Below are 110,899 nucleotides of genomic sequence, written 5' to 3' on the forward strand. Positions count from 1 at the left end.
CAGACGGATGAGTGGCCGGTTGGCGTCCATCCACAACTCGCCCGCAACGTCGGAGACCTGCGGCAGGAATCGCCCACCGTCGTCGAGGCTCATGACGAGGGGGATCCCGGCGGCCGCGGTCACACGCTGATCGTCCTCGCCGTACGCGGGCGCCTGATGGACGATCCCCGTGCCGTCGCCGGTCGAGACGTAGTCGTCGACGAGGATGCGCCAGGCATCGCGCGTGCCCCACGCGTCGGTGTCGGCGTAGTAGTCGAAGAGGCGATCGTAGGAGACGTCGGCCAGGTCGGCCCCGAGGAAGGTCTCCGTCACCGCCTCGCGGGCCTCCTCGGGTGACGCGTAGCCGAGGTCCTTCGCGTATCCCGCCAGCAGGTCCTCGGCCAGCAGGTAGCGGTGCGCCGTCGCCTCCACCGGGTCGTCATCCCGGTGCACGTCCGCGGCACCGGCGGGACCGGCCGGCAGCACGGCGTACCTGATGTCGGGTCCGACCGCGAGCGCGAAGTTGGTCGGGAGGGTCCACGGCGTCGTCGTCCAGGCGAGGGCTCGCACGCCGGTCAGGCCCAGGGCCTCGGCCTTGGCCCCGACGAGCGGGAAGGTGACGGTCACCGACGGGTCCTGCCGCATCTTGTACACGTCATCGTCCATGCGCAGCTCGTGCGCCGACAGCGGCGTCTCGTCGCGCCAGCAGTACGGCAGCACGCGGTGCCCCTCGTAGGCCATCCCGCGGTCGTGGAGGGTCTTGAAGGCCCAGAGCACCGATTCCATATAGCCGGTGTCGAGGGTCTTGTAGCCGCGCTCGAAGTCGACCCAGCGCGCTTGGCGCGTGACGTAGTCCTCCCACTCACGGGTGTACGCCAGCACCGACGAGCGCGCCTTCTCGTTGAACGTGGCGATGCCCATCGCCTCGATCTCGCTCTTCTCGGTGATGCCGAGCTGCTTCATCGCCTCGAGTTCCGCGGGCAGCCCGTGGGTGTCCCATCCGAAGACGCGGTCGACCTTCTTGCCGCGCATGGTCTGGAAGCGCGGGAAGAGATCCTTGGCGTAGCCGGTGAGGAGGTGACCGTAGTGAGGCAGTCCGTTGGCGAAGGGCGGGCCGTCGTAGAAGACCCACTCCGGCGCACCGTCGCGCTGTGCGATCGAGGCCCGGAAGGTGTCGTCTTCGGCCCAGAAGGCGAGGGTCTGCTGTTCCAGGTCGGAAAAACGCGGGCTCGGCTGCACGTCGGCGGCCGGGCCGAAGGAGGATCGGGGGTAGGTCATCGCACTCTCGCAGGTTCTCGTCCTGCGGGGACGATCCACCCGTCGGGAGAACCGCGGTACCACCCCGCGTGCCGCTCGACCCGCGTGTCGCGGGCCGGGGCCACTCTCACAGCGGCTGTGACGGGCCTGACCCGCTCGGTTCTAGTGATCCCGCCGCACGATCGAGAGCGGACGACGGAAGGTTCTTCCGAGGACTCCCCGGTGATGGCCGGATCGATGTCTGTCCGGACATTCTACGCGCGGATCGGCGACCCGCGACCATCGCGGGGTGAACCCGACGCCGGTCTTCTTCGCCCGATGCCGCCTTTCTGGACTCGTGCCACAATTGACGCTCGTGACATCCTCCCCCGCATCCACAGCTCCGACCTCCACTCCGCGCCGCGTGGCGTGGGCCTCGATGGTCGGCACGTCGCTCGAATCGTTCGACTTCTACGTCTTCGCGTACTTCTCCGCCTTCTTCCTCGGCCCGCTCTTCTTCTCGCCGCTCGGCGAGTTCGGGTCGACGCTCACGTCGTTCCTGACGATCGCGCTCGCGTTCGTCGTGCGCCCCATCGGCGCGGTGCTCTTCGGCTACATGGGCGATCGCCTGGGGCGGCGCGCGACTCTGCTGTGGACCATCGGCATCATGGGCGTCGCGACGGGCCTCATCGGGATGCTGCCCACCTACGCGCAGGCCGGCTGGCTGGGCGCTGCTCTCCTCATCGCTCTCCGCATCGCACAGGGCCTGTCGCTCGGCGGCGAGTGGGGCGGATCCATCCTCATCGCGACCGAACACTCCTCCCCCGTGCGTCGCGCGTTCTTCGCGGCCATCCCGCAGCTCGGCTCACCGGTCGGGTCCATCCTCTCCGCCACCGTGTACATCGTGATGACTCAGGTGCTCAGCGCCGAGGATCTCGCAGCGTGGGGCTGGCGCATCCCGTTCCTGCTGGCCATACCGCTCCTCGCCGTCTCGCTCTACCTGCGTCTGACGATCACCGAGACGCCGGTCTTCCGCGACGTCGTCGCCGAGGGTCGCCGCGACCGGGTGCCGTTCGTGACGATGTTCGCCCGGCGTCCGCTCGCGATCGTGGTCGCCATCGGCGCGGCACTGCTCGGCATCGGGTCCTACTCGCTGATGAACACGTACACGGTCAACTACGGGGTCGCCCAGCTCGGATTCGCCTACCAGGACCTCCTGGTCGCCACGACCATCGGCGGTCTGCTGCAACTGGTCACGATCCCCCTCTTCGGGTGGTGGTCCACCCGCATCGGGTCCGCCCGTGTGGTGATGTGGGGCGCACTCGGCACGCTTCTGATCACGTTCCCGATGTACTTCCTGCTGCAGTTCGCCACCTTCCCGATCCTCGTGGGCACGATGATCATCGGCGGCATCCTGCCGACGATGGCGTGGGCGGCACTCGGCGGACTCATGAACGACCTCTTCCCCGATCACTTCCGCTACTCGGCCCTCTCGCTGTCGTACGCCATCGCCGCGACCGTGAGCGGATTCGTGCCCGCGCTCACCCTCGCCCTGGGCGAGGCCACCGCCTATGCGTGGTGGCACCCCGGGATCGTCCTGGCGATCATGTCGGCCATCACGCTGCTCGCGGCATGGGTCGCGGCCCGGATGCCGACGGCGGCGCACGTCGCGGCTCCCGAGCCCGTTCAGGTGTGACTCGACCTCAGCGGGGGTGACCCGGCCTCAGCGAGGGGCCGTCCTGCGTCGGTAGACTGTGCCCACCCGCACATTCAGGCACGCTCACACAGTGCCGCCCATACCGCGCAAGGAGCACCATGGCCGAGATCCCCGACAAGCCCGCCCTCGAAGGTCTCGAAGACAAGTGGGATGTCGCATGGAACGCCGCGGGAACGTACCGGTTCGACCGCGCGCGGGCCGCGGTTGCCGGACGCGGCGGGGTGTACTCGATCGACACACCCCCGCCGACGGCGTCGGGAAGCCTCCACATCGGCCACGTCTTCAGCTTCACGCACACCGATATCAAGGCGCGATACGAGCGGATGCGCGGCAAGGCCGTGTTCTATCCGATGGGCTGGGACGACAACGGCCTGCCCACCGAGCGCCGCGTGCAGAACTACTACGGCGTGCGGTGCGATCCCTCCCTCCCCTATGACGCGTCGTTCACGCCGCCGTTCGAGGGGACGACGAAGACGATCAAGCCCGCCGACCAGGTGCCGGTCAGCCGCCGGAACTTCATCGAGCTCTGCGAGCGTCTCACCGTCGAAGACGAGAAGCAGTTCGAAGCGGTGTTCCGCCAGCTCGGACTGAGCGTGGACTGGGATCAGACCTATCGCACGATCAGCGACGACACGATCCGCACCAGCCAGCTGGCGTTCCTGCGCAACATCGAGCGCGGCGAGGCCTATCAGGCGCTTGCACCCACGCTGTGGGATGTCGACTTCCGCTCCGCGATCGCGCAGGCCGAGCTCGAGGACCGCGATCAGCAGGCGTCTTACCATCGCATCGCCTTCCACAAGAGCGACGGGTCGGGCGACGTGCACATCGAGACCACGCGCCCGGAGCTGCTGCCCGCGTGCGTGGCGCTGGTCGCACATCCGGATGACGAGCGCTACCGGCCGGTGTTCGGCTCGACGGTGCGCACCCCGCTGTTCGACGTCGAGGTCCCCGTCCTGCCCCATCCGCTCGCACAGCCCGACAAGGGCTCCGGCATCGCCATGATCTGCACCTTCGGAGATGTCACCGACATCATCTGGTGGCGGGAACTCGACCTTCCGAACCGCACGATCCTGGGCAAGGACGGACGCCTGGTCGCAGAGGCACCGGATGTCATCGTCTCCGACCGCGGCACCGCGGCCTACGCTGAGCTTGCCGGCAAGACCGTCTTCAGCGCGAAGAAGGTCGTCGTCGAGCAGCTCGAGGCCAGCGGCGAGCTCATGTCGGTGTCCGCACCGTTCACCCATCCGGTGAAGTTCTTCGAGAAGGGCGACCGCCCCCTCGAGATCGTGTCGACGCGGCAGTGGTACATCCGCAACGGCGCGCGCGACGAGAGTCTCCGGGAGCGCCTGATCGCCTTCGGTCGCGAGATGTCGTGGCATCCCGACTTCATGCGCGTCCGCTACGAGAACTGGACCGGTGGACTCACCGGGGACTGGCTCGTCTCACGTCAGCGCTTCTTCGGCGTGCCGATCCCGGTGTGGTACGGGCTCGACGCCGAGGGCGAACGCGACTATTCGCGTGTGCTCACCCCCGACCCGCAGAGCCTGCCGGTGGATCCGACCATCGACGTGCCCGCCGGCTTCACCGAGGACCAGCGCGGGATGCCGGGGGGATTCGACGCCGAGCGCGACATCTTCGACACCTGGGCGACGTCTTCTCTCACCCCGCAGCTCGTGGGCGGCTGGGAGCGGGACCACGGGCTGTGGGACCTCGTCTCGCCCTTCGACCTCCGACCGCAGGGCCAGGACATCATCCGTACCTGGTTGTTCTCCACGATGCTCCGAAGCGTGCTCGAGGACGACCGTGCGCCGTGGACCGATGCCGCCATCTCGGGCTTCATCGTCGACCCCGACCGCAAGAAGATGTCCAAGTCGAAGGGCAACGTGGTCACACCTGCCGACATCCTTTCGCGGCATGGTTCGGATGCGGTGCGATACTGGGCGGCTTCGAGTCGCCTCGGCGCCGACGCCGCCTTCGATCCGCAGAACCCGACGCAGGTGAAGATCGGCCGGCGCCTCGCGATCAAGATCCTGAACGCCGCGAAATTCGTCCTGTCCTTCCCTGTTCCCGACGGCGCGCAGATCACCCACGCCCTCGACGCCTCGATGCTCGCCACTCTCGACGTCGTCGTCGCCGAGGCCACGCGCGCCCTCGACGCCTACGACCACGCGCGGGCGCTGGAGGTCACCGAGTCGTTCTTCTGGACCTTCTGCGACGACTACCTCGAGCTGGTCAAGGAGCGCGCCTACGACCGCACCGACGTCGGGCAGCCTTCCGCCGCGCTTGCCCTCCGCACCGCCCTGTCGACGTTGCTGCGCCTTCTCGCCCCGGTCGTGTCGTTCGCGACGGAGGAGGCGTGGTCGTGGTTCGAGGATGGATCCATCCACACCTCGGCGTGGCCCGAGACCGGCGACGGCGACGGCGACCCGGCGGTGCTCGCAGCGGTCGGCGCCGCACTCATCGGCATCCGCCGAGCGAAGACCGAGGCCAAGGCGTCGCAGAAGACTCCGGTCACCCGCCTTGTTCTGGGGGCGCCTGCCGACCGGCTCGAGGCCCTGCGCCTGGCGGAGGGCGACCTGAAGGCTGTGGGACGGATCGAGGATCTGACCTATGTGGAAGCGACCGAGACCACGGTCGTCGAGATCGAGCTCAGGGAGGTCTGATGAGACTCGGAACACGATGGACCTCGGGAGAAGAACCGCCGGAGGCGGTCCCCGAGAGCCTGCGCGAGGGAATCGCGGGTGTGGATGCCACCATCCCCGTCGACGTCCTCGGCGCGCCGAGACCACGATGGACGCTGACATGGCTCGAGGGCAAGCCGATCGCCGAGCTGGCCAACGGCGTGCTCGTCGAGCTCGACGAAGAGGGCAACGCCGTGGTGCGCCACGCGTCGGACGACGAGTCGCCCTGAGGCGCTCACCCGCCTGACGCGAGCGCTCACCACGCTCACCCGGGCGGGATGACGACGCCCGCGGACGCCTGAGCGCGGGCACGGAGATCGTGATGACGCGATTCGATCGCCGCCGCGAAAGCGGCACGTTGCCGTCGCGCGATGCGCGCGGCCACGAGGGCGGCCAGGCGACGCGAGAAGCTCAGGAGCACGCGATCGACCGCGGTCGGTGCGGACGCGTGCGAGACCTCGACGAGAGTGGTCATCACGATTCCTTCAGATCGGTGAGCGGGAAGAGGTCGGCACGGATGGAGACCGGTCGGACGCCCTCGCCGACCTGATCGCGATGGCGCTCCACGGCGTCATCGATCAGCTCCATGATCCGGTGCGACAGGTCTCGCAGCTGCTCGGGCGTCAGACGAGCCGTGGCCGTGGAGACCATCGCTCCGTCCGCCCAGGCATCCTCCAGCGCGTCATCGGGCTTCATCACGAAGTCGATCAGCCGCTCCTGCCGGTGGCGGAAGAACTCGCTCATCACCAGCTGCGTCGCGGACCGCTCGGAGGGCGAGGTGGCCCCTGCGGGGTTGGTGAACGACACTCCCCCGATCGGTCGTTCCCACCACCGTTCGCGCGCCGATCCACGGTCGACGCACTCGCGGATGAGGTCGTGCTTCGCGAGCGCCCGCAGGTGATAGCTCGTCGAACCGGTGGACTCGCCGAGGTGTTCCGCGAGCGTACTGGCGGTCTGCGGACCGTACTGGCTCAGAATGTCGTAGATCCGCACCCGGAGAGGATGCGCGAGAGCTCGGAGAGCACCGGCCTCGAGCACCCGATCGTTGCTGTGATGCGCCGGTGACCGGGTGACATCGGCCCTCTTGTCGTCCATGGCTCGAGCATAGAACCACAAAGACTTCTTTGCAAGCGTTGCTTTGCAAAGACATCTTTGGTGAAGAAGCGCTTGCCGAATAGGGTGGATGAATGGTCCACGAGAATCCTCTGCTTTCCCCCTCCACGCTCCCCTATCGCCTGCCGGACTACGCACGAATTCGACCCGAGCACTACCTCCCCGCGTTCGAGTGGGCTTTCACGGAGCACCTGCGGGAGATCGAGCAGATCGCCACCTCCGCAGCACCCCCGACCTTCGAGAACACCGTCGTGGCTCTCGAAGAGTCGGGACGCATGCTCGAAGACGTCGCTCACGCGTTCTACACCGTGGCATCAGCCGATGCGACGGCGCCCATCCAGCAGGTCGACGAGCAGTTGGCGCCGCTGATGGCCGCCCACGAGGACGCGGTGCGCCTCGATGCGCGCCTCTACGCGCGCGTGCGCGCCGTGCACGACCAGCTCGACACGCTGACGCTGAGCGAGGAGGATCGCTACCTCGTGGAGCGACACCATCGGGAGATGGCGCACGCGGGCGCGGCGCTCGACGCAGACGACAAGGCGCGGCTGTCGGAACTGAATCGGCGCCTGTCGGTTCTCACCACGACCTTCGAGAAGAACCTCCTGGCCGACACGAACGAGCTCGCCGTGGTCTTCGAGGATGCAGCCGACCTGGACGGGCTGTCCGAGGGTGAACTCTCCGCTGCGGCCGAAGCCGCCCGAGGACGCGGCCTCGACGGCGCGTGGGTGGTGACGCTCACTCTCTTCACCGGCCACCCCTATCTGTCGTCGTTGACGAACCGCCGCGCGAGGGAGCGGATCATGGCCGCGTCACGCAGCCGCGGTTCCCGCGGCGGAACGCACGACAACCGAGGCGTCCTGCGCGACATCGTGCGACTGCGCGCCGAGCGCGCAGCACTGCTGGGCTACCCGTCGCATGCCGCCTACATCACCGCCGACCAGACGGCCGGTTCCCCCGAAGCGGTCGAGGAGATGCTCCGCCGGCTCGCCGTCCCCGCGGCCCGGAACGCCGCGGCAGAGTATGCGGCGCTCCAGGAGATCGCCGACCGTTCCGCCTCACCCCACCAGATCGCCGCACACGACTGGGCGTTCTACACCGAGAAGGTGCGCGCCGCGCGATACGACCTCGATCGAGCCGCCCTGCGGCCCTGGTTCGAGGCGGAGCGGGTGCTGAAGGACGGCGTCTTCCGTGCAGCTGACGCCCTGTACGGTCTGTCCTTCCGGGAGCGCGACGACCTGGTCGCCTACCACCCCGATGCGCGCGTGTTCGAGGTGTTCGACGCCGACGGATCCGCGCTGGGTCTCTTCGTGCTCGACCTCTACACTCGCGACAGCAAACGCGGGGGCGCATGGATGAATCCGATCGTCTCCCAGTCCGCGATGCGCGGGACGCATCCGGTCGTCGTCAACAACCTCAACGTCTCCAAGCCTGCAGCCGGCAGTCCGACTCTCCTCACCCTCGATGAGGTGACGACGCTCTTCCACGAGTTCGGCCACGCCCTTCACGGCCTGCTGGCCACCGTGACCTACCCGCACTTCGCTGGGACCAACGTCTTCCGCGACTTCGTCGAGTTCCCGAGTCAGGTCAACGAGATGTGGATCTACTGGCCGGACGTGCTCGCGGCGTACGCACGTCACATCGACACCGGCGAGCCGCTCCCCGCGGAGATCGTCCGACGCCTTCATGACTCCGAGGCGTTCAATCAAGGCTTCGAGACCAGCGAATATCTCGCGGCAGCCTGGCTCGACCAGGCCTGGCATCGATTGAGCAGCGGCGAGGTCGACGCCGAGATCGACGTCGCGGAGTTCGAGGCCGCCGCTCTTGCCGATATCGGACTCGACCACCCCGCGGTTCCCACCCGGTATTCGTCCGCGTACTTCGCGCACATCTTCTCGGGAGGCTACAGCGCCGGCTACTACTCGTACATCTGGAGCGAGGTGCTCGACGCGGACACGGTCGAATGGTTCCGCGAGAACGGCGGCCTGACCCGGGCGAACGGCGAACGGTTCCGCGCCCGCCTCCTGGGCGTCGGTGGGTCCAAGGACCCGCTCGAGGCCTACCGGGACTTCCGCGGCCGGGACGCCGAGATCACGCCGCTCCTGGCGCGCCGAGGCCTCACCGCCTGATACGCGAGAGGACCCCACCGTTGCCGGTGGGGTCCTCGCGTCACGGAAGGTCAGGCGCTCTTGCGCTTCTCCCGCATGACGAGAGTGGGGGCCGCACCCTTCTCCACCGCGTCACGGGTCACGATGACCTTCTCCACGTTGTCGGCGGAGGGGATCTCGAACATGATCGGGCCCAGCACGTCTTCGAGGATCGCGCGCAGACCGCGCGCACCGGTCTTTCGCTCGACGGCGAGTTCGGCGATGGCCTCCAGCGAAGCGCGATCGAACTCGAGGGAGACGCCGTCGAGCTCGAACATGCGCTCGTACTGCTTCACGAGTGCGTTCTTCGGTGCGGTCAGGATCTCCATGAGCGCCTCGCGATCAAGCGGCGAGACGGCCGCGACCACCGGGAGGCGACCGATGAACTCGGGAATGAGACCGAACTTGTGGAGATCCTCCGGGCGCACCTCCGAGAAGAGGTTCAGGTCGTCGCCCTTCGTGTGAAGCGGCGCGCCGAAGCCGACGCCGTGCTTGCCCACGCGCGAGGAGATGATGTCCTCGAGTCCGGCGAACGCCCCCGCCACGATGAACAACACGTTCGTCGTGTCGATCTGGATGAACTCCTGGTGCGGGTGCTTGCGGCCGCCCTGCGGCGGGACGGACGCGACGGTGCCCTCCAGGATCTTCAGCAGCGCCTGCTGCACGCCCTCGCCCGAGACGTCGCGGGTGATGGACGGATTCTCGGCCTTGCGGGCGACCTTGTCGACCTCGTCGATGTAGATGATCCCGGTCTCGGCCCGCTTGGTGTCGAAGTCCGCCGCCTGCAGGAGCTTCAGCAGGATGTTCTCGACGTCTTCGCCGACGTAGCCGGCCTCGGTGAGCGCGGTCGCGTCCGCGACGGCGAACGGCACGTTCAGCCGCTTCGCGAGGGTCTGTGCGAGGTAGGTCTTGCCGCATCCGGTCGGACCGAGGAGCAGGATGTTGCTCTTCGCGATCTCGACCTCTTCGGCGCGCTGCTCGGCGGACTGGATGGTGCCGTGCGCGCGCACGCGCTTGTAGTGGTTGTAGACGGCGACGGACAGGGCGCGCTTGGCGTCCTCCTGCCCGACGACGTACTCCTCCAGGAACGCGAAGATCTCGCGCGGCTTGGGGAGATCGAAGTCGGCGACCTCGCCCGAGGACGATTCGGCCATGCGCTCTTCGATGATCTCGTTGCACAGCTCGACGCACTCGTCGCAGATGTAGACGCCGGGACCGGCGATCAGCTGCTGCACCTGCTTCTGGCTCTTGCCGCAGAAGGAGCACTTGAACAGGTCGGCGCTCTCTCCGATGCGTGCCATCCGGCTCCTCCTCAAACAGCGGGCCTCAGCCCCGGGTGTCCTTCGAGCCTAACCGTAGTCTGTGACATCGGTGGGAATTGCGACGGCGAATGTGCCGGAGACACCGAACGGACGACGCCCCGCCTCCCATCGGGGGCGGGGCGTCATCAGGACCGTCGCGTCAGGACGTGATCGCGGCGGGTGTGCGCTTGCGCGTGGTGAGCACCTGGTCGACGACTCCATACTCCAGCGCCTCGGAGGCGGAGAGGATCTTGTCGCGGTCGATGTCCTTGTTCACCTGCTCCGCCGTGCGGTTGGTGTGTCGGGCCATCGTCTCCTCGAGCCAGGTGCGCATGCGGAGGATCTCCGCGGCCTGGATCTCGATGTCGGATGCCTGCCCGTGGCCGGCCTCCCCCACTGCGGGCTGGTGCATCAGGATGCGCGCGTTGGGAAGAGCGAGACGCTTGCCCGGAGCGCCCGCTGCCAGCAGGACCGACGCGGCGGAGGCCGCCTGTCCGAGCACGACCGTCTGGATCTCCGGCGAGACGTACTGCATCGTGTCGTAGATCGCCGTCATCGCGGTGAAGGATCCGCCCGGCGAGTTGATGTACATGATGATGTCGCGGTCGGGATCCTGGCTCTCGAGAACCAGGAGCTGCGCCATGACGTCGTCGGCGGACGCGTCGTCGACCTGCACGCCGAGGAAGATCACGCGATCTTCGAACAGCTTGTTGTAGGGATCCTGTCGCTTGTAACCGTAGGCGGTGCGCTCCTCGAACTGCGGGAGCACGTAGCGACTACCGGGCATCTGCAGACCGGACGGGGCGGGGACGCCGTGTGTCGGGGTGTACATGTGCGGTTCTCTCTCTTTCGCCTGCGGACTCAGCTCGCGGTCCCGCCGCCGCCGGAGACGTCGGCGGCGTGCTCGCGGATGTGGTCGACGAACCCGTACTCCAGCGCCTCCGCAGCGGTGAACCACCGGTCCCGGTCGCCGTCGGCATTGACCTGCTCGACGCTCTTGCCGGTCTGCGAAGCGGTGATCTCCGCCAGGCGCTTCTTCATGTCGAGGATGAGCTGCGCCTGCGTCTGGATGTCGCTCGCGGTTCCGCCGAAGCCGCCGTGAGGCTGGTGCAGGAGGACGCGGGCGTTCGGTGTGATGTAGCGCTTGCCCTTCGTCCCGCTGGTCAGCAGGAGCTGCCCCATCGAGGCGGCCATGCCGATGCCGACGGTGACGATGTCGTTCGGCACGAACTGCATCGTGTCGTAGATCGCCATGCCCGCGGTGATCGAGCCACCGGGCGAGTTGATGTAGAGGTAGATGTCCTTCTCGGGGTCTTCGGCGGCGAGAAGGAGGATCTTCGCGCAGATCTCATTCGCGTTCTCGTCACGCACCTCCGACCCGAGCCAGATGATGCGGTCTCTCAGCAGCTTGTCGAAGACGCTCGTCGCGACAAGGGGTTCAGCGGCCATGTGTGCTCCTGATTCCTTGGGTCTGAGTCGAATCTACCGGCGCCCACTCGGCGCACCGCGCGTGTTCGCCGTGGGCAGATCGATCAGCGGACCGGACGACAAAGGGCGGATGCCGCAGCATCCGCCCTTCATCACCCGAAGGCGATCACTCCGTGTCGTCGGCGTCCTCGGCGTCGGCTTCGGCGGCGTCGTCGACGATCTCCTCGGCCTCTTCGACGGCCTCCTCCTCGGCGGCCTCGTCGTCCTCCACCGCGATGAAGCCGGTGAGGTCGACGGTGTTGCCGGCGGTGTCCACGACGGTGACCTTGCCGAGCGCGACGGCGAGGGCCTTGTTGCGAGCGACCTCGGCGACGACGGCCGGCAGCTGGTTCTGCTGCTGCAGGGCCTGCACGAACTCCTGCGGAGCCATGCCGTACTGAGCGGCCGACTGGACCAGGTACTGGGTGAGCTCCTCCTGCGAGACCTGGACCTCAGCCTGCTCGGCGATCGCGTCCAGCAGCATCTGCGTACGGAACTGCTTCTCGCTGGCCTCGGTCACTTCGGCGCGGTGCTCGTCGTCCTCGAGTCGGCTCTCCTGCTCCAGGTGCGCGTGGACCTCGTCCTCGATCAGCTGCGGCGGAACGGCGATCTCGACCTGCTCGAGCAGCTGCTCGACGAGCTTGTCGCGGGCCGCCGAGCCCTGCGTGAAGACGGACTGCTGCGAGACGCGCTCACTGAGGCTGTCGCGGAGCTCCGCGATGGTGTCGAACTCGCTGGCGATCTGCGCGAAGTCGTCATCGGCGTCGGGAAGCTCGCGCTCCTTCACCGCCTTCACCGAGACCGACACCTCGGCCTCCTGCCCGGCGTGGTCGCCGCCGACCAGCTTGGAGCGGAACGTGGTCTCCTCGCCGGCGGTGAGCGAGTCGATCGCCTCATCGATGCCCTCGAGGAGTTCCCCGGAGCCGACCTCGTACGACACGCCTTCGGCGCGGTCGATCTCGGCACCGTCGATGGTGGCGACCAGGTCGAGTTCGACGAAGTCACCGGATGCCGCGGGGCGGTCGACCGTCACCAGCGTGCCGAAACGCGAGCGGAGCTTGTCGAGCTCCTCGTCGATGGCGGCCTCGTCGACCTCGACGGCGTCGACCTCGATCGTCAGCCCCTCGTACGCGGGGAGGTCGAACTCGGGTCGCACATCGACCTCGACGTCGACCTCGAGGTCGCCGGAGAAGTCCTTCTCGGCGGGCCATTCGACCACCTCGGCGCTCGGACGCCCGAGGACGCGGATGCTCTCCGCCTCGACGGCCTGACGGTAGAACCCGTCGAGCCCCTCGCTGACGGCGTGCTCGAGCACCGCACCGCGACCGATGCGCTGATCGATGATCGGGGCCGGAACCTTGCCCTTGCGGAATCCGGGGATCTGCACGTCTTTGGCGATGTGCTCGTAGGCGTGCGCGATGCTGGGCTTCAGTTCGTCGGGGGTGACCGTGATGTGCAGCTTCACCCGGGTCGGGGTCAGCTTCTCGACGGTGCTCGTGACCATGCCTGTTCGTTCTCCTCGCTGTCGACCGCGCGGTAGCGCGCGGCGGTTGAGTCTTGGTCGGTGGACGTCGGGGCGACAGGATTTGAACCTGCGGCCTCCCGCTCCCAAAGCGGGCGCTCTACCAAGCTGAGCTACGCCCCGGTTGGGTGCGCACACGCGAACGTGCGGCGATCGGCCCCGAGAAGTCTAGCCGACGCGAGGTCGACTCGCCTGCCGGTGTCCAGGCCACGACCGGATGTCGTCTAGACTGGTCACGCCGCGGCTTGCCGCTGCGGGGATGTAGCTCAATGGTAGAGCCTCAGTCTTCCAAACTGATGGTGCGGGTTCGATTCCCGTCATCCCCTCCACACCACTCCCCCCTCCGCCCATGCCGCGTCGGATCCGAGCCGCCCGCGCGGCACCGCTTCCGAGCCGCCCGCGCGGCGCCGCTTCCGAGCCGCCCGCGCGGCGCCGCTTCCGAGCCGCCCGCGCGGCGCCGCTCCGCAGTCACTTCCGGCGGGTGGTGGCCCTGTTCGACCCGCAGAAAGTGACTGCGGAGCGGAAGGGACCCGCGGGGCTCGGCTCAGCCGGCCGGGCGCGCGTCGCGGTGGGCGGCGAGGTGGGCGCGGTAGGTGTCCGCGTTCCGTCGGATCGCCGTCCGCTCCTCCTCCGTGAGCTCGCGCCGCACCTTCGCCGGCACGCCGGCCACCAGCGAGTTCGGCGGAACGACGGTTCCCTCCAGCACCACCGCTCCCCCGGCCACGAGACAGCCCGGGCCGATCTCGGCACCCGACAGAACGACGCTCCCCATGCCGATGAGCGACCCCTCGCCGACGGTGCAGCCGTGCACCACGGCGTTGTGTCCGACCGACACGTCGTCGCCGATGACGACCGGCCGGCCGGCGTCGACGTGCACCGAGACGTTGTCCTGGAGGTTGCTGCCCGCGCCGATCGTGATGGAGGCGCTGTCGCCGCGGAGAACCGCGTTGTACCAGACGCTCGCCTCCGGCCCGAGCGAGACCGAGCCGATGATGCGAGCACCGGGGGCGACGAAGGCCGAGGGGTCGACGACCGGACGCAGCCCGGCCACGGTCAGGACAGAGCACTCTGAGGAGATCATGGGGCGAGGCTAGCGCGCGAGGTCGAAAGGGGTATGGATAGGCTCAGAAAAGCAAGCCCAGCCTGGGCTTGCTTGCGGAATACCCGACGCTGAGTAGCGTTGTCATCGACAGGGCGCAGAGCCGGCACACCCGCCGGAGCCGCCCGAATGGAGGCGACAACATGACGGACATCCAGACCACCCCGACCACCGCCGCCGACCCGACGGTCGCTGCCGGAACCGCACAGTTCCTCACCCCCGTCGCGCTCGGCTTCCAGGCTCTCGCCGTCAACGGCAAGCAGGCGCACTGGAACGTGCGCGGTGCGAACTTCATCGCGATCCACGAACTGCTCGACTCGGTCGTCGACCACGCGCAGGCGGGCGCCGACGAGGCGGCGGAGCGCATCGTCGCTCTGGGCCTGCCGATCGACGCGCGACTGGGCACCGTGGCGGAGAAGACCAAGGCGACCGCCGTTCCCGCCGGCTTCACGCAGTGGCAGGACATCATCCGCGCCGTGATCGCCGACATGGACGCTGTGATCGCCGACCTCCAGGCCGCGATCGACGGACTGGACGAGGTCGACCTCACCAGCCAGGACATCGCGATCGCCCTGAAGCAGTCGATCGAGAAGGACCGCTGGTTCCTCGTCGCTCACCTCGCTGAGTGAGATGACGGTCCTCGAAGCCCCCGGTGACACTCCTCGCCGGGGGCTTCGCTCATGCCGGCGGACGCCCCGCCGGGTTCACGCCAGGTGCGTGACGCGACCAGCCAGAACGGTGGCGGCGACCGTCGTCGCGCGCAGCTCCCATTCGTCGGCCGTCGCGGGATCGCGGTCGCAGACGACCAGATCCGCCACGGTGCCGGGCTGAAGCATGGACGGCGATGTCGAACCGCCCCGTGTCGAAGCTGCCATCGCGATCTCCGCCGAGACCCTCTCATCGGGCCGCCACGCTTCACGTCCATCACGGCTGCGGTGCACAGCCGATGCCATCGCGGCCCAGGGGTCCAGACGCGCCACCGGGGCGTCGGAGCCGAACCGAAGGTTCGCGCCGGCCGCCGACAACGAGCGCAGCGGATAGACGAGAGCGGTCTGATCACGCCACATGGCGTCGGTCATGTCGCGATCGTCGAGCGCGTGCTCCGGCTGCACACTCGCCGCGACACCGAGGCGTGCGAACCTGGCCAGATCGGCGTGGGCGACCAGCTGAGCGTGCTCGATCGTCCCCCGCGCCCCCGAGGCGGCGAACGCGTCCAGCGCGGCCGAGTTCGCGACGTCGCCGATCGCGTGGATCGCGCAGTCGATACCCGCTCCCGTCGCGCGCGTCATGAGGGCCAGCACCTCGTCGGGCGGGTAGTTGAGTGCGCCGACATTGCCCGGTTCTCCGGTGTAATGATGCGAGCAGGCCGCCGTCCTCGTGCCGAGCGATCCATCGGTGATCACCTTGAGCGGTCCGACCCGCACGAGGCCGCCGGATCCGGTGAGCTCGTCGCCGGTTCGGAGCCCTTCGCCGACGGCGCGCTCGAGGTGCTCGGGGTAGATGCCGAAATCCACGCGAAGGGCGTCGAACCCGCCCGCCACGCGGCGCTCCCACGCCGAAGCGTTCCATGCCATGTCGAGGTCGACGATCCCGACCACACCTCGGGAGGCGGCATCGGCGGCCATGGCGTCGACGGCGGCGTCACCGACCGCGGGGTCCACATCGTTGAGGCGCCGCGAGATCTCGAAGGCGGGCTCTTCCCGAACGAGACCGCTCTCGTCGGGGCGCATCCCCTCTCGCTCGAAGGCGGCGGAGTTCATCCAGACGCTGTGCACATCGGAATTGATGAGATAGGTCGGCACCGCACCCGTCGCCGCGTCGATCAGCTCCAGTGTCGGCGCGTCGCCCCAGAGCCCGTCGCGGAATCCGGTGCCGACGCGCCTTCCGTCGGAGAGCACCGGAGCCCACGCCATGATCTGCGCGGCATCCGCTGCCGAGGTCGCGACGTCGAGATGCTGACGCTGCGCGACGAGTGCCCACTGCATGACGTGCACGTGGTGATCCCACAGCCCCGGGATGACCCACGCGCCGCCGGCGTCGAGGACTCGGCCGACGGGACGCACGGCGCCGGCGGGGGCGATGTCCACGATCGCGCCGTCGGCCAGGAAGACATCGACCGGCCCCAGCGGGGCGAGGCTGCTTCCCGGTCCGCTCAGCCGGGCTGCCACGATGGTGTCGACACGGTCCCCGACGGCCGTCACCGATCACCTCTCGAGCTCACTCGTCGGGGGTGGCAAACGCGGGCACGCGAGACGGTCTGACGCACCCGGCCAGCCTACGCGGCGACACGGCTCACGCTTGACAGCGCGGACACCAGTAGAGCTTGCGACCGGCGGCCTCCTCGACCACGATCGCGGTTCCGCAGACCCGGCAGGGCAGACCCGCCCGATGGTAGACCCAATGCCGGTCGTCACGACTGGCCATCGCGCGACGGTAGTCCTCGGGCGCGAGGTCGTCCATCGTCATCATCTGGCCGGTCTCGACGCCGATGGCGAGCAGCCTCACCCAGTCGCGCCAAAGCGCTCGGACGATGTCCTCCGGCACCTCTCGACCGGGTGTGTGGGGATTCAGGCGGGCCCGGAAGAGCAGCTCGGCACGGTAGACGTTGCCGATCCCCGACACCACCGACTGATCCATCAGGAGGAGCCCGATCGCGGTCGGCTTGCGTCGCACGACCGAGACGAAGCGCTCTTCGCCGATCGCGGGGTCGTCCACCAGGGGGTCGGGGCCGAGCCGCGAGACGGTGGCCGCCATCTCCTCTCCGGTCTGGAGTGCGCAGGTGGTCGGGCCCCGCAGATCGGCGCAGACGGCATCGGTGAGCAGACGCAGCCGCACCTGCCCCACGACGGGTGGCGGCCAGGGGACATCGCCGTCGTCATCCAGCCCTGTTGTCTGCTCCGACATGCGAACGTGCACCCGAGTCCGCCGCGGTGCGCCGATCGACGAAAGCGAGTTCTCGCCGGCTCGGTCGAAGACGGGCATCTCGTCGCCATCGATCGCGGTGCCGCGCTGATTCGTCTGTCCCATGCGCCCGTTGGCGGACGCGATCGTGGAGTCGACGAGGATATCGCCGGCGAAGTCCCATGCCCCGTACATCCCGAGGTGCACTCGGAGCCACAGATCGTCGTCGAAACCGAGGAACATCTGCTTGCCGACGGCTCTCACCTCGTGCGGAACCCGCCCGTCGAGGACCGCCGCACCCTCGACGAACCTCCCTTGCGGGCTGGATGCCGCCACGGCACGGCCGACGATATTGCGGTCGAACTGTCGCGCGATGCGATGGACGGAATGCCCCTCCGGCATCAGCCGGCTTCGGGGTCGAAGGAACTGTCGTCCGCAGCGAGCACGTCGGGGGCGGCCTCATCGGCCCGCGGGTCGGGAAGCAGCGAGCCGTCCGCCTCGAACGCGGCGATCTGACCGATGCGGCGCACGTGGCGTTCGTCGTGGGAGAACGGGGTCGCGACGAATCGGTCGATGAAGGTCACGGCCTCTTCGAAGGTGTGCTGGCGTGCTCCGATCGCGATGACGTTGGCGTCGTTGTGTTCGCGCGCGAGCTCCGCGGTGGCGATGCTCCACACCAGGGCGGCGCGGATGCCGGCCACCTTGTTGGCCGCGATCTGCTCGCCGTTGCCCGACCCGCCGAAGACCACGCCGAGGGCCGGCACACCGGCGGCCTGGTCCGCCACGACTCCTTGAGCGGCACGGACGCAGAAGGCCGGGTAGTCGTCGAGCGGGTCATAGTCGATCGGACCGTGATCGACGACCTCGTGCCCCTCCGCGGCGAGGTGATGCTGCAGCTGCGTGGAGAACTCCAGGCCCGCGTGATCGGTGGCGATGTGGATGCGCATGGCGCCCATCCTATTGACGCCGATCACGGCGCGATGCCGGCCGCTGCCGGCTTGAAGCCGGCACGGACGTTCTCGCAGCATCCGGGGCGGCAGACGTCGTACCACGGACCGAGCGGCGTCTCATGCGGCCGATCGCCCGCCTTCGTTCCGGCCAGCCGTTCCTGGACGAGGTCGACCAGGCCGCTGACGTACGCCGGATCGACACCGGGGGTCTGGGACCGGATAGCGCGCAGGCCCGCCTCCTCGGCCGCCTCCATGGCCTCGGTGTCGAGATCCCACAGCACTTCCATGTGGTCGCTGACGAAGCCGAGAGGAACGATGACCACGGCTCTCGCCCCGCGGGCGGGGAGCTCCGCGATGACGTCGCACACGTCCGGCTCGAGCCAGGGCTGCGACGGCGGTCCGGAGCGCGACTGGTAGACGAGCTCCCACGGGATCCCGCTCGCGGCGGGCACAGCGGCGGCGACGGCGTCCATGACGACCTGAGCCACGGCGAGGTGCTGCGCGGCGTAGGCGCCCCCGTCGCCGAAGTCGACGTCCCGGGGCCCGGAACGCTGCGCATCGGCGGTCGGGATGCTGTGGGTGGAGAAGAGCACGTGCACGTTCTCGGGTGCGATGCCCTCGTCGGTGACGAACGTCGACACGGCCGCCTCGACACCGTCGACGAACGGCCGCACGAAGCCCGGGTGATCGAAGAACTGGCGCACCTTGTCGATCGTCACCCGCTCCCCCAGGCCGGTCTCGGTCAGCACGCGCGCGAAGTCCTCCCGATACTGACGACAGCTCGAGAAGGAACTGTAGGCGCTGGTCGCCAGCGCGAGCAGCGTGGTGTCCCCGGCCGCCGCGGCATCCTGCACGGCGTCTTCGAGGTAGGGCGCCCAGTTGCGGTTCCCCCAGTACACCGGCAGGTCGATGCCGCGTCGCGCCAGCTCCGCCTCGAGTGCCGCTTTCAGCGCTCGGTTCTGGGCGTTGATCGGGCTCACGCCGCCGAAGTGACGGTAGTGATGGGCGACCTCTTCGAGCCGCTCATCGGGGATCCCGCGTCCGCGTGTGACATTGCGCAGGAACGGGATGACATCATCCTGTCCCTCGGGTCCGCCGAACCCGGCGAGCAGGAGGCCGTCGTAGGAGACGGGCTCCTCGACGTGCTCCGGGCCGGAGGCGGCGAACGGTGAGGCGAACGGCACAGGACCGGACACGCCGGCGGGGTCGGATGCGGGAGAAGGCGTACTCACCCCACCATCCTCGCACCGCGCGAACACGCCGGATCCGCACCGCCGACTGGCGTAGGGTGGGAGGGTTGTCGCCGGCGCCAGCAGCGCCGCTCCGCGGCATCCACCCCAACCCCGGGAGCAGACTCAGTGCCAGGAGAGAACCTCACCCGCCTCGAAGCGCAGGAGCGCCGCGCGGTCGTCGACACCCAGTCGTACGCGATCACCCTCGACCTGAACCGGGGCGCCGAGGTCTTCGGCTCCCGCACGGTCGTGCGCTTCACGGCCACCGAAGGCGCCTCGACCTTCATCGACCTGATCGCGCGCGATGTGCGCGAGATCACCCTGAACGGCCGGTCGATCGACCCCGCCGTGGCGTTCGCCGATTCGCGGATCGCGCTGGACGGGCTCGCGGCCACGAACGAGCTGGTCGTCGACGCCGACGGCGTCTACACGAACACCGGTGAGGGCCTGCACCGCTTCGTCGACCCCGTCGACGGCGAGGTCTACCTCTACTCCCAGTTCGAGGTGCCCGATTCCCGCCGCGTCTTCGCGGTCTTCGAGCAGCCCGACCTGAAGGCCGAGTTCCAGTTCACCGTGACGGCTCCGGCGGCATGGAAGGTCATCTCCAACTCCCCCACCCCCCAACCGGAGCCGGGCGACGACGGCACGGCGACCTGGACCTTCGAGCCCACACCGCGCATCTCGTCGTACATCACCGCGCTCGTGGCCGGTCCGTATGAGGCGACCTACTCGGAGCTGACCAGCGCATCCGGGCGCGTCATCCCGCTGGGGGTGTTCGCCCGCAAGAGCCTGTGGCAGCACCTCGACGCGGACTACGTGTTCGAGAAGACCCGCCAGGGCTTCGCCTACTACGAGGAGAAGTTCTCCTACCCGTACCCGTTCGCCAAGTACGACCAGATGTTCGTTCCGGAGTTCAACGCGGGCGCCATGGAGAACGCCGGCGCAGTGACCTTCACCGAGACGTACGTGTTCCGCAGCAAGGTCACCGACGCCGTCCGCGAACGTCGCGTGGTCACGATCCTGCACGAGCTGGCGCACATGTGGTTCGGCGATCTGGTCACCATGAAGTGGTGGAACGACCTGTGGCTGAACGAGTCGTTCGCCGAGTGGGCCTCGACGATCGCCACCGCCGAGGCCACCGAGTGGACGGCGGCGTGGACGACCTTCAACGCCATGGAGAAGACCTGGGCGTACCGCCAGGATCAGCTGCCATCCACCCACCCCGTCGTCGCCGAGATCAACGACCTCGAGGATGTGCAGGTCAATTTCGATGGGATCACCTACGCCAAGGGCGGATCGGTGCTCAAGCAGCTGGCCGCTTGGGTGGGGGTCGAGGCCTTCTTCGCGGGCGTCTCCGCGTACTTCGCCAAGCACGAGTTCGGCAACACCGAGCTCACCGACCTCCTGGTCGAGCTCGAGGCCACCAGCGGCCGCGAACTGACGGCCTGGTCGAAGAAGTGGCTTGAGACCGCCGGCGTCAACACGCTCTCCCCCGCGATCACCGAGGGTTCCGACGGCACGATCTCGCGCTTCGCCGTCGTGCAGACCGCCCCCGCGGACTATCCCACGATCCGTCCGCACCGGCTGGGCATCGGCTTCTACAACCTCGACGGCTCCAGCCTCGTGCGCACGCATCACGTGGAGCTCGACGTGGACGGCGACCTCACGGAGGTGCCGGACCTCGTCGGCCAGAAGCGCCCCGATCTCGTGCTGCTCAATGATGACGACCTCGCCTATGCGAAGATCCGGCTCGATGAGCGTTCGCTGCAGACCGCGATCGACCATCTCTCGAAGATCAGCGATCCGCTCGCCCGCTCCCTCGTGTGGGGTGCAGCGTGGGACCAGACGCGCGACGCGGAAGCCTCGGCGAGCGACTACGTCGATCTCGTGCTGCGCAACATCGGCAGCGAGACCGAGTCGACGACGGTGCGCACCACCCTCGCCCAGCTGCAGCTGGCGGCGAACGCCTACGTCGCACCCGAGAAGCGCGAGATCACGCGCATCAAGGTCGCCGATGCGCTATGGGATCTCGCTCTGGAGGCTCCCTCGGGAAGCGACAGCCAATTGCAGTTCGCCACGGCGTTCGCCGCCGCCGCGGCGACACCGTCGCAGTGGGAGAACGTGCGTGCGCTGCGCGACGGCGAGACCGCTCTCGAGGGTCTCGAGATCGACACCGACCTGTCGTGGCAGCTGCTGGTTTCTCTCGCTGCGGGTGCGGTCGTCGACGTGCCGGACATCGAGCGCGCCCTCGCCCAGGACAACACGGCAAAGGGCGGTGAATTCGCCGCCCAGGCCCGTGCCGCCCTCCCCACGCCGGAAGCGAAGAAGGCCGCATGGGCTTCGCTGGTCGAGCGGGATGACCTGCCGAACACGATCGTGCGCTTCGCGGCCATGGGCTTCGTGCACCCCTCGGGTGCGGCACTGCTGCCGGACTTCGTCGAACCGTACTTCGCGATGCTCGACACCGTCTGGACCAGCCGCACGTACAAGATCGCCGAGTATCTGATCACCGGGCTCTATCCGAGCGTGCTCGCGTCGGTCGAGCTGCGCGACGCGACGCGCGCCTGGCTGGACACCCACTCGGATGCCCCGGCGGCTCTGCGCCGCATGGTCTACGAGAACCTCGCCGGTGTCGAGCGCGCGCTCGCGGTTCAGGAGCGCGACGCCTCGTGATCCCGCTCCGGTTGCCCCGGTGCTCGCCGCACAGCGAGCACCGGGGCAACCGTCGTTAGGATCGTCGCGATGAGCGCCATCGACTTCGCGCAGGACACGACCGAGCAGGTTCTGGAGACGGACCTGTGGACGGCTGTGCAGGCGTGGCTCTTGGAAGCCGGCACCCGCCTGCTGGCGGTGGCGGCGATCGTCGCGGTGGCCGTGGTCGTCGCGTGGATCCTGCGGATCATCATCCGAAGGGTGGTGGACCGCATCGTCCACGGCGCGAAGTCTCGCGCCAACGTGCTCGACACCCAGGCGCTGGAGAGGTCGCCGCTGGCCTCACTCCGACTCGTGCAGCGCACGCGCACCCTCGGCTCGATCCTGCAGAACATCGTCGGTGTGGCGGTGGTGATCGTCTCCGGACTGCTGATCGTGAACGTGCTCGCCCCGAACGCGCTGGGGTCCCTCACCCTCCTCACCGCCGCGATCGGAGCGGGACTGGGGTTCGGGGCGCAGAACATCGTCAAGGACGTGCTGAACGGCATCTTCATCGTCGCCGAGGATCAGATCGGCATCGGCGACGTGGTCGATCTCGGGCTCGCGACCGGCATTGTCGAGTACGTCAGCGTGCGCATCACCCACGTGCGCGATGTCCACGGCACCCTCTGGTATGTGCGCAACGGTGAGATCACGCGGATCGGCAACATGTCGCAGGGGTGGTCGCGCGTGGTCCTCGACATCGGCGTCGCGCGCGCCGCCGATGTCGACCGTGCCGAAGCAGTCATGCTCACGGCAGCGACCGACCTTGCAGAGGATCCGAAGTGGCGCACGCGCGTCATCGAGCCTCCCGAGGTGTGGGGTCTGGAATCGATCGGCGGCGATGCCATCGTCGTGCGCGTGGTCATCAAGACGCGCGCCGGCGCACGGGATGATGTCGGACAGGAGCTGCGCACACGCGTGCGGCGCGCGCTCGACGCCGACGGCATCGACGTTCCGCACCTGAGCACGGTGACCCTGACCGGCCCGGACGCGGCACAGCGCGTGCGCGGCGCGAACCCGCCCAAGACGAAGCCGAACCCGCTCGCACCCGCCACCGACGAGCTCCCCGCATCTCCGCGGTGGCGTTTCAAGCGAGGCGCCGACGCGCCTCCGACCCAGACGGCGGCGGACGACGAGGAGGAGAACTGATGACCGACCCCGCACCCGCCAGCTTCTACGACGAGATCGGCGGCCACGAGACCTTCGTGAAGCTGGTCGATGTCTTCTACGACGGTGTCGCGGGCGACGACGTGCTGCAGCCCATGTACCCCGAGGCGGATCTCGGTCCGGCGAAGGAGCGCCTCCTGATGTTCCTGGAGCAGTACTGGGGCGGCCCGACCACCTACGGGGAACGGCGCGGGCATCCGCGCCTGCGGATGCGGCACCGGCCGTTCCACGTCAATCCCGACGCGCGGGATCGGTGGCTGGCGCACATGCGCACCGCGGTGGATTCCCTGCATCTCGCGCCGCTGCACGAGGCCACGCTGTGGGACTACCTCGAGCGGGCGGCGCACGCGATGGTCAACACGTTCGAGCCGACCGGCATCGGCGCCGCCGCTGACGGTCGCGATCATGGCAACCTGTCGGTGACCGCCCAGGAGGACGCACCCTCCTGACGCGGGTCGAGACGAAGGAGTCCCGATGACCGGAAACATGCAGCGCACCGACGTCCTGGTGATCGGATGGGGCCTTGCCGGCCTCGTCGCAGCCTCCGAGGCTCTCGCCGCCGGACGACATGTCACACTGATCGACCAGGAGCCCCGCTCCAATCTCGGCGGACAGGCGTGGTGGTCGTTCGGTGGGCTCTTCTTCGTGGACTCGCCGGAGCAGCGACGCATGGGAATCCGCGATTCCCCGGATCTGGCCCGACAGGACTGGTTCGGAACGGCGGGCTTCGACCGCGCCGAGGACGCGTGGCCACGGAAGTGGGCGGAGGCGTATCTGGAATTCGCCCACCGTGAGAAGCGCTCGTGGCTCCGGTCCAAGGGAGTGCGGTTCTTCCCCGTCGTCGGCTGGGCCGAGCGGGGCGGCTACGGAGCGACCGGCCCCGGCAACTCCGTCCCGCGCTTCCACATCGTCTGGGGAACGGGACCGGCTCTCGTCGCAGCCTTCCAGGCCGAGCTCGAGCAGGCAGAGGGCGAGGGCCGTGCCGTCATCCTCCCCCGCAGGCGAGTGCGCGAGCTCACCGTGGTCGAAGGCTCTGTCACGGGTGCCGCGGGCGACGTGCTGGCGCCCTCCGGTGCGGTGCGGGGCACCGCGACGTCCCGCGAGATCGTGGGAGAGTTCCAAATGGACGCGGCGGCGACCATCGTGGCATCCGGGGGTATCGGCGGAAACCACGACCTGGTGCGTCGCCGGTGGCCGGAGCGTCTCGGTCCCCCACCGGGGACGATGGTGACGGGTGTCCCGGCCTACGTCGACGGAGCCATGCTCGGCGTCTCCGAGACCGCCGGCGCACGCCTCATCAACGGCGACCGCATGTGGCACTACGTCGAGGGGGTGCAGAACTGGTCGCCGATCTGGCCGGGACACGGCATCCGCATCCTGCCCGGGCCCTCTTCGCTCTGGCTCGACGCGACCGGCCGCCGTCTGCCGGTGCCGCTCTACCCCGGCTTCGACACCCTGGGCACCCTTGCCCACCTGCGATCGACCGGTCACGACCACTCCTGGTTCGTGCTGTCGCAGAAGATCATCGAGAAGGAGTTCACCCTCTCCGGCAGTGAACAGAATCCCGACCTCACCGGAAAGGACATCAGCCTGCTGCTGCGCTCGCGCCTGGGCAGGGGCGCGAGCGGGCCCGTGCAGGCTTTCCTCGACCGTGGCGACGATTTCGTGGTCAGCCCCGACCTCGACGGCCTGATCGTGAAGATGCGTGAGCTTCCCGGCGGAGACGCGCTGGATTCCGCGCTCGTTCGTGCAGAGGTCGAGGGTCGTGATCGCGAGGTCGGAAACACCTTCACGAAGGATGCCCAGATCGCGATGCTGCGCTCCGCGCGCGCCTACCGCGGCGACCGGCTCGTGCGCACCGCATCACCGCATCGACTGCTGGACCCCGCAGCCGGTCCGCTCATCGCGGTCAAGCTGCACCTCCTCACGCGCAAGTCCCTCGGTGGCATCGAGACCGACCTGTCCTCGCGCGCGCTCGGTGCCACCGGGGATCCGATTCCCGGCCTCTACGCGGCCGGTGAGGCGAGCGGTTTCGGCGGGGGCGGCGTTCACGGCTATCGCGCGCTGGAGGGGACGTTCCTCGGCGGGTGCCTCTTCTCCGGTCGCTCCGCAGGACGAGCGGCGGCCGCCGCGGTCTGAGGCGATCAGCGCGATCCGGTGGACCGAACGTCGGTCATGCCCACGCGGACCGGCCCCCGCACCACCACGTGGCCACGGTCGAGGGTGACACGCGTCCAGGGTCCGTTGATCAGCACGCGAGCCGCTTCTTCGCCACCGATGAATCCGAGCGCGAACGCGGCGAAAGCCGCGCCGAGGGGAAGCCCGCCGAGCGCGTCGTCCGGCTCGCCCCAGATCGCCGCCCGGACCTCGCGCACGATGTCCTCGCCCGGATCGACCGGCATCGCGTCCGCCACCGCGGCGATGCCGAACTGGGCGCGCGAGGCCAGCACCGACGCCGCCAACCCACCGTGGGCCTCCCACGATCCGCGCGGCGGCGAGACCCCGGCCCACGGCGCTGAGACGGCGGAGTCGGGCAGGATCAGCGCCGAGGAGGAGGCGTCTTCGCGATCGAGGGCGGACGCGTCCACCAGGAGATCGCACTCGAGTTCGGGATCGGCCTGAAGCATGCGCATCGCCAGGACCGTCGGGGTGCGGTCGAACAGTCCGCGCGGTGCGAGCGGGGCGGAGGTCATCACGAGCACGCCCGCCGACGCGCGAAGCCTCACCGCGCCATCGCCGAGGGCACGGGTGCGTCCGGCGAAGGTGAGGGCATCCGATGCGGCGTGCGGATCGGCAAGAAGAAGGCGCGGGGACATCCGACTTAGACTATCCACCAGCCGTGCTCCGACGGCGTGAACGGCATCCGGAGGCCCCATGACCGACGTCGCCCCGACCTCGCCCACCGCCGACCATGACCCGGTCGCGGCCATGCTGCACGTGCTGGACCTGTCGACGACGGCGGCCCGGACGACCGAGGACATCTTCACCGGCTCCTCCCTCGCGATGCCGCTCGGACGCGTGTTCGGCGGGCAGGTGCTGGCGCAGTCGATCGTCGCCGCGGAGCGAACCATCCCCGACGATCGCGCGGTGCACTCGATGCACGGATACTTTCTGCGGCCCGGCGACTCCGCCCAGGGCATCACGTTCTCCGTCGATCGCATCCACGACGGCCGTTCCTTCTCCACGCGACGCACGCAGGCCTTCCAGGACGGTGTGCCCATCTTCTCGATGATCGCGTCGTTCCAGGTCGACGACCCGGGCTTCGAGCATCACGCGCCGATGCCGGAGGGTCTGCCCGGTCCGGAGGATCTGCCCCGCATCGAGGATCACCTTCCCGACGTCCACCCCATGTCCAAGAGCCTGTTCATCGATCGGCCGGTCGACCTCCGGCACATCCCGTCGCCGCTGTATCTGAGCGTCGAGGGCGAGCACAGCCCCAGCCAGGCGGTGTGGCTGCGGCTGCGACGTCCCATCGGCGACGACCCCCTGGTGCACCGAGCGGTCCTGGCCTACATGAGCGACCTGTCCATCCAGGAGTCCATCCTGCGCGCGCACGGCATCGCGTGGGCGACGCCGGGTCTGAAGGTCGCCAGCCTCGATCACGCCATGTGGTGGCACCGCTTCGCGCGCGTCGACGAGTGGCTGCTCTATGTGCAGGAATCCCCGAGCGCGCGCGGCGGCCGCGGTCTCGGCACCGGCCGGCTCTACACGCGGGACGGCGCCCTCGTGGCAAGCGTCGCCCAGGAGGTCATGGTGCGCGTCCCGGCATCGTGACGGGGGCGGGACTCAGCGCCGGTGGCCGAAGCTGATCGGATCACCCAGGAACGGCTCCCACGCGGACCTCTCGTCCGTCGAGAGCCGCATCGGACGGCCGGATGCGGCGTCCACCTTCACGACGACAGTCGTGGCCCGTGCGAACACCTGCGGCTCGGGGTCGGTGATCGGCCCGCACACCTCGTAGCAGACATCGATGCTCGACCCGCCGAGTCTCCCGAACCAGATCTGCACATCCAGCGGCTCGCGTCGGTAGGGCACCGGCGCGAGATACTCGATCTCCTGTCGGGCGATGAGCGTGAGCACGCCGCTGTGCAGCCCGGAATCGAGCACGGCCGTCGACGGCGCGGTCTCGCCGGCATGCGGCAGCCAGAAGGCACGCACGCGCGCCTCTTCGAGGAGCTTCAGCATCGTCGCGTTGTTGACGTGATTGAACGCGTCGAGGTCGCCCCACCGTAGATGGATGGGGATGTGGAGCCGACCGCCGCCGGTCTCAGTCACGCGTGAGCTTGCGATACGTCGAGCTCGCCCGGTTGAGGGCGTCGGGCCCGAGACGCTCGAGCTTGTTCTGCTCGTAAGCCTCGAAGTTGCCCTCGAACCAGTACCACCGGTCGGGATCCTCATCGGTGCCCTCGTAGGCGAGGATGTGGGTGGCGATGCGGTCGAGGAACCACCGGTCGTGCGTGATGACCACGGCGCATCCCGGGAACTCCAGGAGCGCGTTCTCGAGCGAGCCGAGGGTCTCCACGTCGAGGTCGTTGGTGGGCTCGTCGAGCAGCAACAGGTTCCCACCCTCCTTGAGCGTGAGCGCGAGGTTCAGTCGGTTGCGCTCACCTCCGGAGAGGACGCCCGCCTTCTTCTGCTGGTCCGGCCCCTTGAATCCGAACTTCGACACGTAGGCACGAGAGGGGATCTCGGTCTTGCCCACGGTGATGATGTCCAGGCCGTCCGAGACGACCTCCCACAGCGACTTGTTCGGGTCGATGTTCGAGCGCGTCTGATCGACGTAACTGATCTTGACGGTCTCACCGACCTTCAGATCCCCGCCGTCGAGCGATTCCAGGCCGACGATCGTCTTGAACAGCGTGGTCTTGCCGACACCGTTGGGACCGATGACGCCGACGATGCCGTTCGGCGGCAGGCTGAAGGTGAGACCGTCGATGAGCGAACGACCGTCGAAGCCCTTCTGCAGCTTCTTCGCCTCGATCACGATGTTGCCGAGGCGAGGTCCCGGCGGAATCTGGATCTCCTCGAAGTCGAGCTTGCGGGTGCGCTCAGCCTCGGCCGCCATCTCCTCGTAGCGAGCCAGACGCGCCTTCGACTTGGCCTGACGGCCCTTGGTGTTCGAGCGGACCCAGTCGAGTTCCTCGGAAAGGCGTTTGGCGAGCTTCGCGTCCTTCTTGCCCTGGATCTCGAGGCGTTCGCGCTTCTTCTCGAGGTAGGTCGAGTAATTGCCCTCGTACGGATAGAGACGCCCGCGGTCGACCTCCGCGATCCACTCTGCGACGTTGTCGAGGAAGTACCGGTCGTGGGTGATCGCGATCACCGCACCGGCGTACTTCTGCAGGTGCTGCTCGAGCCACAGCACACTCTCCGCGTCGAGGTGGTTGGTGGGCTCGTCCAGCAGGAGCAGATCGGGCTTCTGAAGCAGGAGCTTGGTCAGGGCGACACGACGCTTCTCGCCTCCGGAGAGGTGCGAGATCTCGGCGTCGCCGGGCGGTGTGCGGAGGGCGCTCATGGCCTGTTCCAGCTGCGAGTCGAGATCCCACGCGTCGGCCGCGTCGATCTCCTCCTGCAACTGGCCCATCTCCGCCAGCAGTGCGTCGAAGTCGGCGTCGGGGTCGCTCATCAGCGCCGAGATCTCGTTGAAGCGGTCGAGCTTGGCCTTGATGGCGACGCCCTCCTGGATGTTCTCCAGCACGGTCTTGGTCTCGTCGAGCTCCGGCTCCTGCATGAGGATGCCGACGGTGAAGCCCGGGCTGAGCTTCGCCTCGCCGTTCGACGGCTGGTCGAGGCCGGCCATGATCTTCAGGATCGTCGACTTGCCGGCGCCGTTGGGGCCCACCATGCCGATCTTCGCACCGGGGATGAACGACATCGTGACGTCGTCAAGGATCAACTTCTCGCCCACGGCCTTGCGCGCGCGGACCATCTGATAGATGTACTCAGCCATAGCCGCTCCAGTCTATGCGGGTCCGCGAACCGCTTGCGCGCCGTAGCGGGACCTGCTCACCAGTCGATCGGACGCGTTGCACCGACCAGGCATCCCCCGTCGGGAAGCGCATCGACGACGACCGTGAACGGATCTCCCGTCGCCGGACCGACCTGTCCCACGAGGCATTCCTCGCCCCACGCGACCGAGAACTGGATGCTCTCAGCGGGGTTGCCGACCGTGGAGGTGTCCTCGGTGACCTGCATCGCGGACTTGTCGAAACCGGCGGCGGTGAGTGCGTCGATGTACGTCCTGCCGGCGACGGCACTCTCGCCCCCGGCCGCCCACACCTCTTCGACCACGAGGGTGAAGAACTCCAGGTTCTCCGCGGCGGTGCCCTCCGGACGGAGCGCCGGCTCCGCCGGTTCGGTGGGCGTCGGGGTCACCTCGATGGACACGGTCGGCGTCGCCGTCGGGCCCGGGTCCTCCGCGAGAGCGGTGCACCCGGTGAGCGCGACGACGCCGAACACCGCGAGTGCGGCGAGCGCGGTCCTGGCCGCGCCTCGCGTGGGCGTCACGGGCGGATGCAGGCGGCGGGAATCTCGCAGGCGCGGGGACACCCTGCCGAGTCTACGTGCGCCATGCTGCGCGCCCGGTCAGAACGGCGTGGCCTCCGCCTCGGGGGCCGGCGCACCCCAGTCCCCCGCCGCGCCGGTCGCCGGAGAGGCCGCGAGCGCTCCGTTCTCGGAGGAATCGCTCCCGCCCGGTGTCGCCGTCGTCCAGGTGTCCGATGCCTCGGAAGGTGTTCGCTCCGAAGTCGACCGCTCCTGGGGGCGGAACGACGTGACGCCGTAGCGGAGGTCGGGTCCGATCGCGTCGGCGTCGACCTCCGGCGACGTCCGCCATCCGTGCTCGGACTGCCACGAGCGCAGTCGCAGGCGCCCCGTCACGACGACCCTGCTCCCCTTCGTCAGCGACTGCGCCACGTGCTGGCCGAACTCCCGATACGCGGAGACCGTGTAGTAATTTGCGTCGACGTCGACGAAGCGACCGGCGCCGGTGTCGAACTTCCGCCTGCTCGAGGCGAGCCGGAAGCTGGTCACGGGCGTGCCGTCCGGGAGGTGCTTCGTCTCGGGTGGCGTGGCGAGGTTGCCCACCACGGTGATGGTGTCGTTCATGTCTCCTCCTCAGCGTGCGCGGGGGACTTCCCCACGATGTGAGCCGGCGGCCGCGTGCCCGACGACCGCCGGCACGACCAGCTTCACCGGCGCCGACGAGACGACGACCGTCCACCGGCTTCGCCGTGGACAGAGCACGGCGAGGCATCACCTGTGCAGGAAGGGTGAGCCCCCGATCGCGATGTCGGAGGTCGAAGCTACGTTCGAACTCGAGAGGAGAGAATCATGATCGTCCTGACCGACACCATCGCGCCGCACCTCACGCGACCCACCCCGCTGGGACTGTACCCGGCATCTTTCGGCCTGTGGCGTGTGCTCGACGCGCGGGGCAGGATCGTCGGTCACCTCGAGCGCGTCGGAGACGACACGCTCGAGCGCTGGCGCGCACGTCGTCTCAACCCGCTGCGTCGAGAGTTCCAGAACCTGGGAGATTTCTGGTCACCCGACGACGCTCTCGAGTGCATCCGCTACGCATGACGAGGCCGCGTGCGGGCCTCACACGACGGTCGCGAGAGCGTCCACGCCGGCGTCCGGAGCGAGCCGCCGCACCTGCGGCCAGCGCTCCGCGAGAATGTCGACCGCACGCACCAGGGCGTCGGGCGCACTCGTGAACGGGACCCGAAGGTGGCGGTCATGGCCACCCTCGATCGAGAAGCGCGGCCCCGCCGAGAGCAGAAGGCCCCGTGATCGCACATCCATCACCAAGGCGGAGCTCAGCGGCGCATCCAGCCCGACCCACAACGAGACGCCTCCGCGCACCTCCGGCACGGCCCATTCGGGAAGCCGTTCGCGCAGCGCCGCCGTCACGGCATCGCGACCTTCCCCCAGCACGTGCGCCCGCTGGGTGACGATCTCGTCCAGGCGAGCGACGAGACGTCGAGCGATGTCCTGCTCCAGCTCCGGGGTGCCGAGGTCGCCCTCCGGCCGTGCCGCGACGAATCGGCGCAGCAGCCCCACCTCGCCCCGGATCCATCCGACGCGCAAGCCGCCCCAGACGGTCTTGCCGACCGAGCCGATGCGCACGACGTGCGCGGGATCAGCGGCGCGGAAAGATCGCACGCCGGAACGGGGTTCCTCGATCCCGAGGTCCGCCGTCGTCTCGTCCACGATGAGGGTGGTGCCCGCTCGCTCGGCCTCGCGAAGGAAGACGGCCCGCTCCTCGTCGGACATCGACCGCCCGGTCGGGTTCTGGAAGTCGGGCATGAGGTAGGCGAGCATCGGCAGAGTGCGCCCGAAGGCCTGTGTCGCGCGATCGAGATCCCAGCCGTCGGACGTGGTCACCGGAACGCCGACCAATCGGGCTCCGGCGCGTCGGAAGGCGTCCGCGGCGTGGGGATACGTGGGAGTCTCCAGCAACACGCGGTCACCGCGCGTCACGAGCGTGCGCGCCAGGAGATGGATGGCGCTCTGCGCGCCGTTCGTGATCAGCACCTGCTCGGGATCGGTCGGCAGGCCGCGCTCGGAGTAGCGAGCCGCGATCCCGGCGCGCAGGCGCTCGTCGCCGACCATGTCGTAGCCGGATCGTCCGACCAGAGAGGCTGCGTCGGCCGCCGCCTCGGCGATCACCCCCGACAGCCCCGGCCACGCGGGCGGACTCGCCTGCTGCAGGTCGATCGCGCCCTCGTCGCCTCGAGTGTGGCCGGGGTCGTGTCGCCGGAGCGGCAAGGTGATCGAGCCGGATCCGCGCACGCTCGTGATGTGTCCGGACTCCCGCAGACTGCGGTACGCCGCCGCCACCGTGCTGCGGCTGAGGCCGAGCGCGTGTGCGAGCTCGCGCTCAGCCGGCAGTGCGGTTCGCGGAGCGATCCGGTTGTCCATGCACAAGAGCCGCACCCCGTCGGCCAGCGCTTCGTAGGCGGGCTCGCGCGACCGCCAGCCGCCGAGCGCAGATGACAGGGAACGTGCCGAGATCTTCGCATCCACGAAGCCACCCCTATCACATTGGCCCGTTTACCTCGAGCCAATCGAGGTATTGGATCGAGACATGACACGTCGCCTCGTGCAGCTCGTGGTGGGGCTGCTGCTCTACGGAGCCGGGTGCGCCCTGACCGTGCGGGCGGGCCTCGGCGTGGACCCGTGGACCGTCCTCGCCGAAGGTGTCTCCGGTCACATCAGCATCGGTGTCGGGTGGACGACGAATCTCATCGGACTCGGCGTGCTCCTGCTGTGGCTACCGCTTCGACAGCGACCCGGCGCCGGTACCGTGGCCAACATCGTTCTCGTCGGCACCTCCATGCAGGTCGTCCTCGACGTCCTGCCTCCGGCGGAGGGCACCCTGGGGCAGGTCGCCGCGTGCCTCGGCGGGATCGTGGTGGTCGCCGCCGCCTCCGGCCTCTACATCGGAGCGAACTTCGGTCCCGGCCCGCGCGACGGTCTCATGACCGGAATCCACCGACGGTGGAGGTGGCCCATCTGGCTGGCACGCGGCAGCGTCGAAGTCACGGTGCTTGCCGCCGGGTGGATGCTCGGCGGCACCGTGGGTGTGGGCACCGTGCTGTTCGCGGTGTTGATCGGTCCGCTCGTCCACGTCGCGCTACAGCTGACGGAGACCCGACGACGCGGCGTCAGTGTTCGCGGAACTGCGGCCAGTCCGACCCCGGCTTGAGATGGGCGTGCAGTGCGCTCTTCGCGACGTCCATCGTCGGGTAGGTGCCGATCGCCTCGTCTGCGCCGGCCATCGTGACGGTGTAGCCCGCGTCGTCCCGGCGAATGCTTCCCACCACTCCCGCGGGCCCGTAGGCGACCCACAGTCCGTGCATGGTCTCGGTCGTTGCCATGATGAACTCCTTCCGACGCCACCGACGGTACGCCCGTCATACGCCGAACGGAAGGGGGTCGCGTGACCGATCAGAAGTGCCCCCGACAGGACTCGAACCTGCAACCACCGGATTAGAAGGCCGATGCTCTATCCATTGAGCTACGAGGGCCCTTCCAGAGTAGCGAACGGCGCGCACGCGGCCGGTGTCGGCGCGATCGATAGGATGAGCCCATGGCCGGGAGCGAGAACGACAGACTCGTATGGATCGACTGCGAGATGACGGGTCTCGACCTTGCGGTCGATGAACTCGTCGAGATCGCCGTCGTGGTGACCGATTTCGAGCTGCGTGTGCTCGACCCGGGATTCCAGGTCGTGATCAAGCCGTCCCAGACCGCGCTGGCCAATATGAACGACTTCGTCACCTCGATGCACGAGTCCTCCGGGCTTCTCGACGAACTCCCCGCAGGCGTCAGCCTCGCGGACGCGCAAGCGCAGACTCTCGCGTACATCCGCCGATTCGCCCCCCTGCCGAGCAAGGCCCCGCTGGCCGGCAACACCATCGGAACGGACCGCATGTTCCTGGCGAAGTACATGCCCGACGTCGACGATCACCTGCACTATCGGAACGTCGACGTTTCCAGCATCAAGGAGCTCTCCCGACGCTGGTATCCCCGCGCATACATTCACGCGCCGGCGAAAGACGGCGGCCATCGCGCGCTCGCCGACATCAAGGAGTCGATCCGCGAACTGGCCTACTACCGCCAGGCGGTCTTCGTGCCGGAGCCCGGCCCGACGAGCGATCACGCACGCACCGCCGCGGCATCCGTCGTGTCGTCGTTCGCTCCGATTATGTGAGAGAATCTTCTGGTTGCCCGCTCGGCGGGAGGACATGGTGGCTATAGCTCAGTTGGTAGAGCACCGCGTTGTGGTCGCGGGGGTCGCGGGTTCAAGTCCCGTTAGCCACCCCAATGCGTGACATGGATGCCGAGACATTCGAGGCGCTCGTCGTGGACGAGCTCGACCGACTGCCCGACGACATGGTCGATGGTCTCGACAATGTCGTGTTCGTGGTGGAGGACCGCCCGGAGGACGGGAGTCTCGATCTGCTCGGCCTCTACGACGGATGGTCGCTGACCGAGCGTGATCGATACGGCATGGGCGAGCTGCCCGATCGCATCATCGTCTACCGCGAGCCCCACCTGGACCGGTGCGCCGACGAGCCGGAGCTGCGCCGCGAGGTGCACACGACGCTCGTTCACGAGATCGCGCACTTCTACGGGATCGACGACGAGAAGCTGCACGAACTGGGGTGGGCATGACGACGACTCCGACACTCCCAGAGATCGAGCAGTCCGTCACCGCTGGCCAGCACTTCGCACGCGTCTGGCAGACCGTGGTCTGGAACGACCCCGTGAATCTGATGAGCTATGTGGTGCACGTGTTCCGCACGTACTTCGGCTATCCGCGGGATCGCGCCGAGCATCTCATGCTCGCCGTGCACCACGACGGACATGCCGTCGTGGCTGAGGGAGCGCGCGAACAGATGGAGCTTCACGCGCAAGCGATGCACGACTACGGACTGTGGGCGACCGTGAGAGAGGCACCGGAATGACCGACGCCAAGACCGTGATCCTCGAGATCACTCCACTCGAGGCGACGCACCTCACCGACCTCGTCACGCAGTTCGACGAGCTGCTTCAGGCGTCACGACCGACGGAGGACCCGGCGGTCGCGCGCCTGGTCCCCGATGCGTACACCGACGACCCGCAGGGCTCAGCCGAATTCCGCCGCCTCACCGAGCCGACCCTCCTGGAGCGGCGCAGCGACGACGCCGCGATGGTGGTGGCGTCGTTGGCGCCCCTGCTCGCGGAGGATCCGACCGACCTCGAGCCGGTGGGACTTCCCCTGGATCCGCCCACCGCGGCCGCGTGGGTACGCTGCCTGGCCGCCCTGCGACTCGTGCTCGCCGAGCGCCTCGGGATCCGGACGGAGAGCGACGGCGAGGTCGATGATCCCCGCTTCGGCGTCTACGAATGGCTGGGATTCCGTCTCGACGGCCTGATGACGGCTCTCGACGACTGATATCGCCGAGCGCGGATCACCTCACGGCGTGATCAGGGCACGGGGAACACGTGCGTCGCACGGGACGCCGGCTCGTCTTCGGCGAGGTGGCGGTCCTCCTGCGCCGCCCACCGTTCCCAGTGCGGACGGTAGGTCTCGCCGTCGCGATCGAGCGCGCGGTGCCGACGGGAGGCCGCCGGAGACTCGAGCCAGACGCGGACGTCGCCCAGCGGCGCCGTCCCGGGAGTGAGAAGCCCGGCTCCCTCGACGATGAGCGGCAGCGCCGGGTCGACGGCGTGGGCCGCATCCCACCCGTCGCGCTCCCAATCCCAGCTGCGCCACACGCCGATGACACCGCGAGCATGAGGGATCAGGATCTGCTCTCGCGCGAGCTCGACACCCTCGCGCAGCCCGTCCCATCCGGGATAGAGCGCGTCGAGGGCGACAGCCTGCACGCGACCGCGCATCGGCCAATCCCGTATCAGACGTCGCGCCAGTGAGGACTTTCCTGCCCCGCTGCGACCGTCGATGAGCACGACCGGATTCGCCGCAGCGGTCGCCGCAACGGCATCCCGCACGACGGAGGCCGCACGGGCGAGGGCGAGATCGACCGGGTCGCGACTACTTCTTGAGGATGCGGATGACACGGCTAAGCGAGCGACCCGCGACCCACACGAAGGGGATCGCGACGGCGAGCAGCGACACGATGTTCGGCTCGAAGCGGAGGTCGTCACCGCGGCGGATGTACGCGCCGAGCGGGATCGCGTAGCCACCGCCACCGCCACCACCGTTGCCCGCGTCGTCGCTGCCGCCACCGAATCCCGACCACGACAGGGCGACGGGAACGATGCGGACGCCGTCGACGTCCTGCTGTTCTCCATACGCGCTGTTGACGCCGAAGGCCGCCGACTGCTTGCCGAGTTCGAGTGCGATGTTGGGCATGTCGTCCACGCTACCCGCATCCGAGCCGCGGGGACAGATCCCGATCAGTGTGCGGGCGGGTGGTCGGCCCGCGGATGCGACGGCGCGGCACCACCGGCTCTCGCGGGACCGAGAAGGGTGGCCCGTGTCACAGCGCCCTTCCCGAACTTCGCCGTCGCGCCGTCGAGCGCGTCTTCGACGCGCCGCCAGTCCTCATCGTCGTCCCAGAGCGCCAGCGCTCCGCTGCCGGACGAACGGAGCTTTTCTCCGCGGACCCCGATCAGGCGCACCGGCAGATCCCGCGCCACCGTCTCGAACAGCTCGATCGCGGTCTCCCCGATCCGCTGACCGACGGACGTCGGCTCAGCGAGAGTCTGCGATCTCGACAGGGTGGTGAAGTCGGACAGACGCACCTTCACCGCGACGACGCCGGCCTCCCACCCGTGCGATCGGAGCCGAGCCGCCACACGATCGGCGAGGCGCCGGAACTCGGAGCGGAGCACGCGCGGGTCGTCGATGTCTTCGCCGAAGGTCTCCTCGTGCCCGACGCTCTTCTCCACCCGCTCCGTCGTGACCTCGCGGGGGTCGATCCCGCGGGAGAGGTGCCACACGCGGTGGGCCATCGCGGAGCCGAGAGCGTGCTCGAGCACCGATGTGGGTGCGTCGAGAACGTCGGCGACGGTGCGCAGTCCGCGCGATTCGAGCGCTTCCGCCGCTTTCGGCCCCACGCCCCACAGCGCGCGTACCGAGCGGGCAGCGAGGAAACGCTGCGTGTCTGCCTCGGCCACGATGAGCAGCCCGTCGGGCTTGCTGATCGTCGACGCCATCTTCGCGACGTGCTTCGTGGCCGCTGCGCCGATGCTGCACGTGAGGCCGGTTTCATCGCGGACCTTCCGCCGCAGCATCCGTGCGATCTCCCCAGGTCTCCCCCAGAGTCGTCGCGCCCCGCGCACGTCGAGGAAGGCCTCGTCGATGGACAGCGGCTCGACAAGGGGCGTGACATCCCGGAAGATGTCCATCACCTGCCGCGACAGGGCGATGTAGCGCTCGAAGTGCGGCGGGACGACGGTCGCCGTCGGGCAGAGGCGCAGCGCCTGCCCCACGGGCATCGCCGAGCGCACGCCGAAGCGCCGGGCCTCGTACGACGCGCTCGAGACGACCCCGCGCCCCTCCGGCGCACCGACGATGATCGGCTTCCCGGCCAGGGAAGGGTCGTCGAGCACCTCCACCGCCGCATAGAACGCGTCCATGTCGACGTGGAGGATTCCCGCCCCCGTGTCATCCGCGCCCGCGGCGGACACGATGCGCCCCGAACCGTCCCCGCGTCCCATGCTTCTATCGTGCTCCCGGCCACCGACACGCCGCCCGCAGCCGACGCCGGTCGGCTGACCGGCTGATCACTGCGCGGCGCGCTCCAGGATGAGCTCCCGCACCCGTGCGGCGTCGGCCTGCCCCCTCATCGCCTTCATGACGGCACCGATGATCGCTCCGGCGGCCTGTACCTTGCCGTCCCGGATCTTCTCGAGCACGTCGGGCTGTGCGGCCAGGGCTTCGTCGATCGCCGCCACGAGCGCGCCGTCGTCGGAGACCACGGCAAGACCACGTGCGTCGACGATCTCCTGCGGTGTGCCCTCGCCGGCGATCATCGCCTCGAGCACCTGCCGTGCGAGCTTGTCGGTGAGGGTGCCGGCCACGACCAGCGCCTGCAGGGCCGCGACATCGGCCGGCGTGACGAGCGCTCCCGGCTCGGCACCCTGCGCGTTCGCGATGCGGCTGATCTCACCCGTCCACCACTTGCGGGCGGCAGCGGGCGCACACCCGGCGGCGACGGTCGCCTCGACCTCCGAGAGCAGTCCGCCGTTGCGGACGTCCTGGAATTCCAGGTCGGTGAACCCCCACGCGGCCTTCAGACGACGGCGATGCGCCGCCGGCGCTTCCGGAAGGGCCGCGCGAAGCTTCTCGACCAGGTCGGGCGCCGGCGCGACGGGCAGCAGATCCGGCTCGGGGAAGTAACGATAGTCGTCCGCGTCGGACTTCGGGCGCCCAGGTGACGTGGTGCCGGTGTCCTCGTGCCAGTGGCGGGTCTCCTGCACGATCGCGCCGCCATCGGCCAGGATCGCGGCCTGTCGCTGGATCTCGTAGCGCACGGCGCGCTCGACCGAGCGCATCGAGTTGACGTTCTTCGTCTCGGTTCTGGTGCCCAGCGGCGCCACCGGCTGTCCCGCTGCGGCCCGCGGCCGCAGGGAGACGTTCGCGTCGCAGCGCAGGTTGCCGCGCTCCATCCGCGCTTCCGAGATGCCCAGCGATCGCACGATGTCGCGGATCGTGGCGACGTAGGCCTTCGCGAGATCGGGCGCGCGGTGCTCCGCACCGAAGATCGGCTTGGTGACGATCTCGACCAGCGGAACGCCGGCGCGGTTGTAGTCGACCAGCGAGTATTCCGCCCCCTGGATGCGGCCCGTGGCACCGCCCATGTGGGTGAGCTTTCCGGCGTCCTCCTCCATGTGCGCACGCTCGATGGGGACCTCGACGATCGTTCCGTCCTCGAGCTCCACCTCGACTCTCCCCTCGAAGGCGATGGGTTCGTCGTACTGCGAGATCTGGTAGTTCTTCCCCAGGTCGGGATAGAAGTAGTTCTTGCGTGCGAATCGGCTCGACGGGGCGATGGAGCACCCGAGCGCCAAGCCCAGACTGATCGATGAGCGGATCGCCTGCTCGTTCACCACCGGCAGTGAACCGGGAAGCCCCATGTCCACGGGAGCCACCAGGGTGTTCGGCGCGGCGTCGTGGTTGTCGGGGTGGGCGGGATTGGGCGCACCGGAGAACATCTTGGTGCGGGTGTTCAACTCGACGTGCACCTCGAACCCGAGCACGGGCTCGAAGCGCTCGAGCGCCTCGTCGAAGTCCATCAGCTTGCTGCCGGCCATCAGCGTGCCCCTCCTCGGACAGGTGCGCGGTCCAGAAGCGGACCTCCCCATGAATCGACAAGACGAGCCTCGAGTGCGGCCCCGACACGGTACAGACGGGCGTCCTCGCGAGCGGGCGCGAGGAACTGGATGCCGACGGGCAGGCCGTCCTCCGCCGCGAGGCCGGCCGGAATCGAGATCCCCGGCACGCCGGCGAGGTTCGCCGGGATCGTCGTGACGTCGTTCAGGTACATCTGCATCGGGTCGTCGAGCTTCTCGCCGAGGCGGAACGCCGTGGTGGGCGCGGTCGGGGTGGCGATGACGTCGACTCTCTCGAAGGCGGCGTCGAAGTCGGACTGGATGAGCGTGCGCACCTTCTGCGCCGAGCCGTAGTAGGCGTCGTAGTATCCGGCAGAGAGGGCGTAGGTGCCCAGGATGATCCGCCGCTTGACCTCGTCGCCGAACCCCGCGTCGCGCGTGGCGGCCATGACGTCTTCGACCGTCGCGCCCGCGCGAGGGCTCACGCGCATGCCGAAGCGCACGGAGTCGAACTTCGCGAGATTGCTCGATGCCTCGGCGGGCAGCACGAGATAGTAGGCGGCCACGCCGTATTCGAAGTGAGGAGCGCTGATCTCGACGATATCGGCACCCGCGGCCTCCATCGCCGACAGCGACGCGCGGAATGCCGCGGTCACGCCGGGCTGGAATCCATCCTCCCCGAGCTCGCGGATCACGCCCACCCGCAGACCCCGGAGCACATCGCCGCGCGCGCCCTCTCGGGCGGCTTCGGCGAAGGACGGCCAGGAATCCGTGAGCGACGTGGAGTCGTTCGCGTCATGACCGCCGATGACATCGTGCAGGAGTCCGGCGTCGAGCACCGTTCGGGTGACAGGGCCGACCTGATCCAGGCTCGATGCCAGGGCGATCGCGCCGTATCGGCTCACGGCACCGTAGGTCGGCTTCACCCCGACCGTTCCCGTGACATGCGCCGGCTGCCGGATCGAGCCCCCGGTGTCGGAGCCGAGCGCGAGGGGCGCTTCGTAGGCGGCGACCGCGGCGGCGGAGCCGCCGCCCGACCCGCCGGGGATGCGTTCCAGGTCCCACGGGTTGCGGGTCGGCCCGTAGGCGGAGTGCTCGGTGGACGAGCCCATCGCGAACTCGTCCATGTTCGTCTTGCCGAGCGGAACCAGGCCCGCCGTACGCGAACGCGCGACGACGGTCGCGTCGTACGGCGACATGTACCCCTCGAGGATCTTCGATCCGCTCGTGGAGGGCATGTCCGTGGTCACGAGCACGTCTTTGATCGCCACCGGCACGCCGGCGAGAGCATTGAGGACCTCGCCGGACGCGCGACGACGGTCGATGTCCGCGGCGACGTCGAGTGCATGGTCGCTGACGTGCAGGAAGGCATGGATGTCGCCGTCGACGGCGGCGATGCGATCGAGGTGGGCCTGTGTCGCCTCGACGCTGGAGATCTCGCCGGCAGCGAGGCGGTCGGCGAGCGCGGCGGCGGAGAGGTTGGTGATGTCGGTCACGGATCCGTCCTCTACTGCTCTTCGCCGAGGATCGCGGTCACGCGGAAACGGCCGTCGGCGGCATCCGGAGCGTTCTGGAGCGCCTCGTCGACGGTGAGCGTGTGCCCCACCTCGTCGGCACGGAAGACGTTCAGCAGCGGGATGGGATGGCTCGTGGCGACCACATCCGGTGTCGCCACCTGCGACACCTTCGCGATGTTGTCGACGATCGCATCGAGCTGCCCGGTGAGGCGGTCGACCTCCTCGTCGTCGAGCTGGATCCTGGCGAGCACACCGAGATGGCGCACGAGATCGGGGGTGATTTCAGACACCAGACCATTGTAGGCGGGTGTCTCCGTCCGTCCCGGGGCACGCGACCCGTCTAGGCTGATGCCCGTGTCAGCGACCTACGACCCGCCGCGTCCGTGGATCCACAGCTACGCCGAAGGAGTTCCGGAGGACCTGGCGGAGGTCTCGGGCTCGCTCGTGGACATCGTCGCCGCTTCGGCGCGCACCCACCCCGATGCTCCCGCGCTGGAGTTCTTCGGGCGCACGACGAGCTATCAGGATCTGGAGGTGCAGATCTCTCGAGCCGCCGCCGGGCTGAGGGAGGTCGGGGTGACCGCGGGCGAACCGGTCGCGATCGTCCTTCCCAACTGCCCGCAGCACGTCGTGGCCTTCTACGCGATCCTGCGCCTGGGTGCGGTCGTCGTGGAGCACAATCCGCTCTACACGCCGGTCGAGCTGGAACGCCAGTTCGCCGATCACGGCGCGAAGCACGCCATCGTGTGGTCCAAGGTCGCGGCGACGGTGCAGGCGTTCTCCGACGAGGTACGCGTGGACTCCCTCGTCTCGGTGGATCTCACCACCGCGATGCCCTGGCACACCCGACTGGCGCTGCACCTGCCCATCCGAAAGGCGCGCGAGGGGCGTGAGGCGCTGACGGCACCCACCTCCGGGACCATCGCCTGGGACGACGTCGTCAGCGCCACCGCCTTGGATGCCTCGCATCCGCGACCGGAGACGGACGACCTCGCGCTCATCCAATACACCAGCGGCACGACCGGGTCACCGAAGGGCGCCCGCCTCACGCACCGGAACCTTCTCGCAAACGCGGCGCAGGCCCGAGCATGGGTTCCCACGATCACGCGCGGCGAAGGCTGCGTCGTCTACGCGGTGCTTCCGATGTTCCATGCCTACGGCCTCACGCTCTGCTTGACGTTCGCCATGTCGATGGCGGCCCGCCTGGTGCTCTTCCCTCGCTTCGATCCCGACATGGTGCTGTCGGTCACGAAGAAGCGGCCCGCGACGTTCCTCCCTCTCGTGCCGCCGATCGCACGACGCCTGCTCGCCTCGGCCGAGGAGCGGGGAGTGTCGCTGGCGGGAACCGGCATCGCGATCTCCGGCGCCATGGCGCTCTCACACGATCTGGTCGTGCCCTTCGAGGCGGCCACCGGCGGCTATCTGGTCGAGGGGTACGGCCTGTCGGAGTGCTCCCCCGTCCTGATGGCCAACCCGGTCGCCCCCCACCGCGTCCCCGGAACCGTCGGACTCCCGCTCCCCGGCACGGAGTGCCGCGTCGTGGATCCCGAGGATCCCGGCCGCGACATGCCCCCGGGAGAGGCGGGTGAGCTGATCGTGCGCGGACCGCAGGTCTTCGACGGGTACTTCCGCAAGCCGGAGGAGACCGCCGCCGTCTTCGCGGGCGACTGGTTCCGCACCGGGGATATCGTCACGATCGACGATGCCGGGTTCGTCCGGATCGTCGACCGCATCAAGGAGCTCGTGATCACGGGCGGCTTCAACGTCGCTCCGACCGAGGTCGAGAACGCGCTGCGGCGGCATCCGAGCATCGCCGATGCCGCCGTCGTCGGTCTGCCCGATGATCGTGCCGGTGAACAGGTCGTCGCGGCCGTCGTCGCCGCCGCCGGAGCCCGGATCGACCCGGAGGCGATCCGGGCCTTCGCCCGCGAGGAGCTCACGCCCTACAAGGTGCCCAAGCGCGTCGTCGTGGTCGACGAGCTGCCGACATCGTTGATCGGCAAGGTGCTGCGGCGGCAGGTGCGCGATCGACTCCTTGCGGACGACGTCTGAGCCGGGCGTCCGTCGCCGGACGGACGTCCGGAGTCAGGCCGGTTCCTCCAGCGCGGAGGGACCTTCGGTGACGAGCAGGTGGAACTGAGCGGCGTCGATCACCCGCACCCCGAGCTGCTCTGCCTTGGCGAGCTTGGACCCCGCGCCGGGACCGGCCGCGACGAAGTCGGTCTTCTTGGACACGCTCGAAGCCGCCTTGCCACCCGCGTTGACGATCGCCTCCTGCGCTCCCTCGCGCGTATAGCCCTCCAGCGTCCCCGTCGCCACCACGGTGACGCCTTCGAGCACGCCCCCCGCGACGGCCGCCGCCCCCGGTCCGGGGTGACCGGGAGTCGCCAATCGCGCGCCGGCCGCGGCCCATCGCTCGACGATGTCGCGATGCCAGTCGACATCGAACCATGCCTGCAGGGAATCCGCGATGATGCCGCCGACGCCGTCGACCGCCGCGAGCTCGTCGCGGGTCGCTGCCCGGATCGCATCGACCGATCCGAACCACTGCGCGAGGGCGCGGGCGGCGACCGGACCCACATGCCGGATGTTGAGCGCAACGAGGAAGCGCCACAGCTCCTTCGACCTCGCGCCGTCGAGATTCGCGAGCAGTGATGTCGCCGCGGCGGAGAGGATGTGCTCTTCGTCGCCGTCGAAATCGCCGCCGTCGTCGAACGCGGGATCTGTGCGTTTGCGACGCCGCCGGAACGGCGACCGTGTATCGGGGGTGCCGTCTTCGAGCAGTCGAGGGAGACCGGTCTCGGCGTCGCGCACGACCACATCGATTCCGAACAGGTCGCGCGGAGTGAGGTCGAACAGGCCCGCCTCGGTGCTCAGCGGGGGTTCCTCGGGGCGCACCGGCTGCGTGAGGGCGGCGGCGGACACCTCGCCCAGTCCTTCGATGTCGAGCGCACCGCGCGACCCGATGTGCTCGACGCGACCGCGCACCTGAGCCGGGCACGACCTGGTGTTCGGGCAGCGCAGGTCGATGTCGCCCTCCTTCGCGGGGGCGAGCGGTGAATCGCACTCCGGGCACCTCGCGGGCATCACGAACGCGCGTTCACCGCCGTCCCGCAGCTCGACGACCGGCCCCAGCACCTCGGGAATGACGTCGCCGGCCTTGCGGAGCACGACGGTGTCGCCGATGAGAACCCCCTTGGCCTTCACGACATCCTGATTGTGGAGGGTCGCCTGACGCACGACCGAGCCGGCGACCTTCGCGGGCTCGAGGACGGCGAAGGGCGTGGCGCGCCCCGTGCGTCCGACCGAGACCACGATGTCGAGCAGCTTGGTGTTCACCTGTTCCGGCGGATACTTGTAGGCGATGGCCCAGCGCGGGGCGCGGCTGGTCGCCCCGAGCTCCTCGTGCATCGCCAGGTCGTCCACCTTGACGACGATGCCGTCGATCTCGTGCTCCACGTCGTGGCGGTGCTCGCCGTAATGACGGATGAATGCGGCGGCCTCGGCCGCGCCGGGGACCACGCGGAAGTACGGGCTGACCGGAAGACCCCACGACGCCAGCAGGCCGTACACCTCGCTCTGGGACGCGACCGGCGGATTCGGCCAGGCCCCGATCCCGTGCACCGTGAGCCGCAGCCGCGACAGCCGCTCATGCATCGCCTGCAGCTGACGCTCGTTCTTGCCCTCGCGCTTCTGGCGCAGCGATCCCGACGCGGCGTTCCGCGGGTTGGCGAACAGGCGGTCGCCCTGCTCCTGCTGGAAGGCGTTCAGCGAGTCGAAGTCGGCGACTGTGAAGAAGACCTCGCCGCGCACCTCGACCAGAGGCGGATGCCCGTCTCCGTGCAGCGCAGACGGGATGCCCGCGATGCCGCGCACGTTCTCCGTCACGTCTTCGCCGACGCGACCGTCTCCACGCGTGGCGGCACTGGTCAGCCTGCCGTGCTCGTAGCGAAGCGACAGCGCGAGGCCGTCGATCTTGAGTTCGCACAGGAACGGCACCACGCGGCCGGCATCGCGCTCCACGCGTGCCGCCCATACCCGGAATTCGTCCTCGCTGAAGACGTTGTCCAGGCTCAGCATGCGCTCGGCGTGCGTGACCGGCGCGAACAGCGTGCCGGAGGCCGCGCCAACGGTGAGCGTCGGGGAATCCTGGCCCTGCAGTTCCGGGTGGAGCCGCTCGAGCTCGTCCAGGCGCTGCATCCAGCCGTCGTAGGTGGCGTCGTCGACGATCTCCGCATCGTCGCCGTAATAGGCGTCGCGCGCGGCGCCGATGCGGTCGGTGAGGTTTCTCACCTCGTCGCGCGCCTGGTCGAGAGTCAGCTCAGCTCGTTCACCTTCAGCCACCCCGTCAGTCTATGGACGCCCGCCGACACGACGGTCGGACGGGGCCGGAGCGGGATCGCGGCCACCCTCATGCGTCGACGGGAACGGCTGATTCCGTCCGGTCGATCGTGAACTGGCCGAGTACGCGCGTGCCGTCGTAGAGCACGGCCGTCTGTCCCGGGGCGACGCCGTCGAACGGCTTCTGCGGCTCGACGGTGATCACGTCGTCCTCGATCCACGCCCGCGCCGGCACCGGCTCCGCGTGAGCGCGGATCTGCACGTGACAGGAGAAGTCCGACTCCGTCGGGGCCGCGCCCGCCCACGAGCGGCGCACGCCCGCGATGCGCGCGCACGCGAGCGCCTCCTTCGGACCGACCACGACCGTGTTCGACACCGGCCTGACCTCGAGCACGAAACGGGGCTTGCCGTCGGCTGCGGGCACGCCGAGTTGAAGACCCCGACGCTGCCCCACGGTGAACGCGTGCGCCCCTTCGTGCGATCCCACGACCGCGCCGGCGCGATCGACGATGTCGCCCTTCTCCGCCCCGACCCTGTCGGCCAGCCACCCTCGGGTGTCACCGTCGGGGATGAAGCAGATGTCATGGCTGTCGGGCTTGCGGGCCACGGTCAGCCCCCGCTCTTCGGCTTCGGCCCGGACGAGCTCCTTCGAGGGCGTGTCGCCCAGGGGGAAGTACGTGTGCGCCAGCTGGTCGGCGGTGAGCACACCGAGCACATACGACTGGTCCTTCGCGGCGTCGGATGCGCGGTGCAGCTCGAGTCCGCCCTCACCCTCGACGAGCGTGGCGTAGTGCCCGGTGCACACCGCGTCGAAGCCGAGCTCGAGAGCGCGCTCGAGGAGAGCGGCGAACTTGATCTTCTCGTTGCAGCGCATGCAGGGGTTGGGCGTTCGACCGGCGCGGTACTCGGCGACGAAGTCATCGATGACGTCATCGCGGAAGCGCTCGGAGAAGTCCCACACGTAGAACGGGATGCCGAGTGAATCCGCGGCGCGACGGGCGTCCATCGCATCCTCGATCGTGCAGCAGCCGCGACTGCCGGCTCGGAGCGTGCCGCCTGCGCGCGACAGCGCCAGATGCACGCCGACGACGTTGTGACCGGCCTCGACCGCCCGGGCGGTCGCCACCGCCGAGTCGACACCGCCACTCATCGCCGCAAGGATCCTCATGCGAACCAGTCTAGGGACGGCGGACTGACCGGCGCCTGACCTCCGGTCCTCGCGCGGCCTTCTCAGCGGGCGGCGCGAGCCCGCGACACCGCTTCCGGAAGCGCCGCGGACAGCGCGTCGACGTCGTCGACGGTGCTCGTGCGACCGAGAGTGATGCGAAGCACCTGTCGCGCCGCCCGCTCGTCGAACCCCAGCGCCTGCACGACGTGGGACGGTTCGGGCACGCCCGCCTGGCACGCCGAGCCGGTGGAGACGGCGATCCCGCGTTGATCGAGCAGGAACAGCAGGGACTCGCCCCCCGCTCCCGGCAGATGCAGGTGCAGATTGCCCGGGATCCTGTCGATCGGATCTCCGAGGGGAACGACATCCGGGATGTCGCGGCGGATGGCCGTCAGCGCGCGCTCGCGCAGCGCGGAGAGGCGCCTGGCCTCCTCCTCCCGTTCGGCGACGGCGAGTTCGGCGGCCACGGCGAAGGCGGTCGCTCCGGCGACATCCTGCGTGCCCGCCCGCAGGGAGCGCTGCTGTCCGCCTCCGTGCAGCAGCGGCGTCGGCTCGGCGTGGCGCGACACCACGAGCGCGCCCACCCCCACGGGCCCTCCGATCTTGTGCGCCGACACGCTGAGTGCCACCAGCCCCGTTCCATCGCGGACATCGCCCCGCCACCGAGCGAAGTCGACGGGCACGTGCCCGAAGGCCGAGACGGCGTCGAGGTGGAGAGGCGTCCCCGCGGCGACTGCCTCCGCCGCGAGAGCCGGCGCATCGTTGACGGTGCCGACCTCGTTGTTCGCGACGAGGGCCGTGGCCAAGGCCGCACCCGGGAGGGCCGCCCCGAAGGACGCAGGCGGGATGCGCCCGAGCCGGTCGAGCTCCACCGAGCGGACACGGGCTCCGCGGCGGGCTGCCAGCCATCCCACCGTGTCGAGGGTCGCGTGATGCTCGCCGTCGGGGAGGACGATCGCATCCCCATCACCCCCGCGCGCGTCCCACAGGCCCTTGATCGCCAGGTTCACCGCTTCGGTGCCTCCCGACGTGAACACCACCTCGATCGATCCGCATCCGAGCACCGCTGCGAGCCGTTCGCGCGCTTCCTCCAGGAGGCGGCGCGCGCCCTGGCCGGCGGCGTGGATCGCAGACGCATTGCCGACGCGCGTCTGCACGTGCACCCAGGCGTCGCGCGCCTCGGGGCGCAGCGATGTGCCGGCGGCGTGATCGAGGTAGACGACCATCCCCCTCCTTCGACGGTCTCGCGTCCGAGTGCTGCTGCCTCGCGGCGTCACTACTCTAGATCGCATGTCCCCCGCGCCCTCCACCGCGCCCGCGTCGGCTCTTTCCTCGCACGCTTTCGACGATCTGGGAGTCACCCTGCACGACGGCGGCGGCACCCTCCGCGTGTGGTCCGAGGACGCGGGTGGGATCGACCTCGTGGTCTTCGATGACGCCGATCTCGACTGGAGCATCGCGGACATCCCGCTGGAACCGGTCGGCGACGGCGTGTGGAGCGTGAGCAGCGATCTGCTGCGGCCGGGTGCGCGATATGCCGTGCGCGCGGACGGCCCACGCACGCCGGGGGCCACCTTCAACCGTGGCACGCTGCTCATCGAACCGTACTCCCGGGGCCTGGCCACCGGTGACGGCTACGAGGACTGGCGGTCGGTCGTGGTGGATCGGAGCTTCGACTGGGGAGGCGTCACGAAGCCGCTCACCCCCATGGATCGCACCGTGATCTACGAGGGTCACGTGAAGGGACTCTCCAAGCGCCACCCGGGAGTGCCGCCCGCGCTGCACGGCACGTATGCAGGCCTCGCGCATCCGGCGATGATCGAGCACTTCCAGCGGCTCGGGGTGACCGCGCTGCAGCTGCTGCCCATTCATGCATTCGCCACGGAACCTCGGCTCCTGCAGCACGGGCTGGCCAACTACTGGGGCTACAACTCGCTGAACTTCTTCACTCCCCACGCCGCGTACGCGACCGAGGAGAACCGTCGCCGAGGCCCCGACGCGGTCCTGCGCGAGGTGAAGGGAATGGTGAAGCTCCTGCACGAGGCGGGCATCGAGGTCATCCTCGACGTCGTCTACAACCACACCAGCGAAGAAGGTCTCGGCGGACCCCGCACGAGCCTGCGCGGTCTGGACAACCGCCACTACTACCGGCAGCAGGACGACGGCACCTACATCGACGTCACCGGGTGCGGGAACTCGCTGAACACCGCAACGGATGCCGCCGCCCGTCTCGTGCTGGACTCGCTCCGATACTGGGCGCAGGACGTGCAGATCGACGGCTTCCGCTTCGATCTCGCCGCCACCCTGGGCCGCGACGCCGCCCACGCCTTCACCCCGGACCATCCCCTGCTGCAGGCGATCATCGCCGATCCGGCTTTGGCGGGCGTGAAGAAGATCGCCGAACCGTGGGATGTCGGAATGGGGGGCTGGCAGACCGGCAACTTCGGCGACGGCTGGCACGAATGGAACGACCGCTACCGCGATCGCGTGCGCAACTTCTGGCTGAGCGACATCGATTACGCGCGCCGGGCCGATGTCACGCCCGTCGGAGTCGGCGGCTTCGCCACGCGACTCGCGGGTTCCTCCCACACGTTCTCCGCCGAGCGCGGGCCGCTGGCGAGCGTGAACTTCGTCACCGCCCACGACGGATTCACCCTTCACGACCTCGTCTCTTACGACGTCAAGCACAATCTCGGCAACGGCGAGCAGAATCGCGACGGCGCCGACACCAATCGCTCGTTCAACCACGGTGCCGAGGGGCACACAGACGACGCGGGAATCCTCGCGACACGACGCAAGGCGATGCGGAACCTGCTCGGAACACTTCTGCTTTCGGCAGGCGTGCCGATGCTGACGGCGGGCGACGAGTTCGGACGCAGCCAGCGCGGGAACAACAACGCCTACTGCCACGATTCCCCGCTCACGTGGCTGTCGTGGGATCACGCGGGCTGGCAGGAGGACCTCCAGGCTCACGTCGCGCGCCTCATCGCACTGCGTCAGCAGAATCCGGCCCTGCGGCCTGTGCGCTACGCCAAGCGCGGGGAGCACGTTCCGTCCGCGTCGGTGATGGAGTGGTACGACGAGCACGGCGAGACGATGTCGGATGAGCGATGGAACGACTCCTCCAAGCGCACCCTCCAGTATGTCGCGGCATCGACGCCCGAGCACGAGGCCCGCAATCGCATCCTGCTCGTCGTGCACGGGTCCGAGCGTCCGGTCACGGTGACCCTCCCCGAGATCGACGACGCGCACCGCTTCGTCCGCCTGTGGTCCAGCCTCGACGAACGACCCGCGCAGGAGGCCTCCGCCCACGCGCCCGGCGACCGCATCGACCTGCCGGGGACCGCTATGGAACTGTTCCGCGTGGAGAGTGTCAACCCCCACCCCTGACCCTGTATCCCTCGACGCTGTCGCGATAGGTTCGGACCGTGGTCACGTCGCGCACAGCACAGCCCCAGTCCTGGCGGAGCGCCGCCTCGATCCCCGTCCGGCCTGCGTCGGATGCGCAACCCGCGCGGGATACCGCGATCGGGCGCATCCCCACCACGGGATCCTCTCCCACCGTGCCGGACGGCGACTTCCGCCCCAAGGCGTTCGTCGGCGAGGTGGTGCCGTTCGAGATCACGGCGTTCCGCGACGGGCACGACCGGATCGGCGTTCAGGTGCGCCTCACGTCGCCGGGCGGAGACCAGTCCCTCCATCGGTTGAACCCGCTCGATGGCGGGATGGACCGGTGGAGCGCGCTCGTATCGGTTCTCGAGCAGGGCGTGTGGCGCTTCCGCTTCGAGGCGTTCTCCGACGAGTTCGCGACGTGGCGCCATGCCGCCGACGTGAAGATCGCCGCGGGTGTGGACACGGCGCTCATGCGGGAGATCGGTGCGCGGCTGTTCACGCGCGGCGCCGAGGAGCGATCCCGGCCGGCAACCGAGAAGCGGGCGCTCACCGCCGCCGCGGCCTCTCTGCGCGACGACCAGGTCGACGATGTCGCGGCACGCGGCATCGTGCTCGACGACGAGATCGCGGCGATGTTCTGGCGGCGACCCCTGACGGCCCTGATGACGCGCGGCGACGAGCAGGAGCTGCTGGTGGAGCGCGAGCGGGCGGGCGTGGGTGCGTGGTACGAGTTCTTCCCCCGGTCCGAAGGCGCGACCGTCCTCGAGGATGGATCGATCCGCAGCGGCACGTTCGCGACCGCGACCGAGCGGCTTCCCGCCGTCGCGGCGATGGGTTTCGACGTGCTTTACCTGCCGCCGATCCATCCGATCGGCCGCACGAACCGCAAAGGCCCGAACAACTCCCTGGATGCCGGGCCCGCCGACCCGGGCTCGCCGTGGGCCATCGGGTCCGCCGACGGCGGACACGATGCCGTCCACCCCGATTTGGGAACCCTTGCAGACTTCCGTGCGTTCGTGCAGGCGGCCCGCACCCACGGCGTCGAGGTGGCGCTCGACCTCGCCCTGCAGGCCTCTCCCGACCACCCGTGGGTCACCGAGCACCCGGAGTGGTTCACGACCCTCCCGGACGGTTCCATCGCCTACGCCGAGAACCCGCCGAAGAAGTACCAGGACATCTATCCGATCAACTTCGACAACGATCCGGCGGGCATCCGCGCCGAAGTTCTGCGGGTGGTCCGGCACTGGATCCAGCAGGGGGTGCGGATCTTCCGCGTCGACAACCCGCACACCAAGCCGCTGCAGTTCTGGGAGTGGCTCATCGCCACGGTGAACGCGGAGGAGCCCGACGTGGTCTTCCTCGCCGAAGCCTTCACGCGGCCCGCGCCGCTGCAGGGACTCGCCAAGGCGGGATTCCAGCAGAGCTACACCTACTTCACCTGGCGCAACGAGAAGGCGGAGTTGGAGGAGTTCCTCGGCGGTCTGGCCCACGAGACGGCCGATTTCCTGCGGCCGAACCTCTTCGTGAACACGCCCGACATCCTGACCGAGTTCCTGCAGTTCGGCGGCCGACCGGCCTATGTGATCCGGGCGGCGATCGCAGCGACCGCCGCCCCCGTCTACGGTGTCTACGCCGGATACGAGCACTTCGAGAATGTGGCGCGGCCCGGCTCGGAAGAGAACATCGACAACGAGAAGTACGAGTACAAGATCCGCGACTGGCAGGGTGCCGTCGAGACCGGCGACTCGCTCGCGCCGTTCCTCACCCGCCTCAATGAGATCCGTCGAGGCCATCCCGCCCTTCGTCAGCTTCGCAACTTCTCCGCCCACTGGAGCGACGACGATTCGGTGCTGGTCTACTCCAAGCATCTGGACGCCGCCCTCAGCCCCGAAGGCGTCGCCGACACGATCATCGTCGTCGTCAACGTCGATCCGCACTCGGTGCGGGAGACCACCGTGCACCTGGACACCCGGATCTGGGGCATCGCCCCGGGCGACGCCTACGAGGTCGAAGACCTCGTGACCGGGGCTCGCTGGACATGGACCGACCACAACTACGTGCGACTGGACGCGTTCACCCAACCGGTGCACATCCTCCACGTGAAGGAGGCGCGATGACCTACCCCGATGAATCCCTGCTCGACGCGATCGCGTCCGGCTCCCACCACGACCCTCACTCGGTCCTCGGCCTTCACGCCACCCGCGACGACGAGGGAGCCTCGGTGTGGACCGTGCGGGCGCGGCGCCCCCTCGCATCGAGTGTGACCGCCGTCTTCGACGACGGCACGCGCGTTCCGCTCGAACACGTGCGCGGTGGAGTCTGGGAGGGATCGCGCGGGGGCGATGCGGCAGCGTACGAGATCGTCGCATCCTACGATGACGGGCCCGACTGGATCGTCGACGATCCGTATCGACACCCGCCGACGGTCGGCGAGCTCGACCTGCACCTGATCGGCGAGGGCCGCCACGAGCAGCTGTGGCTCGCGCTCGGCGCGCACACGCGCGAGTCCGGCGGCAGCACGGGCACCGCGTTCACCGTCTGGGCGCCGAACGCCCAGGCCGCGCGCGTGATCGGCGACTTCAACGGGTGGGACGGCGCCGCGCACGCGATGCGATCGATGGGTTCCAGCGGCGTGTGGGAGCTGTTCGTCCCGGGCGTCGAGCCCGGCTCGGCGTACAAGTTCGAGTTGCGCACCAAGAGCGGTCACTGGGTCGAGAAGGCCGACCCGATGGCGCGCTGGGCGGAACTGCCTCCAGCGACTGCATCGGTGGTCGTCGACACGTCCTACTCGTGGCAGGACGATGCCTGGATGACCGAGCGCGCCCAGACGCCGGCGTTGTCGCGGCCGATGTCGATCTACGAGCTGCACCTCGGATCCTGGCGCCCGGGGCTGTCCTACCGCGAGGCGGCCGACCCGCTCGTCGAGTACGTGACCGCGCACGCATTCACGCACGTCGAGTTCCTCCCCCTCGCCGAGCATCCCTTCGGCGGGTCCTGGGGGTATCAGGTCACCGGCTACTACTCCCCGACGCGACGCTTCGGGCATCCGGACGACCTCCGCTACCTCATCGACCGGCTGCACCAGGCCGGCATCGGCGTGATCATGGACTGGGTCCCCGGTCACTTCCCGAAGGACGCCTGGGCGCTGGCGCGATTCGACGGCGAGGCGCTGTACGAGCATCCCGATCCCCGGCGAGGTGAGCACAAGGACTGGGGCACCCTCATCTTCGACTACGGCCGCAACGAGGTGCGCAACTTCCTCGTGGCCAACGCCCTGTACTGGCTTGAGGAGTTCCATGTCGATGGTCTGCGTGTCGACGCCGTCGCGTCGATGCTCTACCTGGACTACTCCCGCGAAGCCGGGGAGTGGGAACCCAACGTGCACGGCGGTCGCGAGAACCTGGAGGCGATCCGTTTCCTGCAAGAGGTCAACGCGACCGCGTACAAGCGATACCCGGGCATCTCGATGATCGCCGAGGAATCGACCAGCTTCCCCGGCGTCACGGCCCCCACCGACCACGCCGGACTCGGCTTCGGCTTCAAGTGGAACATGGGCTGGATGAACGACTCGCTGCAGTACGTCGCGCGCGACCCGATGTACCGGGGTCATCACGAGGGAGAGATGTCCTTCTCGTTCGTGTACGCCTTCAGCGAGAACTTCGTGCTGCCGATCAGCCACGACGAGGTCGTCCACGGCAAGGGCAGCCTGTTCGGGCGCATGCCCGGCGATCACTGGCAGAAGCTCGCCAACATGCGCGGCTACCTCGCCTACATGTGGGGGCATCCGGGCAAGCAGCTCCTGTTCATGGGCCAGGAGTTCGGTCAGATGTCCGAGTGGTCCGAGGGGCGCAGCCTCGACTGGTGGATGCTCGAGCAGCCCAGTCACGAGCAGCTGGCGCGGTTCGTCTCCACGCTGAACCACGTCTACCGGGATCACTCCGCGCTGTGGTCGCGGGATGCCGACGGAGCGGCCTTCTCTCGCCTCGGCGGTCCGGCGTGGAATTCCAGCGTGATCGCCTTCTCCCGCCGGGACTGGCATGGAAACACCGTCGCGGTGATCTGCAACTTCTCCGGGGTGCCGGTGAGACCGTACGAGATCGACCTCCCGGAGGCCGGGGTGTGGCGGGAGATCCTCAATTCCGACGCCGAGGAGTACGGCGGATCAGGCGTCGGCAATCTCGGTGTGGTCCACGCCGACGAGAACGGCCGCGCCACGATGGTGCTGCCTCCTCTCGGAGTGCTCTGGCTGAGCCACGATCGGCGGGCGAGTATCCCGTCGCCGACGCACCGCTGACACGAGATCGCCCCCGGCACGAATGGCCGGGGGCGATCAGGTCGCGTCGTCGGAGTCAGAACAGCAAGGAGGCAAGCCGCGCACGTGCGCGGATCACCCGGGGGTCGGCGTCGCCGACGACCTGGAACAGCTCGACCAGGCGCGCACGCACGGGTGCACGGTCGTCTCCGGCGAGCTGGGAGAACAGCTCGAGAAGCCGGGCGAACGCGTCGTCGACATGACCGCCGGCGACATCGAGGTCGGCCACGAGCAGCTGCGCGTCCACGTCGGTGGGCGCATCGGCGGCAGCCGCGCGCGCCTGCTGCAGGTCTGCGCCCTGCACCCGCAGCAGCAGCTGCACCTGCGCCAGACCGGCTTTCGCGTCGGCGTCGCCGGGGTTCTCGGTGATCGCCGCCTCATACGCTCGCGCGGCGCGCTCGTAGTCGCCGGCCTCGATCGCGGCGTATGCCTCCGCGTGGGCCGGCGGCAGTGCGGGCTCGCTTTCGGCGACGTCGTCGTCCGGCGCATCCTCCGGCGTGATCGTGCCCGTCACACCGTTCTGCGCCGCAGCCTGCAGGAGCTGCGCGAACACCTCGCGCACCTGCTGTTCGGGCACGGCTCCCTGGAACAGCGGCACGGGCTGTCCGGCCAGGAGGGCGACGACCATCGGAATCGACTGCGCACGGAATCCCTGTGCGAGCTGCGGGTTCGCATCGACGTCGACCTTGGCGAGGACGATTCGCCCGCCGAGCTCGGTGACGACCTTCTCGAGAATGGGGCTCAGCTGCTTGCACGGCCCGCACCACTCGGCCCACAGATCCACCACCACCGGGACGGTGCGCGAGAGCTCGAGCACCTCACCGAACGTGGCGTCCGTGACGTCGCGCACGAGCGCCGACGAAGCCGAACCGCCGGCCGCACGGGGCTCGGCGGGGTCGGGGCGGTTACGGAGGGAAGACAGGTCGACGGCACCGCGCATCGCGGCCGCCGTGGCGGCATCGGTCACTCAATCACCTTCGCGTCGAGAATGTTGGAAACGTATCCGAGAAGCCGGATCTTCTCGCTCGAGCCCTGGCCGGGCACGTAGAAGAACAGCTGGTCGACATACACGGTACTGAATCCTTCGGAGGATTCGTCCACACCGGTCAGCGTCTGCACGGTGGGATTGTTGTCGAGCTTGATCACCGCATCGTCGTCGGTGGGCTGGACCGTGTCGATCTCCTGGATGGTGACCGCCACGATGGCTCCGCTCTCGAGGGTGGCCAGCGCTGTGGGGTTCTCCTCGCCGGGCTCGGTCGAGAAGGTCAGCTCCCCTGTCGATTCGGCCGTCTCGTTGAACTCGTCGAGCCGCTTCTGCCGGTCGGCAGCGACACCGATGCGGAACTGGTCCTCATCGAGCTCGAACAGGGAGGCGTACTCGCTGTCTTCGCCGTTGTTGATCACATCCGCGTAGGCGGTCGACAATTCCTGCGGCTCCATGATGAGGAACGGCGAATCGGGCTGAACCTGCGTCGCACCGACGTACACGGGCGCCAGGTCGGGAAGGGTCGTGTCTGCTTCGAGATACGAGTACGAGGTCAGCTTGTAGTCCGACCATGCGTCCTGCTGGCTCAGGAACATCGTCGTCGCGGCCGTGCCCTCGGGATCGTTCACAACCGCGAGGAAGGTGCGGGGCCAGCCTTCGGTCGCCTGGGGCAGCACGACCTCGAGGGGCGTGGTGGCGAAGGCCGGCAGCCCCTCACGGTCCTCGATCGCCTCTTGCAGGGTGTACAGGGTCTCTCGCTCGGCGAGGGGTGCACCCTCGAGCCGGGTGGCCGCCAGATCGGCGTCTCGGGCCTCGTCCGCCTCGGCGACGGTCGCCGCCACGCGCTCGATGATGCGCTCCGCCTGGGGCCGCGTGACCGCAGGAGACTGCTGGCCCTCCGGGACGATGACCGAAGCGGTGGGCGAAGGGGTGGGTGTTCCGGCCAGGTCGGGCCACGCGTCGGCCGTGCAGCCTGCGAGGACCAGCGCCGAAGCGGCGACGACCGGGACCGCGATCATGCTGCGCCGACCACGCCCCACGGCGCGCCGGGACGGGGTGCTGCTGATCACGCCCTTGTCGGGGTCGTCGACCGTGACGTCGATCGGCTCCGTCGCGGGAAGGGGCAGGCCCTTCCGGCGCGGTCCGCGCGACCGGCGCACGTGACGGATTCCGAGCACGTACAGGATCAGTCCGATGACCATGAGGATCGCACCACCCACGATGAGAGGGCCGGCCCACGGCGTGCCGTTCTCGATCGGCCACGACACGCTGAGATCCGTGGGCGCGGGCTCCGTTCCGTCGGCGGCCACGAGCACGCTCATGTCCGCGGGAAGCTGCAGCGGCGCCACGAGGAGGTCGGCCTGCTGATACTCGTCGAGCCAGAGGTCGGATCCGACCGGATTGCGCCCGGGCGCTGCCTCTTCGGCGGCGGCGTCGTCCGCGGAAGCGGCATCGTCGGCGCCCTCACCCTCATCGGCGACCTCGGTCTCTGCCGGCTCCGGGACGGCGGGGGCGATGGTGGACGTCGTGATCGTGCCGGTGTCGTCGGCGGTCACGTGGGCGTACTCGGCGTCGGAGAGCCACGCCTCGAGATCGGCCGTGCGGCCGTAGGCCGCGAAGAGCTCGCCCTCCCCCTGCACCCGAAGCGTCTGCGGACCGGACACAGCCGTCATCGCGCCGCCGTCGATGAGCACGTACGGCACATCTCCCTCGACGTCGAACTGCGCGGTCTGCGCATCGGGACCCTGGAAGACGGTGCGCTGCGCGATACCCGCGCCGATCATCACCGCGGCGAGGACGAACGCCAGCACGGCCCACACGAATCGCAAGGAAACACCTCTCCACGTCCGCTTCGGGTCCCAACGCAGACGTCAATCGACGTTTCAGACTAGCGGAGACGACCTGAAAGGCCACCGGGAGGCGTCGATGCGCAGACTCCTCGGCGCGCATGCGTATCCTGACACCACAGGAGCACGGCCGAGGCAGGAGACCGCGTGAAGATCCATAACCCGTTCCGGGTGGCGTTCCTCGCCACGCTGGGCGTCGGGCTCGGTCTGGTGCTCATCGCCAGCATTCAGACTCTTTCGACCATCCTCCTCTACGTCGGCACCGCGCTGTTCCTCTCGCTGGGTCTGGACCCGGTGATCTCCTTCCTGGAGCGGCGGCGGCTGCCCCGCTGGGCGGCGGTGGTGGTGACGATCCTGGGAGTCCTCGCGCTCTTCGCGGGTATCGTCCTCATGATCGTCCCGCTGATCGTGTCGCAGATCTCGCAGCTCGTCACCGCCATCGTGCGACTCGTCGAGCGCGGCACCTTCATCGAGGATCTGCGTTCCTGGCTGCAGACGACCTTCCCCACGCTGAGGGTCGACGACGTGTTCAGCTACGTCGAGGACTGGCTGACGACGAACGTCACCGAGATCGGCGGATCGATCGGTCAAGGCGTCCTCGCCTTCAGCGGAGCCGTCCTGGCCGGACTCACCGGCGCGTTCATCGTGCTCATCCTCACGATCTACTTCACCGCATCGACTCCCAGCCTGAAGCGAGCGGTCTACCAGCTTGTCCCGGCATCCAAGCGCGCCCGCTTCATCGATCTGTCCGAGCAGATCACCGACTCGGTGGGCTACTACGTGATCGGACAGCTCTCGCTCGGCGTGCTCAACGGCGTGCTGAGCGCGATCTTCCTGTCGATCATCGGCGCGCCCTTCCCGGCCGTGCTCGCCGTCGTCGCGTTCCTCTTCTCGATCATCCCGCTCGTGGGCACCCTCACCGGATCGACCATCATCGTGCTGCTGTGCCTCATTCCGGGACTGGGCGGCACGTCGACGGCGATCATCGCGGCGGTCTACTACCTCGTGTACATGCAGTTGGAGGCGTACGTGATCGCCCCCCGCATCATGGGTCGCGCGGTCTCCGTCCCCGGCGCCGTGATCGTCATCGCCGCCCTCGCCGGCGGTTCCCTCCTCGGACTGCTCGGTGCGCTCGTGGCGATCCCGGTCGCGGCCAGCATCCTCATCCTCTACCGGCAGGTGCTGATCCCCCGTCAGAACGAACGGTGACCGTCACGCCGTGCCGGGGATCTCCCCCGACCATTCGGTGGGGAGAGGCAGCGCGTCGGGGTTCACCGCGGCGACGATCTCGGTGAGCACCCGTCGCGTCTGCGACTCCCCCACCCACAGGTGCTTGGCGCCGTCGACCGCGATGAGGTTCGCGTGCGGCACGGCGGCGAACCGCTCCGCGGCTTCGTCCGGGCGCAGAAAGTCGTCGAGCTCGGGCACGAGGATGATGAGCGGGCGCTCTTCCTGAGCCCACGCGGCGACCTCCTCCGGTGTCGCACGATGCAGCGGGGGCGAGAGCAGAATGAAGCCCTCGGCGGCGTGGTCGCGTCCGTACTTGAGGGTCAGCTCCGTACCGAAGGACCACCCGATCAGCCACGGATGCGGGAGCCCGCGCTCGCGGACGAAGTCCATGGCCGCGGCGACGTCGAAGGCCTCCGCGCGCCCACCGTCGAACTCCCCCTCGCTGGTGCCGCGCGGCGATGACGTGCCGCGGGTGTTGAACCGCAGAACGGCGAGATCGGCCAGCGCGGGAAGGCGCGCGGCCGCTTTGCGGAAGACGTGCGAGTCCATGAATCCGCCTGCGGTCGGCAAGGGGTGGAGGGTCACCAACGTCGCGCGCGGCTCACGATCGGCGGGCAGCGCGAGCTCGCCGACGAGGGTGAGCCCGTCGAGCGTCTCGAGCTCGATCTCTTCCCGGCGAGCGGGAAGCATGAGCGGTCCGCGAATCTCCATCAGCTGATCCTCCAGCAGGCGTTGTGCCAGTGTCTGCGCGCCGCGAGGTCGGCGCGGTCGCCGAGCACGCCGTCGGCCCGCCAGGCCACCAGGTGTGCCGTACCCGGCTCGATCACGCGCGAGCATCCCGGGCACGTGTACGGCTTGACCGCCTGTGCGGCCGAGAGGGGCTGCACCGTCCACTCGGCGCCGCGGCGCACCTCCGTGCGCTTCCACCCCGCCAGGAGCCGATCGAAGGATGCGTCGCCCGCCGCCTGGTCGCGGCGCCGACGGTTGGACCGCGGCACGGGTCAGTACCAGCCGACGGACTGCGAGTGCCCCCACGCCCCGCACGGGGTCCCGTAGCGTCCGCCGATGTATCCCAGGCCCCACGAGATCTGGGTGGCCGGATTGGTCTCCCAGTCGGCCCCGGCACTGGCCATCTTGCTTCCCGGCAACGACTGCGGGATGCCGTAGGCCCCGCTGGAGGCGTTGTAGGCGTTGACGCGCCAGCCCGACTCCTTGTTCCACAGCGCCACGAGGCAGGAGAACTCGCCGTCGCCCCATCCCCGAGCGGTCACCATCTCGTACGCGATGGCCTGTGCGGACCCGGGATCGGGCGTGACGAACGGCGGCGCCCATCCTCCCTCGGTCGACGATGACGACGACTCACTCGCGACGACGGGTTCCGGAGTCGGGGTCGGCGTCGGCGTGACATAGACCTCGTAGTTCCCGCGCTCGAAGGTCGGGATCTCGTCGCCCTCGCCGGCGTCGGCGGTGACGAGGGTCTGCACGTCTCCCAACGTGCTCGAGTACAGCGTGATGGGCTGCGTCTCCTCGGCGGCCGCCTGACTGAGAGCGACGCCCGTCGGGCCGGCGTACGCGATGACGAAGCCGAACGCGGCCAGCGTGGCGAACACGGCGAGGACCCCGCGACGCCGGGACCAGCGTTGCGCCGGTGCCGACGGGCGGCCTGCCGGCGCGGCGACGTTCGCCACGTCGCGACGCGAGCGGCGCGCGGGGGTCAGGTCGCTTCCGGCAGTCACAGTGACCCGATTCTAGCCGCGAGGACTCCCGGTGTCATCCGCCCCGCAACGCGCGTCACCGCACAGCGAGCATCACCTCGACGACCGCGTCGAGAACGGCATCCACCTGCGCCTCGCGGTACCCGCCGCGCTGCATGCGGAACGCCACCGATCGCACCTGCTCGACCGAGACGGGTTCGCCGTCCGCCAGGTAGCGGGCGAGCTTGTCCCCCACCAGATCGACCTCATCGATGCGATACCCGTACCGCAGCGCGCCGACACGGTCGAATCGTCGTCCCTTGCGTCGTGTCAGGCGATCGAGCACCTCTTGCGCGGTTCCGCGCGTCGCGCCGACCCATCCGCCGACACCACCGTCCGCGAGTGCCGTCTCGCGCTCACGGGCGGCGAAGGCGTCTTCGATGCGCGCGAGCGCCGCATCGACCGCCGCGATGACATAGCCATGGCGCGTCAGGGGGAAGGCCGCGCGTCGCACGCTCTCGGAGGTCAGCGCGTCTCCGGTCTCGCCTTCGAAGACACCGCGTGCACGAGCGAGGAAGTCGTCGACGGCCGCGCGGTCATACCCCTTCGTGCGCCCCTGCGCGATCGGGAACGACGTGCGCTCGGAGGGCGAGGGGGAATCGGACGACACGGGGGCCGAGCTCATGGGGTCACCACCAGAGGAGTGAACAGATAGGACAGTGCGAGGGCCACGGTGACCGACGGGAGGATCGAGTCCAGGCGATCGAGCACACCGCCGTGACCGGGCAGCCACGAACTCATGTCTTTGATGCCCATATCGCGCTTGATCATGGATTCACCGAGGTCACCGGCCGTGGCCGTCGCCAGGATCGCGGCTCCGAAGACGAGGCCGGTCCACCACGGCAGCCCGAGCAGGAACATCGACGCGAGCACACCCGCGACGAGGGCCGCGACGGCAGCTCCGGCGAAGCCCTCCCACGTCTTCTTCGGGCTGATCCGGGGCGCCATCGGATGACGCCCGAAGGTGAGTCCGCTGATGTAGGCGCCGGTGTCGGCCACGACGGCGATCAGGATGAACGTGATGATCCACCACTCGCCGCCGTCCTGACGCAGCAGCACGAGCGAGAGACTGGCGAAGAAGGGCACGTACAGCTGGACGAAGCCGCCCGTCAGCACATCGGCGAGCACGTCCGACGGTGAGCGCTGGTCCACGGCCACCATCTGGGCGATCAGTCGCCAGACGGCGATCACGACGACGGCGACGAACGTGACGACCCAGTGGAACCACAGGTCGGCGAACAGGCCTGACAGCACGAGGACGACGCCGACGCCCACCTGCGGTGCGACGTCGATACGGCGACCGGCGACCGTGAGCGCGCGGCTGATCTCGAGGATCCCGAAGACGGTCGCGACGAGCGCGAAGAGGATGAAGATCCACTTCAGCAGCACGAGCGAGAGCAGCAGCACACCGCCGATCGCGATGCCGATCACAATGGCGACGATGAGGTCACGACCGGTTCGCTCCTTGATCCGCTCGTTCGCCTGGTCGAATTCCGCCCGCGCGTGAGCCATCTGCGACTCGACACCGGTGCGCATCGCCCGCATGTGCTCCTGGAAAGCCTGCGAGGGGTCCTGCGCGTCGGATCCGGGCTCCTGGCGCGCTCCAGCGTCCCGCCGGGTCAGTGGTGGGACGTCGTCGTCTCCGGACGGAGCGTCGGGCGCGTCGGTCATCCGGCGACTCAGACCTCTAGCAGCTCAGCCTCTTTGCGCTTCAGAGCGTCGTCGATCTCGTCGACGTGCGCGCGCGTGAGGGCGTCGAGTTCCTTCTCGGCACGGACGAGCTCGTCTTCGCCGACATCGCTCTTGAGGGCGTCGAGGTCGTCCTTGGTCTTGCGACGGATGCCGCGCACGTGCACCTTGGCGTCCTCCCCCTTGCCGCGGACGATCTTGACGTACTCCTTGCGACGCTCCTCCGTCAGCTCGGGCATGGTCACGCGCACGATGTTTCCGTCGTTGGTGGGATTCGCACCGAGGTTCGGGGTGTCGCGGATCGCCTGCTCGATCGCCTTGAGGGCGGACTTGTCGTAGGGGGTGACCACGAGCGAGCGAGCCTCGGGGTTGGCGAGCGACGCGAGCTGCGCGAGCGGTGTCGGGCTGCCGTAGTAGTCGACGAGGATCTTCTGGAACAGCTGCGGGTTGGCGCGCCCCGTGCGCACCGTCGCGAAGTCTTCCTTCGCCGCCTCGACGGCGCGGTCCATGCGCGCTCCGGCATCCGCCAATACGTCAGCGATCACGAGTGACTCCCATCGTTCGAACCGAAAACTCAGTCTAGTCAGCCGGCGGCGATCACGCCGTGACCAGCGTGCCGATCGATTCGCCCAGCAGCGCCCGCGTCACGTTTCCCGCCGGCTCCATTCCGAACACCCGCATGTCCATGCGGTTGTCCATGCAGAGGCTGAACGCCGTCGAGTCGACGACCTTCAGACCGCGCTGCAGCGCGTCCAAGTAGGTGATGCGGTCGATGCGGGTCGCGGACGCGTCGGTGCGCGGGTCTGCCGTGTACACCCCGTCCACACCGTTCTTGGCCACGAGCACCTCGGATGCGCCGATCTCGAGCGCACGCTGAGCGGCGACGGTGTCGGTGGAGAAGTACGGCAGGCCGGCGCCGGCACCGAAGATGACAACCCGGCCCTTCTCCATGTGCCGCTCGGCGCGCCGCGGGATGTAGGGCTCGGCGACCTGCGTCATCGAGATCGCCGACTGCACGCGCGTGGCGGCTCCGGCCTGCTCGAGGAAATCCTGGAGCGCCAGAGCGTTCATCACCGTGCCGAGCATCCCCATGTAGTCGGCGCGGCCGCGATCCATGCCGCGCTGACTCAACTCGGCTCCGCGGAAGAAGTTCCCCCCGCCGACGACGACGGCGATCTCCACCCGGTCCACCGCCTCGGCGATCTCACGGGCGATCTGCGACACGACGTCGGGGTTGACCCCGAGCGCCCCGCCGCCGAAAGCCTCGCCCGACAGCTTCAGCAGAACGCGCCGGCGTCCGGTCGCTTCATCGATCACGTGATTCCTCTCGTCGCTTACAACTTATCGAAGGGCATGAGAAAAGGCCCGCACCACCGAAGCGGTGCGGGCCTTCTTCAACGTCAGGCTCCGACCTTGAACCGGGCGAAGCCGGTGAGGGTGAGACCGGCGTCGGCGGCGACCTTGGCCACCGACTGCTTGTTGTCCTTGGCGTAGTCCTGGTCGAGCAGCGCGACCTGCTTGAAGAACGCGTTCACACGACCTTCGACGATCTTCGGAAGGGCCGCCTCGGGCTTCCCCTCGTTGCGGGAGATCTCGGTGACGATCTCGCGCTCCTTCTCGACGTCGGCCTCGGGAACCTCGTCCCGACTGAGATAAGACGGGTTGGCGAACGAGATGTGCTGCGCAAGGCTGCGCGCGGTCTCGGCGTCATCGCCGGTGTAGGCGAGGACGACACCGACCTGCGGCGGAAGGTCCTTGCTGGTCTTGTGCAGGTAGACCTCGAACGCGTCGCCGGTCAGGGTGCGAACGCGGCGCAGTTCGACCTTCTCGCCGATGATGGCGGCCTCGTCCGAGATCAGCTGCTCGACCGTCTGGCCCGACGCGTCGGCCGCGAGTGCAGCCTCCGCGGAGTCGGCGCGGGAGGAGGCGGCGGCGGCGAGGACCTTCTCGGCCAGCGCGCCGAAGCGTTCGTTCTTGGCGACGAAGTCGGTCTCGCAGGCGAGTTCGATCAGGGTGACCGCGCCGTCCTGCTCGTGAGCGGCGACGAGTCCTTCGCTCGTGGAGCGGTCGGCGCGCTTGGCGTTGCCCTTCGCACCCTTCAGACGCAGGATCTCGGTGGCCTTGTCGACGTCGCCGTCAGCCTCCTCGAGCGCCTTCTTGGTGTCGACCATGCCCGTGCCGAGCTGCTCGCGCAGCGCCTTGATGTCGGCGATCGTGAAGTTTGCCATGGGTGGCGGCTCCTTGTTCAGATGGTTCGTGCTTCGCTTCGGCGGGGCCGTCCGGAGACGGCCCCGCCGAACATACTCGGTGTCGGTTGCGCGACGGTTACTTCGCGTCCGCGGCGGCTGCGCCGGCGGCATCCGCCTCCGACTCGGTGGCCTTCTCGCCCTCGGCGGCCTGCTCCTCGGCGACGATCTCGCTCGCCTCGACCGTGGCCTCGGCCTCATCGGCCACCTTCTCGGTGTCTGCCGACGACTGCGCGGGAGCACCCGACTCGAGCAGTTCACGCTCCCACTCGGCGAGGGGCTCAGCGGCCTCCTCGACCTCGTCCGCGGGCTGGTGGCGCTGGATCAGGCCCTCGGCGGCGGCGTCGGCGATGATGCGCGTCAGCAGGCTCACCGAGCGGATCGCGTCGTCGTTGCCGGGGATCGGGTACTGGAACTCGTCCGGATCGGCATTGGTGTCCAGGATGCCGATGATCGGGATGCCCAGCTTGGTGGCCTCGTCGACGGCGAGGTGCTCACGCTTGGCGTCGACGACCCAGATGGCCGACGGCGTCTTCTGGAGGTTGCGGATACCACCGAGCGACTTGTGCAGCTTGTCGAGCTCGCGCTTCTTCAGCAGCAGCTCCTTCTTCGTGAAGCCGCTCGCAGCCGGGTCGTCGTAGTCGAGCTCCTCGAGCTCCTTCATGCGGGCGAGGCGCTTGCTGACGGTGGTGAAGTTCGTCAGCAGACCACCGAGCCAGCGCTGGTTGACGTAAGGCTGGCCGACGCGGGTCGCCTGCTCGGCGATGATCTCCTGCGCCTGCTTCTTGGTGCCGACGAAGAGGACCGTTCCGCCGTGGGCGACGGTCTCCTTGACGAACTCGTACGCCTTGTCGATGTACGACAGCGACTGCTGCAGGTCGATGATGTGGATGCCGCTGCGCTCGGTGAGGATGAAGCGCTTGACCTTCGGGTTCCACCGGCGGGTCTGGTGTCCGAAGTGAACGCCGCTGTCGAGCAGCTGGCGAATGGTGACGACGGCCATGGCCGTTCTCCTGTTCTGGCGCGTGCGCGCCGATTTCGGTTATCGGTCGGCCGGTCGGCCGACGCGTCCTGGTGCCCGGCGCACCCCCGCCCCTGCCGATGTGTGGATCGGGAAGAGGACCGGAGGGAGTGGATGCCACGCGCCGGAACCGGCGCGCTGAGGGCACGCGTAGTCACCCCGAGAACGGGATGCCCCTCGATCATACCAGCCGGAGACCCTCCCCACGCGGCGGACCGTCGGAGCCCTCCACAGGTTCATCCGTCGGCGTACGCGCACCCGTCACGGGACGCGACGATAGGGCCATGCTCGTCCTGCCGGCCTCGACATCCGCCCGTCGAGGCATCCGTGCGCTCGCGGCGGCGGCGCTGTTGAGCCTGGTCGTCGTCGTTGCCTTCGGCGGCCCGGCACGTGCTGTGGACGACGAGCCGGAGACTCTGGCCGGCTGGAGGTGGCCGGTGCACCCGTTCCGCATCGTCGAAGCCTTCGTCGCGCCGGCGCACGAGTACGGCCCCGGCCATCGCGGTGTCGATATCGCCCCGTCCGACCCCGCCCGCGTGATCTCGTCCCCGGCAGCAGGGGTGATCGCGTTCGCCGGGCCGGTCGCCGGACGCGGCGTCGTCACGATCGACCACGGCGGCGGACTCGTCACGACCCTCGAGCCGGTCTCGCCCGAGGCCACCGTGGGCGAAGCCGTCGTCGCGGGAGAGCCGGTGGGAACGCTGTCGACGGGTGGCCATACCCCGCCGGGCGCGCTCCACTTCGGCGTGCGGCTCGATGGCGAGTACATCAATCCCCTGCTGCTGTTGGGCGGAGTGCCTCGCGCCGTGCTCCTCCCCTGCTGCGAACCGATCGCCGCCGCTCAGCCGATGGTGTTGCGCTCTCCCGCGTCGTCGATCTCCCCGATGCCGCTCGCGGCTGCCACGGTGTTGTCGTGGCCGGTCACGGCGACCGAGTCGATTCCCGTCTCCGATCGGACGGTGTTGCGGTCCCCCGACACCGTGGCGGCTGTGATCTCGTCGGCCTCGACCACGACGTCGTAGCCCGCGATCGACAGCGAAGGCAGCGCTGCCGCCACCACCGAGACGCGGTCGGCGCGAATGATCAGGTCGCCGACGTCGGCACTGCTCACGTCGATGATGAGGTCGTTGCCGCTGACCGTCACCGTGGGACAGCTTCCGACGACGTCGACGCGCGGATCCGCCCTCTCGGCGATCTCGAGAGGCGCCTCGGAGCATTCGACGGTCTGGTCGGCGAGGTTCTCCGGGTTCCTCTCGGCGGGACTCACGAAGGGCGACGCAGAGGACGCGGAGGTCCCCGCCGATCCGGTGGGCTCCTCGGGGAGGCGCACGACGGTCTCGGTCACGCACCCCGTGAGCGACGCGATCGCAAGGATCGTGACGGCGGCCGCGGCGCCCCGGAATCGGGCACCGGGCATGGGAAGGTCCATCGGCATGCATCCAGCCTATGCGCGGGGTGGGCCCTAAGCACGAGGGTGGGCGAGGCGGTAGGTCGCAGCGAGGCGCTCACTCGAGACATGGGTGTAGATCTGCGTGGTCGCCAGGCTCGCGTGTCCGAGAAGCTCCTGGACCGTGCGAAGGTCGGCTCCGCCGTCGAGCAGGTGAGTGGCGGCGGAGTGCCGGAGCGCATGGGGGCCGACGCTCGCACCGATGACCGGCCCGAGTCGTCGCGCGACAACGTCGTAGACCGCGCGCGGGCCGATGCGCGCACCTCGGGTGCCGAGGAATACCGCGGCGACGGGGGCGCCGTCGCAGCGGGCGTGCAGCACCGGGCGACCCCGCACGAGATAGGCCTCGAGCGCAGCGGAGGCCGGGGCACCGAAGGGCACCATCCGCTCCTTGTCGCCTTTCCCGACCACGCGGAGGGTGCGGCGTTCGTCATCGATCGCGTCGCGGTCGAGAGCGCAGAGCTCGGACACGCGGATGGCGGTGCCGTAGAGCACTTCGAGCAGCGCACTGTCCCGCAGCAGCACGGGATCACCGTCGCGTGCGGCATCGCGCAGGTCGTCGAGGAGGTCGGAGACGCCGTCCGCGGTAGCCACCCGGGGAAGGGTGCGCCCCCGTTTGGGGGTGACAAGGCGAGCGCTCGGATCGACCTCGACCAGACCCGTCTCCAGTGCCCAGGCGAAGAATCCGCGAACCGCCGCGGCTCGGCGAGCAAGAGTCGACGCACTGTGACCGCGCTGCACCGACTCCCACAGCCACTCGCGGAGAGCGTGGACGTCGACGTCCGTCAACACCGGATCCCCGGTGGCCGCCACGACATCGGCGAGGTCGCCGCGATATGCACGTACGGTCCGTGGTGAGAGCCGACGCACGTGAGCCAGATGATCCAGGTAGCTCTCCGCCGCCTCGCCGAACCTCATGCTCCCAGCTTCCCCTCCTTTTCGTCGCCGAGGTGCGCGGCGCACCGATCAGGCGCGACGCCATCCGCGATCGTCGCGGCGGACACGCCCTTCGAGTTCGAGCAGCCCGAGAAGTGACCCCGTCTCCGCGACGGAGAGGCCGGCACCGCGCGCCGCCTCGTCGGTGGAGCGACCGGCGCGCGTGCTCAGGGCGTCGACGACGCGCGTCGCCGCATCCGTCCTCGGACCACCCATCGCACCGTCCGCGCGTTCCACCTCCCGCGCGTCGAGCCGACCCACCAGCTCCCAGGCGTCGTCCGCTCCGGTCACGGCGACCGCGTCGTACTCCCGCAGCAGTCGATGGCAGCCCGCCGAGGCGGCACTGGTCACCGGGCCGGGGACGGCGCCGAGTGGTCGCCCGAGGCTCACGGCGTGGCCGGCGGTGTTGAGCGAACCGCTGCGCCAGCCCGCCTCGACCACGACGGTCGCTGCTCCGAGCGCCGCAATCAGCCGATTGCGCTGGAGGAAGCGCCACTTCGTGGGAGCTGCGCCCGGTGGCAGTTCACTCACGAGCGCCCCGACCTCGGCAATGCGCTCGATCAGCGCGCTGTTGCCTCTCGGGTAGGCGCGATCGACGCCACCGGCCAAAAAGGCGACCGTCGGCGAACCCACGGCGAGCGCCGCCCGATGCGCGGCTCCGTCGACGCCGTAGGCCGCGCCCGAGACCACGGCGCCGCCATACGCGCCGATGCCCGCGGCGAGGTCGGCGGCGACGTGCTCGCCGTAGGAGGTCGCCGCGCGGGCTCCGACGATCGCCACCGCCGTCGAGCGCCACGCGTCGACGGTTCCCCGCACCCAGACCGCCACGGGCGCGTGTGCACCGAGGTCGTTCAGACTCTCCGGCCAGTCGGACGCAGCCGGCGTGATCAGCATCGCCCCGATGCGGTGCGCCGCCCGCAAGGAACGGAAGACCGCGTCGCCGTCGAGGCGAGGCCGCCACCGAGCCCACGCGTGGCGCGCGGCCAGCCCGTCGAGCTCCCCGACAGGCGTCGGCACCGAACTGGCGACGGTGTCGAGCGCGACAGCCGGGCCGAGCGCACCGATCAATGCACCGGCGTCGGCATCGCCCGGTTCGGCGACGTGCGACCACGCGACGCGGGCGTACATCTCCACCGCCGCCTCGTCATCGAGACCCTCGCCGAAGGGTCCGAGCGCGTCTCGGATCGCCGTCGGGGTGAGGTCGTAGTCCGTCATGAAGCAATTCCCTTCTTCAGGTAGAGGGCACGTCCGATGTCGTCGAGGCCGAGGCGCGGCCTGCCCGCGAGATCCGCCAGACTCCACGCGACGCGCAGCACGCGGTCGTAGGCGCGGAGCGTGAGCGCGCCACGCTGCAGCGCGATGTCGAGCGGCCGGCGAGCTGCAGCATCCGGCGCAGCCGGGCCCTCGCGCAGCCACGGTCCGGCGACCTGCGCGTTGCGCCGCCACTCGGTCTCCCGAAGCCGGTGCGCCGCCCGGTCTCGCGCCTCGCGCACCCGCTCACGCGCCGTCTCGGTGCTCATCCCCTCACCGCTCGCGCGCCGCTGCGCCACCGAGACGCGGCGCAGGGTCAGTTCGATGTCGATGCGGTCCAACAGCGGTCCCGAAAGGCGCTGCAGGTAGCGACGGATCGCCATCGGCGGGCATGTGCACGACGAACCCGGAATGCCGTACCCGCCGCACGGACACGGGTTGGTCGCGAGGACGAGTTGGAAGCGCGCCGGGAAGCTCGCGACCGCTCCCGACCGGTGGATCTCGATCTCACCGCTCTCCAGCGGCTGTCGAAGCGCGTCCAGCGCGTGACCGCTGAACTCGCCCGCCTCATCGAGGAACAGCACCCCCTCACTCGCTCGTGCCACGGCGCCCGGATGGATCACGCGACTTCCACCTCCGACGAGGGCCGCCGAGCTCGCGCTGTGATGCGGGGCTTCGAACGGCGCTACGCGCGGAAGCGACCGGATGGTTCCGCCTCCCAGTGAGCGGATCGATGCGACAGCCAGCGCCGCCTCGTCGTCCAGTGGAGGCAGGATCCCGGGCAGCCGTCGGGCGAGCATGGTCTTGCCCGCTCCGGGCGGCCCCGTCATGAGGAGATGGTGGCCACCCGCGGCTGCGACGACGAGCGCTTCCACCGCGTCGTTCTGGCCGATGACGTCGGCGAGGTCGTGCCGGGCATCGGAGCGCACGTCGTCGGTCGGGCGCCCGTTCGCCACCGGCTCGCAGTCGGGGACGTCCACCCCGGCGCCGTGGAGGGCAGCGACCTCCGCGAGCGTCGTGGCAGCGCGCACCTCGATACCGTGGACGAGACGCGCCTCCGGGCCGTTCGCATGCGGAACCACCACGCGGGCGAAGCCGGCCCGCGTGGCCGCGACGACCGCGGGCAGCACCCCCGGCACCGGCCGCAGCCGCCCGTCGAGTCCCACTTCGCCGACGTGCACCGTGGCCGAGACCGACCCCACATCGAGATCGGTCTCGGTCGCGATCGCGGCGACGGCGATCGCGAGGTCGAACGCCGATCCGTGCTTGGGGAGGTTCGCCGGCGACAGGTTCACCGTGAGCCGCCGTCGAGGCAGGGGCAGACCGCTGTTCTCGCACGCGTTGTGCACGCGACGCGACGCTTCGTTGAGAGCCTTGTCGGGGAGCCCGATGATGCGCATGTCGGGCGTCTGATTGGACAGGTCGGCCTCGACCTCGACGATCGAGCCGACCGCCCCGTTGAGGGCGACGGCCCAGGTGCGAGCGACGGTCATGCCGGGACCGGCGGGCGGAGGGAGGAGCGTGTCATGCCCCGAGACTGCGCCCTCGCGACACCGGCCGCGGAGCGAATCTGCTCGGCCGTGCATGAACGGCCTCGTGACGAGGCTGGGGAGGGCAGGACAGGAACGGTCAGCGCAGATCGCGGAGATGCTCGATACGTGCACGGCCCGGAGGGGAACCCGTCACGCCGATCACATCCGTCCGAAGGGCGAGCCCCCGGGACGGCTCCGGATGGGCCGCCGCCCACGCGCGCCCCAGGCGCCAGAGGCGACTCCGCTTGCGCTCGTCGATCGCGTCGAAAGGATGCCCGAATCCGGTGCTCCTGCGCGTCTTCACCTCGACGATGACGAGTTCGCCCGCCTCGCGGGCCACGATGTCGATCTCGCCCTGCCCGCAGCGCCAGTTGCGATCGAGAACCACGAAGCCGAGCGCGACGAGATGATCGTGCGCGGCCTGCTCACCGGCACGCCCGAGGTCGTCCTTGATCGCCATGAGACGACCCTGTCCGCCTCAGGCATCGCCGCGCGGCACATCCGGGCGATCTGTGGACGGACCGGCGGACTCACAGGCCCCGCTCCGCCCGGAAGTCAGCTGTCGAGGGAGAGCTCGTCCGGCAGCCGGAAGTCCCGTCGCGTCAGCTCTTCGACGTTGACGTCCTTGAAGGTCAGCACCCGCACGGACTTGACGAAGCGGTCGGCGCGATAGATGTCCCACACCCACACGTCGGTCATCGTGATCTCGAAATAGAAGTCGTGCTCGCTGTCGCGGCGCACGACGTTGACGTCATTGGCGAGGTAGAACCGCCGTTCCGTCTCGATGACGTACTGGAACTGGGAGACGACGTCGCGATACTCCTTGTACAGGGCAAGCTCGAGTTCGCGGTCGTAGTCCTCGAAGACTTCGTCATCCATGATCCCCCCATCCTACGGTCGTGACGGCCGCGCCGAGACCGCGCGATCACGTGGTCCGGATCATCAGGTCGATTCCCGTAGCGTGGTGTGCGCGGCACATCCCGCACCCGCTGAAAGGACTCCATAACCGTGGCTGAGACCGAGATCTTCGAACCGGACGGACGCGCCGTCCCCTACGCCGACGACCACGGCGACGGACCGGCTCTCGTGCTCCTGCCCGGCGCCGGACTCCGGCTCGGCTATCTCGGCCTGCTGGCGGAGGCCCTCGGCGAAGAGGACTTCCGCGTGGTGAGGATCGGCTGCCGCCGGCCGAACGACGCCGTACCGGCGCCGACGCTCCACGATCTCGCGCAGGACGTCGTGGACGTGATGGATCACGTGGGCATGACACGGCCGTGGGTGGGCGGACACGGGTTCGGCGGCACCGTCGCGCGGACGGTCGCCCTGAACCATCCCGCGCGTGCCGCCGGCGTGCTGCTGCTCGCCGTCGAGGGCGAGGCGCCCGTGGAGGTGTCCCCCACGTCCGAGATCCCCGAGAACGCCTACGACCGGGAGCGGATGGCTCTGCAGCGCGCCGCCCGCGCCGCGTCTGCGGAGATCGGCGCCGCGACTCTCGCGCCCGGGATCCCGGTGCTCGCTCTCCAAGGGTCAGCCGACCGCGTGATGCCTCCGGCGAACGGCGAAACCCTGCGCGCCGCGGCCCCGGAGCGGGTCAGCCTCGTGACGATCGACGGCGCGGCCGACCTCTTCCCCCTCACTCACGTCGGCGAGACGGCCTGGCCGATCGAGGACTACCTCGACTGGGACTGACGTCCCGGCGCGGCTCAGAACAGGGTCGGAGCACTCGCGATGGACCACGACGCACGATGGTGGGGGCTCATGCCGTGCCGGCGGATCGCCTCCCGGTGATCGGGGCTGGCGTAGCCCTTGTTGCGCGCCCAGTGGTAGGCGGGCAAAGCGTCGTGCAGCCCGGTCATGAGACCGTCACGGGCCACCTTGGCGATGACCGAAGCCGCCGCGGCGCTTGCGCAATCCCGGTCTGCCTTGATCACCGGTGTGACCGACAGGCCGGCGCCTCCGGCCGGGGTGATGTAGTCGTGATTGCCGTCGAGGATCACGATCGCCTCCTCGGGGACGACCCCCTGGGCGCGCAGATCGCCGATCGCGCGCAGCGCGGCGAGGCCGAGCGCGCGGATGATCCCGACCTCGTCGATCTCCGCCGCGGTGGCCCATCCGACGGCGTTCGCCGACACCCACGATGCAGCGCGCGCCGCCACCTCGGGCCGGCGAGCCTCGGGGACGAGCTTGGAATCCCGCAGCCCCTCCGGCACGCGTCGACGAGAGCGCCCCGCGTCGACCACGGCGGCGCCCACCGCCACCGGGCCCGCGAGCGCTCCGCGACCGACCTCGTCGCACGCGATCACGAGCGCGTGCTCGCGCAGCAGCCGCCGCTCGAGCGTGAGACGAGGAACGGCGACGGTCACTCGACCGACTCCTCCTCGTCGGCCGCGGGCTCGTCCGGAACCCCCGCGAACACCTCGTGGTGGAAGTCGAGGGTGCCGAACCGATCGAACGGCCACGTAATGAGGAACGCCCGACCCACCAGGTTCTCCAGCGGCACGAAGCCCTCTCCCGGCTGGTCCTGGTTGTAGCGGCTGTCCTTCGAGCGGTAGCGGTTGTCGCCGAGCACCCACAGGCTGTCCTCGGGAACGACGACATCGAAATCGTCGGCGGACGCGGGCGAATCCGGCGTGGGCAGCTTCAGGTAGGTGGTCTCGTCGATGGCGACCCCGTTGACGGTGATCTGGCCGACGTCGTTGCAGCAGACGACCTCGTCGCCGGGCAGACCGATGATGCGTTTGACGAGGTGGTCATCGCTGTCGGGCGCCGCCAGTCCGATGAGCGACAGCAGCCACTCGCCCATGTCCACGAGCATCCCTCGGTCGGGTGCGTCGCTCGGGGGAAGCCACCCGCCGGGGTCGGCGAAGACGACGACGTCACCGCGCTCGTACTCTCCGAACCGGGGCGTGATCTCATCCACGAGGATGCGGTCGTCGATCTCGAGCGTGTCCTCCATCGAGCCGGAGGGGATGTAGAACGAGCGGACCAGGAAGGTCTTGACGAGGAACGACACCAGAAGCGCGACGAGGATGATGATCACCACGTCACGCAGGAAAGTCAGCCAGCCTCGCCCTCGCGACCCCGAGCGATCGGCCGGCGCTTCCTCGGGTGCCCCTGACGGCGGCGTCCCGGTCTTCTCGGTCGTCATGTCGCTCTTTTCCCCTCCGCGCCGCCCTCGCGGACGGGTTCTTCCAGGTTCGCACATCTCCGCCGGTCGCGGGTGCCGTCGGAGCCCGCGCGTCGCCGCCGAAGTGAACGACGAAGCCCCCGGCGTCGACCGCCGGGGGCTTCGTGAGGGCGAAGCGTCAGTTCTCGCGCTTCTCCTTGATCTTGGCCTTCTTGCCGCGAAGGCTGCGGAGGTAGTAGAGCTTCGCGCGACGCACGTCACCGCGGGTGACGATCTCGATGTGGTCGATCACGGGGCTGTGCACCGGGAAGGTGCGCTCGACGCCCACCTGGAAGCTGATCTTGCGGACCGTGAAGGTCTCGCGCACGCCGTCGCCCTGGCGGCCGAGGACGACGCCCTGGAACACCTGGATGCGCGAGCGGTTTCCCTCGGTGATGTTGACGTGCACCTTGACGGTGTCACCGGGAGCGAAGTCGGGAATGTCGGAGCGGAGCGAAGCCGCGTCGACGGAGTCGAGGATCTGCATGATCGTGTCTCTCTGCAGCCGCCACAGGTCGACCGCGCGATATTCGGAAAAAAGGATGGTGTGTGCCCGAGCGCCTCGGATGTCTCCGGCGCCGGCTCCCCTGAGGCAGAGCAGGTCAGGGCACAAACGACAATTCTGCCACGGATACCGTCCCCGGCCAAAACGTGCGGACTCAGCGCCGGCTCGCGTCGGGCGGGCTTTGGGCGTCGGTCTCCGCGATGACGAACACGTCCGGTTCCGCGCCGCCGGTCCGGGAGGCATTCTCCCCCGCCGAGCCCGCTCCGCGTTGCACCGAAGGGTCGGTGCGGAAGTAGACCGCCGCGGGACGCGCCTCCCGCCACAGCTGCCAGAGTTGGAGCCAGAACAGCCCTGCCGCGACGAACAGGGTCAGCACCATGACGGGGGCCCACCACGCGGGGTCGAAGAAGCCGAGCGACACGATCAGCAGGTGCCAGACGGCGAACCCGCCGACGTCCCACCACGACACGGCGCGCTCAGCACGCACCGTGCCCCGCGCCCGCACGAGGAGGGTGAGGATCAGCTGCCCCACGAACACCGAGGGGATGGCCAGGAACAGCACCCACAGGAACGCCCATCCGCTCGCATCGAACACGCCCCAGCCCACCAGGAGCCATACGGGGAGCACGAACGCGGCGGGGAGGAGCCACGCGAAGAATCCGCGACGGAGCCACATGCCCCCGATGGTACGCCGCGCCGCGCTCGGTGGCGGGGCACGTACGGCGATGATGGGCATCCTCACAGCCCGCGGTCGACGTATCGGAGAGAATGGAGACCGCCCCGCGAAAGGACCCCGATGATCGAACTGCGCACTCCGGCCGAGATCGACGCGATGCGGCCGGCCGGCCGATTCGTCGCCGAGACCCTGGCGACGCTCCGCGAAGACACCAGAGTGGGGACGAATCTGCTCACGATCGACCGACGCGCTCACGACCTCATCCGGCGGGCCGGTGCGACGTCGTGCTACATCGACTACCACCCCTCCTTCGGCGCGAGCCCGTTCGGCAAGGTCATCTGCACCTCGATCAACGACGCGGTGCTGCACGGGCTCCCCTTCGATTACGACCTGCGCGACGGCGACCTCGTCACGCTCGATTTCGCCGTCGCCGTGGACGGCTGGGTGGCCGACTCGGCCGTGTCCTTCGTGGTCGGTTCTGCGCGCGACGAGGACCTCGCCCTCATCGACACCACCCGGCGCGCCCTCGAGGCCGCCATCGGCGCCGCGACCGTCGGGAATCGCATCGGCGACATCTCCCACGCGGTCGCCGAGGTCGCGCGCGCCGACGGCCTCTCGATCAACACCGACTTCGGCGGACACGGCGTCGGCCGCGAGATGCACGGCGACCCGCACGTGCCCAACGACGGCAAGCCCGGCCGGGGATACCCGCTTCGCGACGGACTCGTGCTGGCACTCGAGCCGTGGTTCCTGCAGTCCACCGACAAGCTGGTCACCGACAAGGACGGATGGACCCTGCGCAGCGCCGACGGCTCGCGCGGCGCGCACTCCGAGCACACGATCGCGATCACCGACGCCGGACCTGTCGTCCTCACCGACCGGTCGCACCTCGGCGTCGACTGACCTCGCCTCGCCGGCTCGGGCTCAGAGCAGGTCGGGACGGTGAGCGCGCGTGCGCTCGACGCTCTGCGCGAGCCGCCACTGCGCGATCGCGCCGTGGTTGCCGCTGAGCAGGATCTCCGGCACCTCGAGACCGCGCCACACCGGCGGCTTGGTGTAGATCGGGTATTCCAGCAGCCCCTCTTCGTGCGACTCCTCAACGAGACTGCCGGGGTTGCCGATGACGCCCGGAATCAAGCGCGTCGTCGCCTCGATCATGGCCATCGCGGCCACCTCGCCACCGTTGAGCACGTAGTCGCCGAGACTCACGAGACGCACGCGCCCTCGCGCGGCGTAGTGATCGATGACACGCTGGTCGATGCCCTCGTACCGGCCGCACGCGAAGGCGAGGTGGCCCTCGGCGGACAGCTCGCGAGCGAGCGACTGCGAGAACCGTTCCCCCGCTGGCGACGGAACGATGAGGGCGGTCCGTTCCTCGAGGATCTCGTCGAGCGCCTCACCCCACGGCTCCGGCTTCATCACCATGCCGGCACCCCCGCCGTAAGGGGTGTCGTCGACGGTGCGATGACGATCGCGAGTCCAGGAGCGGAGGTCGTGCACGCGCACGTCGAGGAGTCCCCGCGCGCGGGCCTTGCCGATCAGCGAGACATCGAGCACATCGAAGAACGCCGGAAAGATCGTGACGATGTCGATGCGCATGCCGTGATCACTCCTGCTCGGTGCGGGCCTCGGGAACCTCGCCGCCGAGTGCCTCGTCGGCTTCGGGGGGCAGCTCCTCGAACAGACCCGCCGGCGGTGTGATCCGCACCCGGCCTGCCGCGAGATCGACCTCGGGCACGATGGCCTTGACGAACGGAACGAGCACTTCCGTCTCGTCGGCGAGAAGGACCGCGAGAAGGTCCTGCGACGGCAGGTGGTCGACGCGCGCCACGCGACCGACGACGGCACCGTCTCGCACGACGTCGAGTCCGACCAGCTGGTGGTCGTACCACGCGTCCTCTTCGTCGGAGGCGGCGGCCTCGTCGATCCACAGAATCGCGCGGACGAGCTCCTCGGCGGCGGTGCGGTCGTCGACGCCCTCGAAGAAGGCGACGGGATGGGAGTTCATCCAGCGGAACTCGCGCACGGTCAGCGGCTTCCCATGCCAGGGCGAGGACTCGGGAACCTGGAGGGTGAACGTCGCCCCCGGCACGAAGCGTCCGTCGGGGTCGTCGGTGTACAGCTCGAGCTTGAGCGCGCCTTTCAGGCCGTGCGCCTTGACGAGGCGACCGACGCGCAACTGCGTTTTGGAGCCGACCGGCGGGCGGGCGTCACCGGAGGGGGCCACGTCAGTCATCCGCGACGTCGACCCGCACACGGCGGCCATCGGCGAGCGCGGTGATGAGCGTGCGCAGCGCCTTGGCGGTGCGTCCGCCGCGCCCGATCACGCGTCCGCGGTCATCGGAGTGCACGTGCACCTCGAGGACATCCCCTCGTGACGACGAGGAGGAGACGATGCGGACGTCGTCGGGGTGATCGACGATCCCCTTGACGACGTGTTCGAGCGCGGCGGCGAGCACGGAATTACGCTTCGGCGGACTCGTCGGACGCCGCGGCGTCCTCGGCAGCGTCGGCGGCGGGCTCCTCGGCCTTCTTCTCGACCTTGGGCTTGATGACCGACTTCTTGTCGGCGTCGACCTCGAATGCTGCCTTCGTCTCGGCGGTCTTCACTGTCGAAACGGCGTCCTTGTCACCCTGGTGACGACCCCAGTCGCCCGTGAGCTTGAGGATGGCACGCACCTGGTCGGTCGGCTGAGCGCCGACGCCGAGCCAGTACTGGGCGCGGTCGGAGTCGACCTCGATGAACGAGGGCTCCTCGGTCGGGTGGTACTTGCCGATCTCTTCGATGACACGACCGTCGCGCTTGGTGCGCGAGTCGGCCACGACGATGCGGTAATAGGGCGCACGGATCTTTCCGAGGCGCTTGAGGCGGATCTTGACAGCCACGATTCTCCTGAATGAGTGAAAGCGAACGAACCGATCGCCTGGAGCGTGGGGTGCACACCCGGCGGAAGCTCTGGAACGGTCCACGGCGCTGGATAGAGGGTCGAGCGCCGGGTCCGACCCTCTATTCTGCCAGATCCTGCGCGGCGTCGCGAACCGCGCCGACGGCCGCTCCGGCAAGGGTCCGCTAGGGTGAGCGGGTCAACCCGCCCCCGCCCGAAAGTCTCCCCCATGGCCAAATGGTTGTACCTCGTCGGCGCCATCGTGCTGGAGGTGTCGGCGACTCTCTCGCTGCGACAGCTCGTGGACCACGCCGGCTGGATCGTCCTCGTCCTTCTCGGCTACGGCGGCGCCTTCCTGTGTCTGGCTCTGCTGCTGCGCGCGGGAGCCCCGATCGGCCTGACCTACGGCGTCTGGGCCGCGTCGGGTGTCGCGCTGACCGCCGTGCTGGCCGCACTGCTCTACGGCGACCCGCTGACCTGGCTCATGAGTCTCGGGATCGCGATCGTCATCGGCGGGGTGCTGCTGGTGGAGATGGGTGCGAGCACCCACTCGCGGCAGGCGCCGGCGACCGGTCCGATCGCGACGGCCACGGCCGAAGCAGCCGACACGAGGGAGGGACGACGATGACCTGGCTGCTCCTCGCGGGAGCGATCGTCTTCGAGGTGACGGGCACGATGTCGCTGCGCGCATCGGAGGGCTTCAAGAAGCGCGTCTGGATCGCGCCCGTGGTCGTCTCCTATGTCCTGGCCTTCACTCTGCTGTTCCTCTGTCTGGCGAACGGCATGCCGGTCGGTGTGGCATACGGTATCTGGTCCGCCTGCGGGGTCGCGCTGACCGCGGTCCTGGCGCGCGTGCTCTTCAAGGAGCCCTTCACGTGGGTGATGGGCCTCGGGATCATCGCCATCGCCGGGGGCGTTCTGCTGATCGAGCTCGGCGCGCCGCACTGATTCCCCCGACATTCTGATCCGCGCCCGCAGCGGCGTGGCAGGATGACGGCATGACGGTGCCCTTCGCGACATCCGCGCGCTCCTCGGTCGGCATCGAGTGGGAGCTGATGCTCGCCGATCGGCGGACCGGCGACCTGGTGCCGCGTGCCCCGGAGGTGTTCGCCGCCCTCCCCGAGGACACGGCGCTCGAACGGTTCACCGTCACCCAGGAGCTGCTGACGAACACGCTCGAGCTCACCAGCGGCGTCGGCCAGACGGTCGCTGCCGCCGTGGACGACATCGCCGACGCGATCGAGACGGTGCGCAGCATCACCGATCCGCTCGGGGTCGAGCTGATGTGCGCGGGGAGCCACCCGTTCGCGCAGTGGTACGACCAGGAGATCACCGACAAGACCCGCTATCACGAGCTCATCGAGCGCACGCAGTGGTGGGGGCGCAACATGATGATCTGGGGCATCCACGTGCACGTCGGCATCGATGACGTCGCCAAGGTCCTGCCGATCATGAACGCGCTCTCGGTGTATCTCCCCCACCTTCAGGCCCTCTCCGCCTCGAGCCCCTTCTGGGCCGGGGATCGAACGGGCTACGCGTCGAACCGTGCGCTGGTGTTCCAGCAGCTGCCCACGGCGGGTCTGCCCTGGCCGCTGCGGGACTGGGCGGAGTTCGAGGCCTATCTCGACGACATGGTCCGCACCGGCGTGATGGCCGATGCGACGGAGGTGAGGTGGGACATCCGGCCCGCACCACGCTGGGGCACCATCGAAGTGCGCGCGTGCGACGGCATGTCGACGCTTCCCGAACTCGCCGCCGTGGCCGCCCTCACCCAGGTTCTCGTCGAGCACTTCTCGCGCGAGCTCGACGAAGGGCGCGAGCTCACGATGATCCAGCCGTGGTTCGTGCGCGAGAACAAGTGGCGGGCTGCCCGATACGGACTGGACGCTCAGGTGATCGTCGCCCCCGACGGCACGCAGGTGCCCGTCCGCGAGCACCTGATGGAGACGCTGGAGCGGCACGCGGAGATCGCGGTCGAGCTCAAGTGCGCCAAGGAGTACGCCGGCGTGAACCGGATCATCGCCGAGGGCGCGAGCTCGTCGCGTCAGCTCGTCGTGGCCGATGCCGCCGGCGGTGATCTGCGCGAGGTCGTGCAGCATCTCATCCGCGAGTTCCGCGGAGGGCCGACCCTCCGCGAGCACCTCGCCGCGATGCGCGACTGATCTCAGCCTTTGCCGAGCATCTTCTGCAGCTCGGCAAGATCCGCCTCACTGGGCATGTCCCTGCCGGCACCCAGGCCGAATCCCGAACCGGTCGCCTCCGAGGCGGCGACCCCCGCGTTCTCGGCCGCACGCTTGGCCGGATTCCCCGAGCGCGATCCGCTCTTCTTCTTGGAGTTCTTGCCGCCGCCGCGCTTGGCTGAAGCACCCGGCTTGCCCCCCATGGGCCCCATGCCCGGGACGTTCGGAACACCTCCCCGAGCGACCGTCTTCATCATCTTGGCAGCCTGGTCGAAGCGCTGGACGAGCTGGTTGACGTCGGTGACCGTCATCCCCGACCCGCGCGCGATGCGCAGGCGTCGGGAGCCGTTGAGAACCTTCGGATTGCGGCGCTCGCCCGGCGTCATCGACCGGATGATCGCCTCCGTCCGATCGATCTCACGCTCATCGAAGTCGTCGATCTGCTGCTTCATCTGGCCCATGCCCGGGAGCATCCCGAGCATCTTCTTCATCGAGCCCATCTTCTTGAACTGCTGCATCTGCTCGAGGAAGTCTTCGAGGGTGAACTGCTCCGTCGCGATCTTGTCGGCGACCTTGCGCGCTTCCTCTTCGTCGAACGTCTGCTGCGCCTGCTCGATCAGGGTGAGGATGTCGCCGAGGTCCAGGATGCGGCTGGCCATGCGGTCCGGGTGGAAGGGCTCGAGGTCATCGAGCCCCTCTCCCGTCGAGGCGAAGATGATCGGGCGACCGGTCACCGAGGCCACCGAGAGCGCGGCACCGCCGCGCGCGTCGCCGTCGAGCTTGGACAGCACCACGCCGGTGAAGTCGACCCCGTCCTGGAAGGCCTTGGCCGTGTTGACCGCGTCCTGGCCGATCATCGCGTCGATGACGAAGAGCACCTCGTCCGGTCGGGTCGCGGTGCGGATGTCGGCGGCCTGCTTCATCAGCTGCGCATCGACACCCAGCCGTCCGGCGGTGTCGATGATGACCACATCGTGCTGCTGACGGCGCGCCGTCTCGACGCCGGCGCGCGCGACCGCGACCGGGTCGCCGACGCCGTTGCCCGGTTCCGGGGCGAAGATCGCGGCCCCTGCTCGCTCGGCGACGACCTGCAGCTGGTTGACGGCGTTCGGGCGCTGCAGGTCGCACGCGACCAGGAGCGGGGTGTGGCCGTCCTTCTCGAGCCGCTTGGCGAGCTTGCCGGCGAAGGTGGTCTTTCCCGAGCCCTGGAGCCCCGCGAGCATGATGACGGTGGGAGGGTTCTTCGCGAATTCGAGGCGACGCTGCTGACCGCCGAGGATGGCCACGAGCTCCTCGTTGACGATCTGAACGACCTGCTGCGCCGGGTTCAGGGCCCGGTTCACCTCGTCGCCCAGCGCGCGCTCGCGCACCTTCGCGGTGAAATCCTTGACGACCGTCAGCGCCACGTCGGCGTCGAGCAGCGCACGACGGATCTCGCGGACGGTGCCGTCGACGTCCGCGGGAGTGAGCTTCCCTTTGGTGCGGAGGTTGCGGAAGGTCTCGGTGAGCCGGTCGGAGAGAGTGCCGAAAGTCGCCATGATCCACCGATTCTACGCGTCCGCGGCGGGTCAGCGCGGCAGCACGAGCGCCAGCGCCGCCGTCACCTCGTCGGGGAGAGATGACGTTCCGGGGCCCGACCCGGCCCACCGCCATACGGCGCTGAAGATGGCGGCCGCGCGCGCCGCCCCGTCGATGTCCGCGGCGGCGGAATCGTCCCCCGGAGCGCGAAGCCGGTCCGCGATCAGACCGCTCAGCCGCAGCTGGCGGCGGGCGCGTTCGGACTCGAGATCGCTCTCGATACCCATGATCGCCGCATTCACGATCCCGAGCGCGAGACTGTCCGGCGCGAACGCCTCGGCGAAGGAGCGGAGCGCGGCATCCACCTCGACGCCGTCGCTCAACGAACGCGCGACCACGTCGAGCCGCTCGTCGAACCCGCTCCACAGGATGTCGGACTTGGAGGCGAAGTAGTTGAAGAAGCTCGACCGGCTGACGCCCGCGCGCCGTGTGATGTCCACGATCGACGTCGCCGCGAAGCCCTGTTCGAGGAAGAGCTCGCAGGCCGCTTCGGCGAGTGTCTCTCGTGAAGACGCCTTGGGCCGGCCGACGCGCGCTCCACTGTCCACGGGTCCACGCTATCGACGCGGACGCATGCACGCGCGTGTCGCCGCCCGCTGATCGCAGCGCGGGTATTGTTGGACGCGTTCCAACATTCCAGGAAGGTTCGTGATGCCCGACATCCTGACCCTGGGCCTCGCCCCCGACCTCATGCCCTATCGCCACGCGTGGGAGCTGCAGCGACGCGTGCACGCCGATGTCGTCGATCGCACGCGCCCGGACACCGTGCTGCTGCTGGAGCACGAGGCCGTCTACACCGCGGGCACCCGCACCGCGGCACACGAGCGCCCGACCGACGGCACGCCGGTCATCGACGTCGACCGCGGCGGGAAGATCACGTGGCACGGACCCGGTCAGCTCGTCGGGTATCCCATCGTGCGCCTCCCCGACCCCGTCGACGTCGTCGCCCACGTACGGCGCCTCGAGCGCCTCCTCATCGACGCGCTGGCCGAGCACGGCGTCGAAGGGCGGCAGGTGACCGGACGGAGCGGGGTCTGGGTGCGGCGGCCCCTCGGCGACGACAAGGTGGCCGCGATCGGCGTGCGCGTCGAGCGCGGAGTGACGATGCACGGGTTCGCGATCAACTGCGACAACTCGCTCGCGCCGTTCCAGGGCATCATTCCGTGCGGGATCACCGACGCCGGCGTCACGACAGTGAGCGAAGCCTCCGGAGTGGTGACCAGTCCGCGCGACATCGTCGCCACCGTCATCCGGCACCTCACGAGCACCTACGCGGAGGTGGCGGCATGACCGGCTGCGCACCCACGAGCGGCGACAGTGCCGCGACCCGACCCGACGGGCGCAGGATGCTGCGGCTCGAGGTGCGCAACGCGCAGACGCCGATCGAGCGCAAGCCGGAGTGGATCAAGACGCGCGCGAAGATGGGACCGGAGTACTCCGCGCTGCACTCGCTCGTGAAGACCGAAGAGCTGCACACCGTCTGCCAGGAGGCCGGGTGCCCGAACATCTACGAGTGCTGGGAAGACCGCGAGGCGACCTTCCTCATCGGCGGCTCCCAGTGCACGCGACGCTGCGACTTCTGCCAGATCGACACCGGCAAGCCCGCCGACTACGACACGGATGAACCGCGGCGCGTGGCCGAGAGCGTCGCGAGGATGGACCTCCGATACGCGACCGTGACGGGGGTCGCCCGCGACGACCTGCCCGATGGTGGTGCGTGGCTGCATGCGGAGACGGTCCGAGCCATCCACGAGCGGAATCCGCGCACCGGCGTCGAGATCCTCGCCACCGACTTCAACGGGGATCCCGACCAGCTGGACGAGGTCTTCTCGAGCAGCCCCGAGGTGTTCGCCCACAACGTCGAGACGGTGCCGCGCATCTTCAAGCGCATCCGTCCGGCCTTCCGCTACGAGCGGTCGCTCGGCGTGCTCACGCGGGCACACCGTGCCGGTCTGATCACGAAGTCCAACCTCATCCTCGGCATGGGCGAGGAGCCGGAGGAGGTCGCGCAGGCGCTTCGGGACCTCCGCGAGGCGGGCACGGACATCATCACCATCACGCAGTACCTTCGACCGTCCCCGCGGCACCTGCCTGTCGCCCGCTGGGTCAAGCCGGAGGAGTTCGTCGCGTTCAAGACGGAGGCGGAGCGGATCGGATTCCTCGGCGTGCTGGCCGGTCCGCTCGTGCGCTCGTCCTACCGCGCGGGGCGCCTGTGGGCCCAGTCCATGCGGTCGATGGGACGAGACCTTCCCCGGCACCTCGCGCACATCGGCGAGGAAGCCGGCGCGGACCGCTTCGCCCAGGCCGTCTGACGCGCTCGGCGACCTACCGCGGGGCCCGCAGCCGTCAGTCGGCGCTGGTCACCGAGACGACGTCGCCGTCGGAGTCGAGGTTCACCAGCAGCACATCGTCCGTCGCGTCGGGATCCAGAGCGTACTCGAGCACGGCGAACGGATCGCTGCCGCCGAGTTCGTCCGCGAGGATGGTCATGCTCATGATCTGCAGCGACCGGATGATGTCGACGTGGGTGTCACCGCTGATGTCGACGAGCATGTCCTCGAGGTCGTCGCCGAGCGACTCCTGCTGCTGCAGGATGTACTCGATCACCTCGCTGGTGCGGTCGCCGAGCTCGGAGACCATCGCTCCCCGGGCCTTCGCGTCGACAGCCTCCAGGGCGGCGATGAGCGCGGCGGCGACATCGAGCGCGGCGGGCGAGACATCGTCCTGATCGGGAGCGGTGAGATCGACGGTCACGGACTGGTCGCCGAGCTCGACGACCTCCGACCAGAAGAGCGACCCGTCGGGGCCGGACTCGAGAAGGCCGAAGTAATCGTGCTCGATCGCCATCCCTCCATGAAACCAGCACGCCCGCCCGGGCGATAGATCTGCGGGTCGTGTCGCCGGATCAGTCCACGAGCGACGCGGCGAACACGTGCGGGGTGAACCCCGTGAGGTCGCCGATGCCCTCGCCCTGCCCGAGGAGCTTGACCGGGATCCCGGTGCGCTCCTGCACGTTGAGGATGAAACCGCCCTTGGCGGAGCCGTCGAGCTTGGTGATGACCAGTCCGGTCACACCGGCGTGCTGCAGGAACGCTTCCGCCTGCGTCACGCCGTTCTGTCCCGTCGTGGCGTCGAGCACGAGCAGCACTTCGCTGATCGGCGCCTGCTTCTCGACCACCCGGCGGATCTTCGTGAGTTCATCCATCAGCCCACCCTTGGTGTGCAGGCGTCCGGCGGTGTCGATGAGCACGATCTCCGTGCCGGTCTGCTTGGCGTGGTCGATCGTCTGGAACGCCACCGAGGCGGGGTCCTGACCCTCCTGCTGGGGACGCACGATCGTCGCGCCGCCGCGCTCGGCCCACGTGGCGAGCTGCTCGACGGCCGCGGCCCGGAAGGTGTCGGCCGCCCCGACGACGACGGTGCGTCCGTAACGCTGCAGGAACTTGGCGAACTTGCCGATCGTGGTGGTCTTGCCCACGCCGTTGACGCCGACCACGAGGACGACGGCCGGACGCTCCGTGAGTTTCAGCGTGGTGTCGAACCGGGCGAAGTGCTCCTCGAGCGTCTCACGCAGCATCCGCTGCAGGTCTCTCGGATCGGTGGTGCGGTACCGATCGACCTTCTCGCGCAGCTCGTCGACGATGCGCTCGGTGATGTCCGGACCGAAGTCGGCGGTGAGCAGCGCCGTCTCGAGGTCGTCCCACGTCGTCTCGTCGATCGTCGGCTTCACGAACATGCCGCGCAGCGCGCGACCGAGCGACCAGGAACTCTCTGCCATGCCCCCAGCCTAGGGGCGTCGCCCCGCCGCGACCGGAGCCCGCCACGGATCAGGCGGTGACGCGCTCCCGGTCGCGCACGCGCTGGCCGACGACCGCGGACACGCCGTCCTGACGCATCGAGACGCCGTAGAGCGCATCGGCGATCTCCATCGTGCGCTTCTGGTGCGTGATGACGATGAGCTGGCTGCTCTCGCGAAGCTGTTCGAACACGCCGAGCAGCCGGCCGAGGTTCGCGTCGTCGAGGGCAGCCTCGACCTCGTCGAGGATGTAGAAGGGGCTCGGCCGCGCCTTGAAGATCGCCGTCAGCAGCGCGACGGCGGCGAGTGAGCGCTCTCCCCCGGACAGCAGCGACAACCGCTCGATCTTCTTGCCGACCGGACGCACGGAGACCTCGATCCCGGTCGTCAACGGCGCGTCGGGGTCGGTGAGCGAGATGCTGCCGGTTCCTCCCGGAAAGAGGATCGGGAAGACCTCGCCGAAGGCGACCTTCGTGTCCTCGAACGCCTCGAGGAAGATGGTCCGCATCCGCTCGTCGAGCTCCTCGATGATGGTCGCGAGATCCTTTCGGGTACGCGTCAGATCGTCGAGCTGATCCACGAGGAATTTGTGACGCTGCTCGAGCGCGGCGAACTCCTCCAGCGCCAGCGGGTTCACCCGGCCGAGCTGCGACAGCTTCCGCTCGGCCTCCTGAAGCCGCTTCCGTTGGGCCGTCCGGTCGTATGCGACCGTCGGCATATCATCCTCCGTCATACCGTCAGATTGCTCGCCCGCGGCGTTGAGACTGCTCGATGAGGGGTCTACGTCGCAAGGAACGGGCTGATCCGGACCGTATTCCCCGACCAGGACGTCTTCGCCGAGACCCAACTCGTTCGATACCCGCTCCAGCAGGCTCGACACGTGCAGCTTCTTCTCGTGAATGGTCAATTCCAGCCCGTGCACGCTCTCGGTGAGCCCGGCGAGCCGCTCCCGCGTCGAGGCTTCGGATCGGCGGAGGTCGGCGAGCTCCGCCGTCAGCGCCGTGCGCGCGGACTCGGCCGCGGCCAGTTCGACACGCGCCTGACTGAGCGAGCGGTCGACGGAGTCGAGCACCGCGGGCAGCGCGGCCGAGATCCCCTGCGCGGTCTCACGCTGCGCACGGCGGATGACGGCGCGCCGCGCCGCCTCCTCCGCGGCCGCTCGCTCGCGCTCACGCTGTCTCTCCAGTTGCTGCACCCGTGCCTGCCCGGCTCGCACGCGCTCCCGCAGCGTCTCGACGTCGAGCCGTGCGCGCATCTCGGCGTCGCGGGCCTCTTCGAGCGCGAGGAGAAGGCTGTCGCGCGCGGAGACGTCGAGAATGGGCCGGGGAAGCTCCAGCGCGTGGGTCAGCTGCTCCTGTGCGGACCGGGCAGCCGCCTCGGCCTCTTCCACGGCAGCCTGAGCTTGACGGAGTCCGGCTGTGAGCCGCTCGCACTCGGCAGAGGCCGACTCCTGGCGCACCGTCGCGCGATTGACGCGCTCGGCGTGGGCCGCGAGCGCGGCGTCGTGCTCGCGGAGCGCGGACAGGCTCGCCTTCGTCTCGGCGCGGGCGCGATCGAGCTGTGCCGACCGTTCACCGAGCGCCTCGCGCAGCGAGTCGGCGACGACCAGGATCTCGGCGCGTCGATCCGCGGCGCCGTCGCGTTCAGCGGCGAGCTCGAGGCGCGATCGCCCCTGACCGGAGCCGGCACGCACCGTCGGTCCGGTGAAGACCTCGCCGTCTCGCGTGACCACCGTCAGCGGCGCGGCGGGCTGCGCGTCGAGAGTGTCGGCGACGGCGCGCACGGCGTCGAGGTCGTCCGCGATCAGCACACGGGCGAGCATGTCCTGAATGCCGGCCGGCGCCGTCACCACCTCGTGAGCGGGGCGCGTGCCGGGGATCTCCGGCAGGTCGCTGCCGCCAACCCGGACGTCGGCGATGACGATGTCCACGACACCGAGATCACGACCGCGCAGGGTCGACGCGAGGTCGAAAGCGGCACTGCGGTCCTGGGCGAGAACACCCTCGGCGAGGGGGCCGAGCACGGCGGCGATCGCGGCCTCGTATCCCGGCGTGACCTGCACCGCGTCCCCCACGAGGCCGACAAGCCCGGCAGCGCCTTCGGCGAGGAGCTCCGACGCCGCGTTGCGCACGTCGAGCGCACGGGAGAGGGCCGCGGTCTGTGCGCTGAGGGCTTCGCCCTCGCGCTCGGCGGCGTGCAGTCTGTCGCGCAGCTCCGAGACCGCGGTCTCGAGATCGCCGGCGGTGCGCTGAGCGCGCTCGTAGGCGGCGGCGTTCTCGTCGACGGCGCTCTGCGGCGCCGAGCCGACGTCGATCTCGTCGAGTTCCGCCTCGGCCTCGGCACGTCGGGTCAGTGCCGCATCGAGCGCTTTCTGCTGGCGGTCGACCGCAGTGCGCACCGCTGTCAGGGCGGAATCCGCTGCCTCGGCCGTTCCGCGCATCGCGGTGATCTTCATGTCGTGCGCCGAAACGAGTGAGCTCTGCTCGGCGATGTCGACATCGAGAGCGTCGAGCTCGGCGCGGGCACGGATGACGTCGCGCCCCGCCGATTCGGCGGCGTCCTGCGCGTCACCGAGGCCCGCGGCGATGTCGTCGATCTCGGCTCGTGCCTCGTCGATCGCCGCCTGGGTCACCGTCGCGCCCTCGACGATGTCGCTCTGCTCCGGTTCCGCCAGCAGCGACAGGCGCTGCCCGGCGAGGGCGTAGAGCGACCGGAGGCGCTCCTGAACACGCTCCAGGCCGTGGGCGACGCGCCGCGCCTCGTCGACGGCTTCCGAACGCTGTTCGGCCTCGAGATGCGCGATGCGGCCACGCACGACGTCGAGCTGCTCCTGCAATGCTCCGCGCTCGGTGTGCCGCTCCTGCTCGGTGCGGGCGAACGCGTCGAGCTCGGTGCGCAGGGCGACGAGGTCGTCGGCGAGCAGCCGCGCCTTCGCGTCGCGCACGATCGCGGCGATCGATTGCGCCTCTCTGGCGATCTCGGCCTGCCGACCGAGCGGCTTGAGCTGTCGGCGCAGCTCGCCGGCCAGGTCGCTGAGGCGTGTGAGGTTCGCCTCCATCGCCTCGAGCTTGCGCAACGTCTTCTCTTTACGGCGCCGATGCTTGAGGATGCCTGCTGCTTCTTCGATGAAGCCGCGGCGGTCTTCGGGAGAGGCCTGCAGCACGGCGTCGAGCCGGCCCTGACCGACGATGACGTGCATCTCGCGACCGAGCCCCGAATCGCTCAGCAGCTCCTGCACGTCGAGGAGCCGACACGACTCGCCGTTGATCGCGTATTCACTCGATCCGTTGCGGAACAGGGTGCGGCGGATGCTCACCTCGGCGTACTCGATCGGCAGGGCACCGTCGCCGTTGTCGATGGTCAGCTGCACCTCGACACGTCCGAGCGGACCGCGCGTGGCCGTTCCGGCGAAGATGACATCCTCCATCTTGCCGCCGCGCAGCGTCTTCGCACCCTGCTCCCCCATCACCCACGCGAGCGCGTCGACGACATTGGACTTGCCGGATCCGTTCGGCCCGACGATGCACGTGACCCCTGTCTCGAGTTCGAAGGTCGTCGGCTGGGCGAACGACTTGAACCCTTTGAGCGTCACGCTCTTCAGGTGCATGGATGCGTCCTCCGGCCTGTCTGGATCACCGATACACGCTACCCGAGACGCGCCGTGACGTCGGCGCGACAGACGGTCATCGATCGCATCCGACACGCCCGTCGTCCACCGAAACCGAGAAATCCCTTGACGTCTTGGATCCGCCGCGCTAATGTCCAGATCGCGTCTCAGCCGGAAAGGAGGTCACCGATGATTCAGATGCTTGCGCCTTTTGCGCCGATCACCCGTACCGGGATCCGCTCCCCGCACCGTGGTCTCGCTCCGGTGGCCGGATTCCGCGACGTCGTCACGCGCGTCGCCGCCTGACCGCCGCCTCACCCGCACCCTGCGCCATCTGTGCGCGCCGCTTCGGCACCCCCGGCTCGACCTCGCTTCACCCCGAGGCTCCCTGCCGCTCGATCATTCTGCGCCATTCGCGCGTCCTCACTCGAAAGTGCACTTCCGTGAACACACTCGCACCCTTCGTGCCTTCGCACGAGCGGGAAACCCTGTCCGCCGCGGTGAGCGATCACCGCCTGTCCGCCCTCGATCGGCTCGAACTGCGTCTCGGCCTGTGGCTGCTCCTCCGGAGCGCTCGGCGCCTCGACGTCGCCGATGACCCTGCACAGCTGTCTCGACGCGACGCCGCACGCCGCGAACGCGCCGAACGCGAGAGACGGGCCGAACGCGTCTACCTGCTGCGCGTTCCACGCCTGTGACCACCCGACGGAAGAAGCGATCATGTCCGACACGACCCCCGAGGTCGTCCCCTTCCACGGCGGCTCGTTCCGCCGCGTCGGGATCCCCCGATCACCGGCGGATCCCGACGCGTCGGACTTCGTCGCCACCGTGGCGGCACGCAACACCGTCTCCCGGGAGGTGTCCGGGACCGACGACCACACCCGCACCGTTGCGGAGCTGTTGCCGCACTACCGCCCGGACGCGTATGAGATCCGGCATCTGTGGCTCGTGACCGACGACGACGGACGCGCGATCGGCCGGGTCGGCGTGGACATCCCTCTCGAAGCCGTGTCGACGGTGGCCTTCTGGACCATCGAACTCATCCGGGCGTCGTGGGGGCGCGGCATCGGCTCGGCCGCTCACCGTCTCGTCGAGAGGACGGCGCGCGAACACGGGCGCACGGTCCTGCAGTCGTGGGCGGACCACCCCGACGCTCGGGGCGAACGTCTTGCACCGCCGACGGGGTTCGGCAGCATCCCCCTCGATCACGCCGCGCGCTTCTATCGACGGCACGGCTACACCCTCGAGCAGATCGAGCGATGCAGCGCCTTCGACCTCACCGCCGCACCGGATCGGGTGCAGAGCCTGCTCACCGCTGCCCGGGCGGCGGCCTCCGGCTACCGGGTCGTGCAGTGGATGCTGCCCACTCCCGCGGAACGCGTCGCCGGGTACGCCTGGATGAAGTCGCGGATGTCGACGGATGTTCCCGCCGCCGCGCTGACCTTCGACGAAGAGGCCTGGGATGCCGCCCGCGTGGAACGGCACGACGCCCTGTGGCTCGACGGCGGCCACCGCGTTCTGGTGACCGCCGCAGAGCACATCGCCACCGGTGAGCTGTGCGCGTTCAACGAACTCGTGCGCGGCTCCGCTCCCGGTTCGGTCACGTTCCAGGAGGACACCCTCGTACTCGCGGCGCATCGCGGGCACCGCCTGGGCATGCTGGTCAAGTGCGCCGGTCTGCTGCGATGGCGCGAGATCGCGCCGGACTCCCCGCGCGTGCTGACCTACAACGCCGAGGAGAACCGGCCGATGCTCGACATCAACGAGGCACTCGGATTCGTCCCCGTCCTGTACGACGGCGCCTGGAAGAAGACGCTGACGTGAACCTCAGGACGCGCGCCTCTGGCACCGGGCGCAGAAGTGGCTGCTGCGGTTGGTGAACGACACCCGCACGACCGGATGCCCGCAGCGCGGACAGGCCTGCCCGGTGCGCCCGTAGACGTTCAGCGAATGGGCGAAGTAGCCCGCCTGACCGTTGACGTTCACGTACTGCGCGTCGAAACTCGTCCCACCCTCGGCGAGGGCCTTGTGCAGCACCGCGCGAACCTCGGAGAGCAGGCGCTGCACGGCTCGAGTGGTCAATGCGAACGCCGGCGTCTCGGGATGGATGCGAGCAGCCCACAGGGACTCGTCGGCATAGATGTTCCCGATGCCGCTCACGACGGTCTGATCCAGCAGCACGCGCTTGATCGCGGAGCCCTTGCGGCCCAGAGCCTTCCGGAAGTCCGCTTCGGCGAACGCGGGGTCGAGGGGGTCGCGGGCGATGTGAACGACCTGCGTCGGAACGGTCGCGGCCGGCCAGCCGGCGCCCCCGGCCGCGGCGTCCGGTGTCGGCACGAGGGCGTCCCAGGCGAGCGAGCCGAAGGTGCGCTGATCGGCGAACACGACGGCGAGCTCGCCGTGCTCGGGGTGCTGCACGTCGAGGCGAACACGTTCGTGACGCTCGGGGGGCGAACCGGCGGGACGAAGCAGCAGCTGACCGCTCATGCCGAGGTGCGCGACGACGCCGACCGATTCCTCCGGCGCCTCCGCCAGGAGCGGGAGCCACAGGAACTTGCCGCGGCGCGCGGCCGCCTGCATCGTCCGCCCCGTCAGTCGCGCCTCGAAGTCGGCCGCGGTGCCGGGGTGCCGTGTGAGAGCCCGGTCATCGAGCACCGTCACGGCGGCCACCCGGGCGCCGCTGACGGCGGGGGCGAGGCCCGCACGGACGACCTCGACCTCGGGCAGCTCAGGCACGCGCGCTGAGCTCGTGCCACGCGGCGAGCGCCGCGGCCATCTCGGCCTGCTTCTTGCTGGTCCCGACGCCGACCGAGGAGTGATCGCCGACGGCGACCGTGGCGGTGAACAACCGGTCGTGGTCGGGACCGGTGGAATCGACCTCGTAGACCGGCGCCGGACGCTCGAGCCTCGCGGCGAGCTCCTGGAGTCCCGTCTTGGGATCCATCGCGACGCCGTAGCGCTCGGGATCCGCGAGCAGCGGCTCGACCAGCCGCAGGACGAGGGAGGTCGCCGCGTCCGGACCCGTCGACAGATAGGTCGCGCCGATCACGGCCTCCATGGTGTCGGCGAGGATCGAGTCCTTGTCCCGCCCGCCCGTGCGGTCTTCACCGACCCCCAGGCGCAAATGCTCCCCGAGCCGGATGCCGCGCGCGACCTCGGCCAGCGCGACGGTGGACACCACGCTTGCACGACGCTTGGCCAGCGAGCCCTCGTCGAGTTCGGGATGCCGGGTGTACAGCCGCACGGTGACGGCTTGGCCGAGCACACTGTCCCCGAGGAACTCGAGACGTTCGTTGTGCGGTCCTTGGCCGTTCTCATACGCCCACGAACGGTGGGTGAGCGCAAGCGACAGAAGCTCGGGGTCGATATCGACCCCGAGCTTGTCGAGAAGGGACGCGTCGGACGCCGTCGCCCGCGTGCCACGCTGCGCCATGATCAGCCGCGACGGCCGATCAGACGTCGGCGACCTTGCGGCCCTTGTACTCCAGGAACAGCTCCGTGCCCTGCGAGTCGGTGACGACCTTCGCCTGGTGCGGACGACTGTAGACGGTCTTGCCGTTCTCGACGGTCTTGACGAGCGTGGGGGCCTCGGCCTTCCACTGCGCGCGGCGTGAGCGCGTGTTGGAACGGGAGACCTTCCGCTTCGGGGGGTTACCTGCCATGGCTGACTCTCTTCTGTGTTCTCGGCGACCTGCCCGCCCTCACGGGCGCGAGGTGTCGTCGTGGTCTGTGGTGTAGTCCTGCAACGCGGCCCAGCGCGGATCGATCGGAGCGGGCTGCTCCTGAACCGTGCGCTCCGTCAGCCTCTCGCCCGTCACGGGGTCGAGCCCGGGACAGTCCGGCTGACACACCGGCTGGAACGGAAGCGACAAGACGATCGCTTCCCTGACCGGAGGTTCAAGATCCACGTGGTCGTCGTGAACCTCGAAGTCAGTTTGTTCCGATCCAGGATACGCGAAAAGCTCCTGAAACTCGACTTCGACCGGTTCCGACACATCGGTGAGGCACCGACCGCAGACGCCTCGGTAGTCGGTGTCGATGTCCGCGGAGACGAGAATGCCCTCGTGAACCGACTCCAGACGCACGTGGACGGTGATCGGCTCACCCTGCGGAACCGAGACGAGGCCCTCGCCCCACTTCTCGGGAGCAGTCACCTCGATCTCGAACTCGCGCATCTCACCCGGGCGGTGGGTGATGTCGCGGACGGGGAGGACGAACGGTCCCTGACTGTGCTTGACCACGGTCGACAATGCTACCCGTGCGAAGCGGGAGGCGGGCCGGTCGGAGCATCCCGTCAGATCCCGCGGGCCCCCGTGTCGAGGAAGCGCGCAACCGGCGCAGGTACGAACGGCGACACGTCGCCGCCGAGAGCCGACACCTGCCGGACCAGGGAGCTCGACACCATGGCGTGGGCGGGGTCGGGCAGCAGGAACACCGTCTCGATCTCGGCGAGGTGCCGGTTCACGATGGCCATGGGGGTCTCGTATGCGACGTCCACCTGTGAGCGGATGCCCTTCACGAGCACGCCCGCTCCGACCTCCACCGCGTAGTCGACGAGCAGACCGACGCTCCAGGCCGCAACGACCACGTCGCCGTCGACGTCGCCCTCGGCGATGGATTCCTCCAGCAGCGACAGGCGCTGCGCGATCGGAAGCATCGCCTCCTTGTCCGGATTGTGCACGACCAGTACGTGCAGCCGGTCGTACAGACCCGCGGCGCGACGGATGACGTCGAGGTGGCCCAGGGTCGGCGGGTCGAAGGATCCCGGGACCACGGCGACACGGCTGCTCATGCGGCCAGCCTAGCGGCGCGGCCGTGCTCAGTTCTTGGCGAGGGCTGCTCGTTCCGCCATCCCCACCCTCCGCGCGAGGGCCGCCTCCAGCGCGGGGTGTCCTTCCAGGGCCGGATCGGCTGCGAGCACCTCCTCGGCCGCGGCGCGGGCGTGGGCGATCATGTCGGCGTCGGTGACGACCCGGAGCAGTCGCAGCGAGGTGCGCGCGCCCGACTGCGCGTCACCGAGCACATCTCCCTCGCCCCGCAGCTCGAGGTCGACCTCGGCGAGGGCGAATCCGTCGAGGGTGCGCGCCACCGCATCGACCCGGTCGCGCGCGGGACTGCCTCGCTCGGCCTCCGTCACGAGCAGGCACAGGCCCGGCACGCCGCCGCGGCCGACACGCCCCCGCAACTGGTGGAGCTGCGACACACCGAATCGATCAGCCTCGAGGATGACCATCGTCGAGGCGTTGGGCACATCGACGCCGACCTCGACGACGGTCGTTGCCACGAGCACGTCGACCTCGCCGCGGGCGAAGGCCTGCATCACCGCGTCCTTGTGCTCGGCGGGCATCTTGCCGTGCAGCGTCTCGACGCGCAGCGCCGCGAAGGCCGGGTGCCCCGCCAGCAGCTCTGCGACCTGCACGACGCCCCATCGCGTGCGCGCCGGACCCGCGCCCGCCGCATCGGCGTCAGCGAGGGGGTCGACGGTGGGGGCGTCGGCGCCGTCGCGCACGGCTCCTCCGCTGCCGTCGGCGTCGATCGCCGCGCACACGACGAACGCCTGTCGTCCCTGCGACACCTCTTCGGCGATGCGGTCCCACACGCGAGCGAACCAGGCCGGTCGCTCGGCGACCGGAGCCACGTGCGTCTCGATGCCTGCTCGTCCGGCCGGCATCGAGCGGATCGTGGAGACGTCGAGGTCGCCGAACACCGTCATCGCGACGGTGCGGGGGATGGGTGTGGCCGTGAGGACCAGAGCGTGCGGGGAGGTTCCCTTCGCCCGCAACGATTCGCGCTGGTCGACCCCGAACCGGTGCTGCTCGTCGACGACGACGAGTCCGAGGTCGGCGAAGGTCGTGCTCTCGCTCAGGAGGGCGTGCGTGCCGACGACGACGAGCGACTGCCCCGACGCGACGCGCAGTGCTGCGCGTCGTCGTTCCGCCGCCGAGAGCTGCCCGGTGAGCAGCGTCGGCATGATCCGCGGGGCGAGTTCGGGGCCGAGCATTTTGGTGATCGAGCGAAGATGCTGAGCGGCGAGGACCTCGGTCGGCGCGATGAGGGCGGACTGCCCCCCGCTCTCGGCGACCTGGAGCATCGCTCGGAGCGCCACCAGCGTCTTCCCCGAGCCGACCTCGCCCTGCACGAGACGGTTCATCGGCCAGGCCCCGGCGAGGTCCGCGCCGATGCGCTCACCGACCTCGACCTGATCCTCGGTGAGCTCGAACGGCAGTCGCGCATCGAAGTCGGCCAGCAGTGCGCCCGATGTCCGGGCGGTCGCCGACATCGCCCGCACGAACTGACGCTGCTGCAGCAGCGCCGCCTGCAGCACGAAGGCCTCGTGCATGCGGAGCGTCTGTCGGGCTGGTTCGATCTGCTCGTCGAAGTCCGGGCGGTGAATGCGTTCGATGGCGGTGCCCAGCGGAAGCAGACGAGCAGCCTCGCGAAGCCTGTCGGGTAGCGGGTCGGGCACGGGGTCGAGCACGTCGAGGGCGTGGTGGACGAGCTTGGTGATCTGCCAGCTCGTCAGCGTGCTGGTCGCCGGATAGATGGGGATGGGAAGCTTCGCCCACGCTTCGGCCGACATGAGGGCGGTGTCGATGTCATCGAAGAGTTCGTAGGCGGGATGCGTCAACTGCACCGACCCGCGGTACTCCCCCACCTTTCCCGAGAAGGTGCCGCGACGCCCCGGCCGGAGGTCCTTCATGCGCCAGGACTGATTGAAGAACGTCAGCGACATCTCGCCGGTGCCGTCGCCGATCACGACCTCGAGGATGCTCCCGCTGCGGTTGCGCATGCGCCGTTCGCCGACGCGGCGCACCTCGGCGACGATGGTGACCGTCTCGCCCACGGGCAGCGTGAGGATGGGCGTCAGCTCGCCCCGACGGGCGTAGCGCCGAGGATAGTGGCCGAGCAGATCGCCCACGGTCTTCATCCCGAACGCGCGCTCGAGCGTCTTGGCCGCGGTGCCGACGACACCGTCGAGGCGGGAGTCGAGGGTGGGCATGGCAGAAAGTCTAGGCACCGCCACCGACGCCTCCGGCTTTGTAGGGTGGAGCGGTGACCCGCATCATCGCCGGAGGCGCCGGCTCGATCCCCCTCGAGGTCCCCGATGCCGGCACGCGACCGACCTCGGAGCGGGTCCGCGAATCCCTGATCGGGGCGCTCGAGTCCGCCGGGGCGATCGCCGGATCGGCTGTCCTCGACCTGTACGCCGGCTCCGGGGCGCTCGGCCTGGAATGCCTCTCCCGCGGCGCCACGTCGGCAGACCTCGTCGAGAAGGCACCGAAGGCGGCCGCCGTCGCCACGCGGAACGCCCGACGAGTGGCCAAGGCCATGGACGGCGTGATGGCGCTGGTGCACCGGTCAAGCAGCGACGCGTTCCTCCGCGGCACGTCGCAGCGGTTCGACCTCGTGTTCCTCGATCCGCCGTACGACCTCCCCGACGCGGAGCTGACCGAGACCCTCGCGCTCGTTGCCGGAGTGCTCTCCGCCGACGCGGACGTCGTGATCGAGCGCGCCACGCGGTCGGGCGAGCCGACCCTTCCGCCGGGACTGCGCTGGCAGCGATCCCGACGCCACGGCGACACGACGATCTGGTGGGCGCGGCCGGAGCCCGCTGGGGAATCGGATCAGCCCCTGCCGGCGTCCCAGTCGGCGTAAGGGTCCCAGCCGCCACGACCTCGCGGAGCCTGCCCGTCGATGAGCACGGCGTCGCCTCCCGCGGGGACCACCTCTCCGACGACGCGGAAGCCCTCCGGACGTGACGCCTGCGGCGGGAAAGTGGCCAGCAGCGCGTGGTCCTCGCCGCCGGACAGCTCCGACTCCCCGCCGATCGACGACGAGCGAAGATCGATCGTCACCCCGGACGCGGCCGCGAGGCGCGTCGCGTCGAGCACGAGCCCGTCCGACACGTCCATCATGGCCGTCGCCCCCGCGCGGGCGGCTGCGGGACCGGCGGCGATCGGCGGAACCGGGCGGAGCTGACGGGACAGATCGAAACGCTCCGCGGCGTCGAGTACGCCCTCGTCGACAGCGACCGGCGTGCCGTCGCGGTCACGGAATCGCTGGAACAGCAGGCCGAGGCCGCGCGCAGCAGGGCCGACCTCCCCCGCGACGGCGACGACGTCGCCCGCGTGCGCGCCGCTGCGCCGCACCGGTTCCCGACCCTCGAGGGTGCCGAGGGCGGTGACGGCGATCGTCAGGGTGTCGGACGCGGTGAGGTCGCCGCCTTCCACGCGGCTGCCGGGCGCCAGGGTCTCGCACGCGGCCCGCAGACCGTCGGCGAGGGAGGCGACGGTGTCCATCGACGTGTCGTCGGGCATCGCGAGCGCGACCAGCAGCGCGACGGGGCGTGCACCCATGGCCGCCACGTCGGCGAGGTTCACCGCCGCGGCCTTCCACCCGAGGTCGAAGCCGCTGGACCAGGCCAGACGGAAGTCCGGCCCGTGCACGAGCGTGTCGGTCGTCGCCACGACCCGGTGGTCCGCGAGCGGGAGCACCGCGGCGTCATCCCCCGGGCCCACTTCCGCCGCGGAGGTCCCGAGGCGGTCGAGGATGCGCGCGAGCACCTGCATCTCGCCCAGCTGTCCTACGGTGCGACTGTCGGTCATGACTCCACGCTATCGGCGGGCGGCTCGCAGGATCGCCGGGTAGCGTGGACGGGTGCTCACCTCCCGTGGTCCGTCGCGCCGCATCGCCAGCGGAACGGTGGGCGTCTCACTCGCTGTCGCCGTCTTGGCCGGCTGCTCGTCGACGGTCGCCCTCGACCCCGCCGCCGACGCCAACGACCCTCTCTGCGCCGACGTGATCGTGCGCCTTCCCGACGCGCTCGACGGACAGGATCGGCGGTGGACCGACGCGCAGTCGACGGGAGCGTGGGGAGATCCCGCCGCGGTGCTGCTCACGTGCGGGGTCACCCCTCCCGGCCCCACGGAGGCGCAGTGCATCACCATCGGCGGCGTCGACTGGATCGTCGACGATTCGCAGGCCCCGACCTACCTGATCACGAGCTACGGGCGCACGCCGGCGGTGGAGGTCTTCGTCGACAACGAGACGGTCTCCCCCAACGAAGTGCTCGGTTCCCTCGGTCCCCTCGTGGAGCAGCTGCCGGCCGAGAGCTCCTGCACGACCACCGACACGCTGCTGCCCTGAGCGGTCGGCTCAGCGCTCGCGCGCGCCGTCGATCAGTTCGGAGATCAAGTCGGTGTAGGTCATGCCGGTCGCGATCCAGCAAGCGGGGAACATCGAGATCGGGGTGAAGCCGGGCATCGTGTTCACCTCGTTGACGAAGAAGTCGGTGCCGGTGAAGAAGAAGTCGACGCGAGCGAGACCCTCGCCGCCCACGGCCTCGAAGGCGCGGGCCGCGACGCGTTGCATCTCGGCCATCTCGCCGTCGCGGAGCTGGGCCGGACACACCAGTTCGACCCCGGGCGCGCCGAGGTACTTGGCCTCGAAATCGTAGAACTCGCGTCCCGTGATCACGATCTCCCCGGGCAGGCTCACGCGCGGCAGACCGCCGTCGCGCCCGGGCAGCACGCCGCACTCGATCTCGCGGCCCGTCACGGCCTTCTCCACGAGCACCGTGTCATCTTCGGCGAAGGCGGTCTCGAGCGCGGCGTCCAGGTCGGACAGGTCCGCCACCTTGGTCACCCCGACGCTCGATCCGGCGCGCGCCGGCTTGACGAACACGGGGAGGTCGAGGGCACGCACGCGGTGCTCGATCTGCGCGCGGTCTCGTTCGAGATCAGCGCGGGTCACCGTCACCCACGGCACGACGGGCACGCCCGCCGCCTTCAGCACGCTCTTGGTCGTGTGCTTGTCCATGCCGATCGCCGACATCAGCACTCCGGCGCCCGCGTAGGGGATGTCGAGGAGCTCGAGGAACCCCTGCACCGTCCCGTCCTCCCCGAATCGCCCGTGGAGGATCGGCAGCACGACGTCGATCCGCCCGAGCGAACGCTCGCCCGCGGCATCCCGCACCCGCAGTTCACGGGTCTCGGCGGAATCCGGCCAGACGATGCGCGTGCCGTTGTCGACGACCTCGGGCATGCGGCTCGGGTCGAGGGCGAACTTCTCGGGGTCGTCGTCCTCGAGCACGTAGGCGCCGGAACGGGTGATCCCGACCGGGATCACGTCGAAGCGATCCCGGTCAATCGCGCGGAGGACGCCGCCCGCCGTCGCGGAGCTGATCGAGTGCTCGCTGGAGCGACCTCCAAAGAGCACCGCCACCGCCCGCTTGTCCATTCTGCGTCCTCTCCCCCTGGGGGTCGTCGTCGTCGGTCGTCAAGTGCGGCGCGATCTCGCGCGGGTCCATCGTGCCATCCAGCACGCGCTTGACCTGCTCGACGATGGGCATCTGCACACCGGCCTCACGGGCGAGCTGGAGCACCGGAGCCACCGACGCCAGGCCTTCGGCGGTCTGCTCCATCTGCTTGACCACGTCCTGAAAGCTGTAACCCTGCCCGAGCAGCCGCCCGGCGGTGTTGTTCCGGCTCAGGGGCGACTGGCAGGTGGCGATCAGGTCGCCGAGGCCCGCCAGGCCCTGGAGCGTCTCGGGCTGCGCGCCCTGCGCGACCGCGAAGTCGGTCATCTCGACCAGACCGCGGGTGATGATCGACGCCTTGGTGTTCTCGCCGTATCCCACGCCGTCGACGATCCCGATCGCGACCGCGATGAGATTCTTCAGCACGCCACCGAACTCGGTACCGATGACATCGGTGTTCACGAAACTCCGGAAGTACCGATTCCTGGCGCGGCGCGCGACGGCGTCGGCGGTGTCCTGGCTGAGCGAGGAGATCACCGCGGCCGTCGGCTGCTCGCGGGCGATCTCGAGAGCGAGGTTCGGTCCCGACGCCACGGCGATCCGCGCCGGATCGCACACCAGCTCCTGCTCGATGACCTGACTCATCCGCAGGCCGCTGCGCCGCTCGACGCCCTTCATGAGCGACACGATCGGAACATCGGTCGCCGCCACGAGCGGACGCAGAGCCGTGAGGTTCTGCCGAGCCGACTGGCTCGGGATCGACAGATAGATCTGTTCGGCGCCCTCGACCGCCTCCGACAGGTGGGGGGTCGCGCTCATCTCGCGGGGGAGGTTGATGCCGGCGAGGTACTGGCTGTTCCGCTTGGCTTCGTCGATCTCGTGGGCGAGCTCCGGGCGACGAGCCCACATGGTCACGTGCGCGCCGCCGTCGGCGAGGATCTTGCCGAAGGTCGTTCCCCAGCTCCCGGCGCCGATGACCGCCACGCGCGGCAAGGTCGCCTCGTGCTTACGACTCAAGGCGTCCGGTCTCCTTCTGCCCGTGGGCACTCGGGTCCCACCGGTCGGCTGGTGCGGGCTCGTCGCGGAGGGTCGCCAGCAGACGGGAGATCTCGCCCATCACCACGTCGGTCGCGGGGATGAGGGCGGCCGCCTGCCCGTCGCGCGCGGCATAGGCCGTCAGATCGACGGGATCGCCCACGACCACCCGGACCCGACGGCGCAGGGGCCAGAGCTTGAGCTTCCCGTAGCGCGGCAGGATCTGCTGAGTCCCCCACTGCGCCACGGGGATGACGGGGATGCCGCCGGCCAGGGCCAGCCGCACCGCTCCGGTCTTGCCGCGCATCGGCCACAGGTCGGGGTCGCGGGTGAGGGATCCCTCCGGGTAGACGATCACGCCGCGGCCGTTGGCCACGATCTCGGTGGACGCCTCGAGAGTCGCACGCGACGACGACGCGGAGGCGGAGCGTGCGACCGGCACCATGCCCGTCGTACGCAGAGCCCAGCCGAGCACCGGCACGCGGAACAGGCTCTCCTTCGCGAGGAAGCGCGGTGCGCGGCCCATGCGCCACGTCGCGACGGCGACGATGATCGGGTCGAACTCGCTGTTGTGATTCGGCGCCAGCACGTAAGCACCCTCGCGCGGAAGCTTGTGACCGTCGATGACCTCGATCTTGGCGAGGAGTCCGGTCAGCGGCACGATGATCGCAGCGAGCGGCCAGAACATGCTGGGGCGCGTCTTCTCCGTCGAGGCGCGCGGGCGAGGCGACGTCACCGGGTCATCCGATGATGTCGAATTCCGCGCCCAGGGCGTCGAGCTTTGCGAACAGCTTCTCGTAGCCGCGGCGCAGGATGTCGACGTTCCGCACGATCGACTCGCCGTCGGCGGCGAGCGCGGCGATGAGGTAGCTGTACCCACCGCGGAGGTCGGGCACGACGACATCCGCCCCGCGCAGCGGCGTGGGTCCGTTGATGACGGCCGCCTGCTCCAGCGCGCGACGCGGGACGCGGCGTTCCGGGGTGTCCAGGCCGTCGGGGTGCACGACGATGTCGGCGCCCATCTGGTTGAGGGCGGCGGTGAATCCGAGGCGGTTCTCGTACACCGTCTCGTGCACGATCGAGCGTCCGTCCGCCTGGGTGAGCGCGACGATCAGCGGCTGCTGCCAGTCGGTCATGAAGCCGGGGTGCACGTCGGTTTCGACCATGACGGGTTTCAGCGCTCCGTCTCGCCGGAAGAGGATGCCGTCCTCGTGGACGTCGAACCAGCCCCCGGCCTTGCGGAAGACGTTGAGGAACGTGAGCATCTCCTGCTGCTTGGCGCCGTCGACGAAGATCTCGCCGTCGGTGGCCAGCGCCGCACATGCCCACGAAGCGGCCTCGTTGCGATCGAAGATGCAGCGATGGTCGTAGCCGCGCAGCGAATCGACGCCCTCGATGAGGATCACACGGTTCGGCTCGTACGAGATGATCGCGCCCATCTTCTGCAGCACCGCGATCAGGTCCATGATCTCGGGCTCGATGGCGGCGTTGCGCAGCTCCGTCGTGCCCTTCGCGCGCACGGCGGTCAGCAGGACCTGCTCGGTGGCGCCGACGCTCGGGTAGGGCAACTCGATCGACGCACCGTGGAGGCCGTCGGGTGCCGTGATGCGGATGCCCTCGTAGCTCTTGTCGACCACCGCGCCGAACGCGCGCAGCGCGTCCATGTGGAAGTTGATCGGACGGTCTCCGATGCGGCATCCGCCCAGGTCGGGGATGAGGGCCTCGCCCAGCAGGTGCAGCAGCGGACCGCAGAACAGGATCGGGATGCGGGAGGCACCCGCGTGCGCGTCGATCTCCTCGAAGTGGGCCGCCACAGCCCCTCGCGGGTCGAAGGTGTAACTGCCGGGCTCCGGCCCCTCCGCCACGGTCACGCCGTGCACTTCGAGGAGGGACCGGACCACCTGCACATCGCTGATGTCGGGAACATCGCGCAGAACGCTCGTCGTCTCGCCGAGGAGCGAGGCCACCATCGCCTTGGTCGCGAGGTTCTTCGCGCCCTTCACCTCGACGCGGCCGCGCAACGGCCGACCGCCCGTGATCCGCAGGGTTTCTCCGGTCATCTGCTTCTCTCCTGACGTGGGCTCGGCCGAGTCGTCGAGAAGTGTCTTCATCCGGTGAACCTCATTCGCGTGTTCGAGGGGCGCTTGTCGCCGACCCTTCCGGTGGGAAGGGTCCGGGCTCAACGGACGGGTGTCGTCCGTGGCCGCCACGCCTCGCGGCGAGCCTCGAATTCTGCGATCTTGTGTTCGTTCCGCAGGGTGAGCCCGATGTCATCGAGCCCCTCGAGAAGCCGCCACCTAGTGTAATCGTCGATCTCGAATCGAGCTTCGAGGTTGCCGAGTACGGCGGTTCGCGCTTCGAGGTCGACGGTCATCTCGGCTCCCGGCTCGGCCGCCATCGCGTCCCAGAAGGCCTCGAGCTCGGTGTCGGTGATCACCCCGGTCACCAGTCCCTGCTTGCCGGAGTTGCCCCGGAAGATGTCCGCGAACTTGGTGCTGAGCACGACTTTGAAGCCGTAGTCGCGCAGCGCCCAGACCGCGTGCTCACGGCTGGACCCGGTTCCGAAATCGGGCCCGGCGACGAGGATCGACGCGGATGCGTACGCGGGCTGATTGAGGACGAAGTCGGGGTCCTGACGCCAGTTCGCGAACAGCGCGTCGTCGAAGCCGGTCTTCGTCACGCGCTTGAGGTAGACGGCGGGGATGATCTGGTCGGTGTCGACCGCGGAACGGCGCAGCGGGGCGGCGACGCCGGTGTGGGTGGTGAACTTCTCCATGTCAGGCCCCCGCTCCGCTCGTGGCCGGCACAGCCTGCTCGACGGGTTCGAGATCCGAGGGACTGGACAGCGTGCCGCGCACCGCCGTCGCAGCCGCGACCAGGGGCGAGACCAGGTGGGTGCGGCCACCCTTGCCCTGTCGCCCCTCGAAATTGCGGTTGCTCGTCGACGCGCAGCGCTCCCCCGGGCTCAGCTGGTCGGGGTTCATGCCGAGGCACATCGAGCAGCCGGCGAACCGCCATTCGGCACCGAAGGCCGTGATGATCTTGTCGAGTCCCTCGGCCTCGGCCTCCAGCCTCACGCGCGCGGAGCCGGGAACGACCATCACCCGGACACCGGGTGCCTTCGTGCGCCCATCGATGATCGACGCGAACTCGCGCAGGTCTTCGATGCGGCTGTTCGTGCACGATCCCATGAAGACCGCGTCGACGGGGATGTCCTTCATCGGCGTCCCCGCCTGGAGGTCCATGTACTCGAGGGCGCGCTCGGCCGCGACGCGCGCGTTCGCGTCGGCGAAATCGTCGGGCGAGGGGACGCGATCACTCAGCGACACCCCCTGCCCGGGGTTCGTGCCCCACGTGACGAACGGCTCGAGTTCTGCGGCGTCGAGGAACACCTCGGCGTCGTACACGGCCCCCTCGTCCGAGGGCAGGGTGCGCCAGTACGCGACCGCGTCATCCCAGTCCTGTCCGGTCGGCGCGTGATCGCGACCCTCGAGATAGGCGAAGGTCGTCTCATCCGGGGCGACCATGCCGGCGCGGGCGCCCGCCTCGATCGACATGTTGCACATCGTCATGCGGCCCTCCATCGACAGGCCGCGGATCGCGCTGCCTCGGTACTCGAGCACGTAGCCCTGGCCGCCGTTGGTGCCGATCTTCGCGATCACGGCGAGGATGATGTCCTTCGCCGTCACGCCGGGGCGCAGCTCGCCCTCGACGGTCACCGCCATGGTCTTGAACGGCTTCAGCGGCAAGGTCTGCGTCGCGAGCACGTGCTCGACCTCGCTCGTGCCGATGCCGAAGGCCATCGCCCCGAACGCTCCGTGCGTCGAGGTGTGGGAGTCACCGCACACGACGGTGATGCCCGGCATCGTGAGTCCGAGCTGCGGGCCGACGACGTGGACGATGCCCTGCTCCTTGTCACCCAGAGAATGCAGACGCACGCCGAACTCCTCCGCGTTGCGACGCAGGGTCTCGATCTGGGTGCGACTGGTGACGTCGGCGATGGGCTTGTGGATCTCCAGCGTCGGCGTGTTGTGGTCCTCGGTGGCGATCGTGTGCTCGAGACGCCGCACCGGGCGGTTCTCAGCGCGCAGGCCGTCGAACGCCTGCGGGCTGGTGACCTCGTGCACCAGGTGCAGGTCGATGTAGATCAGGTCGGGCTGGCCACCCTCGCCCTTGACGACGAGGTGGTCGTCCCACACCTTCTCGGCGAGGGTCCGGGGGCGGTCGGGAATGACGGATGCGTCGGGAATGGGTGTGCTCATTGCGCTCTCCTCGGGATGGGGGATCAAGCCCGCGACGAAACTCCGCGACGAGTGAGGCCTGGATTACGAGGACTCGTCGCGGCCGCTAAGGAGAAGGCGAGCGATCCGCACGGAGCCAGGTTACCACTGCCGCCGCCGTGCCCGGACGCGCCCGAGCATGCCTCAGCCGCGGTCGCGGGGGTCGACCGTGGGCGGAGTGGCGTGCTCGTCCGCGACGACGGATGCCGCCTCTTCGGCGTCGGTCGCGCCGCTGCCGTCGGGGAGGGCGGGCGTCTCCGGCTCCGGCACCACCGGCTCCTTGCCGGCGGCGACGAGACTGGCGACGGTCGCGACCGCCATCGACACCAGGATGACGCCCAGCGAGACCCAGGTGGAGATCTCCGGTGCCCACTCGACGTGCTCGCCGCCGTTGATGAACGGAAGCTCGTTGACGTGCAGGGCGTGCAGGAAGAGCTTCACGCCGATGAAGGCGAGGATGAATGCGATGCCGTAGTGCAGGTAGCGGAGCCGGTCGAGCAGTCCGCCGAGGAGGAAGTAGAGCTGGCGCAGTCCCATCAGCGCGAAGAGGTTCGCCGTGAACACGATGAACGCACTCTGGGTGATGCCGAAGATCGCGGGGATCGAATCGATCGCGAAGACGAGATCGGTGAAGCCGATCGCCACGAAGACGAGGATCATCGGCGTCCACACCTTCTTGCCGCCGATCACCGTGCGCAGCTTGGGGCCGTCGTACGACTCGGAGATGTTGAAGAAGCGCCGCATGAAGCGCACCAGCCCGGTCTCGGTCTGCGCCGAGTTCTCGTGCGATCCGGGGAACGCCTGCCGCCACGCCGTGTAGACGAGGAAGAGGCCGAAGACGTAGAAGATCCAGCTGAGGTTCTCGATGAGGACGGCGCCGAGCATGATGAAGATCGCGCGCAGGACCAGCGCGATGATGATGCCCACCATCAGCACCTCCTGCTGGTATCGGCGCGGCACCGCGAACTGGCTCATGAGCAGGACGAAGACGAAGAGATTGTCCACCGACAGGCTGTACTCCGTCAGCCATCCCGCGACGAACTCCCCCATCGCATCGTGGCTGCCGGTCACCCACAGCAGCACGAACGCGAACACCAGCGCCAGCGAGACGTAGAAAACCACCCAGAGCGTCGCCTCCCGCATCGACGGGATGTGCGGGCGCTTCAGGATCAGCAGCAGGTCGGCGACCAGGATGACCACCAGCACGGCGAGCGCGGCGATCTGGAACCACGCGGGGATCTCGTAACCCATCAGGGCCTTTCGAAGAGGGATGCACGAATCACCGAAAGTCTCTCCCCCGCTGACGCGGCGCGCGCCCGGGGCCCTGCAGGACCCGTGATGACGGACGCGCGAGGACGGGATACTCCCTCTCGCGGCCTCAACCCTACCGGGTCGCCGCGCGGCACCCCACCGATGTGAGACGATCGCGCCGGTGCCGACACTTCACGGGTGTAGGACCACCCTCGGCCTCGAAGGAGCAGCACCGCATGAGTTCCGCGCCCGCATCCGACGACGCGACGCTCGTGGCGCTCGCCGCGAGCGGGAGCGAGCACGCCTTCCGCACGCTGTACCGCTCCTATGCGACCGCCCTGTACCGCGTCGCGTACGCGCTGCTCGGTGACGCGGCCGACGCCGAGGACGTGCTGCAGGAGACCTTCCTCGTGGCGTGGCGGAAGCTGCCGGGCATGCGCCTGGCGGGCGAGTCGCTCTTTCCGTGGCTGGTGACGATCTGCCGCTTCCAGTCGGCGAACCGGATGCGCCTGCAACGTCGCGACCGGGAAACCCGCGGTCGGCTCCCCGAGGGCGCGCCCGCGCGAGTGGACGTCGAGCAGCAGGTGATCGGAGCCGACCTCGCGCGTCGCATCGGCGACGAGGTCGACGGACTCGGCGAGCTCGATCGGGGCATCTTCCTGCTGTGCGCGGTGGAAGGACTCGACTACGGGACGGCGGCCGCGCGGCTCGGTGTCTCGCACGGGGTGGTCCGCAATCGCCTGTCCCGCATCCGTTCGCGGCTGCGGGCGACCGTGAAGGAGAGCACGTCATGACATCGAACGACCCGCTGCCGCACCTCTCCGAGGCCAGCCTGGATCGCATCGAGGACTCGGTGTTCACCGGAATCGCGCGCGAACGCGACCGACGCCGCAAGCGACGTGCGCGGTGGTGGGCCGGCGGCGCCGCCGCGGTCGCCGTGATCGCAGCGGCGGCGCTCATCGGCCCCGCCGTGCTGGTCGGGCCCGCCTCCACCGACATCAGCGCGGTCGAGGTCCCCGACGGCGGCGGCCAGATGGCGGATGCCCCCGCCGATGGCGCGACGGAGTCGGGGATGGCTGCCGACGATGCGACCTCGTCGGGGATCGAGATCGGGCCCGGCGACACCGATCGCGAACTCATCACCTCCGCGACGGCGAATATCGTCGTCGACGACGCCGCGACCGGCGCCGAGGCGGTCGCCGTCGCCGCACGAACCCGCGGCGGCTGGGTGGAGTCGCTGACGATCACCGAGGACGAATCCCGCTCGGACGACGCGTACACGTCGGGGATGACGGACACGTCGATGCCCGTCCCGTACGCCGGATCGTGGATCACGGTGCGCGTTCCCGCCGATCAGCTCGACGCGATCGTCGCCGACCTCTCCGGGATCGGAGAGGTGCGTTCGAGCTCGGTCGACACCTTCGACGTCACGGAGCAGGCGATCGACCTTCGCGCACGGGTGGAGGCCACGGAGACGTCGGTTGCCCGGCTCACGGAACTGCTCGACGAATCCGCGGACCTGTCTGATCTGATCGCTGCCGAGACGGCGCTCGCCGACCGACAGGCGCTCTTGGAGTCGTACCGCCAGCAGCTGGAAGACCTCGAAGGGAGGGTCGCGACATCGAGTCTGACGGTGACCCTCATCGAGCCGTCGGAGCCGGTCGAAGCCGACCCCGCCGGATTCGGAGACGGGCTGGCGGCCGGGTGGAACGGGCTCGTGGCCACACTCAACGGAATCGTCATCGGCCTCGGTTTCCTGCTCCCCTGGCTTCTGGTGGTCGCCGTGGTGGTCGCCGCCGTCTGGCTGATCGTCATCGGTCGCCGAGCGCGTGCTCGGCGCCGCGCCGCATCCGTCGCCCCCACCCCGGAGGACGCCGACGTCTGAGGCCCGCTCAGTGCGTCAGATAATGGATGACCGCGAGCACCCGACGGTGGTCGTCGGCGTCCACGGCGAGCCCGAGCATGTCGTAGATGTTCGAGGTGTGCTGCACGATCGCCTTCTCCGACAATCCGAGTTCCGCGGCGATCCATCCGTTGCTCCGACCCTGCGCCATGAGTGCGAGCACCTCCCGCTGCCGCGGCGTCAGGGCCTCGACGCCCCCGCCGAGCAGACGGGCGCGCGCGACCATGATCTCGACGACGTCGGGGTCGAGCGCCGTGCCGCCACGGGCGACGCGACGCAGGTCGGCGGTGAAGGTGCGCACGTCGGCGATCCGCTGCTTCAGCAGGTATCCGATCCCCGCGCCGCCGTCGCCGATGAGCTCTTCGGCGTAGCGGCGCTGCACGTGCTGGGAGAGCACCACCACGGGCATCGCCGGCCGCTCCGACCGGATGCGCACCGCGGCGGCGAGGCCCTCATCGGTGTAGGAGGGCGGCATGCGGATGTCGGTGATGACGAGATCGGGGTCGTGAGCCCGGACGGCTTCCTCCAGCGCGACCGCGTCGGGCGCGACCTCCACCACGTCGAACCCGTCCTGTCGCAGCAGCAGCGCGAGTCCCTGGCGCAGGAGCGCTTCGTCTTCACCGATCACGACGCGCACGGCAGACGCACCTCCAGACGTGTGCCCTCCCCGTGCGGCGACGAGATGAACCAGTCGCCGCCGAGGGTGTCCACCCGATCGGCGAGCCCTCGCAGACCGCGACCGTTCGGGTCGGCACCGCCGATGCCGTCGTCGGTCACGGTGATGCGCAGCGTCGGGCCATCGTGCGCGAGTCCCACCTCGGCGGACCCTGCCCTCGCGTGCTTGACCGCGTTCGCGAGAGCTTCGGCCACGACGAAATAGGCGGTGGTTCCCGTGGCGGCGGGCAGCAGGCCCGGCTCGACCCGCGCCGACATGGTGGTCGGCACGGGCATACGGTCGACGAGGTCCTCCACGGCCGCGACGAAACCGCGCTCCATGAGCGGCATGGGCAGCACGTCGTGTACGAGCCGGCGCAGATCTGCGGCGGCGACGTCGATACGACGACGCAACGCCGTGGCCGCCGCAGCGGCAGCGGCTCCGACTTCCGGCGCATGCGCGATCTGCTGAGCCTCGACGCCCAGCAGCACCAGCTGCGCCTGCAGTCCGTCGTGGAGGTCTTGGGCGATGCGGAACCGCTCGCGATCGGCGGTCTCCACGATGCGGATGCGGGATGCGAGCACCTCGCGACGGCTCTGGCGCAGTTCGGCGGTCAGCCGGGAGCGGTCGATCGCGACGGCGATGATGCGTCCGGCGCGACGCACGCGCGTCTCGTCGATCTCGGAGCGGCAGTCATACTCGATCGCACCCACCGGGCGTCCGTCGATGTCGACATCGACGACCCCGCGGTCAGGATGCGCCGACACGCGCGCGGGTTCGCCGTCCTCGTCGACCAGACCGTCGGGCGCGCGCAGGAGCACCCGGAGCGACGGATCGCCGAGCGTGTCCGCCACGGCATCGGACAGCGGACGCGAGCCGTCGGATGAGGTCGACAGCTGCTCACCGAGATCGGCGAGATCCCGCGTCGGAGTGAATCCGCCGCCGAGCACGCCGATCAGGAACGAGATCGGGATGCCGAGCAGGAGCAGCAGCTGGAGCCCGGCGCGCAGCACCGCCTCGTCGGCGGGCAGGACCACGGGGAGCGCGACGATGGCGAGCACAGCGATGATGCCGTAGGTGTAGAGCGGCAGCAGCACCCGCCTCGCGCGAGCATCGGCGTGCTGCAGTCGTCGCACCAGCAGCCACGCCGTCGCGACCATGATCGCAAGCCCGACGGTGCTCTGCACGGCGGCCACCGGCGGCGCCATCGCGGGAGCATCCAGCAGCACCGCGGGCAGCGGGAGGAGGATGGCGATCGTGTAGGCGATCGCAGCGAGTCCGACCGCGAGCCTCCCCGTGAGCCGGCCGGTGGGGAAGGCCAGCAGCAGGTGCACGATGACCGCGAGAACCGCCGTCGCGAACACGTTGCCGAGTGTCGCGAGCTCCGGCACCGGCGCGTTCGCGAGATTCGCGACCGTGAGGGAGACCCCGCCGCAGACCAGCAGCATCCCGGTGGCATTGGCGGGGCGTCGAAGCCAGGCGACGGCGCCCGCGACCAGGTAGACGATCGCGACGACCGCGAAGAGGGTGATGGGGACGGCCCCCTCCCCCGCACCGGGGAGCACGAGCGCGAGCACGACGAGCGCCAGCAGCGATCCGACGAGCGTGAGGATGCTGAGGACCCCGCGCATCGACCGGACCGACGGCGCCCGGTAGCGCGTGGGTGCTGCCATGCGTCCTCCCCGATCATCACCGGCCCGATCATCGCCGGCGGGTTCGACTATCCTCGCGCATCCCGTTCACCGCCATGGACCTGGGTCTATGTTCCTCACGCGTGGTCCACCGCCAGAGTGGAAGAGGCCCTGCCCCACCCGATACGGAGAGCCCATGCCCCGCAGAACCCTCGTTCCCGCCGCCGCCATCGCCTCGGCGGGCCTCCTTCTCACCGGGTGCGTCTCCGACGCCGGCGGTGAGGCGGTGGTCGTCGACACGGCCGACGCGCCGCCGGGCGATGCGATCGCCCTGCCCGCGGCGAGCGTCGACGATGCCGTCACGGGCGCTCTGGCGCAGCTGTCCGACCTGATCGCGGACGACCTCGCGGAGACAGGCGTGCCCGGACTCGCCGTGGCCGTCGTCCACGGCGGCGAGATCGTGTACGCCGAAGGCTTCGGGGTGAAGACCGTGGGCGAAGGGGATCCGGTCGACCCGGAGACGGTGTTCCAGATCGCGTCGGTCTCGAAGTCGCTGTCGGCGACCGCGGTCTCCGCCGCCATCGGACAGGGTGCCCTCACGTGGGAGACCCCGGTGTCCGATCTCCTCCCGGGCTTCGCGCTGAGCGACCCCTACGTGACCGAGCACGCCACGGTCGGCGACTTCTTCTCGCACCGGACGGGACTGGACACCGGAGCGGGCGACGACCTGGAAGACCTCGGGTACGGGCGCGAGTACATCCTCGATCATCTCGACATGCTCCCCCTCGACGCGTTCCGATCCAGCTACCACTACTCCAACTACGGCATCACCGTAGGCGCTGAGGCGGCCGCCGCCGCAGTCGGCGAGCCGTGGGAGGACGTCACCGAGTCGCTGGTGTACGAACCGCTCGGGATGACGCGGACGAGCTCCCGCTACGAGGACTTCCTCGCGGAGGACGATCGCGCGACCATCCACGCGTTCGTCGACGGCACGTTCCAGCCGCTCTTCGACCGCGACCCCGATGCACAGGCTCCCGCCGGCGGCGTCTCGTCGAACGTCATCGACCTCGCCGCGTGGATGAACGCCGTCCTGGCCGGCGGAGAGCATGGCGGGGAGCAGGTCTTCGACGCCGCGGCCCTGACGGCGGCGACGACCGGTGAGATGATCTCGGGCCATCCTCCGGAAGCGACCTGGCGCACCAGCATGTACGGGTTCGGCTTCAACGTCGACACGACGGTGGGAGGACGCACCGGCATCGCCCACTCCGGGGGGTTCGTGCTGGGAGCCGCGACGAACTTCCGCCTGATCCCGAGCCTGGACCTGGGGATCGTGACCCTCACCAACGGGGGCCCCTACGGCCTTCCCGAGGCGGTCAACGCACAGTTCCTGGACCTGGTGCAGTACGGCGACCTGACCCGCGACTGGATCACGGACTACCGTGCCGCCGTGGCGAGCCTCACGGCGCCCGTCGGCGATCTCGTCGACGAGCAGGCGCCGAGTGCCCCCGATGCACCTCGTGACCTCGCCGACTACGAGGGGATCTATGAGAACGCCTACTTCGGACCGCTCACCGTGTCCGAGCGGGACGGTCGGCTCGTCGTGGCGATGGGAGCGGATGACGGGTACGTGCTCGAGTTGAGGCATTGGGACGGGGATGCCTTCGCGTTCGTCCCGACGGGCGAGAACGCCCCGGAGGGATCCCTGTCCTCCGCGACGTTCGTCCAAGACGCGGGTGATGTCACCGGCGTCACACTGCAGTTCTTCGACACCCAGGGGCTCGGGACCTGGAGCCGGTGACGAAGCGCGCCGAGGCGGGTGAGCCGGGACTGGG

General features: G+C 69.3%; 109 protein-coding genes, 4 tRNA genes and 1 pseudogene (1 of these 114 only partly in view). 38 read left to right on the plus strand and 76 right to left on the minus strand.

Translation table 11 applies throughout. The annotated features are described in order from the left end of the window. A protein-coding gene (ileS, locus tag B3S45_RS11175; protein WP_286720661.1) for an isoleucine--tRNA ligase crosses the window boundary here: on the minus strand, window positions 1–1,257 show its beginning. 2,076 nt of this gene lie to the left of the window's left edge; 1,257 of the gene's 3,333 nt are visible here — the first part of the coding sequence; its start codon is at window positions 1,255–1,257; its stop codon lies beyond the left edge, outside the window. A 334-nt stretch (window positions 1,258–1,591) separates the two neighbouring features. Between ileS and B3S45_RS11180 the strand changes: the two genes are divergently transcribed. The 3 genes from B3S45_RS11180 to B3S45_RS11190 all read left to right on the plus strand — a co-directional run bounded on the left by B3S45_RS11180 (window position 1,592) and on the right by B3S45_RS11190 (window position 5,843). After that, on the plus strand, window positions 1,592–2,911 hold the full coding sequence (locus tag B3S45_RS11180; protein WP_286720662.1) for an MFS transporter: 1,320 nt from the start codon (window positions 1,592–1,594) through the stop codon (window positions 2,909–2,911). 119 nt (window positions 2,912–3,030) lie between these two features. Continuing rightward, window positions 3,031–5,595 carry a valine--tRNA ligase gene (valS, locus tag B3S45_RS11185; RefSeq protein ID WP_286720664.1) on the plus strand — a complete coding sequence of 855 codons (2,565 nt, stop codon included), beginning with the start codon at window positions 3,031–3,033 and terminating at the stop codon, window positions 5,593–5,595. Continuing rightward, window positions 5,595–5,843 (plus strand): hypothetical protein, encoded by a 249-nt coding sequence (locus B3S45_RS11190; RefSeq protein ID WP_071043314.1) that lies wholly within the window; start codon window positions 5,595–5,597, stop codon window positions 5,841–5,843. Before valS ends, B3S45_RS11190 begins: the two co-directional genes overlap by 1 nt. A 35-nt stretch (window positions 5,844–5,878) precedes the next feature. Here the strand turns inward: B3S45_RS11190 and B3S45_RS11195 are convergent, their stop codons facing one another. Both B3S45_RS11195 and B3S45_RS11200 read right to left on the minus strand, forming a co-directional pair. Further along, a complete protein-coding gene (locus B3S45_RS11195; RefSeq protein WP_071043313.1) occupies window positions 5,879–6,088 on the minus strand; it encodes a hypothetical protein in 210 nt (69 codons plus the stop codon). Next, complete coding sequence (locus tag B3S45_RS11200) at window positions 6,088–6,708, minus strand: winged helix-turn-helix domain-containing protein (protein ID WP_071043312.1); 621 nt, start codon at window positions 6,706–6,708, stop codon at window positions 6,088–6,090. The genes B3S45_RS11195 and B3S45_RS11200 overlap by 1 nt, the downstream gene beginning before the upstream one ends. A 92-nt stretch (window positions 6,709–6,800) precedes the next feature. Here B3S45_RS11200 and B3S45_RS11205 point away from each other — a divergent pair, with 92 nt between their 5' ends. Beyond that, window positions 6,801–8,852, plus strand: a complete 2,052-nt coding sequence (locus B3S45_RS11205; protein WP_286720668.1) for a M3 family metallopeptidase — start codon at window positions 6,801–6,803, stop codon at window positions 8,850–8,852. Window positions 8,853–8,902: 50 nt separating this feature from the next. Here the strand turns inward: B3S45_RS11205 and clpX are convergent, their stop codons facing one another. The 5 genes from clpX to B3S45_RS11230 all read right to left on the minus strand — a co-directional run bounded on the left by clpX (window position 8,903) and on the right by B3S45_RS11230 (window position 13,283). After that, entirely contained in the window at window positions 8,903–10,171 is a 1,269-nt protein-coding gene (gene clpX, locus B3S45_RS11210) for an ATP-dependent Clp protease ATP-binding subunit ClpX (protein ID WP_071043310.1), read from the minus strand. A gap of 160 nt (window positions 10,172–10,331) precedes the next feature. Continuing rightward, window positions 10,332–11,003, minus strand: a complete 672-nt coding sequence (locus B3S45_RS11215; protein ID WP_071043309.1) for an ATP-dependent Clp protease proteolytic subunit — start codon at window positions 11,001–11,003, stop codon at window positions 10,332–10,334. A 29-nt stretch (window positions 11,004–11,032) separates the two neighbouring features. Then, on the minus strand, window positions 11,033–11,620 hold the full coding sequence (locus tag B3S45_RS11220; RefSeq protein ID WP_071043308.1) for an ATP-dependent Clp protease proteolytic subunit: 588 nt from the start codon (window positions 11,618–11,620) through the stop codon (window positions 11,033–11,035). 145 nt (window positions 11,621–11,765) lie between these two features. Beyond that, window positions 11,766–13,142, minus strand: coding sequence for a trigger factor (tig, locus tag B3S45_RS11225; protein ID WP_286720672.1), 1,377 nt, complete (start codon window positions 13,140–13,142; stop codon window positions 11,766–11,768). A 67-nt stretch (window positions 13,143–13,209) separates the two neighbouring features. Further along, a tRNA-Pro gene (locus B3S45_RS11230) sits at window positions 13,210–13,283 on the minus strand. A gap of 132 nt (window positions 13,284–13,415) precedes the next feature. On the opposite strand from B3S45_RS11230, the gene B3S45_RS11235 reads away from it, so the two are divergent. Beyond that, window positions 13,416–13,489, plus strand: a tRNA-Gly gene (locus B3S45_RS11235). Window positions 13,490–13,704: 215 nt separating this feature from the next. Here B3S45_RS11235 and B3S45_RS11240 read toward each other — a convergent pair. Further along, complete coding sequence (locus B3S45_RS11240; RefSeq protein WP_286720674.1) at window positions 13,705–14,241, minus strand: gamma carbonic anhydrase family protein; 537 nt, start codon at window positions 14,239–14,241, stop codon at window positions 13,705–13,707. Window positions 14,242–14,402: 161 nt separating this feature from the next. Here B3S45_RS11240 and B3S45_RS11245 point away from each other — a divergent pair, with 161 nt between their 5' ends. Further along, window positions 14,403–14,888: a Dps family protein gene (locus tag B3S45_RS11245; RefSeq protein ID WP_071043305.1), complete on the plus strand. Its 486-nt coding sequence runs from the start codon at window positions 14,403–14,405 to the stop codon at window positions 14,886–14,888. A gap of 75 nt (window positions 14,889–14,963) precedes the next feature. Here the strand turns inward: B3S45_RS11245 and B3S45_RS11250 are convergent, their stop codons facing one another. The 4 genes from B3S45_RS11250 to B3S45_RS11265 form a co-directional block, all read right to left on the minus strand. Further along, window positions 14,964–16,460 (minus strand): amidohydrolase, encoded by a 1,497-nt coding sequence (locus B3S45_RS11250; RefSeq protein WP_286720676.1) that lies wholly within the window; start codon window positions 16,458–16,460, stop codon window positions 14,964–14,966. Window positions 16,461–16,551: 91 nt separating this feature from the next. Next, window positions 16,552–17,562, minus strand: a complete 1,011-nt coding sequence (locus B3S45_RS11255; RefSeq protein ID WP_071043301.1) for an Fpg/Nei family DNA glycosylase — start codon at window positions 17,560–17,562, stop codon at window positions 16,552–16,554. Further along, window positions 17,562–18,107, minus strand: a complete 546-nt coding sequence (locus tag B3S45_RS11260) for a ribose-5-phosphate isomerase (protein WP_071043300.1) — start codon at window positions 18,105–18,107, stop codon at window positions 17,562–17,564. The genes B3S45_RS11255 and B3S45_RS11260 overlap by 1 nt, the downstream gene beginning before the upstream one ends. A 23-nt stretch (window positions 18,108–18,130) precedes the next feature. Continuing rightward, window positions 18,131–19,342 carry a ferrochelatase gene (locus tag B3S45_RS11265; protein WP_390178082.1) on the minus strand — a complete coding sequence of 404 codons (1,212 nt, stop codon included), beginning with the start codon at window positions 19,340–19,342 and terminating at the stop codon, window positions 18,131–18,133. A gap of 126 nt (window positions 19,343–19,468) precedes the next feature. On the opposite strand from B3S45_RS11265, the gene pepN reads away from it, so the two are divergent. From pepN to B3S45_RS11285, 4 genes are all read left to right on the plus strand, one after another. Further along, window positions 19,469–22,015: an aminopeptidase N gene (gene pepN, locus B3S45_RS11270; protein ID WP_286720679.1), complete on the plus strand. Its 2,547-nt coding sequence runs from the start codon at window positions 19,469–19,471 to the stop codon at window positions 22,013–22,015. Between the two features lie 69 nt (window positions 22,016–22,084). Then, window positions 22,085–23,185 carry a mechanosensitive ion channel family protein gene (locus B3S45_RS11275; protein WP_194385218.1) on the plus strand — a complete coding sequence of 367 codons (1,101 nt, stop codon included), beginning with the start codon at window positions 22,085–22,087 and terminating at the stop codon, window positions 23,183–23,185. Beyond that, the gene (locus B3S45_RS11280; RefSeq protein WP_194385217.1) at window positions 23,185–23,652 is read left to right on the plus strand and encodes a globin; all 468 of its coding nucleotides are present in this window, start codon (window positions 23,185–23,187) and stop codon (window positions 23,650–23,652) included. The genes B3S45_RS11275 and B3S45_RS11280 overlap by 1 nt, the downstream gene beginning before the upstream one ends. Before the next feature lie 25 nt (window positions 23,653–23,677). After that, a complete protein-coding gene (locus B3S45_RS11285; protein WP_286720682.1) occupies window positions 23,678–25,342 on the plus strand; it encodes an FAD-binding dehydrogenase in 1,665 nt (554 codons plus the stop codon). Between the two features lie 5 nt (window positions 25,343–25,347). Here B3S45_RS11285 and B3S45_RS11290 read toward each other — a convergent pair whose 3' ends face one another. Next, window positions 25,348–26,019: a hypothetical protein gene (locus tag B3S45_RS11290; RefSeq protein WP_286720684.1), complete on the minus strand. Its 672-nt coding sequence runs from the start codon at window positions 26,017–26,019 to the stop codon at window positions 25,348–25,350. Window positions 26,020–26,077: 58 nt separating this feature from the next. Here B3S45_RS11290 and B3S45_RS11295 point away from each other — a divergent pair, with 58 nt between their 5' ends. Beyond that, window positions 26,078–26,977 (plus strand): acyl-CoA thioesterase, encoded by a 900-nt coding sequence (locus B3S45_RS11295; protein ID WP_071043291.1) that lies wholly within the window; start codon window positions 26,078–26,080, stop codon window positions 26,975–26,977. Between the two features lie 12 nt (window positions 26,978–26,989). Here B3S45_RS11295 and B3S45_RS11300 read toward each other — a convergent pair whose 3' ends face one another. From B3S45_RS11300 to ssb, 4 genes are read right to left on the minus strand one after another with little or no spacing between them, the layout of a single operon-like run. After that, window positions 26,990–27,478, minus strand: a complete 489-nt coding sequence (locus tag B3S45_RS11300; RefSeq protein WP_286720686.1) for an acyl-CoA thioesterase — start codon at window positions 27,476–27,478, stop codon at window positions 26,990–26,992. Then, window positions 27,471–29,150, minus strand: coding sequence for an energy-dependent translational throttle protein EttA (gene ettA, locus B3S45_RS11305; protein ID WP_071043287.1), 1,680 nt, complete (start codon window positions 29,148–29,150; stop codon window positions 27,471–27,473). The genes B3S45_RS11300 and ettA overlap by 8 nt, the downstream gene beginning before the upstream one ends. Before the next feature lie 56 nt (window positions 29,151–29,206). Further along, window positions 29,207–29,749 (minus strand): DUF6993 domain-containing protein, encoded by a 543-nt coding sequence (locus B3S45_RS11310; protein WP_228481026.1) that lies wholly within the window; start codon window positions 29,747–29,749, stop codon window positions 29,207–29,209. A 36-nt stretch (window positions 29,750–29,785) separates the two neighbouring features. Beyond that, window positions 29,786–30,307: a single-stranded DNA-binding protein gene (ssb, locus tag B3S45_RS11315; RefSeq protein WP_071043286.1), complete on the minus strand. Its 522-nt coding sequence runs from the start codon at window positions 30,305–30,307 to the stop codon at window positions 29,786–29,788. Between the two features lie 225 nt (window positions 30,308–30,532). Between ssb and B3S45_RS11320 the strand changes: the two genes are divergently transcribed. Continuing rightward, the gene (locus B3S45_RS11320) at window positions 30,533–30,784 is read left to right on the plus strand and encodes a hypothetical protein (RefSeq protein WP_286720688.1); all 252 of its coding nucleotides are present in this window, start codon (window positions 30,533–30,535) and stop codon (window positions 30,782–30,784) included. An 18-nt stretch (window positions 30,785–30,802) separates the two neighbouring features. On the opposite strand, the gene B3S45_RS11325 is transcribed toward B3S45_RS11320, so the two are convergent. Further along, window positions 30,803–32,230, minus strand: a complete 1,428-nt coding sequence (locus B3S45_RS11325) for a PLP-dependent aminotransferase family protein (protein ID WP_286720690.1) — start codon at window positions 32,228–32,230, stop codon at window positions 30,803–30,805. A gap of 61 nt (window positions 32,231–32,291) precedes the next feature. On the opposite strand from B3S45_RS11325, the gene B3S45_RS11330 reads away from it, so the two are divergent. Next, complete coding sequence (locus tag B3S45_RS11330) at window positions 32,292–32,912, plus strand: YczE/YyaS/YitT family protein (protein ID WP_286720692.1); 621 nt, start codon at window positions 32,292–32,294, stop codon at window positions 32,910–32,912. Here the strand turns inward: B3S45_RS11330 and B3S45_RS11335 are convergent. Then, window positions 32,872–33,084, minus strand: coding sequence for a methyltransferase (locus tag B3S45_RS11335; protein WP_071043278.1), 213 nt, complete (start codon window positions 33,082–33,084; stop codon window positions 32,872–32,874). The two genes, B3S45_RS11330 and B3S45_RS11335, sit on opposite strands and share 41 nt — an antisense overlap. A gap of 77 nt (window positions 33,085–33,161) precedes the next feature. Next, window positions 33,162–33,234 (minus strand) — tRNA-Arg (locus B3S45_RS11340). 62 nt (window positions 33,235–33,296) lie between these two features. Between B3S45_RS11340 and orn the strand changes: the two genes are divergently transcribed. The 5 genes from orn to B3S45_RS11365 all read left to right on the plus strand — a co-directional run bounded on the left by orn (window position 33,297) and on the right by B3S45_RS11365 (window position 35,147). Then, window positions 33,297–33,920 (plus strand): oligoribonuclease, encoded by a 624-nt coding sequence (gene orn / locus B3S45_RS11345; protein WP_286720694.1) that lies wholly within the window; start codon window positions 33,297–33,299, stop codon window positions 33,918–33,920. A gap of 37 nt (window positions 33,921–33,957) precedes the next feature. Then, window positions 33,958–34,033 (plus strand) — tRNA-His (locus B3S45_RS11350). After that, a complete protein-coding gene (locus tag B3S45_RS11355) occupies window positions 34,034–34,384 on the plus strand; it encodes a metallopeptidase family protein (protein ID WP_071043274.1) in 351 nt (116 codons plus the stop codon). Next, a complete protein-coding gene (gene clpS, locus B3S45_RS11360; protein WP_194385150.1) occupies window positions 34,381–34,677 on the plus strand; it encodes an ATP-dependent Clp protease adapter ClpS in 297 nt (98 codons plus the stop codon). Before B3S45_RS11355 ends, clpS begins: the two co-directional genes overlap by 4 nt. Beyond that, the gene (locus B3S45_RS11365) at window positions 34,674–35,147 is read left to right on the plus strand and encodes a DUF2017 family protein (RefSeq protein ID WP_194385149.1); all 474 of its coding nucleotides are present in this window, start codon (window positions 34,674–34,676) and stop codon (window positions 35,145–35,147) included. Before clpS ends, B3S45_RS11365 begins: the two co-directional genes overlap by 4 nt. Window positions 35,148–35,179: 32 nt before the next feature. Here B3S45_RS11365 and B3S45_RS11370 read toward each other — a convergent pair whose 3' ends face one another. From B3S45_RS11370 to gatC, 6 genes are all read right to left on the minus strand, one after another. Then, window positions 35,180–35,773, minus strand: a complete 594-nt coding sequence (locus B3S45_RS11370; RefSeq protein WP_228481015.1) for a hypothetical protein — start codon at window positions 35,771–35,773, stop codon at window positions 35,180–35,182. Next, a complete protein-coding gene (locus B3S45_RS11375) occupies window positions 35,748–36,068 on the minus strand; it encodes a hypothetical protein (RefSeq protein WP_071043395.1) in 321 nt (106 codons plus the stop codon). Before B3S45_RS11375 ends, B3S45_RS11370 begins: the two co-directional genes overlap by 26 nt. A 44-nt stretch (window positions 36,069–36,112) precedes the next feature. Then, window positions 36,113–37,378, minus strand: coding sequence for a DNA polymerase IV (gene dinB, locus B3S45_RS11380; RefSeq protein WP_071043268.1), 1,266 nt, complete (start codon window positions 37,376–37,378; stop codon window positions 36,113–36,115). Window positions 37,379–37,444: 66 nt separating this feature from the next. Then, window positions 37,445–38,974, minus strand: a complete 1,530-nt coding sequence (gatB, locus tag B3S45_RS11385) for an Asp-tRNA(Asn)/Glu-tRNA(Gln) amidotransferase subunit GatB (RefSeq protein ID WP_286720699.1) — start codon at window positions 38,972–38,974, stop codon at window positions 37,445–37,447. Continuing rightward, on the minus strand, window positions 38,974–40,488 hold the full coding sequence (gatA, locus tag B3S45_RS11390) for an Asp-tRNA(Asn)/Glu-tRNA(Gln) amidotransferase subunit GatA (RefSeq protein WP_071043264.1): 1,515 nt from the start codon (window positions 40,486–40,488) through the stop codon (window positions 38,974–38,976). Before gatA ends, gatB begins: the two co-directional genes overlap by 1 nt. An 11-nt stretch (window positions 40,489–40,499) precedes the next feature. After that, window positions 40,500–40,799 carry an Asp-tRNA(Asn)/Glu-tRNA(Gln) amidotransferase subunit GatC gene (gatC, locus tag B3S45_RS11395; RefSeq protein WP_071043262.1) on the minus strand — a complete coding sequence of 100 codons (300 nt, stop codon included), beginning with the start codon at window positions 40,797–40,799 and terminating at the stop codon, window positions 40,500–40,502. A gap of 64 nt (window positions 40,800–40,863) precedes the next feature. On the opposite strand from gatC, the gene B3S45_RS11400 reads away from it, so the two are divergent. Then, window positions 40,864–42,561: a long-chain-fatty-acid--CoA ligase gene (locus B3S45_RS11400; RefSeq protein ID WP_286720701.1), complete on the plus strand. Its 1,698-nt coding sequence runs from the start codon at window positions 40,864–40,866 to the stop codon at window positions 42,559–42,561. 33 nt (window positions 42,562–42,594) lie between these two features. Here the strand turns inward: B3S45_RS11400 and ligA are convergent, their stop codons facing one another. The 3 genes from ligA to B3S45_RS11415 form a co-directional block, all read right to left on the minus strand. Beyond that, a complete protein-coding gene (gene ligA / locus B3S45_RS11405) occupies window positions 42,595–44,853 on the minus strand; it encodes an NAD-dependent DNA ligase LigA (RefSeq protein ID WP_071043259.1) in 2,259 nt (752 codons plus the stop codon). A gap of 67 nt (window positions 44,854–44,920) precedes the next feature. Beyond that, window positions 44,921–46,018, minus strand: a complete 1,098-nt coding sequence (mnmA, locus tag B3S45_RS11410; RefSeq protein WP_286720702.1) for a tRNA 2-thiouridine(34) synthase MnmA — start codon at window positions 46,016–46,018, stop codon at window positions 44,921–44,923. Window positions 46,019–46,080: 62 nt separating this feature from the next. After that, on the minus strand, window positions 46,081–47,244 hold the full coding sequence (locus B3S45_RS11415; protein WP_071043256.1) for a cysteine desulfurase family protein: 1,164 nt from the start codon (window positions 47,242–47,244) through the stop codon (window positions 46,081–46,083). A gap of 64 nt (window positions 47,245–47,308) precedes the next feature. On the opposite strand from B3S45_RS11415, the gene glgX reads away from it, so the two are divergent. From glgX to glgB, 3 genes are read left to right on the plus strand one after another with little or no spacing between them, the layout of a single operon-like run. Continuing rightward, window positions 47,309–49,408 carry a glycogen debranching protein GlgX gene (gene glgX / locus B3S45_RS11420; protein WP_286720704.1) on the plus strand — a complete coding sequence of 700 codons (2,100 nt, stop codon included), beginning with the start codon at window positions 47,309–47,311 and terminating at the stop codon, window positions 49,406–49,408. 38 nt (window positions 49,409–49,446) lie between these two features. Further along, window positions 49,447–51,528, plus strand: a complete 2,082-nt coding sequence (locus B3S45_RS11425; protein ID WP_286720706.1) for an alpha-1,4-glucan--maltose-1-phosphate maltosyltransferase — start codon at window positions 49,447–49,449, stop codon at window positions 51,526–51,528. Beyond that, the gene (gene glgB, locus B3S45_RS11430; protein WP_286720708.1) at window positions 51,525–53,705 is read left to right on the plus strand and encodes a 1,4-alpha-glucan branching protein GlgB; all 2,181 of its coding nucleotides are present in this window, start codon (window positions 51,525–51,527) and stop codon (window positions 53,703–53,705) included. The genes B3S45_RS11425 and glgB overlap by 4 nt, the downstream gene beginning before the upstream one ends. Window positions 53,706–53,760: 55 nt before the next feature. Here the strand turns inward: glgB and B3S45_RS11435 are convergent, their stop codons facing one another. Then, entirely contained in the window at window positions 53,761–54,663 is a 903-nt protein-coding gene (locus B3S45_RS11435) for a tetratricopeptide repeat protein (protein WP_414683090.1), read from the minus strand. 23 nt (window positions 54,664–54,686) lie between these two features. Further along, window positions 54,687–56,528, minus strand: coding sequence for a glycosyl transferase (locus B3S45_RS11440; RefSeq protein WP_286720775.1), 1,842 nt, complete (start codon window positions 56,526–56,528; stop codon window positions 54,687–54,689). A 174-nt stretch (window positions 56,529–56,702) separates the two neighbouring features. On the opposite strand from B3S45_RS11440, the gene B3S45_RS11445 reads away from it, so the two are divergent. Then, window positions 56,703–57,764 (plus strand): AI-2E family transporter, encoded by a 1,062-nt coding sequence (locus B3S45_RS11445; protein WP_071043246.1) that lies wholly within the window; start codon window positions 56,703–56,705, stop codon window positions 57,762–57,764. Between the two features lie 3 nt (window positions 57,765–57,767). On the opposite strand, the gene B3S45_RS11450 is transcribed toward B3S45_RS11445, so the two are convergent. The 9 genes from B3S45_RS11450 to rpsB form a co-directional block, all read right to left on the minus strand. After that, window positions 57,768–58,496: an alpha/beta hydrolase gene (locus B3S45_RS11450; protein ID WP_071043244.1), complete on the minus strand. Its 729-nt coding sequence runs from the start codon at window positions 58,494–58,496 to the stop codon at window positions 57,768–57,770. Further along, complete coding sequence (locus tag B3S45_RS11455) at window positions 58,496–58,783, minus strand: hypothetical protein (protein ID WP_071043242.1); 288 nt, start codon at window positions 58,781–58,783, stop codon at window positions 58,496–58,498. The genes B3S45_RS11450 and B3S45_RS11455 overlap by 1 nt, the downstream gene beginning before the upstream one ends. A 3-nt stretch (window positions 58,784–58,786) precedes the next feature. Next, window positions 58,787–59,521: a lytic transglycosylase domain-containing protein gene (locus B3S45_RS11460; RefSeq protein ID WP_071043240.1), complete on the minus strand. Its 735-nt coding sequence runs from the start codon at window positions 59,519–59,521 to the stop codon at window positions 58,787–58,789. A gap of 55 nt (window positions 59,522–59,576) precedes the next feature. Then, a complete protein-coding gene (locus B3S45_RS11465; RefSeq protein ID WP_071043239.1) occupies window positions 59,577–60,164 on the minus strand; it encodes a DivIVA domain-containing protein in 588 nt (195 codons plus the stop codon). Beyond that, a complete protein-coding gene (locus B3S45_RS11470) occupies window positions 60,161–61,210 on the minus strand; it encodes a phosphatidate cytidylyltransferase (RefSeq protein ID WP_071043238.1) in 1,050 nt (349 codons plus the stop codon). Before B3S45_RS11470 ends, B3S45_RS11465 begins: the two co-directional genes overlap by 4 nt. Window positions 61,211–61,218: 8 nt before the next feature. Further along, window positions 61,219–61,773 (minus strand): ribosome recycling factor, encoded by a 555-nt coding sequence (frr, locus tag B3S45_RS11475; RefSeq protein ID WP_071043236.1) that lies wholly within the window; start codon window positions 61,771–61,773, stop codon window positions 61,219–61,221. A 52-nt stretch (window positions 61,774–61,825) separates the two neighbouring features. Beyond that, complete coding sequence (pyrH, locus tag B3S45_RS11480) at window positions 61,826–62,545, minus strand: UMP kinase (RefSeq protein WP_071043235.1); 720 nt, start codon at window positions 62,543–62,545, stop codon at window positions 61,826–61,828. Window positions 62,546–62,628: 83 nt separating this feature from the next. Then, window positions 62,629–63,456, minus strand: coding sequence for a translation elongation factor Ts (tsf, locus tag B3S45_RS11485; protein ID WP_071043233.1), 828 nt, complete (start codon window positions 63,454–63,456; stop codon window positions 62,629–62,631). 97 nt (window positions 63,457–63,553) lie between these two features. Then, entirely contained in the window at window positions 63,554–64,477 is a 924-nt protein-coding gene (gene rpsB, locus B3S45_RS11490; protein WP_071043231.1) for a 30S ribosomal protein S2, read from the minus strand. 302 nt (window positions 64,478–64,779) lie between these two features. On the opposite strand from rpsB, the pseudogene B3S45_RS11495 reads away from it, so the two are divergent. Next, window positions 64,780–65,259: pseudogene (locus tag B3S45_RS11495) on the plus strand (murein hydrolase activator EnvC family protein); the annotation flags it as partial. A gap of 77 nt (window positions 65,260–65,336) precedes the next feature. Here B3S45_RS11495 and B3S45_RS11500 read toward each other — a convergent pair. The 6 genes from B3S45_RS11500 to B3S45_RS11525 all read right to left on the minus strand — a co-directional run bounded on the left by B3S45_RS11500 (window position 65,337) and on the right by B3S45_RS11525 (window position 70,540). Then, window positions 65,337–65,930, minus strand: coding sequence for a DUF3060 domain-containing protein (locus tag B3S45_RS11500; RefSeq protein WP_194385129.1), 594 nt, complete (start codon window positions 65,928–65,930; stop codon window positions 65,337–65,339). A 27-nt stretch (window positions 65,931–65,957) separates the two neighbouring features. Beyond that, window positions 65,958–66,860, minus strand: a complete 903-nt coding sequence (locus B3S45_RS11505) for a tyrosine recombinase XerC (protein WP_194385128.1) — start codon at window positions 66,858–66,860, stop codon at window positions 65,958–65,960. A gap of 48 nt (window positions 66,861–66,908) precedes the next feature. Continuing rightward, window positions 66,909–68,093 carry a DNA-processing protein DprA gene (dprA, locus tag B3S45_RS11510; RefSeq protein ID WP_194385127.1) on the minus strand — a complete coding sequence of 395 codons (1,185 nt, stop codon included), beginning with the start codon at window positions 68,091–68,093 and terminating at the stop codon, window positions 66,909–66,911. Continuing rightward, window positions 68,090–69,622, minus strand: a complete 1,533-nt coding sequence (locus B3S45_RS11515) for a YifB family Mg chelatase-like AAA ATPase (protein WP_071043221.1) — start codon at window positions 69,620–69,622, stop codon at window positions 68,090–68,092. The genes dprA and B3S45_RS11515 overlap by 4 nt, the downstream gene beginning before the upstream one ends. Before the next feature lie 136 nt (window positions 69,623–69,758). Next, the gene (locus B3S45_RS11520) at window positions 69,759–70,121 is read right to left on the minus strand and encodes a YraN family protein (RefSeq protein WP_194385126.1); all 363 of its coding nucleotides are present in this window, start codon (window positions 70,119–70,121) and stop codon (window positions 69,759–69,761) included. Window positions 70,122–70,216: 95 nt separating this feature from the next. Continuing rightward, entirely contained in the window at window positions 70,217–70,540 is a 324-nt protein-coding gene (locus tag B3S45_RS11525; RefSeq protein ID WP_071043217.1) for a DUF2469 family protein, read from the minus strand. Window positions 70,541–70,669: 129 nt separating this feature from the next. Here B3S45_RS11525 and B3S45_RS11530 point away from each other — a divergent pair, with 129 nt between their 5' ends. Continuing rightward, the gene (locus tag B3S45_RS11530; RefSeq protein WP_228481009.1) at window positions 70,670–71,350 is read left to right on the plus strand and encodes an alpha/beta fold hydrolase; all 681 of its coding nucleotides are present in this window, start codon (window positions 70,670–70,672) and stop codon (window positions 71,348–71,350) included. 14 nt (window positions 71,351–71,364) lie between these two features. Here the strand turns inward: B3S45_RS11530 and B3S45_RS11535 are convergent, their stop codons facing one another. The 4 genes from B3S45_RS11535 to B3S45_RS11550 all read right to left on the minus strand — a co-directional run bounded on the left by B3S45_RS11535 (window position 71,365) and on the right by B3S45_RS11550 (window position 74,008). After that, entirely contained in the window at window positions 71,365–72,024 is a 660-nt protein-coding gene (locus B3S45_RS11535; protein ID WP_194385125.1) for a ribonuclease HII, read from the minus strand. Beyond that, window positions 72,021–72,809, minus strand: coding sequence for a signal peptidase I (gene lepB / locus B3S45_RS11540; protein ID WP_071043211.1), 789 nt, complete (start codon window positions 72,807–72,809; stop codon window positions 72,021–72,023). The genes B3S45_RS11535 and lepB overlap by 4 nt, the downstream gene beginning before the upstream one ends. 157 nt (window positions 72,810–72,966) lie before the next feature. Beyond that, window positions 72,967–73,314 (minus strand): 50S ribosomal protein L19, encoded by a 348-nt coding sequence (rplS, locus tag B3S45_RS11545; RefSeq protein ID WP_071043209.1) that lies wholly within the window; start codon window positions 73,312–73,314, stop codon window positions 72,967–72,969. Between the two features lie 172 nt (window positions 73,315–73,486). Further along, window positions 73,487–74,008 carry an MFS transporter permease gene (locus B3S45_RS11550; protein WP_194385123.1) on the minus strand — a complete coding sequence of 174 codons (522 nt, stop codon included), beginning with the start codon at window positions 74,006–74,008 and terminating at the stop codon, window positions 73,487–73,489. A 120-nt stretch (window positions 74,009–74,128) separates the two neighbouring features. Between B3S45_RS11550 and map the strand changes: the two genes are divergently transcribed. After that, window positions 74,129–74,911, plus strand: a complete 783-nt coding sequence (map, locus tag B3S45_RS11555) for a type I methionyl aminopeptidase (protein ID WP_071043205.1) — start codon at window positions 74,129–74,131, stop codon at window positions 74,909–74,911. 21 nt (window positions 74,912–74,932) lie between these two features. Here map and trmD read toward each other — a convergent pair whose 3' ends face one another. Genes trmD through rpsP form a run of 4 tightly spaced genes read right to left on the minus strand, consistent with a single transcriptional unit; the run spans window position 74,933 to window position 76,894 of the window. Next, on the minus strand, window positions 74,933–75,607 hold the full coding sequence (gene trmD, locus B3S45_RS11560) for a tRNA (guanosine(37)-N1)-methyltransferase TrmD (RefSeq protein ID WP_071043203.1): 675 nt from the start codon (window positions 75,605–75,607) through the stop codon (window positions 74,933–74,935). A gap of 7 nt (window positions 75,608–75,614) precedes the next feature. Next, window positions 75,615–76,244: a ribosome maturation factor RimM gene (gene rimM / locus B3S45_RS11565; RefSeq protein WP_228481007.1), complete on the minus strand. Its 630-nt coding sequence runs from the start codon at window positions 76,242–76,244 to the stop codon at window positions 75,615–75,617. Further along, window positions 76,237–76,467, minus strand: coding sequence for an RNA-binding protein (locus tag B3S45_RS11570; RefSeq protein ID WP_071043200.1), 231 nt, complete (start codon window positions 76,465–76,467; stop codon window positions 76,237–76,239). The genes rimM and B3S45_RS11570 overlap by 8 nt, the downstream gene beginning before the upstream one ends. A gap of 4 nt (window positions 76,468–76,471) precedes the next feature. Then, window positions 76,472–76,894 (minus strand): 30S ribosomal protein S16, encoded by a 423-nt coding sequence (rpsP, locus tag B3S45_RS11575; RefSeq protein WP_071043198.1) that lies wholly within the window; start codon window positions 76,892–76,894, stop codon window positions 76,472–76,474. 228 nt (window positions 76,895–77,122) lie between these two features. On the opposite strand from rpsP, the gene B3S45_RS11580 reads away from it, so the two are divergent. The 3 genes from B3S45_RS11580 to B3S45_RS11590 are packed head-to-tail and all read left to right on the plus strand — an operon-like array spanning window position 77,123 to window position 79,055. Next, window positions 77,123–77,521, plus strand: coding sequence for a DMT family transporter (locus tag B3S45_RS11580; RefSeq protein ID WP_286720721.1), 399 nt, complete (start codon window positions 77,123–77,125; stop codon window positions 77,519–77,521). Next, window positions 77,518–77,841 (plus strand): DMT family transporter, encoded by a 324-nt coding sequence (locus tag B3S45_RS11585; RefSeq protein WP_071043194.1) that lies wholly within the window; start codon window positions 77,518–77,520, stop codon window positions 77,839–77,841. The genes B3S45_RS11580 and B3S45_RS11585 overlap by 4 nt, the downstream gene beginning before the upstream one ends. A gap of 50 nt (window positions 77,842–77,891) precedes the next feature. Beyond that, window positions 77,892–79,055 carry a glutamate--cysteine ligase gene (locus B3S45_RS11590; protein ID WP_071043192.1) on the plus strand — a complete coding sequence of 388 codons (1,164 nt, stop codon included), beginning with the start codon at window positions 77,892–77,894 and terminating at the stop codon, window positions 79,053–79,055. A 2-nt stretch (window positions 79,056–79,057) separates the two neighbouring features. Here the strand turns inward: B3S45_RS11590 and ffh are convergent, their stop codons facing one another. Beyond that, window positions 79,058–80,611: a signal recognition particle protein gene (ffh, locus tag B3S45_RS11595; protein WP_071043190.1), complete on the minus strand. Its 1,554-nt coding sequence runs from the start codon at window positions 80,609–80,611 to the stop codon at window positions 79,058–79,060. Window positions 80,612–80,641: 30 nt separating this feature from the next. Beyond that, window positions 80,642–81,199 (minus strand): TetR/AcrR family transcriptional regulator, encoded by a 558-nt coding sequence (locus tag B3S45_RS11600; RefSeq protein ID WP_071043188.1) that lies wholly within the window; start codon window positions 81,197–81,199, stop codon window positions 80,642–80,644. A gap of 103 nt (window positions 81,200–81,302) precedes the next feature. Here B3S45_RS11600 and lipB point away from each other — a divergent pair, with 103 nt between their 5' ends. Both lipB and lipA read left to right on the plus strand, forming a co-directional pair. Continuing rightward, on the plus strand, window positions 81,303–81,941 hold the full coding sequence (gene lipB, locus B3S45_RS11605) for a lipoyl(octanoyl) transferase LipB (RefSeq protein ID WP_286720727.1): 639 nt from the start codon (window positions 81,303–81,305) through the stop codon (window positions 81,939–81,941). Then, on the plus strand, window positions 81,938–82,963 hold the full coding sequence (gene lipA, locus B3S45_RS11610; RefSeq protein ID WP_176759360.1) for a lipoyl synthase: 1,026 nt from the start codon (window positions 81,938–81,940) through the stop codon (window positions 82,961–82,963). Before lipB ends, lipA begins: the two co-directional genes overlap by 4 nt. A gap of 34 nt (window positions 82,964–82,997) precedes the next feature. Here the strand turns inward: lipA and B3S45_RS11615 are convergent, their stop codons facing one another. The 3 genes from B3S45_RS11615 to smc are packed head-to-tail and all read right to left on the minus strand — an operon-like array spanning window position 82,998 to window position 88,054. Further along, a complete protein-coding gene (locus tag B3S45_RS11615; protein WP_071043184.1) occupies window positions 82,998–83,498 on the minus strand; it encodes a DUF2004 domain-containing protein in 501 nt (166 codons plus the stop codon). Window positions 83,499–83,556: 58 nt separating this feature from the next. Continuing rightward, complete coding sequence (gene ftsY / locus B3S45_RS11620; protein WP_286720730.1) at window positions 83,557–84,429, minus strand: signal recognition particle-docking protein FtsY; 873 nt, start codon at window positions 84,427–84,429, stop codon at window positions 83,557–83,559. Between the two features lie 49 nt (window positions 84,430–84,478). Beyond that, window positions 84,479–88,054 carry a chromosome segregation protein SMC gene (gene smc, locus B3S45_RS11625; RefSeq protein WP_286720731.1) on the minus strand — a complete coding sequence of 1,192 codons (3,576 nt, stop codon included), beginning with the start codon at window positions 88,052–88,054 and terminating at the stop codon, window positions 84,479–84,481. A 443-nt stretch (window positions 88,055–88,497) separates the two neighbouring features. Between smc and B3S45_RS11630 the strand changes: the two genes are divergently transcribed. Further along, window positions 88,498–88,752 carry a hypothetical protein gene (locus tag B3S45_RS11630; protein WP_286720733.1) on the plus strand — a complete coding sequence of 85 codons (255 nt, stop codon included), beginning with the start codon at window positions 88,498–88,500 and terminating at the stop codon, window positions 88,750–88,752. Window positions 88,753–88,774: 22 nt separating this feature from the next. Beyond that, the gene (locus tag B3S45_RS11635) at window positions 88,775–89,878 is read left to right on the plus strand and encodes a GNAT family N-acetyltransferase (protein ID WP_286720735.1); all 1,104 of its coding nucleotides are present in this window, start codon (window positions 88,775–88,777) and stop codon (window positions 89,876–89,878) included. A gap of 3 nt (window positions 89,879–89,881) precedes the next feature. Here the strand turns inward: B3S45_RS11635 and mutM are convergent, their stop codons facing one another. The 6 genes from mutM to B3S45_RS11665 all read right to left on the minus strand — a co-directional run bounded on the left by mutM (window position 89,882) and on the right by B3S45_RS11665 (window position 95,054). Beyond that, the gene (gene mutM / locus B3S45_RS11640; RefSeq protein ID WP_286720736.1) at window positions 89,882–90,790 is read right to left on the minus strand and encodes a bifunctional DNA-formamidopyrimidine glycosylase/DNA-(apurinic or apyrimidinic site) lyase; all 909 of its coding nucleotides are present in this window, start codon (window positions 90,788–90,790) and stop codon (window positions 89,882–89,884) included. Next, a complete protein-coding gene (gene rnc, locus B3S45_RS11645; protein ID WP_286720737.1) occupies window positions 90,783–91,487 on the minus strand; it encodes a ribonuclease III in 705 nt (234 codons plus the stop codon). Before rnc ends, mutM begins: the two co-directional genes overlap by 8 nt. Window positions 91,488–91,506: 19 nt before the next feature. After that, window positions 91,507–91,716, minus strand: a complete 210-nt coding sequence (rpmF, locus tag B3S45_RS11650; protein ID WP_045297913.1) for a 50S ribosomal protein L32 — start codon at window positions 91,714–91,716, stop codon at window positions 91,507–91,509. A 39-nt stretch (window positions 91,717–91,755) separates the two neighbouring features. Continuing rightward, complete coding sequence (locus B3S45_RS11655; protein ID WP_286720777.1) at window positions 91,756–92,229, minus strand: YceD family protein; 474 nt, start codon at window positions 92,227–92,229, stop codon at window positions 91,756–91,758. A 119-nt stretch (window positions 92,230–92,348) separates the two neighbouring features. Further along, complete coding sequence (gene coaD / locus B3S45_RS11660; protein ID WP_071043171.1) at window positions 92,349–92,846, minus strand: pantetheine-phosphate adenylyltransferase; 498 nt, start codon at window positions 92,844–92,846, stop codon at window positions 92,349–92,351. 27 nt (window positions 92,847–92,873) lie between these two features. Further along, window positions 92,874–95,054: an ATP-dependent DNA helicase RecG gene (locus B3S45_RS11665; RefSeq protein ID WP_286720746.1), complete on the minus strand. Its 2,181-nt coding sequence runs from the start codon at window positions 95,052–95,054 to the stop codon at window positions 92,874–92,876. A gap of 53 nt (window positions 95,055–95,107) precedes the next feature. On the opposite strand from B3S45_RS11665, the gene B3S45_RS11670 reads away from it, so the two are divergent. Further along, window positions 95,108–95,710: an RsmD family RNA methyltransferase gene (locus B3S45_RS11670; protein ID WP_286720748.1), complete on the plus strand. Its 603-nt coding sequence runs from the start codon at window positions 95,108–95,110 to the stop codon at window positions 95,708–95,710. Here B3S45_RS11670 and thiL read toward each other — a convergent pair. After that, the gene (thiL, locus tag B3S45_RS11675) at window positions 95,680–96,660 is read right to left on the minus strand and encodes a thiamine-phosphate kinase (protein ID WP_286720749.1); all 981 of its coding nucleotides are present in this window, start codon (window positions 96,658–96,660) and stop codon (window positions 95,680–95,682) included. The two genes, B3S45_RS11670 and thiL, sit on opposite strands and share 31 nt — an antisense overlap. A 52-nt stretch (window positions 96,661–96,712) precedes the next feature. Here thiL and B3S45_RS11680 point away from each other — a divergent pair, with 52 nt between their 5' ends. Next, window positions 96,713–97,201: a DUF3515 family protein gene (locus B3S45_RS11680; protein ID WP_286720751.1), complete on the plus strand. Its 489-nt coding sequence runs from the start codon at window positions 96,713–96,715 to the stop codon at window positions 97,199–97,201. A gap of 9 nt (window positions 97,202–97,210) precedes the next feature. Here B3S45_RS11680 and B3S45_RS11685 read toward each other — a convergent pair whose 3' ends face one another. From B3S45_RS11685 to B3S45_RS11715, 7 genes are all read right to left on the minus strand, one after another. Continuing rightward, complete coding sequence (locus B3S45_RS11685; RefSeq protein WP_286720753.1) at window positions 97,211–98,293, minus strand: D-alanine--D-alanine ligase family protein; 1,083 nt, start codon at window positions 98,291–98,293, stop codon at window positions 97,211–97,213. Beyond that, entirely contained in the window at window positions 98,199–99,329 is a 1,131-nt protein-coding gene (locus tag B3S45_RS11690) for an NAD(P)H-dependent glycerol-3-phosphate dehydrogenase (RefSeq protein WP_286720755.1), read from the minus strand. The genes B3S45_RS11685 and B3S45_RS11690 overlap by 95 nt, the downstream gene beginning before the upstream one ends. Then, entirely contained in the window at window positions 99,319–100,035 is a 717-nt protein-coding gene (locus B3S45_RS11695) for a lysophospholipid acyltransferase family protein (protein WP_071043391.1), read from the minus strand. The genes B3S45_RS11690 and B3S45_RS11695 overlap by 11 nt, the downstream gene beginning before the upstream one ends. 52 nt (window positions 100,036–100,087) lie before the next feature. Beyond that, window positions 100,088–101,458 (minus strand): UDP-N-acetylglucosamine 1-carboxyvinyltransferase, encoded by a 1,371-nt coding sequence (gene murA / locus B3S45_RS11700; protein ID WP_286720758.1) that lies wholly within the window; start codon window positions 101,456–101,458, stop codon window positions 100,088–100,090. A 68-nt stretch (window positions 101,459–101,526) separates the two neighbouring features. Continuing rightward, window positions 101,527–102,123 (minus strand): 3-isopropylmalate dehydratase small subunit, encoded by a 597-nt coding sequence (gene leuD, locus B3S45_RS11705; RefSeq protein ID WP_071043160.1) that lies wholly within the window; start codon window positions 102,121–102,123, stop codon window positions 101,527–101,529. Between the two features lies 1 nt (window position 102,124). Further along, window positions 102,125–103,609 (minus strand): 3-isopropylmalate dehydratase large subunit, encoded by a 1,485-nt coding sequence (leuC, locus tag B3S45_RS11710; protein WP_286720759.1) that lies wholly within the window; start codon window positions 103,607–103,609, stop codon window positions 102,125–102,127. 162 nt (window positions 103,610–103,771) lie between these two features. Beyond that, entirely contained in the window at window positions 103,772–104,878 is a 1,107-nt protein-coding gene (locus B3S45_RS11715; protein ID WP_071043157.1) for a TerC family protein, read from the minus strand. A gap of 236 nt (window positions 104,879–105,114) precedes the next feature. On the opposite strand from B3S45_RS11715, the gene B3S45_RS11720 reads away from it, so the two are divergent. Both B3S45_RS11720 and B3S45_RS11725 read left to right on the plus strand, forming a co-directional pair. Further along, window positions 105,115–105,672 (plus strand): RNA polymerase sigma factor, encoded by a 558-nt coding sequence (locus B3S45_RS11720; protein ID WP_286720760.1) that lies wholly within the window; start codon window positions 105,115–105,117, stop codon window positions 105,670–105,672. Continuing rightward, complete coding sequence (locus B3S45_RS11725; RefSeq protein WP_286720761.1) at window positions 105,669–106,763, plus strand: DUF4349 domain-containing protein; 1,095 nt, start codon at window positions 105,669–105,671, stop codon at window positions 106,761–106,763. The genes B3S45_RS11720 and B3S45_RS11725 overlap by 4 nt, the downstream gene beginning before the upstream one ends. A gap of 7 nt (window positions 106,764–106,770) precedes the next feature. Here the strand turns inward: B3S45_RS11725 and B3S45_RS11730 are convergent, their stop codons facing one another. Together B3S45_RS11730 and B3S45_RS11735 are read right to left on the minus strand one after the other, a co-directional pair. Then, window positions 106,771–107,418 carry a response regulator gene (locus tag B3S45_RS11730; RefSeq protein ID WP_071043149.1) on the minus strand — a complete coding sequence of 216 codons (648 nt, stop codon included), beginning with the start codon at window positions 107,416–107,418 and terminating at the stop codon, window positions 106,771–106,773. After that, the gene (locus tag B3S45_RS11735) at window positions 107,406–109,109 is read right to left on the minus strand and encodes a sensor histidine kinase (protein ID WP_286720762.1); all 1,704 of its coding nucleotides are present in this window, start codon (window positions 109,107–109,109) and stop codon (window positions 107,406–107,408) included. Before B3S45_RS11735 ends, B3S45_RS11730 begins: the two co-directional genes overlap by 13 nt. A gap of 154 nt (window positions 109,110–109,263) precedes the next feature. Here B3S45_RS11735 and B3S45_RS11740 point away from each other — a divergent pair, with 154 nt between their 5' ends. After that, window positions 109,264–110,865 (plus strand): serine hydrolase, encoded by a 1,602-nt coding sequence (locus tag B3S45_RS11740; protein WP_286720763.1) that lies wholly within the window; start codon window positions 109,264–109,266, stop codon window positions 110,863–110,865. Window positions 110,866–110,899: the final 34 nt, after the last annotated feature.

The sequence above is a fragment of the Microbacterium sp. UBA1612 genome (genome assembly GCF_002321605.1).
GTDB classification, from domain to species: domain Bacteria; phylum Actinomycetota; class Actinomycetes; order Actinomycetales; family Microbacteriaceae; genus Microbacterium; species Microbacterium luteum.

What these genes read in the sequence shown, in the direction of transcription:
- ssb (WP_071043286.1), bottom strand. Translation starts at nt 30,307, where the DNA reads ATGAACGACACCATCACCGTGGTGGGCAACCTCGCCACGCCACCCGAG.
- B3S45_RS11245 (WP_071043305.1), top strand. Translation starts at nt 14,403, where the DNA reads ATGACGGACATCCAGACCACCCCGACCACCGCCGCCGACCCGACGGTC.
- lipA (WP_176759360.1), top strand. Translation starts at nt 81,938, where the DNA reads ATGACCGGCTGCGCACCCACGAGCGGCGACAGTGCCGCGACCCGACCC.
- murA (WP_286720758.1), bottom strand. Translation starts at nt 101,458, where the DNA reads ATGAAGACACTTCTCGACGACTCGGCCGAGCCCACGTCAGGAGAGAAG.
- B3S45_RS11665 (WP_286720746.1), bottom strand. Translation starts at nt 95,054, where the DNA reads ATGCCCACCCTCGACTCCCGCCTCGACGGTGTCGTCGGCACCGCGGCC.
- glgB (WP_286720708.1), top strand. Translation starts at nt 51,525, where the DNA reads ATGACCTACCCCGATGAATCCCTGCTCGACGCGATCGCGTCCGGCTCC.
- B3S45_RS11655 (WP_286720777.1), bottom strand. Translation starts at nt 92,229, where the DNA reads ATGCGCGAGTTCGAGATCGAGGTGACTGCTCCCGAGAAGTGGGGCGAG.
- B3S45_RS11435 (WP_414683090.1), bottom strand. Translation starts at nt 54,663, where the DNA reads ATGCGCGGTGCCGTCGACCTGTCTTCCCTCCGTAACCGCCCCGACCCC.
- valS (WP_286720664.1), top strand. Translation starts at nt 3,031, where the DNA reads ATGGCCGAGATCCCCGACAAGCCCGCCCTCGAAGGTCTCGAAGACAAG.
- B3S45_RS11190 (WP_071043314.1), top strand. Translation starts at nt 5,595, where the DNA reads ATGAGACTCGGAACACGATGGACCTCGGGAGAAGAACCGCCGGAGGCG.
- B3S45_RS11280 (WP_194385217.1), top strand. Translation starts at nt 23,185, where the DNA reads ATGACCGACCCCGCACCCGCCAGCTTCTACGACGAGATCGGCGGCCAC.
- rplS (WP_071043209.1), bottom strand. Translation starts at nt 73,314, where the DNA reads ATGCAGATCCTCGACTCCGTCGACGCGGCTTCGCTCCGCTCCGACATT.
- smc (WP_286720731.1), bottom strand. Translation starts at nt 88,054, where the DNA reads ATGCACCTGAAGAGCGTGACGCTCAAAGGGTTCAAGTCGTTCGCCCAG.
- glgX (WP_286720704.1), top strand. Translation starts at nt 47,309, where the DNA reads ATGTCCCCCGCGCCCTCCACCGCGCCCGCGTCGGCTCTTTCCTCGCAC.
- ettA (WP_071043287.1), bottom strand. Translation starts at nt 29,150, where the DNA reads ATGGCTGAGTACATCTATCAGATGGTCCGCGCGCGCAAGGCCGTGGGC.
- B3S45_RS11500 (WP_194385129.1), bottom strand. Translation starts at nt 65,930, where the DNA reads ATGCCGATGGACCTTCCCATGCCCGGTGCCCGATTCCGGGGCGCCGCG.
- leuC (WP_286720759.1), bottom strand. Translation starts at nt 103,609, where the DNA reads ATGAGCACACCCATTCCCGACGCATCCGTCATTCCCGACCGCCCCCGG.
- B3S45_RS11335 (WP_071043278.1), bottom strand. Translation starts at nt 33,084, where the DNA reads ATGGCAACGACCGAGACCATGCACGGACTGTGGGTCGCCTACGGGCCC.
- B3S45_RS11415 (WP_071043256.1), bottom strand. Translation starts at nt 47,244, where the DNA reads ATGGTCGTCTACCTCGATCACGCCGCCGGCACATCGCTGCGCCCCGAG.
- B3S45_RS11240 (WP_286720674.1), bottom strand. Translation starts at nt 14,241, where the DNA reads ATGATCTCCTCAGAGTGCTCTGTCCTGACCGTGGCCGGGCTGCGTCCG.
- gatB (WP_286720699.1), bottom strand. Translation starts at nt 38,974, where the DNA reads ATGGCCGGCAGCAAGCTGATGGACTTCGACGAGGCGCTCGAGCGCTTC.
- B3S45_RS11635 (WP_286720735.1), top strand. Translation starts at nt 88,775, where the DNA reads ATGTCCGACACGACCCCCGAGGTCGTCCCCTTCCACGGCGGCTCGTTC.
- B3S45_RS11365 (WP_194385149.1), top strand. Translation starts at nt 34,674, where the DNA reads ATGACCGACGCCAAGACCGTGATCCTCGAGATCACTCCACTCGAGGCG.
- clpS (WP_194385150.1), top strand. Translation starts at nt 34,381, where the DNA reads ATGACGACGACTCCGACACTCCCAGAGATCGAGCAGTCCGTCACCGCT.
- mnmA (WP_286720702.1), bottom strand. Translation starts at nt 46,018, where the DNA reads ATGAGGATCCTTGCGGCGATGAGTGGCGGTGTCGACTCGGCGGTGGCG.
- thiL (WP_286720749.1), bottom strand. Translation starts at nt 96,660, where the DNA reads ATGACCGACAGTCGCACCGTAGGACAGCTGGGCGAGATGCAGGTGCTC.
- B3S45_RS11355 (WP_071043274.1), top strand. Translation starts at nt 34,034, where the DNA reads ATGCGTGACATGGATGCCGAGACATTCGAGGCGCTCGTCGTGGACGAG.
- B3S45_RS11715 (WP_071043157.1), bottom strand. Translation starts at nt 104,878, where the DNA reads ATGGGTTACGAGATCCCCGCGTGGTTCCAGATCGCCGCGCTCGCCGTG.
- B3S45_RS11195 (WP_071043313.1), bottom strand. Translation starts at nt 6,088, where the DNA reads ATGACCACTCTCGTCGAGGTCTCGCACGCGTCCGCACCGACCGCGGTC.
- B3S45_RS11505 (WP_194385128.1), bottom strand. Translation starts at nt 66,860, where the DNA reads ATGAGGTTCGGCGAGGCGGCGGAGAGCTACCTGGATCATCTGGCTCAC.
- dinB (WP_071043268.1), bottom strand. Translation starts at nt 37,378, where the DNA reads ATGGGACGCGGGGACGGTTCGGGGCGCATCGTGTCCGCCGCGGGCGCG.
- B3S45_RS11720 (WP_286720760.1), top strand. Translation starts at nt 105,115, where the DNA reads ATGAGTTCCGCGCCCGCATCCGACGACGCGACGCTCGTGGCGCTCGCC.
- ftsY (WP_286720730.1), bottom strand. Translation starts at nt 84,429, where the DNA reads ATGGCAGAGAGTTCCTGGTCGCTCGGTCGCGCGCTGCGCGGCATGTTC.
- coaD (WP_071043171.1), bottom strand. Translation starts at nt 92,846, where the DNA reads ATGAGCAGCCGTGTCGCCGTGGTCCCGGGATCCTTCGACCCGCCGACC.
- leuD (WP_071043160.1), bottom strand. Translation starts at nt 102,123, where the DNA reads ATGGAGAAGTTCACCACCCACACCGGCGTCGCCGCCCCGCTGCGCCGT.
- B3S45_RS11735 (WP_286720762.1), bottom strand. Translation starts at nt 109,109, where the DNA reads ATGGCAGCACCCACGCGCTACCGGGCGCCGTCGGTCCGGTCGATGCGC.
- B3S45_RS11200 (WP_071043312.1), bottom strand. Translation starts at nt 6,708, where the DNA reads ATGGACGACAAGAGGGCCGATGTCACCCGGTCACCGGCGCATCACAGC.
- B3S45_RS11330 (WP_286720692.1), top strand. Translation starts at nt 32,292, where the DNA reads ATGACACGTCGCCTCGTGCAGCTCGTGGTGGGGCTGCTGCTCTACGGA.
- ffh (WP_071043190.1), bottom strand. Translation starts at nt 80,611, where the DNA reads ATGGCGACTTTCGGCACTCTCTCCGACCGGCTCACCGAGACCTTCCGC.
- lipB (WP_286720727.1), top strand. Translation starts at nt 81,303, where the DNA reads ATGCCCGACATCCTGACCCTGGGCCTCGCCCCCGACCTCATGCCCTAT.
- B3S45_RS11470 (WP_071043238.1), bottom strand. Translation starts at nt 61,210, where the DNA reads ATGACCGACGCGCCCGACGCTCCGTCCGGAGACGACGACGTCCCACCA.
- B3S45_RS11205 (WP_286720668.1), top strand. Translation starts at nt 6,801, where the DNA reads ATGGTCCACGAGAATCCTCTGCTTTCCCCCTCCACGCTCCCCTATCGC.
- rimM (WP_228481007.1), bottom strand. Translation starts at nt 76,244, where the DNA reads ATGACTGACGTGGCCCCCTCCGGTGACGCCCGCCCGCCGGTCGGCTCC.
- B3S45_RS11590 (WP_071043192.1), top strand. Translation starts at nt 77,892, where the DNA reads ATGACGGTGCCCTTCGCGACATCCGCGCGCTCCTCGGTCGGCATCGAG.
- B3S45_RS11580 (WP_286720721.1), top strand. Translation starts at nt 77,123, where the DNA reads ATGGCCAAATGGTTGTACCTCGTCGGCGCCATCGTGCTGGAGGTGTCG.
- B3S45_RS11520 (WP_194385126.1), bottom strand. Translation starts at nt 70,121, where the DNA reads ATGGCGATCAAGGACGACCTCGGGCGTGCCGGTGAGCAGGCCGCGCAC.
- B3S45_RS11260 (WP_071043300.1), bottom strand. Translation starts at nt 18,107, where the DNA reads ATGCGCATCCACATCGCCACCGATCACGCGGGCCTGGAGTTCTCCACG.
- B3S45_RS11615 (WP_071043184.1), bottom strand. Translation starts at nt 83,498, where the DNA reads ATGGCGATCGAGCACGATTACTTCGGCCTTCTCGAGTCCGGCCCCGAC.
- B3S45_RS11465 (WP_071043239.1), bottom strand. Translation starts at nt 60,164, where the DNA reads ATGAGCTCGGCCCCCGTGTCGTCCGATTCCCCCTCGCCCTCCGAGCGC.
- B3S45_RS11320 (WP_286720688.1), top strand. Translation starts at nt 30,533, where the DNA reads ATGATCGTCCTGACCGACACCATCGCGCCGCACCTCACGCGACCCACC.
- B3S45_RS11285 (WP_286720682.1), top strand. Translation starts at nt 23,678, where the DNA reads ATGACCGGAAACATGCAGCGCACCGACGTCCTGGTGATCGGATGGGGC.
- B3S45_RS11525 (WP_071043217.1), bottom strand. Translation starts at nt 70,540, where the DNA reads ATGGATGACGAAGTCTTCGAGGACTACGACCGCGAACTCGAGCTTGCC.
- B3S45_RS11220 (WP_071043308.1), bottom strand. Translation starts at nt 11,620, where the DNA reads ATGGCCGCTGAACCCCTTGTCGCGACGAGCGTCTTCGACAAGCTGCTG.
- B3S45_RS11740 (WP_286720763.1), top strand. Translation starts at nt 109,264, where the DNA reads ATGCCCCGCAGAACCCTCGTTCCCGCCGCCGCCATCGCCTCGGCGGGC.
- tsf (WP_071043233.1), bottom strand. Translation starts at nt 63,456, where the DNA reads ATGGCAAACTTCACGATCGCCGACATCAAGGCGCTGCGCGAGCAGCTC.
- B3S45_RS11515 (WP_071043221.1), bottom strand. Translation starts at nt 69,622, where the DNA reads ATGACCGTCGCTCGCACCTGGGCCGTCGCCCTCAACGGGGCGGTCGGC.
- lepB (WP_071043211.1), bottom strand. Translation starts at nt 72,809, where the DNA reads ATGACGACCGAGAAGACCGGGACGCCGCCGTCAGGGGCACCCGAGGAA.
- B3S45_RS11695 (WP_071043391.1), bottom strand. Translation starts at nt 100,035, where the DNA reads ATGTTCTGGCCGCTCGCTGCGATCATCGTGCCGCTGACCGGACTCCTC.
- B3S45_RS11450 (WP_071043244.1), bottom strand. Translation starts at nt 58,496, where the DNA reads ATGGAGATTCGCGGACCGCTCATGCTTCCCGCTCGCCGGGAAGAGATC.
- B3S45_RS11375 (WP_071043395.1), bottom strand. Translation starts at nt 36,068, where the DNA reads ATGCCCAACATCGCACTCGAACTCGGCAAGCAGTCGGCGGCCTTCGGC.
- B3S45_RS11725 (WP_286720761.1), top strand. Translation starts at nt 105,669, where the DNA reads ATGACATCGAACGACCCGCTGCCGCACCTCTCCGAGGCCAGCCTGGAT.
- rpmF (WP_045297913.1), bottom strand. Translation starts at nt 91,716, where the DNA reads ATGGCAGGTAACCCCCCGAAGCGGAAGGTCTCCCGTTCCAACACGCGC.
- B3S45_RS11685 (WP_286720753.1), bottom strand. Translation starts at nt 98,293, where the DNA reads ATGGACAAGCGGGCGGTGGCGGTGCTCTTTGGAGGTCGCTCCAGCGAG.
- clpX (WP_071043310.1), bottom strand. Translation starts at nt 10,171, where the DNA reads ATGGCACGCATCGGAGAGAGCGCCGACCTGTTCAAGTGCTCCTTCTGC.
- dprA (WP_194385127.1), bottom strand. Translation starts at nt 68,093, where the DNA reads ATGACGGACTACGACCTCACCCCGACGGCGATCCGAGACGCGCTCGGA.
- rpsB (WP_071043231.1), bottom strand. Translation starts at nt 64,477, where the DNA reads ATGGCCGTCGTCACCATTCGCCAGCTGCTCGACAGCGGCGTTCACTTC.
- map (WP_071043205.1), top strand. Translation starts at nt 74,129, where the DNA reads ATGATCGAACTGCGCACTCCGGCCGAGATCGACGCGATGCGGCCGGCC.
- B3S45_RS11255 (WP_071043301.1), bottom strand. Translation starts at nt 17,562, where the DNA reads ATGCCGGAGGGGCATTCCGTCCATCGCATCGCGCGACAGTTCGACCGC.
- B3S45_RS11550 (WP_194385123.1), bottom strand. Translation starts at nt 74,008, where the DNA reads ATGTGGCTCCGTCGCGGATTCTTCGCGTGGCTCCTCCCCGCCGCGTTC.
- trmD (WP_071043203.1), bottom strand. Translation starts at nt 75,607, where the DNA reads ATGCGCATCGACATCGTCACGATCTTTCCGGCGTTCTTCGATGTGCTC.
- B3S45_RS11275 (WP_194385218.1), top strand. Translation starts at nt 22,085, where the DNA reads ATGAGCGCCATCGACTTCGCGCAGGACACGACCGAGCAGGTTCTGGAG.
- B3S45_RS11295 (WP_071043291.1), top strand. Translation starts at nt 26,078, where the DNA reads ATGACCGACGTCGCCCCGACCTCGCCCACCGCCGACCATGACCCGGTC.
- B3S45_RS11290 (WP_286720684.1), bottom strand. Translation starts at nt 26,019, where the DNA reads ATGTCCCCGCGCCTTCTTCTTGCCGATCCGCACGCCGCATCGGATGCC.
- B3S45_RS11215 (WP_071043309.1), bottom strand. Translation starts at nt 11,003, where the DNA reads ATGTACACCCCGACACACGGCGTCCCCGCCCCGTCCGGTCTGCAGATG.
- orn (WP_286720694.1), top strand. Translation starts at nt 33,297, where the DNA reads ATGGCCGGGAGCGAGAACGACAGACTCGTATGGATCGACTGCGAGATG.
- B3S45_RS11585 (WP_071043194.1), top strand. Translation starts at nt 77,518, where the DNA reads ATGACCTGGCTGCTCCTCGCGGGAGCGATCGTCTTCGAGGTGACGGGC.
- rnc (WP_286720737.1), bottom strand. Translation starts at nt 91,487, where the DNA reads ATGGCGCAGCGTGGCACGCGGGCGACGGCGTCCGACGCGTCCCTTCTC.
- tig (WP_286720672.1), bottom strand. Translation starts at nt 13,142, where the DNA reads ATGGTCACGAGCACCGTCGAGAAGCTGACCCCGACCCGGGTGAAGCTG.